Origin of the sequence: Mesorhizobium sp. M0678, from assembly GCF_040320505.1 — a bacterium.
Taxonomy (GTDB): domain Bacteria; phylum Pseudomonadota; class Alphaproteobacteria; order Rhizobiales; family Rhizobiaceae; genus Mesorhizobium.
Genome location: NZ_JAMYPT010000011.1, coordinates 1 through 109,772, shown reverse-complemented (window position 1 = coordinate 109,772; position 109,772 = coordinate 1). Strand labels below are relative to the sequence as shown.

Here is a 109,772-nt window from a genome sequence, read left to right as displayed (position 1 = left end):
ACGTGCCTTTTTTCACGGTTCCATACAGGAATAGCGGATTTGCCGTTTGCCGGCGCCGGCAAACGTGGCCAATTGCCCTTTGGCCGGGCCGCCCCTATGTTGCGCCGCAACGCAACATAAGGAGGAAATCATGCGCTATCTGCACACCATGGTCCGCGTCGCCGACATCGATGCTTCGCTCGATTTCTACTGCAACAAGCTTGGCCTCAAGGAAGTGCGCCGCCATGAAAACGAGCAGGGCCGCTACACGCTGATCTTCCTCGCCGCCCCCGAAGACGAGCAAAGCGGCATCAGCGAGAAAGCGCCGCTGGTCGAGCTGACCTACAATTGGGACCCGGAAGACTACAAGGGCGGCCGCAATTTCGGCCATCTCGCCTATGAGGTCGACGACATCTACGCCACCTGTCAGCGGCTGATGGACAATGGCGTTACCATCAACCGGCCGCCGCGCGACGGCAACATGGCGTTCGTCAAATCGCCGGACGGCATCTCGATCGAGCTGTTGCAGAAAGGTCCGGCCAAGCCGAAGGCCGAGCCGTGGGCGTCGATGCCGAACACCGGCAGCTGGTAACCGATCACGCCATCTTGAGCCGGCATTGCTGGGCGGGTTGTGTCTAATGGGGAGGATCGCTCGGCAAGCCTTTGGCTGGTGAGCCGTGGTCCTTCGGTGAGCTTGCTACTCAGGCAGCAGCGGTACAATCCTGACGGTGGCGGACCGAGCGCGCGCACCGATCATCGGGCTAAGGTACGGGTTTCCGCGATGCTTCGCCCGATAGGCGTCATCGATACGGTCGTTGATCGGCCCGTCGACCGGCTCGAAGGCGACGTCCTTCGTCATGCGAGCGGCGATGATCCGTCCGCCCTTCTGCCGGATGGCGGCTTGGTACCATCGTGAGTCCTGTCCATTGTAGCCGCGCGCATAGAGGACGCCGTCGACTGCCACGGACCAGATCCAGGTTGGGGTGCCATATGTCACGCCATCTTCCCTGAACGGCGCAATGTGCAAGTTGTCGGCTTCGGCGATCTCGCGCAATTCGTCTTCAGACCATCTCGTCATGTCTGGGCCTCCCCTCTTCGACGAGTCCGCAATATTCATGTCCCATCGGTGTCGGCCCGGAGGACGCTTGCAGGCCGCGGTAGGGCCAGAGGTCCGACCCGCATACGCAGGTCGCCGCGATCCGGATGATGGCATCGGTCGAGGCCAGGATTTTCGGCTCGGCACGGTCCTCGAAACGCACGTCTCCCGGACCGTATAGAACTGCTCCTTGCATGGTTTTCCTCGTCCTCTTCAGCGCATGACAAAACCGCCGTCCACCGAGATGGACTGGCCGGTCACATAGCTCGCAGCGTCGCTGCAGAGCCACAGGACTGCATTCGCAATTTCCTCGGGGCGGCCAACCCGTCCCATCGGAATGCTCTTTTCCATCGCCCTGAGCGCATCGCCCTGACCGCCGGCCACCATCTGGTCGGCCATCGGCGTCCAAATGAGCCCTGGGCATATGGCGTTGATACGGATGCCGCGTGCTGCATATTCGAGAGCCGCGCTCTTGGTGAACCCAAGCACTCCGTGCTTGGCGGCATGGTAGATCCCGCGCTCGGCACCTCCCACAAGTCCCCCGAGTGAAGAGCAATTGACGATCGCGCCGCTACCCTGGTTGCGCATCTGCTGCAGTTCGAATTTCATGCAGCTCCATTCGCCGCGGAGATTGATCCCCATGACTCGGTCGTAATCTTCCCGGGTGGCGTCGGCCGTTTCCGCGAGGACATTCTGCACGCCCGCATTGTTGTAGGCGGCATCGAGCCGGCCGAAGGCCGCGACCGTATGCGCGACCATGGCTTCGACCTGTGCGTCATCGGCGACATCGCAACGAATGGCGAGGACCTTATGGCCTTGAGCGGTCAGTTCATCGACCGCAGCACGCACCGCGTCTTCGTTCCAGTCGGCGAGCGCGACGGACGCCCCCGATTCCGCGAAGGCTTTCGCTGTGGCGAGGCCCAGTCCGGACGCCGCGCCTGTCACCAGCGCGACCCTCCCCTCGAATGCAATGTTCATGGAAATATCTCCTGTAAATGTGTCGGTTCGGCGTGTGCGCCGCTAACGCCGCGTGAGCTCCGCCTCGGTCGCCTTGCACGGTGATTTGCGCGGCAGCGTCCTCGATGTGCCGTAGATCGTCGGGCGAGAGCTCGATCCCTGCCGCGGCGATGTTCTCCTCGAGCCGGTTGAGCTTGGTGGTGCCTGGGATTGGGACGATCCAGGGCTTTTGCGCCAGCAGCCAGGCGAGCGCGATCTGTGCGGGCGTCGCGCGTTTCTGCGCGCCGATTCTTTCCAGCAGGTCGACCACGGGGCGGTTCGCCTTGCGGGCCTCGGGCGTAAAGCGCGGCAAGCTGGCGCGGTTGTCGTTACCGCCGAAGCTGGTGGTTTCGTCGATCTTGCCGGTGAGGAAGCCCCTGCCCAGCGGGCTGTAAGGGACGAAGCCGATCCCCAGTTCCTCGCAAGCGGGCAACACCTCCGCCTCGGGCTCACGCCACCACAGGGAATATTCGCTCTGGATCGCCGCGACCGGCTGAACCGCATGGGCGCGGCGGATGGTCGAGGCGCCTGCCTCGCTGAGACCGAACTGCTTGACCTTGCCTTGCGCGATCAGGTCCTTCATCGCGCCGGCGACGTCCTCGATCGGGACGTCGGGATCGACCCGGTGCTGATAGAACAGGTCGATCGCATCGACCCGCAGCCGCTTCAGCGACCCTTCGGCCGCTTGCCGGATGCGTTCGGGGCGGCTATCGAGCCCGCTGGATCTGCAGCGACTGAAGTCGTGGCCGAACTTGGTGGCGATGACGACGTCCTTGCGGAACGGCTCCAGCGCCTCCCCCACGAGTTCCTCATTGGTGAACGGACCATATACCTCGGCGGTGTCGAAGAAGGTGACACCGCGCTCGACCGCCGCCCGGACGAGCGCGATCGTCTCCTGACGGTCTGGAGCCGGGCCACGGTGATAATTCAGGCCCATGCAGCCCAGCCCGATGGCCGAGACCACAAGGCCGCTGTCACCGAGCGTGCGGTTCAGCATTCTCATTCTCCCGCGTCGGTTTCTTCGAAGACCTTGCGCGCGATTCCGACCGCCGTGCTGGCGGTGGGCCAGCCGGCGTAGAAGGCGAGATGGGTGATCGTCTCGACCAGTTCGTCGCGCGTGACGCCGTTCTGGAACGCAAATTTCAGGTGGAACGGCAGCTCGTTTGTCCGGTAGAGGGCGATCAGCGTCGCCACTGAGATCAGGCTGCGGTCGCGCGGCGACAGGCCGGGCCGCTTCCAGACATCGCCGAACAGAACGTCATCGGTGTAGCCCGCGAGCGCGGAAGCGATGTCCCCAAACGGACTGCAGAAGGCTTTGGGCTTTTCGCTCATCGGAGACTCTCCTTGGTGGGCCGGCGAGATATTCCTCATCCGTCACTTTCTCCGTCCACTCGACCGCCTTGCCGTCGAGGGCTTCGGTGACGGGAAGATGGGTCATCGCCGTCGTGGGCGTCGCGCCGTGCCAGTTGTGTGGCAGGCTGTTCTGCTCGCAAGCAATATAAGGGTCGCCCAATCATGCGATTAGGTGCTAGTTTGTGCATGTACTTGTGAGTGAGATTCAGCAATGGCTCGAGCGAACCTCAACGATCTTGCCGCCTTCGTCATGGTCGCGAGCGAGCGAAGTTTCACTCGGGCCGCCGCCAAGCTCGCCATCTCTCCATCCGCCCTGAGCCACGGGATGCGTACGCTCGAAGAGCGGCTGGGAGTTCGGCTGCTCACGCGGACGACCCGCAGCGTGACGACGACAGAGGCGGGTGAACGCCTCCTTCGGACCTTGGCTCCGCGGTTCGCGGAGATCGACTTCGAACTCGCGGCGCTCAGCGAATTGCGGGAGAAGCCGGCCGGCAACATCCGTATTACGACGGATGAATATGCCGTTGGGGCCGTGCTCTGGCCCGCGCTTCACAAGCTGCTTCCGCGCTATCCCGACATAAAATTGGAGATCGTCATCGACTACGGCCTGACCGATATCGTCGCGGAGCAATACGACGCCGGCGTGCGGCTCGGCGGGATGGTGGCCAAGGACATGATCGCCGTACCCATCGGGCCGATTTTGCGCATGGCAGCGGTCGCGGCGCCGTCCTACTTCGCCGAACGCCCAATGCCGCGAACGCCTCAGGATCTGACGAGCCACGACTGCATCAATCTTCGCCTGCCGACCTATGGCGGACTTTATGCCTGGGAATTTGAGAAGAACGGCCGGGAGCTGCGGGTGCGCGTCGACGGACAACTGACGTTCAACAGCGGGAATCCGATGTTGCAAGCCGCTCTGGATGGTTTCGGCGTGACTTACTTGCCGCAGGGCCAGGTTCAGCCCTACCTCGACAGCGGCCAACTCGTCCAAATGCTCTCGGACTGGACCCCGCCCTATTCGGGATATCACCTCTATTACCCGAGCCGACGCCAGCCGACGCCTGCGTTCAGCATCGTTGTGGAGACCCTGCGATACCGGGGCTGACGCGGGAGAAGATCGGCGGTCAATCGACCCGAGTTAATGATCGCGAGCACGTTCGTTCGCGCGGTCCGCGTCTGGCGCCGATGTGTCGCGAGTTTTGGCCCCGCCTGGGGACGGATGCGTCCGGCAGCCTTTGCCGATCCGCGAGGCGGCACCTATCTATCCGATTGTCGCGCCCGCCTCCCAGGCTGGCGCCCAATCACGCCAACAGGGGCGTGCCCCAGGAGAATTCATTTATGCCGACCAGCCATGTCGACGTCGCCACCGAACACGCCAGCCGCTATCTGCAGCAGCTGTGCAAACATTGGGCGCACAAGTTTCCCGTCGAATTCGACCCGAACCACGGCACCATCGATCTGACGCTCGGCCGCACGGTTCTCGATGCCGACCCGGCTGCGCTGCACATTGCGGTGACGACCGATGAAGCCGGCTCGCTCGAGCGCCTGGAAACGGTCGTCGCCGAGCACATCAAGCGCTTCGCCTTCCGTGAAGCGCTGGCATTCGACTGGAAACGCGCTCCGGCCGCGTAGACGACCTGTCAACCGCCGGCCTTGGCCATGTCCAGCAGCATCAGCACGGTGCGCCAATTACGCGCCGTGCCCGGCACCTTCAGAACGCGCGGAATGAGATTGGCAAACACCGATTTGCCGAGCCCGTCAGGCGCATGCAGGTAGAGCACGTCGCCCTTGATCTCGAAGCGTTCTGGCCCGGTGCATTTTTCCGCCAGCCGGGCGACCTCCTCGGCGGTCGGCCGGCGCTCCAGCGCATAGGCATGCAGCTTCGTCGGCTCGCCGGCCACTTCCGGATAGGGATTGTCCGCCGCCAGCCGCTCGAGCCAGCCGAGATCGCGCACCATGATGCGTGAATGGAACCCCCATTTCTTCTCGAATTCCGCTTCCAACCGCTTGGTCAGCGTCGCCGCATCGCCATCTGGCGACCGGAACACGGCGTTGCCGCTCTGCACATAGGTGGCGACATCGGAGAAGCCGAGCTGCTCAAAAAATGACCTGAGTTCCGCCATCTTGACGATGCGGTTGCCGCCGACATTGATGCCGGAAAACAGCGCGATAAAAACGTTCGCCGGAGCGTTCGGAAGATCGTTGCTGCTCATATGATGAACCCGGCGAGCGTCTCGTTGTCGGTGATGTCCTGGTAATGGACGCTCTCGGCGTCGAAATTCGCCTTGAGCAGGTCGAAATTGCGGCGGTCCTTGGTTTCGATGCCGATCAGCACCGAACCGAAATTGCGCGCTGATTTCTTCAGATATTCGAAGCGGGCGATGTCGTCGTCGGGACCCAGCAATTCGAGGAAATCGCGCAGCGCGCCGGGCCGTTGCGGAAAGCGGATGATGAAGTATTTCTTCAAGCCCTCGAAGCGCAGCGCCCGTTCCTTCACATCCGGCAGCCGCTCGAAATCGAAATTGCCGCCCGACACCACGGCAACGATGGTCTTGCCCCTGATTTCCTTCCTGGAAAAATCTTTGAGCGCATCGATCGCCAGCGCGCCGGCCGGCTCGAGCACGACGCCTTCGACATTGAGCATTTCGATCATGGTCGCGCAGAGCCGGTTTTCCGGGATCAGCCGCACGGTGTCGGCGGCAAACTCCCTGAGGTGGCGCAGCGGCTCGCGGCCGATCTCGGCCACTGCTGCGCCGTCGACGAAATTGTCGACCTTGGCGAGCTTGACCCGCTTTCCGGTGGCGAGGCTCTCGCTCAGGCTCGGCGCGCCGAGCGGCTCGCAAAAGACGAAGCGTGTTTCACGCTGCTGGTCGGCGAAATAATGGGTGACGCCGGCGGCCAGGCCGCCGCCGCCGACCGGCAGCATGACAATGTCGGGCATGCGCGCGCCGGGCATCTGGCCTGATATCTCGTAGGCGACGGTCGCCTGCCCTTCGATAATGTCCTTGTGGTCGAAAGGCGGCACCATGTGGGCGCCGGCAGTTTCGGTGAATTCGAGTGCGGCGCGATAGCAGTCGTCGAAGAAATCGCCGACCAGCCTGATCTCGACGAACGCGCCGCCGAACAGCCGCGTCTTGTCGATCTTCTGCTGCGGCGTGGTCACCGGCATGAAGACGACGCCCTTCTTGCCGAAATGGCGGCAGACGAAGGCAAAGCCCTGCGCATGATTGCCGGCCGAAGCGCAGACGAACAGCTCGGCATTGTTACCGGCAGCGAGCGCCTTGCGGAAGAAGTTAAAGGCGCCGCGGATCTTGTAGGAGCGCACCGGCGTCAGGTCCTCGCGCTTCAGCAGCACCCGCGCGCCGGTCTTCTTCGACAGATAGTCGTTTTCCTGCAGCGGCGTCTCCGGAAAAATCTCGCGGATCGCCGCAGCGGCGGCAGCGACGCGAGAGGAGAAACTGGTCATGGCAAGAGCACCCCACAGGCTACGCGAGTTCGGTCCCGCTATTGCATATCTGGCCTCGTGAAGCCATTGTCCGGCCGCCCCGAAGGGGCATTTCCGGAATCAACGTAAGCATTTGGGGGCGTTTGCTCATGCCTGTCGCATCGGTAGCCCGGAAAACCGTGTCGCTGCCGGAGTTCGGCGAGCCGACGGTGATGCCGCTAGTGCCCCGCGCCACCTATGAGGCCCGTATCGCGGCGCTGGTCGCACTTGGCGGGTTCGATGCCTTCGTCGTCTATGGCGACCGCGAACATGCGGCCAATGTCGCCTACCTCTGCGGCTACGATCCGCGCTTCGAGGAGACGCTGCTCATCATCGTTCCCGGCAAGCCGCCGAAACTGCTGGTCGGCAACGAGGGCTGGGGCTATGCCGAGATCTGCGACGGGCCTTACGAGCGCGTGCTCTACCAGACGTTCTCGCTGCCGGCGCAGCCGCGCGACCGCTCGCAGTCGCTTTCCGACATCCTTGCCGATTGCGGCCTGAAGGCCGGCCAGCGCATCGGCGCCATCGGCTGGAAACCGCTCGGCCCCGGCGATTCCGGCTTTGGCGAAACGACGCTCGACCTGCCGTCCTTCATCGCCGACACGCTGCGTACCATTGCCGGCGATAGGGGCACGGTCGTCAACGCGGCGAACCTTTTGATGAACCCCGCCGACGGCCTGCGCGCCATCAATGAGGCCGACCAACTGGCCGCGTTCGAATTCGCCGCGACCTATTCCTCGCAAGGCCTGCGCAATGTCCTGCAAGGCATCGAACCCGGCATGACCGAATTGCAGGCGGCGCAGCTGATGGGCATCAACGGCCTGCCGCAATGCTGTCACCCGATGCTGTCGGCCGGCAAGCGTGCGGCCTATGGCCTGCCGAGCCCGCGCCTCGACATCATCAAGCGCGGCGACCCGATCACCATGGCCTATGGCATCCAGGGCTCGCTCAATGCCCGCGCCGGTTTTCTGGTCGAGGACGCGGCCGAGCTTCCGAGGGGCATCCAGGACTATGTCGAGAAGCTGGTCGCGCCCTATTTCTGCGCCGTCGTCGACTGGTACGAGACGGTCGGCATCGGCGTTCCCGGCGGCGCGTTGTGGCAAGCGGTGCACGACCGCATCGGCGATCGGTTCTTCGGCGTAGCGCTCAACCCCGGCCATCTCATCCATATCGACGAATGGATGCATTCGCCGGTATTTTCCGGCTCCGACATCAGATTGAAGTCGGGCATGGCCTTGCAGGTCGACATCATCCCGGCGACCGGCACCGATTATTTCACCACAAACATCGAGGACGGCATCGCGCTGGCCGACGAGGCGCTGCGCGAAGAGATCGCCGCGCGCTATCCCGAAGCCTGGCGCCGCATCGAGGCGCGCCGCGCCTTCATGACCGACGTGCTCGGCATAAGGCTGAAGCCGGAAGTGCTGCCGTTTTCCAACATTCCGGCGTTCCTGCCGCCGTTCTGGCTTTCGCGCAACAGTGCGATGGCAGTCGCGAGGCGCTGAGCGCATTTCGGCGCCTGCGACTTACTTCCGCCGCACTTGGCCTGTCCGGGAGGTGCGGCGGAGGTGGATGGGCCTTTGGTCAGGCCGGAGTGGAATTGCTTAAGTGCCCTTGAAGACGATTTGTATCATTCTCATTGCCGCGCTGCTCGCCGGCTGCGGCGGGCGCCAAACCGAGGAACTGCTCGGCAGCGCCATGATGGCGGTGCCGGTGACGGAAATCGCCGGCAACCACTCGATCTTCATCGCAACCACGCGCAAGCGCTCCGACGATCCCGATAAGGTCTTCGACGGCGAGCGCTCGGCGACGCTGAACTATGCCCGCGTCAACGTCACCGTCCCCGGTATCCACAAGACAGGCCAGATCGAGCGGCGCTCGCGCGGCAAGTCGGACGATCCGGCCAAATACTTCATGGCTTCCGAGGTCGTCGGATACGACACCCAGCCGAAATTCTCCAGCGCGCTCAGCGCCGACATCGCGGCGCGCGGCGGCCGTGTCATGGTCTTCGTCCACGGCTACAACACCGGCTTCGACGACGCGGTCTACCGCGTCACCCAGATCACCCATGATTCCGGCTATCCGGGCACGCCGGTGCTGTTTTCCTGGGCGTCGGGCGCCAAGACCACCGACTATGTCTACGACAAGGAAAGCGCCAGCGTTGCCCGCGACCAGCTGGAAGTGACGCTGAGAATGCTGGCGCAGACCGGCGCGCGGCGCATCGACATCGTTGCCCATTCGCTGGGAACCTGGGTCACCATGGAGGCGCTGCGCCAGCTCGCCATTACCGGCGACCGCGACCTCGGCGGCAAGCTCGGCGACGTCGTGCTGGCCTCGCCCGACATCGACGTCGACGTGTTCAAGAGCCAGATGCGCCGCTACGGCAAGCCGGACAAGCCGTTCATCCTGCTGCTCTCCGACGACGACCGGGCGCTGCGGCTCTCCGGCCTGATAGCCGGCGCGCGGCCGCGCGTCGGCGACTACAAGAACGCCGCCGACCTCGCCAGCTATGGCGTGTCGGTCGTCGATCTCTCCAGCGTCAAGGGAACCGACCGCTTCAACCACACCAAATTCGCCGATAATCCGGAATTGGTGCAGTTGATCGGCCAGAAGCTGCGCGAGGATGACGGGTTTGCCAGCGACCGCGAAGTGACAGACCGCATCGCCTCGGTCGGACAATAGCTGCATTGCGCGGCAGCGACCGTTGACCATTGCCGCACAATCGGAACAGTTTGAACTGGACCGTGCCGGCCTCTGCCTCTATCGAATAGGCCAAGACGTCTCCGGCTCGACGTCGCCTTTGCGGGAGCCCGCGTGATCGTGCCTTCGAAGATCTTTCTCGTCGTTGCGTTCGCGCTCGCGGTTACCGGCTGCGCCGGCCAGAACACGCACGATCTGCTCAACAAGACGACGATCATCGTGCCTGCTTCGGACATTGCGGCGACGCACAAGATCTTCGTCGCCACAACCCGGCAAAAGGCAATGAAAGAGCCCCGGCAGGTGTTCGACGGCGACCGTTCGCCGACCACCAGCTTTGCCAGCGTCGAGGTGACGGTGCCCAAAATCCACCAGCTCGGCGCCATCGAGCGGGTCAAGGGCTCGGCCAACAGCAATCCGGCGAAGGATTTCACGGCGACCGGCGTCACCTTCTACGAAGGCGCCCCGCAATTCGCCAAGGCGGTCGGCGCCGACATCGCTATGCGCGGCGACCGCGCGCTGGTTTTCGTGCACGGCTTCAACAATGGCTTCGACGACGGTATCTACCGGCTGACGCAGATCGCGCACGACACGAAATATCCGGGCACGCCGGTGCTGTTTTCGTGGGCGTCGAGCGGCAAGACGACCGGCTACATCTACGACAAGGAAAGCGCCAATGCGGCGCGCGACGATCTCGAAGCGACGCTGCGCATGCTCGCCAAGAGCCGCGCCAAGAGCATCGACATCATTGCCCATTCGATGGGGACCTGGGTGACCATGGAAGCGTTGCGCCAGCTTGCCATCACCGGCGACCGCGACCTCGGCGGCAAGCTCGGCTACGTCATCCTGGCCTCACCCGATATCGACGTCGACGTGTTCAAGAAGCAGATGATCCGCTACGGCAAGCCCGACAAGCCGTTCGCCGTGCTGCTTTCGGGCGACGACCGGGCGCTCAGGCTGTCGACCCTGATCTCCGGCGACAAGCCACGCGTCGGCGACTATGGCGACGCGGCCGACCTCGCCAGCTATGGCGTCTCGGTGGTCGACCTGACCAAGACCAAGGGCGGCGACCGGCTGAATCACGCCAAATTCGCCGACAACCCGTTCCTGGTGCAGCTGCTCGGCGACCGCCTGCGCGCCCCGGCGGGCCTTGCCTCCGAAGAGACCGCGCCGGCCCAGCTCGACAATCTCGGCCAGGGCCTCGGCAAGGCCGTCGGTTCGGTCGCCGAAATCGTCATCACCACGCCGTTCAAAGTGCTGACCATCGCCACCGGCGGGTGAGCCGACCTCTGCTGCCAAACGGCAACGTTGGTGGTTGGCCGCGAGTCAATAAAAACGCCCGGTAGCGATCCTTCGCGCCCCCCTCTGTCCTGCCGGACATCTCCCCCTCTAGTGGGGAGATTGGCCGCCACTTTCGGCTTTCGCCAATCTCCAACTCTGACGAACAACGCACTGTCGACGAAACTGCCAATCTCCCCCCTTGAGGGGGGAGATGTCCGGCAGGACAGAGGGGGGCGCTCTCTCGCCGGCATCAAAAAGGTTTCCACACCGCTGCCACCCTAAACGAACAGATCGACCTTCTGAAAAGTCGTCACGTCGATAAGGCCGACGTCGGAAATTCTGAGCTCGGGGATGACGACCAGCGCCAGCAGCGAGTGCTGCATGTAGGCGTTGTTGAGCGAGCAGCCCATCTGGCGCATGGCGTCGCTGAGTTGGTCCGCCTTGGCGGCGACGATTTCCGCCCGCTCGTTGGACATCAGCCCGGCGATCGGCATTTCGACCAGCGCCAGCTCCTTGCCCTTGGAGAACAGCACGACGCCGCCGCCGACCTCGCCCAGCCGGTTCACCGCCAATGCCATGTCCTGCTTGTTGGTGCCGACGACGATAATGTGGTGGGCATCATGCGCCACGCTCGATGCCATGGCGCAGTCGCCGATATAGCCGAAGCCGGAGACGAAGGCGTTGGTGACGCCGCCCGTGCCCTTGTGGCGCTCGACCAGCGCGATCTGGCAGACGTCGTTGCGGCGGTCCATGGCGACCAGCCCGTCCTCGACGGCAAGATCGGCCTCCAGCGCCCGCGTCGGCGCCTGGTTTTCGATGACGCCGATGACCCGCACCCGCACCTCGTTGGCGCCCAGGGGTGCGGCGATGTCGAAATCGCCGGGCTTGAGCTTCCTGCCGAGCTTGACGGTGTTCTTCGCCGTCTTCGGATAGTCGTAGGCCGGAATGTCGATTTCGAGCTTGCCGCCCTTGGCCAGCCTGACGCCGCGGCCATAGACCTCGTCGATGGTCATTTCGGCGAGGTCGGAGACGATCAGCAGATCGGCGAGCCGTCCCGGCGCGATCGAGCCGATCTCGCGCTCCAGCCGGAAATGCTGGGCGGTGTTGAGCGTCGCCATCTGGATCGCCGTCACCGGCTTCAAGCCCTGGCTGATAGCGTGGCGGACGACCCGGTCCATATGGCCTTCGTGCACCAGCGTGCCGGAATGGCTGTCGTCGGTGCACAGGATGAAGTTGCGCGGGTCGAGCCCGCTCTCGGTCACCGCCTTGATCTGCAAGGCGACGTCATACCAGGCCGAGCCCAGCCGCAGCATTGCCTTCATGCCCTGGCGGACGCGGGCGATGGCGTCCTCGGCGCGCGTGCCTTCGTGGTCATCCTCGGGGCCGCCGGCGACATAGCCGTGGAACGGCAGGCCGAGATCGCGCGAGGCATAATGCCCGCCGACCGTCTTGCCGGCCCTCACCGTCGCCGCGATCTCGCCCGACATCACCGGATCATTGGCGGCGACGCCGGGAAAATTCATCACCTCGCCGAGCCCGATGATGTTCTCCCAGGTCATCGCCTCGGCAACGTCGGCGACGGTCAGCTCGGCGCCGGCATGCTCCAGCCCCGGTGCCGAAGGCACGCAGGACGGCATCTGCACGAGCACGTTGACCGGCATGGCGACGGCCTCGTCATGCATCAGCCGCACGCCCGGCAGGCCGAGCACGTTGGCGATCTCATGCGGATCGATGAACATCGAAGTTGTGCCATGCGGGATCACCGCGCGGCAGAATTCCGTCACCGTCACCATGCCGCTCTCGACATGCATATGCGCGTCGCAAAGCCCCGGCACCAGATAGCGGCCGCCGGCATCGACCACCTTGGTGCCCTGGCCGATGGCATGGCCGGCGTTCGGGCCGCAATAGGCAAAGCGGCCGCCGGCAATGGCGATGTCGGTGCCGGCGATGATCTCGCCCGAATGGACGTTGACCCAGCGCCCGTTGCGGATGACGAGATCGGCGGGTTTGCGGCCCATGGCGACATCGACCAGGTGCGTCGCCATCTCGGCCCAGGGTTTTGGTTTCGTCGCATTGGCGGTCTTCGGCATCAACAGGCTCCTCTTTGCCCGACTGTGCCAAGCCGCGATGATTTTGACCAGCGAGGAAGTAAGCGCGGACGGCGAAGTTGCAGATCTCCCCCCCTCGAGGGGGAGATGTCGCCGAAGGCGACAGAGGGGGTCGGGACGTCCTGACGCGAACCTTTACCGCGAACAAAACAGGCTGGCGCTCGACGCGCGACGACCCCCCTACCGGCCATCTCCCCCTCAAGGAGGGAGATCGATGCGCCATGGCCTTCGCCAATCGCCAAGGGCATTTTGTGCCGGCCGCAGCAACTTTGTTCTTGCTTTGTGCCGGCAGCTATGCTACTAATTTGGGTATGGTGCCAATTGGCTCCAACGACCCGCCTCCCGAGGCGGGTTTTTTTGTTATTGCGCCATTCATGGCAAATGGCCCAGGCGGAATACGATTCCGTTGCGGCCAATCAGCTTTCGTCTCGTTAGAGGATCCTTCTGAATCGACGGTCGCGGAGTTTGACGCACTCCATCGTTCGAGCCTTCGGCCGGTTCACTCAATTCGATCCCGAACTGTCATTTTTTGCTTGGATCGTCCGCCGGGTTGACGTAGGTGATCTTGAATGGCCCCTCGCCATGAACCTGGATGATCGTGTCGCTTGTTGTCCAGGCGAAGTGATTCATTCCGGCCGGCGCGACGCCGAAGCCGCCAGCAGTCAGTTCGACGCCTTTCGACTCGTCGAACTTATCGCCCATTCCAACATGGAAGTTGCCGGAAAGCACCGTTACGTATTCCGTGGTGGGATGATTATGTGCGGCAATTTTGTAGCCGGCGGGTGTCTTCAACCGCAGCACATAGGCGCCGTCCTTTGAGGGATCTCCAGCGACAACAGCCATTTCCGCACCAGCGGGAATGACAGCAGGAGCAGGACCCCATTTGATGTCTTTGGCGTTCATCGGCATCTCATCGGCAAACAGAGGCGCCGTCCCAACAAGCAGCAGTGCCAGGGCAGAGGCAAGCTTGAGCATGACAATCTCCCAGTGTTTGTAGAGGACGGCGTCGAGCATCGGAGCGCCGATCCACTTGCCACTTCGAGCCTATCAGGGCAGAGCGCCCGAACGCATCCTGCGAACGGGGGACGCGCATTCGCGGTAGCCGCGGAAGCTGCCGCTAAAAACATTTCCAGGTGAAACGATTTTGTTTGTATCACTGTAGGTGATCGGCCTCGCCAGCTTCCAGTGCCAGATTTGTCGACGGCAGAAGACGGCTTGACGGCCTTTGGCTGGCGGCTGAAAAGGGCTGGCCTGCGGACGTGGCGGAATTGGTAGACGCAAGGGACTTAAAATCCCTCGATCTCTGATCGTACGGGTTCGATTCCCGTCGTCCGCACCAACCGCGTCCTGTGCGGCACCCGCAAAGGGTCTCAAAACACAGCATGGCGGAACACACGGACACGAGCCGCAGCTAGGTCGACCGTCCTGCCGAAATGGTCGGGCGAAAGGCGCTCCCAAATTGGTCGTGGAACTCACGTAATCCTGTGTACCTTGAAAGTTATAGTAGAAATCTTCGCATATGCTCCGTACGCTAAGACATATCTTTCCTTTCCTCTCATTGATTCCTGTACATGGTAAAAGTGCCCCTTGATCGCCAAATCCTAGCGCTCACCGATGAGCAACTGGAAACTTTTGTGCGCGAATGGGCCGCATACAAGACAGAGTACGTGAAAGTACAACGCTTCACAGGCCCTGGCGACATGGGACGAGACGTAGTTGGTTATTTGAGTTTCCGGCAGCACGAAGGGGCATGGCATAATTACCAATGCAAGCAGTACGGCCGGTCGTTGGCAACCGACATTGGTATCGCTGAACTCGGCAAGCTGCTCTACTACAGCCACAGCGGCGAGTTTACAGCGCCGACGGCATACTTCTTCGTTGCTCCTCGCGGTGTGAACCGCAATCTCAGGCGCCTCATCTCCAAGCCATCCGAGTTCAAATCAACCCTCATCGACAACTGGGATCAGTTCTGCGTCAAAAAGATTGTGGAGGGGCAGAACATCGCCCTCACGCCCGAGCTTCGCGCGTTTATCGAAGCGTGGGACTTTTCAGGCATTCATCTGCTGATGGTCGATGAGATCCTAGGCGACGCAGCGGCAAAGCCTGTGCTTCAATCCTGGTTCGGTGTTGATCCCGGCCCCGCCCCCATCGGCGTCGCCCCAGACGAAATCGAGTTGCACGAACTGCCATATGTTCAGCAATTGATTGACGCTTATGGTGAGCGTGACGGGTGTGTCCTCGACAAAGATACCGCCCGAGCGCATTCCGCTCATGGACCGCATCTCAAAATGCAACGTGAGCGTTTCTTTGATGCAGACTCGTTCGCCCGGTTTTATAGAGACAACACGATGCAGGAAGAGATCGACGTCCTGCGTCGCGACCTCCATCATGGCGTTGCCGAGACCCATAGCGCTGACTACCCGGATTCGCTGCGGCGCGTCGACGCGGTCATGACCCAGGCCGCAAACGTTCAAGCCTCTGGCGCTCTCGCGCGTTACGCGCGTGTCCCCGTCAAGCAGGGAATCTGCCACCACTTCGCAAATGAAGGCCTGATCAAATGGCGCAAGAGTTAACCGGCCCAGAACCTAGCCGCGTTCCGCTCTTCAACGGTTCGCTTGAGACCGGCATGCGCGCCGTCGTGATGCTCGACGCTGTGTTTCCGCGCGCCTTCGATTTGTCACACCTGATTTGGCTCGATCATCTTGTTGTACACACGGCCGACATAGGGGGACCCGAAAGCCTCCATCCCGATATTCCTCAACGAATCGGCGAGCTTTTGGTACGGCGGCGGCTGGTCGAAAACGGCCTTACCCTGATGCGCCAGCTTCATCTGGTTGACGCCCAGAACCGCGCCGACGGCATTCTTTATGTTGCTCGCGAAGAAGCATCTGCGTTTGTCGACTCGCTCCGAACTGCCTATGGCCGCGCTCTTAAGGAGCGAGCGGGATGGCTTGCCGACTATGTTAACCAACGAGCCGACAGCGAACTCGCGGAACTGATCGCGAACCGCATCGGTCGTTGGTCGGTTGAATTTCAGGGCGAAAGCGACGCGCCTGGAGGCGGCTCATGAGTAGCAAACGACCTTGGCTCACGCTCAACCATTTGACCTTCACGGGACCAGACGCCGATCAGGCTGACCTTGAGTTTTCGCCGGGCCTCAGTGTGCTTTACGGAGCTTCCAACACGGGCAAATCCTTTTCGGTGAAGGCGCTCGATTTCATGTTGGGCGCATCGCGCGAATTGCCCAACATTGCAGAACGCATGCCTTACAACCGCGCCTGGCTAGGACTTGACCTTCCTCAGTCCGGGTCGACCACCTTCATGCGTGCTCTAGCTGGTGGATCGCTTGAGTACCATCCAGGCTTCGTTTCCGACTCTCCGACGGACGGCACAGACATTCGTCAACTCTCTGGACGGCACGATCAGACTAACACTGACAACATCTCTCAGCTTCTGCTTGAGGAGATAGGTCTGGCCAGTTGCCAGATTGCAGTCGATGCGAACGGTAAGAAGCGGTCGCTTAGCTTCCGTGACATTGTGCGTTTTTGTATTGTCGACGAAACGGCGATCCAAAGTGAAGTTTCGCCTGCCTTGTCCGGGCAGCATCTGTCTGTGACCGCCGAGCGCAGCGTATTCAAGCTGCTCATCACTGGGGCGGATGACAGCGCGATTGTTCCGGTCGTCGACAAGAAAACATTCAAGTCGTCTACCGCCGGGAAGCTAGAAGTCTTGGACGACATGATCGTGGGCATTGACGACAAACTGACGGCGGATTTTCCTCACTCAGAACAGCTCGCTGCTCAGTACGCCCTATTGGAGGAAACCTATCAAAATGCACGGCGTGAGTTCGACCGAGCACAAGAATCCATCCGAGCCCGGCTCACAGCCAAACGGGTACACGCCGATTCAATTTCGCGACTTGAGACTAGGCGAGCGGAAATACACATCAATTTCGGAAGATTCGAGCAGCTTCAAGATGTCTACCAATCCGACATTCGACGGCTCGAAGCCATTGACGAAGCCGGTTTCCTACTCAGTTTGGGCGGAGACCATGACTGTCCGCTTTGCGGAGCGACATCGGAAAATCAGAAGCATGCACACAGCCTCGATGAAATAGAAAAGGCACGGGGGGCAGCAGCAGCTGAAATCGCCAAAATCAGGCGGCAGAGTGTTGAGTTGGAAACTGCGCTTGCGGATTTGAATGCCGAGGCGCTGGAGGGCGAGAAAGAGCTAGCCGCAGCTTATAGCAATCTTGCTTTCGTCGAACTGGGTCTTGCAGAACTCGCGCCCACAGCGAATACGGCACGGAGGCAGCTAGATGAGACGCTGCCGGTTCGAGACAAGGTTCGCGAAGGTCTCGCATTGATCGAGCAGCGGCAATCGCTTCAAAAGCGCCGGAATGAACTCGCCGGACTCAAGCCGGCTTCGAAGAGCGACAAGCCGAATTTGAGCCTGTCAACCAACGTCGCCTACGAATTCGCCCAGACTGTGGGTTCGGTGCTTGAAGAGTGGCAGTTCCCCGGAAAACGGGATGTCTCGTTTGACGAAACCACTTTCGACCTCATCATTGATGGCAAGCACCGCCGAGACAACGGAAAAGGCGTTCGCGCCATCACACACGCCGCCTTCAAGGTGGCTTTGCTCCTATTCTGTCGCGATAGACAGCTTCCACACCCCGGATTTGTGGTGCTTGATACGCCCTTGCTTACCTATCGCGATCCGATTGCCTCTAAGGCGGGGCCACTATCGGCAGACGAACAAGCTTTGAGCAACACGTCACTGAAGGACTTCTTTTTTGAGCACCTCTCAAAGAACGGTGACACATGCCAGTTTATGGTCATCGAGAACGTAGACCTGCCAAGCAATATCGAAGCATTGGGTAAAGTGGAGACCCTGACCGGCGATCCTTCGACAGGTCGGGTAGGCTTGTTTCATTCGCCACGGCGCTCGGCAGTTGCAGCAAAAAATTCCACGAATTAGAGCGGCTTACCAGTAGACGTTGCCGATGGAAAAACGAACCAAAGTGCCGACAGAGCAACTGTCAGAGGAGACTCAACACCTTTATGACGCCGCAGGCGCGACGCGGGACCGACTGCAATGACGAGACCGGTTAAGAGGGTACCGGTTCAGCGTACGATCATCAACGCGACGCAGCCCCAGTCCACCACTCTCACCCCCCGATCGGGTTCAGCTTCAAATGCTGGATCAAAATGATGGTCTTGGCGTCGATAATCCGACCGTCGTGGATGCCGGCCAGTGCCTCGTCGAGCGGCATTTCCAAAACTTCGATGTCTTCGCCTTCGTCATGAGCGCCGCCGCCGTCGGAAATGCGGTCGGCGGGCGAGTAGCGGGCGACGAAGAACCAGAGCCGCTCAGTCACGCTGCCGGGGCTCATATAGGGCGAAAACAGCCGCTGCACGTCCTTCAGACGGTAGCCGAGTTCCTCCTCGGCCTCCTTGCGGATGCAGGTTTCGGGATCGTCTTCGTCGAGCAGGCCGGCGCAGGCCTCGATCAGCGGCTCCTTGTGGCCGGTGACGTAGGCCGGGTAGCGGAACTGCCGCACCAGAAGCACCGTCGAACGCTCCGGATCGAAAGGCAGGATCACCGCGCCGTCGCCGCGATCGTAGGTCTGGCGGGTGTGCGTTTCCCATTTGCCGTCGCGCCGGCGGTAGTCGAAGACGGTCTTTTTCAAAACCGCCCACTCGTCGGAAAGGACTTCCTCAGAGCGGATGCGAATGCGATCTTCCATGGTGGACTCCCTGCTGCCGCGGCAAGGCGTAGCCGCGAACGGCGGTTCGCGCAATCGGGTCACCAATTGGTCCAGAGCGCCGGTTCACCGTCTCGTGTCTGGCGCTGGCACAATCGGCTGCATAAATAGCGGCAACCCTTTCCGGAGTTTTTTATGACCTCATCTCTTTTCCAACCGATCACCCTCGAAGGCCTCACCTTCCCCAACCGCATCGCGGTCGCGCCGATGTGCCAGTATTCGGCCGAGGACGGCTCGGCCAGCGATTGGCACCTCTATCACTGGATGAACCTGGCGATGTCCGGCGCCGGCATGGTCACCGTCGAGATGACCGATGTCGAACGGCGCGGCCGCATCTCGCATGGCTGTCTCGGCCTCTATTCCGAGGACAACGAGGCGGCCGCGCGACGCACGCTGGATGCAGCCAAGCGTGTCGCCGCACCGGGCACGAAATTCGGCACGCAGCTTGCCCATGCCGGCCGCAAGGCCTCGAACCGCAAACCTTGGGAGGGCGGCGGCCCGCTGCATGCCGATCAAGATCCGTGGCCGATCGTGTCGGCGTCGGCCATCGCCTACGACACCGGCTGGCAGGTGCCGCGGGCGCTGGAGGACGACGAGATCCTGCAAATCATCGAACGCTTCGCAGAAGCGGCACGGCGGGCCGAGCGCGCCGGCTTCGACTTCATCGAGCTGCATGCCGCGCATGGCTATCTGATCTTCCAGTTCCTGTCGCCGCTCTCCAACCGGCGCACCGACCGGTGGGGCGGCTCGCTGGAAAACCGCATGCGTTTCGCCGTCGAGATCGCCAAGGCGGTGAAGAAGGCGGTGCCCAGGCTGATGCTGGGCGCGCGTCTGTCGATCAAGGAATGGGTCGATGGCGGCTTCGAGGTCGAGGATGCGATCGAAGTGGCAAAAGCGCTGAAGGAAGCCGGCGTCGCCTATCTCTGCTGCTCGAGCGGCGGCAATTCACCGTTGCAGAAGCTGCCCTCCGGGCCCGGCTACCAGGTTCATCTGGCCGAAGCGGTGCGCAAGGCCGTCGGCATCCCGACGCGGGCCGTCGGCCTGATCGACGATCCGAAACAGGCCGAGGCGATCGTCGCCGACGGGCGCGCCGACATGGTGGCGCTGGCGCGCGCCTTCCTCGCCGATCCGCGCTGGGGCTGGCGCGCCGCGGCCACCTTCGGCGAAAAAATCCACCCGGCGCCGCAGCTTGCCCGCTCGGTGACGACGATGCAGCATTGGATGAAAGCGGCGAGCTGAAGGGGCGGGTTCTCGTCTCACCGGAAGGCGCGGATAGTGTCTCAGTTGGAAATTTGACGGGCTGCTATTAGGCATCGGCCGATTGTCGCGCCACGCGCCGAACTCCTATATGCTTACCGGAAAGCATGGAGTGATTGAGCGGTGGTCCGATGCCTTGTCAGAATTGAAAACGAAGCAACGATGTGGACGTTCGCATCAATGCCTGTAGTAGGTGACCGGGTACACATGCCATCAGGCGATAGTCTGGCCATGTATGCGGTGACCGAGATAACGCATGTCCCGCAGCCGGCCACAGCAAGCGCGGAGAAAGTGCCGCTAGTGTTTGTCACTCTGGAAGGTGCAGGGGAGTAACAACAAGAGTGCGGCCTGATAGATAGAGCAAGCCGGCGTTCGCCCGAATGGTAAGGCCATGGCAAACCATGTCTTTAGAGAGACTGCGGTTCGACTCCCGTCGCCGGTAGGCCGCCTTCCAGAAGCGGCCTTTTTCATGTGAGAATTTTCAAACTGAGACACTACCAAGGCGCGCCACAGCTTCGCTTTGATCCTCTGCCGTTGTATGATGCGCAAAGGCTGCGGGTGGCGCGGCTGAGCTGGGGGAGCGAAACCATGTCTTTCAGAGGGATTTATGCTGCGGCTGCCGCCGCGGTGTTGGCCGGGCTGTCGTTCGCCGCACCGACGCCGGCCGAGGCGCAATATTGCGAAGGTACGGTGCACGGACTTTCCAGGCACTACAATCTGGCAACGGGAAGCGGCTTTCTCGCCGTTCGAGCCCGACCGAACTCGTCGTCGCGCATGATCGGGCAATTATTCAACGGCGACCAAACCGAGATCTTCGACCGCCGCGGACGCTGGTACAAGGTCGATTTCGGCGGCCGCACCGGCTGGGCGAATGCACGCTGGCTGCGCAACGACTGCGGCTATTGAGCTATTTTCGCCTGAGCTAAAATAGCAGTTGCAACCAAATCGGCCGCTCCGCGTTGGCGGCGATGATGGACAGCAAGCCATTTGAAAAGCCGGTCGTGGTCGAACTCGGCCATGTCGGCAAATATCGGCAGATCCGCAGCGCCCAGGAGGCGGCGGAGTGCCTGATGACGGTCTGGCCACTCAATCGCGGGCCGCGTCATCGTGATGCCCTCGACACTTGCCTAAAAGTGCTGGAAGGTTATCGTTCGACGGCGGATGCGCGCCGGGCACTAATCGAAGCCGCCAGGGAATCGGACGTGCTGGTCACAGACGACAGGCTGCCAGACGACAGACTGGCCGACGATAGGCTGCATTGAGGCAACGGGCTTTCAACCGGAGGGTTTCATGGCGAAACTGACCTACAAGATCGTCGAGCATGACGGAGGCTGGGCCTACAAGGTCGGCTCGACATTCTCCGAAACGTTCCCAACCCATCAGGACGCGTTGCGCGCCGCCGAGATCGCTTCGGCCGAACAGCAGGTCGCCGGCAATACCGACGGCATCCAGTACGAGGACGCCGACGGCAAATGGCACGACGAGCTCGCAGATGGCCGCGACCGGCCGCAGACGGAGGTTTCGGATTAGGGTGTGTCGATATCCAGGTGATGCCGGGCTGCTTTACAGGTCGGTTTGGTAGCGCTACCGTCTCACATCGCGCGTGACCGGAGAGGAGCCTGGGCGCTGTCGCGGTCCAGGCAGGAAAGCGGTTTCCTTCGAAGTCGTTGCGGGAATCAATCGGGAGGAGATCGATGGCGTCTGTCGCGATCGGCGATGTCTACAAATCATTTGGGACCGTCGAGGTCCTGCACGGGGTCAGCGTCGATATAGACGACGGCGAGTTCGTCACGCTGGTCGGTCCTTCGGGTTGCGGAAAGTCGACCCTTCTCAGGATGATCGCCGGCCTGGAAAAGATCTCGCGCGGCCAGATCGCGATCGGCAAACGTGTCGTCAACAACGTTGCGCCAAAGGAGCGCGACGTCGCCATGGTCTTCCAGAACTATGCGCTCTACCCGCATATGACGGTCGCCGAGAACATGGCGTTCTCGCTGATGCTCAAGGGCGTTCCCAAGACGGAGAGCGATGCCGGCGTGCGGCGCGCGGCCGAAATCCTGGGACTGGTGCCGCTGCTCGACCGCTATCCGCGCCAGCTTTCCGGCGGCCAGCGCCAGCGCGTCGCCATGGGCCGGGCGATCGTACGCGACCCGCAGGTTTTCCTGTTCGACGAGCCGCTATCCAATCTCGATGCCAAGCTCCGGGTGCAGATGCGCGCCGAGATCAAGGAACTGCACCAGCGCCTGAAGACGACGACGGTCTACGTCACCCACGACCAGATCGAGGCGATGACCATGGCCGACAAGATCGTCGTCATGCATGACGGCATCGTCGAGCAGATCGGGCCGCCGCTCGAACTCTACGACCGGCCGAACAATCTTTTTGTCGCCAGCTTCATCGGCTCGCCCGCCATGAACATGCTCAGGGGCGAGATCGTAAGCGACGGCTCGCCGTCGTTTCGCGGCGCCGGCGGGATTTCGGTCCCGTTGGCCTCGGCACTTTCCATCGGCAATGGTGAGCCGGTCGTGCTGGGGATACGGCCCGAGCATTTACGGCTGTCCGACCATCAGGGCATCCCGGTCACCGTCGTGGTGGTCGAGCCGACAGGGTCCGAAGTGCAGCTCATCGGCCGCACCGCCGGCGGCGAGGAGATCGTCGCCAATTTCCGGGAACGCCATTCCTTCACGCCGGGCGAAACCATCCGGCTTACGGCCGAGCCTGGCCTCATCCATCTCTTTCACGGCAAAACCGGACAGCGGTTCGAAACACCCATCGAGCAGTAGGACGGCAATGACAATAAGCAGGAGGAAGCGAGCATGAAATTCACCAGACGCGACGTGATCCGCACCACCGCCGGTGCGGCGGCGGGAGCCTTGGGAAGCCGGTTCATCGGCTCTCCCGCCTTTGCTCAGGAGGGGTTGAAATACAAGCCCGAGGACGGCGCCAAGCTCAGGCTGCTGCGCTGGTCGCCCTTCGTGCAGGGCGACGAGGATCAATGGCTGGCCAACACCAAGCGCTTTACCGAAGCGACCGGTGTCGAGGTCCGCGTCGACAAGGAAAGCTGGGAGGACATCCGCCCCAAGGCGGCGGTCGCCGCCAATGTCGGCTCCGGTCCGGACCTGATGTTCGTCTGGTTCGACGACCCGCACCAATATCCCGACAAGCTGCACGACGTGACGGAACTGGGCGAATATCTCGGCTCGAAATATGGCGGCTGGCACGATGGACCGCACCAATATGCGACACGGCAAGGCAAATTCCTCGGCCTGCCGCTGGCGACAATCGGCAATGCCATCGTCTATCGCGAAAGCTGGGTGAAGGAGGCCGGCTTCTCCGAATTTCCGAAGGACACGGCAGGCTTGCTCGAGCTTTGCAAGGCATTGCAGGCAAAGGGGCACCCGGCCGGCTTCACGCATGGCCACGGCGTAGGCGACGGCAACAACTACGCCCACTGGCTGCTGTGGAGCCATGGCGGCCAGATGGTCGACGAGAGCGGCAAGGTGACGATCAATAGCCCCGAGACGCTCAAGGCGATCGAATACGCGCAGGAGCTCTACAAGACCTTCATTCCCGGTACCGAAAGCTGGCTCGACGTCAACAACAACCGCGCCTTCCTGGCCGGGCAATTGAGCGTCATCGCCAACGGCATTTCGGCCTACAACACCGCCAAGATCAACAAGGACAAGGATCCGAAGCTCACTGAGATAGCCAAGGACATCCGTACCACCAACCTGCCGATTGGACCGGTCGGAAAATCCGTCGAGCTGTTCCAGGTGACCACGGCCGTGATCTTCGACTACACGCCCTACCCCAACGCCGCCAAGGCCTACCTGCAGTTCATGTTCGAGGATCCGCAAATGTCGCAGTGGATCACGTCGTCGGCAGGCTATTGCTGCCAGACGCTCAAAGCCTTCGACAACAACCCGGTGTGGACGGCCGATCCGAACAACGCCGCCTACGCCAAGGCCTCGGCGACGCTGCGGCCCAACGGCTATGCCGGCCCGCTCGGCTACGCCTCGGCAGCGACCATGGCCGACTATGTGCTGGTCGACATGTTCGCCAAGGCGGTGACAGGCCAGGCGACGCCGCAAGAAGCGATGGAAGAAGCCGAGAAGCGCGCAAACCGCTACTATCGCGTTTGAGCCGGGTTCAGCCGGGCAGCCATGCTGCCCGGCTTCGAATCGCGCATGGCCGCCCGGCCGTTCAATGAGACCTTAGAGGAGCCGACCCATGGCCGTGACCTCCGCTGCCGCTCAGCCACGCCGGTCGGCGCTGTCGCGCATTCTAGCGTTCGTGTCTGAAAGTCATAACGCGCTTGGCTTCGGCTTCATGCTGCCGGCGGCGGCGCTGCTGCTGGTCTTCCTGACCTATCCGCTCGGGCTCGGCGTCTGGCTCGGCTTCACCGATGCCCGCATCGGCCGCCCCGGCATCTTCATCGGTATCGAGAACTACGAATATCTGTGGGATGACGCCGTCTTCTGGCTCTCCGTTTTCAACACCTTGCTCTACACGATCAGCGCCTCGATCCTGAAGTTTGCGCTCGGCCTGTGGCTGGCGCTTATCCTCAACCAGAACCTGCCGTTCAAGTCGTTCTTCCGCGCGATCGTCCTGCTGCCCTGGGTGGTGCCGACGGTGCTGTCGGCGATCGCCTTCTGGTGGATCTACGATTCGCAATTCTCGATCCTGTCCTGGGCGCTTATGGAAATGGGCCTGATCGACCATCGCATCAACTTCCTCGGCGATCCCGAGAATGCGCGGGCTTCGGTCATCGCCGCCAATGTCTGGCGCGGCATTCCTTTTGTGGCGATCACGCTGCTTGCCGGCCTGCAGACGATTCCGCAGTCGCTCTACGAGGCCGCCACGCTCGACGGCGCCAGCCGCTGGCAATTGTTCCGCTATGTGACGCTGCCGCTGCTGACGCCGATCATCGCCATCACCATGACGTTTTCGGTGCTGTTCACCTTCACCGATTTCCAGCTGATCTATGTGCTGACGCGCGGCGGGCCCGTGAACGCCACGCATCTGATGGCGACGCTGTCGTTCCAGCGCGGCATTTCCGGAGGCCAGCTTGGCGAAGGCGCCGCGATCGCAGTTGCCATGATCCCGTTCCTGCTGGCGGCGATCCTGTTCAGCTATTTTGGCCTGCAGCGTCGCAAATGGCAGCAGGGCGGCGGAGATTGACATGACCGCGATCGAAACGAGCAAACGCCCGGAACTCGACGAAGGCGGCATGGGCTACCTGCAGAGTTTGCCGCGCCGCGTGGTGACGGTCTACCTGCCGTTGCTGATCTTCGTCATCGTGCTGTTGTTTCCGTTCTACTGGATGACGATCACGGCGGTTAAGCCCAACCTCGAGATGACCGACTACGCCAATTTCAATCCGTTCTGGGTGGTGCATCCGACGCTCGAGCATATCCGTTACCTGCTCTTCGAGACGTCTTATCCGGGCTGGCTGCTCAACACGATCATCATCTCGACCGCCGCCACGTTCCTGTCGCTGCTGGCTGCGGTGTTCGCTGCCTATGCGATCGAACGCTTGCGGTTCTCCGGGGCGCGGCAGGTCGGCCTCGCTGTGTTCCTCGCCTATCTCGTGCCGCCCTCGATCCTGTTCATTCCGCTATCTGTGATGGTGTTCAACCTTGGTCTTTACGACACGCCGTTCGCGCTCATCCTCACCTATCCGACCTTCCTGATCCCGTTCTGCACATGGCTGCTGATGGGTTATTTCCGCTCGATCCCGTTCGAGCTGGAAGAATGCGCGCTGATCGACGGGGCGAGCCGTTGGCAGATCCTCACCAAGATCGTGCTGCCGCTATCGGTGCCGGGCCTGATTTCCGCCGGCATCTTCGCATTCACGCTGTCATGGAACGAGTTCATCTACGCCTTGACCTTCATCCAGTCGTCCGAAAACAAGACTGTGCCGGTTGGCGTGCTCACGGAGCTGGTGCGCTCGGACGTCTATGAATGGGGGGCGCTGATGGCGGGAGCGCTGATCGGCTCGCTGCCGGTCGTGGTGCTCTATTCGTTCTTTGTCGAGCACTATGTTTCCTCGATGACCGGAGCCGTGAAGGAATAGCCAGCATCGTGATTGGGTTCGGAGGTATTCCCGGCGGCCGGGAATGCCTGGGGTAGGCACCCTGCCGGCCGAGGCTACGTTCCGGGAGGGTGTCAGCTGCCGGTGTCGGACTTCGGCGCAAATGCGCGCTCGGCAATGCGTTCTATGAAAGCGACGACCCGTTCCGGCTCGACGAATTGCGGCATGTGACCAAGCCCCTCGACAGGCTCGAAATGCAGCCCCCTGATCTTTTCCATCACCGGCCGGCCTTGAATATCGATGCCCAGCACGCGGTCGGAAGCACCAAACAGAATGCCGGCCGGCATGGTGATCTCGCGATAGCGTTGCTCGATGCGGCCAAGGTCGTGCTCGATGGCCACGACATCGGTCGACGTTGCATAGAAATGGCTTGGCCTCAGCCCGCACCAGCCGCCGCCCTCGACCATATAGTCGGCCGGCGCCGTCTGCGGCGCGAAGATGAAGGCAAGCGTCGCTTCCGCATATTTGAGAGCCGCCGGGATCGCCACCGTATGAGCCATGATCCGGCGCCGCAGCGGCGACTTAATGTACAGCGGGCCGAACTTCTCGCGCGCGTCCGGCTCCAGATGGGTCAGCGGTGCCAGCAAGGCGATGCCGGAAATCGCCGTGGGATGCTCGATAGCCAGCGTCAGCGCGATGGCGCCACCCAGCGAATGACCGACGACCAGAGGCTTTTCCAGCCCAAGCGCGTCGATAAAATGCCGCACGATCTCGGCCTGCTCGGGCAGCCGTCCGCTGGCGCCCCTGGCCCGCACCGAATAGCCGGAGCCCGGACGGTCGAGCGCGATCAGCCGATAGTTCGGGCCGAACCGTCCGAACAGCGTGTGGCCGAATTGATGAAGCTGCGCGCCGAGGCCGTGCAGGAAGACGATCGGCCGCCCCTCGCCCGTCTCGACATAATGGATGCGGTTGCCGTCGATCTCGATGAATTTGCCACTGGCCGGCACCAGCCTTTCGGCCTTCGCCGCGATCCGCAGCGTCGCCAGCATCGGATAGGCTGCCACGACGAGCGCCAGCAGAAACAGCGCGCCGGGTAGCCATAGCAGAATCGATGCCGGCATGTCTTGCTCAGGGCTCCAAACCGGCACGCAGCATCCCCCGCCGACGGGTGCACTGCAAGGGAGGTGGCACAGGTAGATCCGTCGTTTGGCGGCATTGCCGCCGGCCGTTTGCCGCGCTATCTCAGGCGACCCGTTTGCCGGAGCCAGTCATGACCGAAATCGTCACCGCCGCCATGCTCGTCATAGGCGACGAGATTCTGTCCGGCCGCACCAAGGACAAGAACATCGGCCACCTCGCCGACATCATGACGGCGATCGGCATCGACCTGAAGGAAGTGCGCATCGTTGCGGACGAGGAAGACGAGATCGTCGCTGCGGTGAATGCGCTGCGCACCCGCTATACTTATGTCTTCACCACCGGCGGCATCGGCCCGACGCATGACGACATCACCGCCGATTCGGTTGCCAAGGCCTTTGGCGTGCCATGCGAATACGACGCCAAGGCCTACGCCCTGCTGGAGGCAAGCTACGCCGCCCGCGGCATCGAATACACCGAAGCGCGCAAGCGCATGGCGCGGATGCCGCGCGGGGCAGACCACATCGATAATCCAGTGTCGGTTGCGCCGGGCTTTCGCATCGGCAACGTCCATGTCATGGCCGGCGTGCCGGCGATTTTCCAGGCGATGCTCGACAATGTCGTGCCGACATTGCGGGCCGGCACCAAAATGCTGTCGGCAACCGTGGAATGCCCGTTCGGCGAAGGCCTGATCGGCGGGCCGCTGGGCGACATCCAGAAGGCGCATCCGGACACGATCATCGGCTCCTACCCGAAATATGGCGATGGCAAATTCTGGACGGAACTGGTGGTGCGCGCCCGCAGCCAGCAGGCACTGGACTCCGCACGCGCCGACGTAGAGGCTATGGTGGCGGGCTTGATCAAGGCAAGCCGAGTGGGCTGATCGGCCGGCCTGACGGAACCAGCATCGCGCAGTGACGTTTGTCACGAGTGGGATCGCCGTAAGAAGTGAGGGACTGCCATGCGCTTCAAGACCATCGTCGCCATATTGCAGAATGAACAGGATGCCGAGCGCGTCCTCGACTGCGCGATCCCGCTGGCCGGCCGATTCCAGAGCCATCTTATCGGCATCCATGCCGAGGCGCTGCCCGTGCCCTACACCTCTGCCACCGGCTTTCCGGACACCGAGTTCCTGCAGGTTTCCGCCGATATGAACCGGGAGCGCGCCGAGAAGTTGCAGGCCGCCTTTCACAAGCGCATCGAGAATTCCGGCCTGTCGTTCGAGTGGCGCAGTCTCGAGAGTTTTTCCGGCGACAGTGCGCTGACCGGCATCTCGACCGTTCGCACCGCGGACCTGATCATCGCCGCGCAGCGCGAATCGGGCAGCGACCCGAGCGCCGACGTCGACACCCTGGTCTACGATGCCGGCCGGCCGGTGCTGGTGGTGCCGCATTCGGGTCCGCTGGTCACCAGCTTCAAGCATGTGCTGCTCGCCTGGAACGGCAGCAAGGAAGCCGCGCGCGCGGCCTTCGATGCCCTGCCCTTCATCATCGAGGCCGAAAAGACGGACATCGTCGTCATCGACCCGCCCGATACGCTCGACGAGGCGCCGGAAACAGCCGGCGCCGAGATCGCCGCCTCGCTGTCCAGGCATGGCGCGACCGTCAGCGTCTCGGTGCTGAGGTCCGGCGGCGCTTCCGTTGACGACATCATCCAGACCAGGGTCGCCGAGTCGGGTGCGGACCTGCTCGTGCTCGGCGCCTACAGCCATTCCTGGCTGCGCCAGCTGCTGTTCGGCGGGGTGACGCGAACGGTGCTGCGCACCGCCCCGGTGGCGGCTTTCCTGTCGCGGTAGGTTCACAGGGATAGCTGGCAGGACAATAGCTTTGCCGCGCCCTTGCCAAAGCCAAGCCTTTCCAGTTAATTCCGCGCGCATTCCATAGGTGTCTGCGCGCGATGCGCGCTTTACGGAGTGCGCGAAAGATGTCCCTGCCCGAAAAAGCCTTCCCGGTCTCCTGGGACCAGTTCCACCGCGATGCGCGCGCGCTCGCCTGGCGGCTTGCCGGCGCCAACAAGGGGCAATGGAAGGCGATCGTCTGCATCACGCGCGGCGGCCTGGTTCCGGCCGCCATCATTTCGCGCGAGCTTGGCATCCGCATCATCGAGACGGTCTGCGTCGCCTCCTACCACGATTATACCAGCCAGGGGCAATTGCAGGTGCTGAAGGAGGTCACGCCGGCGCTGCTCGCCGATGACGGGGCCGGCGTGCTGATCATCGACGACCTCACCGACACCGGCAAGACGGCGGGCATAGTGCGCGCGATGATGCCCAAGGCGCATTTCGCCACCGTCTATGCCAAGCCGAAAGGCAGGCCGATGGTTGACACTTTCGTCACCGAGGTCAGCCAGGACACCTGGATCTATTTCCCCTGGGACATGGGCTTCACCTACCAGAAGCCGATCGCCGACGACCACGCCGGCTGATTCGCGGCAACGCCGCTTGATGCACCGAGTCCGCCCAGGGGACCTCCGCACACCGATAAAGGCGTGGCGCGACGCTGCTGCAGTCGCGCCATTAGGCTGAGATCGGCGCAGATTGACGGAATCTGGCCGATCCGTGAAACATTTTTTACTTTCATTGCTTATAATTAGCCGTAAGATTCGTGAGACGGCAAATGATTCTGGAAGCTGGGGCAAGCTTCTCCGATGTTGACGAGGCCAACGACGCACGACCATAAGGCCGAAAGGGTCCGGCGACTCTTCGGCGCGGTGCCCTCCCGCCTGCAGGTTGCAGCGCTGCCCTGGCGCGATAGCGGCGACGGCGTCGAAATCATGCTGATTACCAGCCGCGATACCGGCCGTTGGGTGCTTCCCAAGGGCTGGCCGGAAGCGAAGGAGCCGCTTTGCGAAGCGGCGGCACGCGAAGCCGGCGAGGAGGCCGGCCTGAGCGGCACAATCTCGCATCACGAGGCCGGCCGCTATTTCTATGCCAAGCTGCTGGATTCCGGCGAGGAAGTGCCGTGCGAGGTGCTGGTCTTCCCGCTGCAGGTCGACAAGGTCGCCGACCGGTGGAAGGAAAAGCGGGCACGCACCCGCAAGTGGGTCAGCGCCGCCGAGGCTGTGCGCATGGTCAACGAACCCGACCTCAGCCAGATCATCGCCCATTTCTGCGCGGATCCGCATCGGTTCTCCTGAGTCTCAGTCGCGCATAGCCTATCGCTCAGGTGCTGTGGAACGTCGTTGCCGAAGCGCCTCCACCCAGAGCCGACCCTTCCTTGCGCTCCGCTTCTATCCCCGTTATCCACATGTGTGACACACAAGATGTGGGGGTCATAAAAGCTACGCAAACGAATCCTTGACGCCGCAAAACGAGTCGCCTTTTATAGGCCATGCGCTCCTGTTGAGAGTGCGACCGGAAAAGTTTCGAGGCCGGTCTTTTTCCCGGAATATGTGCGTTTTGAGCCGCATTCCCGCCTGTTTACGAGGCCGGCGAAGGCGTGGGATTTTGAAGCCTTGGGTGGCGAAAGGGGAGGATTGTCGGACTTGAATAAATTGTCTGTTAATACTATATTTAGTGTTTGCAGGTAGGTTCGACGCTAGATAATGTAAATTTCCCTCGATCGAGGGCGTTACAAAAAGTTTTCAGTTTTGAGGGACCCACAGGGTCCGTGAGCGCGTTGGACAGCGGCCTCGCGAGAGGTTTGACCGGCAGGGCGGCGGAGACTGTGAAGATGAGAGCCGGCGGGTTTCGAACGCCGGCAGACGGCGGACATGCGCGTTTCGTCAAGAGGGCAGAAATCCTCTGGGAAAAGCGCTATATGTAGACAAAAGGGACCGGACCAATGCGCATCGAGCGTCGTTTCACCAAGCCAGGGCAATCAGCTTACGCGGAGATCGAATTCCGCAAGGCGCTTTCCGAGATCAAGAATCCGGATGGCTCGGTGGTGTTCCGCTTGGACAACATCGACGTGCCGGCGCAGTTCTCCCAGGTTGCCGCCGATATCCTGGCGCAGAAATATTTCCGCAAGGCGGGTGTTCCCGCACGGCTGAAGAAGGTCGAAGAGACGCAAGTCCCCTCCTTCCTGTGGCGCTCCGTCGCCGACGAGGCTGAACTGGCCAAGCTGCCGGAAGCCGAGCGCTACGGTTCCGAGATCGACGCCCGCCAGGTCTTCGACCGGCTTGCCGGTACCTGGACCTATTGGGGCTGGAAGGGCGGCTACTTCAAGTCGGAGGAAGACGCGAGCGCCTTCCGCGACGAGCTCGCCTATATGCTGGCCACCCAGCGCGTCGCGCCGAACTCGCCGCAATGGTTCAACACCGGCCTGCACTGGGCCTATGGCATCGACGGTCCGAGCCAGGGCCATTTCTATGTCGACCCGTTCACCGGCAAGCTGACCAAGTCGAAGTCTTCCTACGAGCATCCGCAGCCGCATGCCTGCTTCATCCAGGGCGTGCAGGACGACCTCGTCAACGAGGGCGGCATCATGGACCTGTGGGTGCGTGAGGCGCGGCTGTTCAAATACGGCTCCGGCACCGGCTCCAACTTCTCGTTCCTGCGCGGCGAAGGCGAAAAGCTGTCGGGCGGCGGCCGCTCGTCGGGGCTGATGAGCTTCCTCAAGATCGGCGACCGCGCGGCGGGCGCCATCAAGTCGGGCGGCACCACGCGTCGCGCCGCGAAAATGGTCATCGTCGACGCTGATCATCCCGATATCGAGGAATTCATCGACTGGAAGGTCAATGAGGAGCAGAAGGTCGCCTCGCTGGTTACCGGCTCGAAGATCGTCAAGAAGCATCTCGAAGCGATCATGAAGGCCTGCATCAACTGCGAAGGCAATGGCGACGACTGCTTCGACCCGGCGGTCAACACCGCGCTGAAGCGCGAGATCAAGGCGGCCAAGAAGGACGCGGTGCCGGAGAACTACATCTACCGCGTCATCCAGTTCGCCAAGCAGGGCTACACCTCGATGTCGTTCAAGACCTACGACACCGACTGGGATTCGGACGCCTATCTCACCGTTTCCGGCCAGAATTCCAACAATTCGGTGTCGCTGAAGGACGATTTCCTGCGCGCCGTCGAGCAGGACGGCGACTGGCATCTCACCGCCCGCAAGGACGGCAAGGTGCTGAAGACGCTGAAGGCGCGCGATCTCTGGGAAAAGATCGGCTATGCCGCCTGGGCGTCGGCCGATCCGGGCCTGCATTTCAACACGACGATGAACGACTGGCACACCTGCGCCTCGGCCGGTGCGATCCGGGCGTCCAACCCGTGCTCGGAATACATGTTCCTCGACGACACCGCCTGCAACCTGGCGTCGATCAACCTTCTGCCCTACCGCAATGCCGACGGCACGATCGACATATCAGCCTACGAGCACACGGTGCGGCTGTGGACCATGGTGCTGGAAATCTCGGTGATGATGGCGCAGTTCCCGTCGAAGGAGATCGCCAAGCTTTCCTACGAGTACCGCACGCTCGGCCTCGGCTACGCCAATATTGGCGGCCTGCTGATGACCTCGGGCATTCCCTATGATTCCGACGAGGGCCGCGCCATCTGCGCCGCCCTCACCGCGATCATGACCGGCACGGCCTATGCCACTTCGGCCGAAATGGCCGCCGAGCTCGGCGCCTTCCCCGATTATGACCGCAATGCGCAGAACATGCTGCGCGTCATGCGCAACCACCGCCGCGCGGCCTATGGCGAAAGGGACGGCTACGAGAAGCTAGCCGTCAACCCGGTGCCGCTGGTCGCCTCCGATCTCAGGCAGCAGGAGCTTGCCGACCATGCCAAGGCCGCCTGGGACCGCGCCATCGAGCTCGGCGAGGAGCATGGCTACCGCAACGCGCAGGCAACGGTGATCGCGCCGACCGGCACGATCGGCCTGGTGATGGATTGCGACACCACCGGCATCGAGCCCGACTTCGCGCTGGTAAAATTCAAGAAGCTCGCCGGCGGCGGCTATTTCAAGATCATCAACCGCGCGGTGCCCGAAGCGCTGCGCACGCTCGGCTATTCCGAGGCCCAGATCGCCGAGATCGAGGCCTATGCCGTCGGCCACGGCAATCTCAACCAGGCGCCGGGCATCAACCCCGGCTCGCTCAAGGCAAAAGGCTTTACCGACGAAAAGATCGCAGCACTCAATGCCGCGCTGAAGTCGGCCTTCGACATCAAATTCGTCTTCAACCAGTGGACGCTGGGCGCTGACTGGGTGAAGGAGACGTTCGGCTTCACCGACGAGCAGCTCAATGATTTCTCGTTCGAGATGCTGCCGGCGCTGGGCTTTTCGAAGAAGGACATCGAGGCCGCCAACATCCATGTCTGCGGGGCGATGACGCTGGAAGGCGCGCCGTTCCTGAAGGCCGAACACCTGCCGGTGTTCGACTGCGCCAGCCCGTGCGGCAAGATCGGCAAGCGTTCGCTGTCGATCAACAGCCACATCATGATGATGGCGGCGGCGCAGCCCTTCATCTCCGGCGCCATCTCCAAGACCATCAACATGCCGAACGACGCGACGGTGGAAGACGCCAAGGGCGCCTACATGCTGTCGTGGAAGCTGGCGCTGAAGGCCAACGCGCTCTATCGCGACGGCTCGAAGCTGTCGCAGCCGCTCAACGCCTCGTTGCTTGCCGACGTCGAAGACGACGAGGACGAAGCCATCGAGCAGCTGATCGCGGCGCCGGCCGCACAGCGCGCCGTGCAGGTGACCGAGAAGATCGTCGAGCGCGTCGTCGAGCGTCTCTACCGCGACCGCGAGAAACTGCCGAACCGCCGCAAGGGCTATACCCAGAAGGCGGTCGTCGGCGGCCACAAGGTCTATCTGCGCACTGGCGAGTTTGATGACGGCCGTATCGGCGAGATCTTCATCGACATGCACAAGGAAGGTGCCGCCTTCCGGGCGATGATGAACAACTTCGCTATCGCCATCTCGCTCGGCCTGCAATATGGCGTGCCGCTCGACGAATATGTCGAGGCCTTCACCTTCACCAAGTTCGAGCCGGCCGGCATGGTGCAGGGCAACGACGCCATCAAGAACGCCACGTCGATCCTCGACTACGTGTTCCGCGAACTGGCTGTCTCCTATCTCGGCCGCCACGATCTCGCCCATGTCGACCAGTCGGATTTCGACAAGACGGCACTCGGACGCGGCATCAATGAAGGCAAGGCGACGCCCTTCTCCAAGGGCCTGACCCGCGGCGCCTCGCCGGTCAAGCTGGTGTCGGGCATGGGCGCCGAGCCGAAAGGCTTTGCGGGTTCCGGTTCCGGAACTCCAGCCCGTACCGCCCCGACCGCTTTCTCCGGCTCCAATGTGCTGACGCTGAAGCCCGCCAGCGACGAAGCCATCGCCTACAAGCGCGACTACGAGGAGCGCGCCAGGGAACTGGTCGAGGACATCGTCTACGCGGAAGCCTCCGACCCGACGGAGCTGTTCACCGACGAGGCCGCGAAAGAAGCAGCCGAAGCCAAAGCGCTCGCCGCCAACCGGCGCCAGCAATCATTGATGCAGGGCTACACCGGCAACGAATGCTCGGAATGCCATAACTTCACGATGGTGCGGAACGGCACTTGCGAGAAGTGCGATACTTGCGGGGCGACGAGCGGGTGTAGCTGAGCGCTCACATCTTCGATGGCCGACTGGCGTAGACAATTGAAGGGGGCGTTTGCCTTTGACAGCGCCCCTTTCGCCGTACACCCAAACGACGAACGCCGAGCACTTACTGCCATTTCAAACGCGATCCGTTCAGGCGCGTCGAAAATAGAAATAGAACGCGAGATCGAAAAGTATTTTCAAGATAGAACAACTGGCCAAGAGTTTATCTTGTGTCAAATTTACCTGTTTCGTTCCTACTTTAATCGCCAATACTCAATAATAAAAAATTGCTGGATCCTATCTAAGACCTCCACAAATGGAGTCGAATTCATAACGATCTTCTCAGGACGCACCTCGATTGACACCATTCTTTACCACTGTATGCATATCTATGCATCGCGCGAGTACAATCAGGCCACCCAGCTAATGCGCGCGAAGAAGAAAAGTTGGCCGGTATTTCGCATCCAATTCCATCAGTTCGAGAGCGGCTCTCTTTGGGAAGGCAGGGCGTCTATCGGCGAGTCACCAGACTACCTTCTAGAACGAGCAGATGCGACGCTTTCAAAGGGGCTAGATCCGACTTCCTCGATAACGTGGCGCCCGAAGCTGATCCCGAAGGACCCCGGCGAAACCTGGCATGGGATGCGCTACCCGAGCTAACGACGCCAAGATAGCCGCCCAATTGCTTCTGCCAGCAATTGCCGTCTATCGCGTCAATGCCGCCAGCCCCTTCGTCGCCGTGGCCGGCAGTCCGCCTAAAGGAGCGATGACATGCGTTACGCGGTGGTGATTGAAAAAGCCGGAAACAATTTTTCCGCTTATGTGCCGGATCTGCCCGGCTGCATCGCCACCGCTGCGACGGTGCCTGAGGTTGAGGTCGAAATTCGCGACGCAATACGCTTTCATATCGAAGGCTTGCGCGCCGATGGGCTGGATGTGCCCAAGGCTGTTAGTCTGGCGGAATATGTAGAGGCATAGAGCCGGGCAAAATGTGGTGCTGCAGGGTTGCGGCGTCCCGCTTCGAGTGTCAGAGTCCCGCGATGGTGCGGAATGATTGATCACATAACGGTTGCAGTGAGCGATCTGCAGAAGAGCAAACTCTTCTACGAAAGAGCTTTTGGACCTTTGGGATATCGCCTTTCCTTTGGTAAGCAGGGGGTGTTTTGGGCTTTTGATGTCGGCAGCGGCAGCTTGTTCGAGATTCAACATTCGGACAGCAAACCACCGCTGACCCGTGTGCACGTCGCTTTCCGGGTAAATGGCAGGGCAGCGGTTGACGCGTTCTATCGAGCTGCCCTCGACGCAGGTGGCGCAGACAATGGTGTACCCGGCCCGCGTCCGGAATATGCAGAGAATTACTATGCCTGTTTTGTACTTGATCCCGATGGCTACAACATTGAAGCCATGCTCAATGAGCCAGTGACGGAATGACGAGGGGCAATCCTCTCGTCGTCATCCTAGGGCGGAGCAGGAGCGAAGTGACGTCGCGGAGACCCTAGGATCCATGCCGTGCCTTCCGAGCAGCGCGGCAGTGCAGAAGGTGCGAAACGCCGGCGGGACAGCGCCCTGCCGGGCATTTCCCCCAGAGAGACCGGCTTCGCCAATCTTCGACGTCGTGAAAGGGCGCTGCCAATCTCGTGGATGGGAGCGAGGAGCGGAAGCCATTGCTTGGCTTTCCGAGCGACGAATGTCCGGCAGAGCAGAGGAGGCACCGGCACTCGTTCTGCATCGCTGCATTCTTAGGCGACCATCACGGCATGGATCCTAGGGTCTCCGCGACGTCGCTTCGCTCCTGCTCCGCCCTAGGATGACGACCGCGGAGAGGCTTCGGCTAAATCACCAAAGCTGGAATAGGCGCGACCGCCCTCATTCCGCCTCGGCCACCATCTGCCGTCCGCCAGTCCAGTCGCGCCAGGCGCGCTCATCGCCACGGAACACGTTGAGGTCGATGCGGCCCCTCACCCCGTGCGACAGGCCGGAGCCGGAATATTGCCAGAACAGCCATTTGCGCCCGGGATAGACCTTTGACGGGTGGGCGGCCACGGCGCGCAGCCAGAACGGGTAATCCAAAAATGCGCCGCGCAGGTTGTCACGGTAAAAGTCAGGCGCGGTGTAGATGATCGGGCGCTGGCCGTAGTAGCGCTCGAGCTTGTCCATGAACACCTGCATCTTCTCCAGCACCTTTTGCCGCGATGGGCGGCGCTTGCAGCTGGAGTCGCCGTTCCACTCGACGTCGATCACCGGCGGCAGCGCACCCTCGACCCTCGGCACGTTGCGGATGAACCAGTCGGCCTGCTCGCCGGCGGTCCGGCACCAGTAGAAGAAATGATAGGCGCCGCGTTTCAGGCCGGCGGCATCGGCACTGCGCCAGTTCCTGGTAAACATCGGGTCGAGATGATCGCCCCCGTCAGTCGCCTTGATGTAGGCGAAATTGGCGCCCTGGGCACGCAGCTTTCCCCAGTTCACATTGCCCTGCCAGCGCGAGACGTCGACGCCGTGGACGGCGAGACGCCTCGGCGAGGATGCCTTGCCGAAATTGATCGGCTTGGCATCGCGAAAACCATAGCGCGTGACCGGCTCGGCAAGCATTGCTGGCGCTGCGCGTGTCAGCCGCCTCGGCGGCGATACCAGCGCGATCACCTCGGCCGGCGGCTCGACGCTTTGGTCGGGCTCCGCCATGGCGACCGGCTGTTCGTCCTGCTCCTGTTCCGCGAAGGCGGGCGCAGCATCAGTTTTCGCAGCAGATGCCACCGGCGCGGGCGGCCGCACAACCGAGCTGGTCGTCTCGCTGGACGGCACTTGCAGCGCATCGACGCCGGATGTCGATGTGCAGCCGGCAAGGCACAGCGCTGCGATCGAAAAGATGACGACGCCTGATAACCGCATCTGGACCTGTACGCAAAACACAACAGACCGAAGGCAGGACAACGCCGCCGGACAAACCAAGCTGGATTCCTAACAAGAAACTACCAACAAAGTTTGAATCGAATTGTTAGGGCTTTGCAGCGAGACGTTGGCCGGGCGGAGGTGTGCTATCCCTCCAATGTTCGCCCACGTCGCTGCCTCGGCTTGACAACGCACGGCATGAGATTAGTCTCCACTAATCTTACAGTGTAAGTTCATACTTGGGAGGAAGTCATGCAGCCCGCCGCCCTGTCGGAATTGCAGCCCGCAATCCCGCCGGAGCCACGCTCGCCCGCCATCGGCGTCGACGAGATACCTCGCAACCTCAGTCGCGCCATCGAACGCGCCGAGGTCAATGCGTGGCTCGACCTCTATCGCGCCGCGCCGTCAGACTTTGCCGCAAGGCAAGGCCTTGCCATCGCCGAAGATGGCGATCTCGTCTGGACCACCTGCACGACGATCCCGTTCATCCATTTCAACTGTGTCAAAAATTTCGGCGTCGAGAGCGCGGCCACCGAGAGCCGGCTCGACGCGCTTCTGGCGCATTATCGCGACGCCGGCATTCTGCGGCCCTGGTTCTACACCAACCCACACACCGAGCCCGCGACGCTCAGCTGCTGGCTCGAGGCGCGCGGCCTGCAACGTCAGGGCGGCTGGGAACGCATCTTTCGCGACGCCACGCCATTGCCCGCTGAGCCGCTTTTCCCGACGGAGGATGTCTCGGTCGAGCGGGTGACGCCGGCAACGGCAAGGGAATGGGCTGGGTTCATCGACAGCCAATATCGGTTGCCGACCTCACCGTGGTTGCTGGCGCTGGCCGGCCGACGCGGCTGGCATCATTACATGCTGCGGCGGGAAGACGCGGTGGTGGCGGTGCGCTCGATGTTCATCGGCGCCGACGGCATGGCCTGGAGCGGCATCGACGCGCCGGTGCCCGGCATCATGGCGCCGAGCTTCGACCTCGATGCAATGCTCGGCGAAGCGATGGTGCGCGACGGACTTGCGGCCGGTGCAAAACTGTTCGTGGCCGATATCGAGGCGCCGCGAGCCGAACGTGACGGGCCAGCCTACCGCAACTATGCACGCCTCGGCTTCAAGCTTGCCTATTTCCGCAGCCATTACAGCTATTTGCCGGCAAATTCCGGCTGACCGCTTCAAGACCCTAGCTGCACAACCACAGCTTGTGACAGGTCGTGGCCATCAGGTGGGCCGGCGGTACAAAGCGATCGTTGACCGGCGCATCATCGTCTACCCGGCGGACCTTTTCTTCGAGCAACGTGCGAAGTTGTGCCGGTTGCACGCGGTCGCGCTCCATTACCAGCTTGATCATCGGATCGCTCAAGAGTTCATCCAGGGTGTTGATGCTGTCGTTCATCCGTCGCCTCCTCGACTGCCTGCCCGCACGCCGATAGATAGGCAGCAATGATGGCCCGCCAATGACGCTTTGCCGGCTATCTCGTGTCGCTTCGGATTAAATTTTGTCCAGATTCCACCTCAAGCCGGAGGTGGCGCGCCTTCAAACTGCGGCAGGCCGTCGTCGATCTGCACCCAGGGCTGCTTCGAGGCGGTCCAGATATGCATCTCAGGCCTGAACAACGAGGGATCATCGAGCGAGCCGGTGGTGATGCCGATAATGCCGGCGGAATCGCGCCGGGAAAACATCGTCGTGCCGCAGCGCGGGCAAAAGCCGCGCTTGAGATCGGGCGAGGAATTCACCGCCGCCAGCGGTCCGTCGACCGTCACATCATCGATGCGGAACAGCACGCGCGCGTTGAAGGCGGCACCCAACGCCTTCTGGCACAACCGGCAATGGCAGACGCGCTCATTGATCGGTGCCGCCTCGGCGCGGTAGCGCACCGCGCCGCACAAACACCCGCCCTGATATCTTGCCATCACCCGCGTCCCTGCCCTGTGAGGATAGGCGGCATACCTATCGATAGGCGTGGCAGCGTCAATTGAAAAGCTTTGATGGCGCCATCTATAGCTGTGATGCGGCCAATACACGATTGGCCGATGCGCCGGGCCAAGGCCCCATGGGCGAAATGCCGGCCATCTCGCGGAAGACGGCCGGCAGACAATTGACTGGGCGTCAGTTCGTTTCGTTGACGACCTCGTCCCAGGTCTTGACCTTGGTCTGGCCATTGAGGAACGGCAGCGCGGCAGCTGTCAGTTCCGGCGCGAAGAACACATCGTAGTGGGTGCGGTTCGGCACGATCGCCAGGCGGTTCTGCGACAGGTTCTCGCGCATCCAGCCGGCGTCCTTCAATCCGCCGCCGAGCATCTGGAAGAATTTGATCTCGTGCTCGGGCCGGTACATATCGCTGTCGCCGAACACCAGCATCACCGGCATTTTCAGCTTCGGCACGTCGGCGGAATAATCGTAGTCCTTGCGCATATAGGCGCCAAGTTGATCGAGCAGTTTCGGAAAATCCTCCGGATGCGGCGCAACCGCGACGTAGGATTTGTACATCGGCGTGTCCTTCATCATGTCGGCCATCGCCGCGCCGACCTGTGCCTGCTGGCCACGCATCTCGGCATAGAAGCCGTCCGCGGCATAGCCGGTCGAGACCAGCACCAGGCGGCGCACCGCTTCAGGCTGCTGGACGGCCATGCGGAAGGCGACGCCGCCACCCAGCGAATAACCCATGACGTCGACCTTGTCGTAGCCGAGTGCCTTGACGATCGCCGCCATGTCGTCGCCCATCGCCTCCAGGCTGAGCGGCCGGTCGCCGAGTGCGGTGCGGCCATGGCCCTGCAGGTCAACGCCGATGACGGTGCGGTCTTCGGCAAGTTTTGGCAGGATCGGCGCGAACATGTCGGTCGTGCCGAGGCCGCCATGCAGCAGAAGCAGCGGCTCGCCCTTGCCGTAGACGGCGTAATAATAGTTCAGGCCGTTGATCGGCAGCAGGCCGGATTTTTCCGGCGTCGGCAGTGTTGCGGTTGCGGTCGTCATGGCGGGCTTGGCCTCCTCTGCGTTGATGGTGCCCGGCGCGGCAAACAGCGCGGCGGCCGAGGCGAAAATGGCGAAAAATACCGATCTGGACACGTCAGTCTCCCTCTCCCGTTTGCATCAAAGTCGCTGTGCGACCTCCTCGAGCTGTTCGGCGCACTGGCCCCAGCCGTCGTGAAAACCCATTTTCTCGTGCTGTTCGCGGTCGGCGACCGACCAATGCGCGACGCGGGCAATGTAACGGGTCTTGCCCTCGCCCTCGTCCTCGAAGGTCAGCATGACCGTCATGAACGGCTTTTCGGACGGCTCCCACGCCTTCGTATAGGCATCGGTGAAGACGAGCTTTTTGCCCGGTACGACTTCGAGGAAGATGCCTGGATTCGGGAACTCCTTGCCGTCGGGATCGGCCATGACGACAAGGGTGGAGCCACCGGTCCGCACATCCATTTCGGCGTGCGGCGTCGTCCACGGCTTCGGCGAGAACCATTGCGTCAACAGCTTTGGCTCGGTCCAGCAGCGATAGACGTTCTCGTGCGGCGCATCGATGATGCGGGCGAGAACCAGCTCGCGGTCGGAGTTGGGGGCGACGTCGAGCTTGGTGGTCATGATGTTTCCTCACATGTCGGTTTTGGCTTCCGTGTCTAGGACGAACCGACAAGACGCAAGCCGACACGGTCCGCGAAAAAATCCGCGGGACAGGAGATTCGAACGACGGAAATAAGTGGCTTCAGTGGCGCTTGGCTTGCACCAGATAGGCGTCGATCTCGGTCTCGCCGAGCCACTTGGCGGCTTCCAGCCGATGCAACCCTTCGACCAGGATATGGCGCTTGCCGTCATGGCGCACCTGGATCGGCATCTTCATGCCGTTTTCCAGAATGTCCTCGGCCAGATTGCGGACAGTCTCGGGATGCAGCGTCTTCTTGCGCGCCGTCGGCACGTAGATATCGTTGACCCTGACCTTTTGCACTCTCAGCATATCGGCTCCCGTGGCGGACAAGGCCGCCCTTTGTGAGATAGTCTGTTTGGCCGGCAAGGCCAAGGGAGCAGCCCGGCAATGGCTGGCCCGATCGTTTCCAATTGACGCTTGGCCGGCGGATGGCCGAAATGGCGGCCTTCGACCTTAGCGGTGTTCATGAACCATTTGCCGACCGAGTTTCCCGATTTCGGACTGACGCCGGAGCAGCGACGCCAGGCGGTGCGCAGCCATTACTGGGAATGGCCCGGTATGGATGGCAGGCGCGGCGAAATCTGGTGCTACAGCGACCGTTTTTCCTACCGTCCTGGCGACATGGTGGCACTGCATGTCAGTTCGACGGCCGCCAGTTTCGGCATCGCGATCATCCGCGACGGCGGCGCGGAAACGACAATGTTCGAAGGGACCGGAATCGCGGCGCGCTGGCAAGATACGCCGGACCAATGTTCGGTCGAAGGCTGCGGCTGGCAAGCGTCGTTCGAGTTTCGCATCGGCGACGACTGGCCGTCCGGCGCCTATCGCGTGACGCTGACGGCAGATGGCCGGGACGGCAAGCCGATCCGCTGCCACCATCTTTTTATCGTCGCGCCGCAGCCCGGCAAGAAGCCTGGCCGTGTGCTGCAGGTGGCGGCCACCGGCACCTGGCTCGCCTACAATACATGGGGCGGTTCCAACCATTACGAAGGCATCACCGGGCCAGGCCGGGACCAATATGCACGAATGGTGTCGACGCAGCGGCCTTGGTGCCGCGGCTTCGTCGTGCTGCCCAAGGATGCGCCGCGCGTGCCGCTCGAAGTCGCGGTGCCGCCGAAAACCGTGCCGCGCTATCCGCACATGGAATGGGCCTTTGCCACCGGCCATTCGAAGAAATACGCCTCAGCCGGCTGGGCAAGCTACGACAGCCATTTCTTCCGCTTCGCCGAGCGTGCCGGCTACGCCGTCGATCTCGCCAGCCAGCACGATCTGCATTTTTCGCCCGACATTCTCGACGGCTATGACTGCGTCGTCTTCGTCGGCCACGACGAATATTGGACCTGGGAAATGCGCGATGCGGTCGACACCTATGTCGAGCGCGGCGGTCATGCGGCGCGCTTTGCCGGCAATTTCATGTGGCAGACCAGGCTGGAGGACGAAGGCCGCCGGCAGGTCTGCTACAAATACCGCGCTCGCGCCGACGACCCGGCCTATCGCGGCGGCGATATGAGGCGCGCCACCAATTCCTGGGAAGCGCCGGAAATCGGCCGGCCGGGTGCGGCGACCTTCGGCCTCAACGCGACAAGAGGCGTCTATGCCGGCTGGGGCGGCTGCGCGCCGCGCGGCGTGCGCGGCTTTCCGGTCTACCGGCCGGAGCATTGGGCGTTTGCCGGCACCGGCATCTACTATGGCGATCTGCTCGGCGCCGACAGCCATGTCTATGGTTACGAGGTCGACGGGCTCGATTTCGAGATCCGCGGCGGCCTGCCCTACCCCAAGCCCGACAGCGGTGCACCGGACGGGCTGCAAGTGCTGGCCGTCGGCATGGCGAGCCAGGTCGAGGAAAGCGCCGACATTGCGTTCGAGGACCAGTTTCTCGGCGACGAGGACGGACGCTTCACCGCCGAGACGCTGTTCGGCGAGGCAAGCGATGCCAACCTCGACAAGGTCAAACGCGGCAACGGCATGATCGTCAATTTCCCGCGCGGCAAAGGCGAGGTGTTTCACGCCGGAAGCTGCGAATGGATTGCCGGCCTGCTAAGGCAGGATGCGATGGTCGAGCGCGTCACCAGAAATGTCCTCGACCGCTATCTTGGAAAGCCATGACATGTTGAAGTCTCCTGCCCCGGAAACTCGCGAAGCCTCGCATCTGTTTTATCTATCCAGCGTGCGCCGGCCGCTGATCGACCGCGCCGAAGGCATCTACATGTGGACGCAGGATGGCCGCCGCTTCATCGACGGATCGAGCGGCCCGATGGTCGCCAATATCGGCCACTCCAATCGCAACGTGCTCGACGCGATGAAACGGCAGATGGACCGCGCCACCTTCGCCTACCGCCTGCATTTCGAGAACGAACCGGCAGAGGAGCTCGCGCGGCAGCTGGCGGCCAAACTCCCCGAAGGCCTGGACCGCATCTTTTTCGTCTCCGGCGGCTCGGAAGCAACGGAATCCTGCGTCAAGCTGGCGCGGCAGTGGGCGGTCGCCACCGGTCAGCCCAGCCGCTGGAAGGTGATCACGCGCTTTCCGTCCTATCATGGCGGCACGCTCGGCGCGCTCGCCGTCACCGGCGACGATGCGCTGTCCGAAACATTTGTGCCGATGATGCAGATGATGCCGACCGTGCCGGCGCCCATCGCCTGGCGCGACCGCGACAATCTTTCGATGGAACAGCGCGGCATCCGCTACGCCGACATGCTGGAGGAAAAGATCCTCGCCGAGGGACCGCAGAGCGTGCTCGCCTTCATCATGGAGCCAGTCGGCGGCGCTGCCACGGCAGCACTGGTGGCGCCGGACAGCTACTATCCGCGCATCCGCGAGATCTGCGATCGCTACGGCATCCTGCTCATCCATGACGAAGTGATGAGCGGTGCCGGCCGCACCGGAAAATTCCTCGGCGGCGACCACTGGAACTGCAAGCCCGACATCGTCGCGCTGTCGAAGGGGCTGGGCTCTGGCTACGCGCCGCTCGGCGCGCTGGCGGCACCGATGCGGCTGGTGCAGCCATTGCTCGCGTCGGGCGGCTTCCAGCACGGCCATACCTATGCCGGCAATCCGCTCGCCTGCGCCGCCGGGCTCGCCGTGCTCGGCGAGATGGACCGTCTCGGCCTGATCGCCAACGCGGCTGTCATGGGCGAGCTTTTGATGGACGAGCTGAAGGGATTGGCGAAGCGGTTTCCGTTCATCGCCGACATCCGCGGCAAGGGCCTGCTGACCGGTGCCGAAATGGTCGCCGACCCAGAAACGCTGAGGCCGATCGAGCCGGCAAAGAAGGCCACCCAGCGGCTGCTCGACCTCGCCTACGAGCGCGGCCTGATCATCTACGGACGCAAGGTCAAGGGCGGTGTCGACGGCGACAATTTCATGGTCGCCCCGCCGATGATCGTCACCGCCGCGCAGATCGGCGAGATCGTATCCATCATCGGCGACTCGCTCGAGGTGCTGGCCAGCGAGCTCGACCTGCCGGTCGAAGGTTGAGGCGACCATGGCACCGCGCAAAGTCATTATCACCTGTGCCGTCACCGGGTCGGTGCACACGCCATCGATGTCGCCACATCTGCCAGTGACGCCGGACCAGATCGCCGCAGACGCGATCGCCGCCGCCGAAGCCGGCGCCGCGATCCTGCATCTTCACGCCCGCGACCCCAGCGACGGGCGGCCGACCGCCGACCCCGAGGTGTTCATGCAGTTCCTGCCGCGCATCAAGCAGGCGACCGATGCGGTGATCAACATCACCACCGGCGGATCGTCGCTGATGACGCTCGACCAGCGGCTGGCCGCGCCGCTCAGGGCCGAGCCGGAAATGTGTTCGCTCAATATGGGTTCGATGAATTTTGCGCTGTTCCCGATGCTCGAGCGGCCGCGAGAATGGCAGCACGAATGGGAGCCGAAGCTGCTCGAGGCTACCCGTGACACGATCTTCAAGAACACCTTTGCCGATATGGAGACGGTGCTGGAAAAGCTCGGGCGCGGCTGTGGCACGCGTTTCGAATTCGAGTGCTACGATGTCGGCCATCTCTATTCGCTTGCGCATTTCCGCGACCGCGGGCTGGTGTCGGGACCATTGTTCATCCAATTCGTGTTCGGCATATTGGGTGGTATCGGCGCCGATCCAGAAAACCTGGTCCACATGAAGCGCATCGCCGACAAACTGTTCGGCGAGAGCTACCGGTTTTCGGTGCTGGCCGCCGGACGCCACCAGATGCCGATGATCTCGATTGCGGCGGCAATGGGCGGCAACGTCCGCGTCGGGCTGGAGGACAGCCTCTACGACGGGCGCCAGCTCGCCAAGTCCAATGCCGACCACGTCCGCCGTATCCGCAGCGTGCTGGAAGGGCTGTCGCTGGACGTCGCAACGCCGGCCGAGGCACGGCAGATGCTGGCGCTCAAGGGCGGCGACCGCGTGGCGTTCTGAGGGGAAGGCAATCTGAAATGTTTGGCTCCCGGCCCACCCCCCTCTGTCCTGCCCTCTTTACCACTACTTGGCATCTCCCCCTCAAGGGGGGAGATTGGCAGCTTCGCCGTCCTGCCCCTTTTTCAGCGTTGGAGATTGGCGAACGCGGAGGTGATCCGATCTCCCCCCTTGAGGGGGAGATGGCCGGCAGGCCAGAGGGGGGTGCCTTGGCATCGTACCTCCAGTGACTGTCGCTTTGCCCGAGATCAACATCCGGCCCGGGACCGTCGAGGACGTCGAAACCATCCACGCCGCACTCCTACGGCTCGGCGCGCATGTCGGCGCACATCAGGAGATCACCTCGACAGCTCAGGATCTCCGCACCTATGGCTTTGGCGAAAAGCCTGCCTTCTCGACCTTGATCGCCGAAGTCGGTGGCGAATTTGCCGGGCTTTGCCTGTATTTTCCGATCTTCTCGACATGGATGGGACGGCCCGGCGTCTATGTGCAGGACCTCTATGTCGAGGACCGTTTTCGTGGCCGCAGGATCGGCGAGCGCCTGCTGCGCCGGGTGGCGGCGCAGTGCCGGAAGGCAGGCGGCGTCTATCTCAGGCTGTCCGTCAACACCGACAACAAGACCGCCAAGGCTTTTTACGAACGGTTAGGCATTGGCTGGTCGAGCTACGAGCAGGTGCAGAAGATCGTCGGCGACGCCTTTTTCGCCTTTGCCGATGCACCGGAGGAGCCAACATGAAAGCCTTCTATGCCGAAGAACAGAAGCGCCACGACCCGAAGGCGTTCCTCTCAAGCGGCGCGCCGCAGCCCAATCCGGAAAAGCCGGAACGGGTCGAGCGATTGTTAGCCGGCACCAAGGCTGCCGGCTGCACGATCGAACGGCCGCGGGATCACGGGCTCGGCCCGATTGCGGCGGTGCATACGCCGGAATATCTCGATTTTCTCCAGCATATCTTCGCGCGCTGGCAGCGCATCGAGGGCGCCTCGGCCGAGGTCATCCCCAATATCCATCCGATCGCGCGGAACGGCTCCTATCCGGCCTCGGCGGTCGGCCAGGCCGGCTACCACATGGCCGACACCGCCTGCCCGATCTCCAGCGAGACGTGGCAGAGCGCGCTTTGGAGCGCCTGGAGCGCGGTTGAAACCGCCGAGGCGGTGATGTCGGGAGCGCCGGCCGCCTATGCGCTGTGCCGGCCGCCCGGCCATCACGCCTTTGCCGATGTCGCCGGCGGCTTCTGCTTCATCAACAATTCGGCGGTCGCTGCACAGGTTCTGCGCAAGCAGGCGGCGCGGGTGGCGATCCTCGATGTCGACCTGCACCACGGCAACGGCACGCAAGGCATCTTCTATGCCCGGCCGGACGTGCTCACCGTGTCGCTGCATGCCGACCCGGTGCGCTTCTACCCGTTTTTCTGGGGCTATGGCGACGAGCGCGGCGAAGGCGCCGGCCTCGGCTACAATCTCAACCTGCCGCTGCCGCGCAAATCCGGCGATGCAGCGTTCCTCGAAGCGCTGGAGGCATCGTTCCAGCGCATCAACGCCTTCTCGCCCGATGCGCTTGTGGTGGCGCTGGGGCTAGATGCCTTCGAAGGCGATCCGTTCGGCGGGCTGTCGGTGAGCACGCCTGGTTTTTCGCGCATTGGCGAGGTGATCGCCGGGCTCGGCCTGCCAACGGTCATCGTCCAGGAAGGCGGCTATCTCTGCGACGAGCTCGGCGACAATCTCACCGCCTTCCTCACCGGTTTTGGCGGCGCCCACAAGCGATGATCCGCCCGCGAGGGCCGCTCAGGATCGTTCCTGCCTCAGCATGGCGACAACGCGGTGCACGCTCTCCAGCGTCTCGTCGATTTCGGCTGAAGTGTTGTAATGAGCGATTCCGATGCGCACCACCCCCTGCTCGGCCGGAATGCCGAGCTGGTGGACGATCTCCCAGGCGTAGTTGTGGCCGGACCACAGGAAGATGTTTTCGGCATTCATCTGCCGCACGATCGTCTCCGGCACGATGCCTTCGACAGTGAACGACACCGTCGGCACACGCTCATTGATCCGCTTCGGATCGGTGATGCCGTGGATGGTCAGGCCGGCAATATCCGACAGACCGTCGATCAGCTGTTGCGCCAGCGGGTTCTCGTAAGCGATTGAAACTTCGAAGGCCTTGGCGATTTTCAGCCGACGCGATCCTTGCGCGCCGGCTGCCGCGCCCAACTCGGCAAAATAATCGACAGCCGCCGACAGGCCGGCCATCAATTCAATTTGCGGCGTGCCGAGCTCGAAGCGCTCCGGCAAGGCATTGGACGAGCAACGGCATTTATACGGCTTAAGCGCATCGATAACGTCCAGCCTGCCCCACAAAATTCCCATATGAGGGCCGAAGAACTTGTAAGCCGAGCAGATCAGGAAATCGCAGCCGAGGTTTTGGACGTCGATCAGGCCATGCGGCGCGAACTGGACGGCATCGACGTAGACCAACGCACCAGCCCGCCTGGCGATGCCGGTCAACGCCTTCACCCGGTTGATCGACCCGGTGAGATTGCTGGCGTAGTTGAGCGCGACGAGCCGCGTCCTCTCGGAAAGCAGCGCGGCGAGCGCCGCCTCCTCGATCTGCCAGCTCTGCTGGTCGAAAGGCAGCCAGCGCACCACAAGGCCAAGGTCTTCGGCCAGTTGCAGCCAGGGTGAGACGTTGCCCTCATGGTCCATGCGGGTGAGGATGATCTCGTCCCCGGGCTTCACCGTGCGGCCGAGCGTTCGCGACATGTGGTAGGTCAATGTCGTCATGTTGGCACCGATGATAATTTCCTGCGGGCTCGCAGCGCCGAGAAAATCCGCCATCGCCAGATGGGCCTCGTCCCCGATGTCTTGTGCTGCAACGGTGGTCTCGAAGAAGCCGCCGAGGTTGGTATTCGTGGTCAGCAAGCAACGCGATACTGCGTCCCCCACCGACTGCGGCACCTGCGTGCCGGCAGGATTGTCGAGATAGATGCGCCGGCGGCCCTTGTCGGTCAGCGACAAGGCCGGAAATTTCGCGCGCACCGCGTCGATCCGGAAGTCCATGGCTGTTCCCCTCTCCTTATGACGATCGGACAACCGCGTCCCGACGCATCAAGGGCACGGATTGCCGACGCGCTGGTGGATCGCATCAACGGCTTTCTGCATGTCCTCGGTCCAGACCACGTCGGCGGAAGAGAGCGCCATTTCGAGTTGCGAAATGGTGGTGGCGCCGATGATGTTCGAGGTGACCAAGGGCCGGTTCGAGACATAGGCATTGGCAAACAGCGCCGGCTCCATGCCGAAGGTGCGCGCCAACCGGTTGTATTCGAGCTGCACCTCGGCAGCATTCGGCGTCTCGTAGCGCTGGCCGCGGTTGAACAACTGCGAGCGCGAGCCCTGCGGCCGCGCGCCATGATCGTATTTGCCGGTCAAATAGCCTTGCGCCAGCGGCGAATAGGCAAGCAGCGACACCTGCTCGCGCTCGCAGACTTCGGCAAGGTTCACCTCGAAGGTGCGATTGACGAAATTATAGGCGTTCTGCAGCGAGGCGACGCGCGGGCCGAGGCCCTTGTCGGCTTCGGCGATGAAACGCATGACGCCCCAGGAATTCTCGTTCGACAGGCCGAAATGGCGGATCTTGCCGGCCTTCACCAGTTCATCAAATACGGCAAGCGTCTCGGCGATCGGCGTCTCGCCTTCCGGCACGCCGGCGGCATCGGAGCGTCGCGGTACGGCGCCGATGCGGTTCGGATTGGCGCCCCACGGCACGTCGCGTTCCGGCCAATGGATCTGATAGAGGTCGATGTAATCGGTGTTGAGCCTGGCAAGTGACTTATCGATAGCGTCGAAGATATCGGCGCGCACCAGCTTAGACGGGCGGTCGCCGCGAAACCAACTGTTGGCGGTGCGACCAACTACCTTCGAGGCGATGATCACCTGGTCGCGATTGCGCTTCTCCTTCATCCAATTGCCGATGAATGTCTCGGTACGGCCTTGTGTCTCCGCCTTGGGCGGGATCGGATAGAGTTCGGCGGTGTCGATGAAATTGACACCGCGAGCAAACGCCAGATCCATCTGGGCGTGACCGTCCGCCTCGGTGTTCTGCTGGCCCCAGGTCATCGATCCGAGGCAGATTTGCGACACGAAAAGATCGGTCTGGCCGAGACGGCGTTTGTGCATGGAGTTTCTCCGGCGGGAATTTTGCGCGGCTGCGCGAGGAGGAAGCAATAGCATACAGGAAAGCGCCGCCCGCTTCCAAGCCCACCGACGGCAGGCCAGGCGACTTTCCCAGGATGCCGGCAAACGGACTTTTTTTCGTGCGGCTAACAAAAAAGCCGGACTGCATGTGAATGCAGTCCGGAAGTTCGCCAGGAATGGCGAGGAAAACCGGCCAAGTGCCGGCACTGAGGCCTACGGTCGAAGCATCGCAGAAGTTTCGCCGGAACAGCCGAATTATGTCAAAAAAGATCAGGGCAGCATGGCTGCCATGCGAATGCTGCACTGCACAATTGTCATGATCTGCCTATATTGACGGCCGTGGAGGTTCAATAAGGGGCTTGAATCATGGGATTCTTCACTGAAATGTTCGCCCGTCCGCGTCCGCGGGAACAGCTGCGCTATCGAGCGGCGCTGGCGCTGCTCCATTCGATGAGCAATGCCGATCGCGCCGATATCGGCGTCAAGCCGGCCGATTTCCCGCGCATCGCCCGGGAAATGTCCCTACGCTAAACAGCGCGCAGCGAGATATCCCGGCGCGGCCGGGATATCTCCCGAGCGAATCTCAACGCAATCCGAGGAAAATCGACTTGCCCAATGGCACGCCGTTGTGACGCAGGATGTCATAGGCGGTGGTCAGGTGGAAATAGAAATTGGGCATGGCGGCATGCAGCAGATACTGCATTCCCGGCATCGAAACCTCGCGTCCCGCAAGCCGCAGTTCGATCATCCTGTCATCTGAACCATCGAATTCGGCCGCCGAAAATGTCGCGAGATGAGCCAATGTCTTGGCAAGGCGGGCCTGCAGATCAGCGAAGCTCGCCTCATTGTCCTCATATTTTGGCACCTCGCGCCCGGCAAGCCGCGACGGCGCGCCTTTGGCGTGATCGGTGGCAATCTGTACCTGCCTGGTCAGCGCAAACATGTCCGGCGCCAGCCTCGCCGTCAGATACACCTGCGGATCGATCTTGCGATCAGCCGCATTTTGCTCGGCAATGTTCAGCACATTGGCTAGTGCCTTCAGCCTCGCCGAAAATACCGGCACGGATGCTTCATACATTGATATGGTCACAAGAAATCTCCACGCGGCCCGACTGCCCACGGCGAGAGGTAGCGCTTTCGCAGGCGATTGTTCAAGCGTCACCACGCCGCCGCAATCGATATGATAGGATTTTTCATCGAGTGGAGGTTCCCGATGAGACGCGCCTTGTTCGCAGCGACCGCTTTTTTCTCCCTTGCCGCTACCAGCCAACCGGTGCTCGCCGCCGACGCGCCTTACATAGACGACAGGTCGAATGCCGAAGCGGTCATCCGGTCGCTTTATAGTGCCATCAGCCGGCACGAATTCGCGCGCGCCTGGGACTATTTCGGCGACACCAAGCCGGCCAAGGATTTCAATTCCTTCGTCAAAGGCTATGACGGCACGGACACGGTCGAAGTCAAAACCGGTGGCGTATCCGAAGACGGGGCTGCCGGCAGCATCTACTACAGCGTTCCGGTCGCCATCCGGGCGACGGCCAAGGACGGCAGCGAGAATGTCTTTGCCGGCTGCTATACGCTGCGCCAGATCAACGCCTCGATCCAGGAACCGCCATTTCGCGCAATCTTCATCGACAAGGGTGCGCTGAAACCCTCAAAGGCCGATTTCGAAGATGCCGTGCCGGCAAGCTGCGGCGAAGGACCGCCGCCGCCGAAGAAGGACGCAGCGCTTGAGCAGGCCAACAAGGCGTTTGCCGCGACTTATGGCGACCAGTGCGACAAGGACATGCCCGGCGGCGATCCGCGAGGAGAGCCGGACGCCTACTCGCTCCGCTACAAGGATGCGGGGGCGGCCGAAAACGAGCCCGAACGCGAGACACGGCTGTTTCGCTTTTTCTGCTCGATGGCCGCCTACAATGAGAGCGCAGTCTATTACATCTACGACGACGTATCGGGCGTCCGGCAATTACAATTCGCGTCACCGGAACTCGATATTCGCTATGAGAACAACAATAGCGAAGGCAAGGTCGAGGGCATCAACATCATCGGCTTCCAGACTGACGACCAGTTGGTCAACTCCGAATATGACGAGGCCACCAAAACGATTTCATCCTTGAACAAGTGGCGCGGCGTCGGCGACGCCTCGTCGGCCGGCACCTACCTGTTTCGCCACGGCAATTTCTCGCTGGTGCAGTATGAGGTCGATGCCTCTTATGACGGCGAGATCAACCCGCAGACCGTGCTCGACTACAACACCGCGCCCTAAGGGACCTTCGATAACATCCAGTTGAGTGTGCCCCGCCAGTCGGTCATGCGGATCGGCGTGCCATGTGTGCCGGTCTCGAAGCGGACAAAGCGGGTCGGGTAGGCTTTCGATTTGCCCAGAATCGATCGGAAGAAGGCTTCCTGTTTCTCGATTGGAAACACCGGGTCCTTGCTGCCCTGGCCGAAGAAGACCGGCACACGGCGCTTGAATGCGGAGCTTGAGAAGAAACTCTCGTCCCACAGCGAGCCGAGCAGCAGCAGCCCGTCGATGCGCCCGCCGGAGTCCTTGCGGCCTGCCAGCTTCCAGCACAACGCGCCGCCCATAGAGCCGCAGGCGACGAAGATTTTTGCGCGCGGCGACTGTTCGGCATAGTGGCCGATCAATGCGGCGATCTGGGCGGCACCGGTGTCGCCGAAATCGGAAAAATCCGGCGACAGATAGAGGCCGCCATTACCGGCCATCAGGTTCTTGATACGGTTGAAATTGCCGCCGAAAGTGAAATCGTCAGCACCCTGCTTACGGCTGCCGCCCTGCCCGTGCAGATAAAGCACGATGATGCTGGCGCCCCCGGTCTTGCCGACGGCAATGTGGCGGACATCGCCTGCATCGGTCGGCAGCAATAGATCCTGCTGCACCTTACGCACGCCGGTGTCGGTGTATTGCGCGTGCACACGACGCTCAGGCACTTCGTCACGAGCGTTGATGTCGCGCAGCTCACGATAATCGACGACCGTATAGGCGCCGTTGCTCTCGGACGAGAGTGTGACCGGATAGGCGAACAGATCGTCCTTGAAGGGTTTGAGTTCGAGAGCGTTGGCGTAGGCGACACAAAAGAGCTGCAAAAGAATCGCCATGAGCAGGGCCGGGAGGCCAGAGGGGGGCAAGCGGAACCGGAAGCAGGAACGAAAGACCATCCCTCAGCCATGCGTTTTTCGGCTTCGGTTTGTCAATCCTGCAGCACGCCGCCGGCGCCTTCCAGCGCCTCGCGCGTGTCGACGTCGACGGCTGCCCCTTCGCCGATCTCGACATCGATGACGTCGAGCCCTTCGGCCTCGACCAGATGGCGGGCGCCGGTATCGCCTTCGAGGTGAGCGATCGCGGCAAACAGCGAACGCGGCAGCAGCACCGGATTGCCGCGCCGCCCATCGTGCGAGGCCCGCACCACTGATCGGCCTTCGGACCTGCGGAACGCCTCGATCAGCCTGTCGAGGTCGGCCGAGGCGACGCCGGGCATATCGCCGAGGACAATCATGGCGCCGGCGGCGTCGCCGGAAATCTTGGCGATGCCGGCCTTCAGCGACGAAGACAGACCCTCGGCGAAATCCGGATTGTCGGCGAAGGTCACATCGAGGCCAGACAGTGCACTGCGCACGCGCTCGCTCTGGTGGCCGGTGACGACGATGGTGGCCGCGGCTTTCGAACCGACCGCGCGTTCGGCGGTGCGGCGGACCAGGGGCTTGCCATCGAACAGTGCCAAGAGCTTGTTCGGCCCGCCCATGCGGCTGGAGCGGCCGGCGGCCAGAAGCACGATCTCGATCTTTGGTTCGGCTTTGGCCGGCAACGGCTCGCGCGGTTGCGGCCGCGTCTGAATTTCCATCAACAGCCCGCCGACACCCATGCCGGCAATATCCCTGGCGGTCACGTCGAGACCGGCGATCAGCCGGTCGAGCACCCAGTCGAAGCCGTTCTCCTTGGGACTGCGGGCGCAGCCCGGCGCACCGATGATGCGCTTGCCGCCGAGTGTGCCGAGCACCAATAGATTGCCGGGATCGACCGGCATACCGGCGCGGATGACAGTGCCGCCCGCCCTTTCGATCGCAGCAGGAACGACGTCGCCGAAATCGGCCATCGCCGAGGCGCCGAAGATAACCACCATATCGTTGTCGCGGATCAGCGAGGCCACAGCGTCGGCGACGGGGATAATTTCATGCGGGGTTCGACGCTCCGCCGTCAGCCTGCCGCCCGAACGCGCCAGGCGCGCTTCGGTGACGCGCAGCGTCTTGTCGAGCACGCTGGGTTTGATGCCGGGCAGCACCGTCTGGATGACGCCGACGCGCACCGGCTGATAGGCGTTGACCGCAAATATCTCGCCGCCGGCGCAGATCCTTGCCAGGGCATCGACCAAAGCGGAGGCGACCGCAAATGGGATGATCTTCACCGTTGCTACCATCTGACCTTTTTCGACCGGCGCATGCTGCGCGAGCGTGGCGATGGTGATCGTCGGATCGACGGCGTTGATGGCGTTGATCATCGCCGCGTCGACGGTGAACATGCCGGCAGCCTGCGCGTGGAGGTTGACCCTACCTGTCGCGGCGGGCTTCGCCTCGATGTTGCGATGGATCATGGATGCGGCGATCTTTTCGGCAGCGACGTCCTCGCTGAGATCATCGGGCGCCAACACCGCCGCTACGACCTCGGAAATGCCGGCGGCCTTCAACAGGGACACATCCCCGGCGCTTAGCCTGTGCGCCTTGCGGAAGCGGCGCTCTCCGACCTTGGTGGCGTGCGCAAGCACTGCCCCTTCGGCCGTATCGATCGCAACGGGACCAAATTTCACGCGACCGCGCCTTTGGATTCGAGGCCGCGGGAGCGAAAGGCGTGGATCGCTTGCGCCAACACCGCGACGGCGATCTCGGCCGGGCTGGCAGCCCCAATGTCGAGGCCGATCGGGGCATGAATGCGGGCGATCTGGTCGGCGGTCGCTCCCGAAGCCAGCAGGCGTTCCACACGTTTGGCGTGGGTCTTGCGGCTGCCGAGCGCGCCGACATAAAAGCAGCCGGCGTCGAGCGCCGCCTTCAGCGCGAAATCGTCGATCTTCGGATCGTGGGTGAGAGCAGCCAGCGCCGTATAGCTATCGAGCGGCTGACGCTTCAGCACATCCTCTGGCCATTCGGCATGCAGCGCGATGTCGGGAAAGCGGTCGGACGTGGCAAAGGCCGTTCGCGGGTCGATGATCTCTACGGGATAGCCGGCGATCCGGGCCATCGGTGCCAGCGCTTGGCTGATGTGGACGGCGCCGATCACTACCAGGCGCGGCTGCGGCAGATGTGCGTTGAGGAAGAAGGTCCGTCCCTCAGCTTCGACCGAACCGGAATTGCCCGTGCGAAATGCCTTGGCGATGGCCGCCCCGAGTTCGCCGGCTACCCGGTCGCCCTCGCGCACGACACGGTCGCGGCCGTCGCCGAGATCGGTGACCAGGATTGCCGCGCGGCGGGCGCGGCGTTCGGCGTTGAGTGTCTTCAGCGCATAGGGATCCATTCGAGATCAACCCAATCTTTCTACATAGACCTTGATGCGGCCGCCGCATGACAGGCCGACTTGCCAGGCGGTCTCGTCTGCGACGCCGAATTCGAGCATTTTGGCCGTGCCGCTATCGATAACATCGACCGCCTCGGTGACCACGGCGCCTTCGACGCAGCCGCCCGAGACGGAGCCGTGGAAATTGCCTTCGGCGTCGATCACCAGGTGGCTGCCGACCGGGCGCGGCGCCGAGCCCCAGGTCTCGACCACGGTGGCAATGGCGACATCCTTGCCGTCCTTCATCCAGCCCTCCGCTATGATCAGCGGATCGCGGGCCTCATCGAGATAGATACTGTGTTCCATGATTTTCTCCCTGGCAGACATGTGGTTATGCGACGCGCTTCACGCCAGCCTCGATCCACCGGCGCGGGTCGACCGAACGCATGAAAAACAGCACGGTTGCCAGCGACCGGTCCGCCACATAGTCCGCACGGGTCAACAGATCGAGCGCCTCGTCGATCATCCGCGGCGCCGGACGCGGTTTTCAACTCGGTCATTCTGTCTTCGCGGGCGCGGCCATCTGAAAGCCTCTACAAAGCGTGGTAGCCGCGGTTGTGATAGATCAGCGGCCGCAAATTATCGCCGATGCGCAAACCTGTAACCTTGCCAAAAAGCACACGGTGGGTGGCCAGATCCTTGGAGTCGATCAGTTCGCAGTCGAAGACGGCGAGCGCGCCCTTCAGCGTCGGCGCACCGGTCGAGATCACATCCCATTCGGCCAACGCGAAACGCTCCTCGACCGGCAGGCCGGTAATGCCGGAAAAGGCGATCGACAGCGGCTCCTGATCCGAAGCCAGCGTGTTCAGGGCAAATTTGCCGTTTTCCACGAACGGCTCGTTCTTGGGATTTTCACGATTGAGGCAAACCAGGATGGTTGGCGGCGTGTCCGACACCGAGCAGGCCGCGATCACCGTCGCGCCGCGCCTGCCGGCAGGGCCATCGGTGGTGACTACATGCACATGGCCAGCAAAATGGGCCATCGCGTCGCGGTAGGCCTGCGGCCCGATGTCATTCTTCTTCAGCACCGATGATTTTCCACTAGTCAGAACCAACCGTTATATATGGGGGGATATTGCAGGCCACAAGCGAAGTGCTTGACCTATATCCCGAATTCGCGTGTTGCGCCAAAGCTGGCCAGCCTTTAGGTCTTGACGGCATTGGCGCCGGCAACCACGCGACCGGCGTGGAGGAATTCTTCGCTCGCATGCGACCTTGGACAACCACGATAGCGGTGCTGGCCTGGCTCTCGGTCGCCTGCAGTGCAAATGCCGAGACGCTGCTGGTCGGCGTCGCGGCACCTTTGTCGGGGCCGTCGGCGATCCTCGGCAAACAGATCGAGGCCGGCGCGACAATGGCGGCTGAAGCGAACGATGCCGAAATCAAGACGATCGATGACGCCTGCACGGCCGACGGTGGCGCCGCCGCCGCGCGGGAGTTCACCGCGGCCAAGGTCAACGTCGTCATCGGGTTTTTGTGCACCGACGCAATCGAGGCGGCTCTGCCGATCCTCAAGGATGCCGGCATACCGGTGATCACCGTCGGCGTTCGCACGGAAAGCCTGACCGACCGGCGCGCCAAGACCGGATGGCCGATCTATCGTCTCGGGCCGCGCGGCGACGACGAGCGCAATGCCGTCGCTGCCATCCTCACCCGCCTATGGCAGACCGAGCTGTTCGCCATAGTCGACGACGGCACGATCTATGGCCGCGAAATGGCCGAGACGTTTCGGGCAGCCGCCGAGCAAGCGGCTCTGAAGCCGGTGTTCGTCGACACGTTCCGGCCGCAGCTCGACAACCAGATCGGCCTGATCGGCCGGCTGAAGAAAGCCGGCGCAACGCATGTCTTTGCCGGCGGCGACGGCGATGATGTCGCCATTATGGGCCGGGATGCTGGCCAGCTAAATACCGGCATGGTGTTTGCCGGCGGCGAAGCGTTGCGCGCGCCGCTCGGCGACGTGCCTTATGCCGTCGGCACGCTGATGATCGCGCCGCCCGAATGGGCCGATGTCGCCGACCCCAAGGTGTTGCAGAGCTTTGCCGGACAAAACATCGTGCCGGAAGGTTACACGCTTCCCGCCTATGCCGCGGTCGAGATCGCCAAGGCGGCTTCAGCATTGCCGCAAAGCTCCGGCGAGAGGCTAGCCAACGTGCTGACCGCGCATGACTTCACCACGGCGATCGGACCGATCCGCTTTGACGAAAAAGGTGACCTGACGCAAAATCCTTATCGAGCCTACCGTTTCGACGGCGGCCGTTTCGTGCCGGCGGAGAGCCAATGATGTCCAGCACAGGGATGTTCCATACGGGTCCGCGCAATCTCATCACGGACGTCGCCGGCCTGCGTGTCGGCAATGCGGCGAATGCCAAGCTGAAATCCGGTGTGACCACCGTCATCTGCGACGAGCCGGCCGTGGCCGGCGTGCAAATCCTGGGCGGTGCGCCGGGCACCCGCGAAACCGACCTGCTCGAGCCGCACAATTCGATCCACGCCATCCATGCCGTGGTGCTTTCGGGCGGTTCGGCCTTTGGCCTCGACGCCGCGTCGGGGGTGCAGGCGGCGTTGCGCGAAAGAGGCATCGGCGTCGAGGTTGGCGGCTTTCGCGTGCCGATCGTGCCGGCGGCGATCCTGTTCGATCTGCGCAATGGCGGCGACAAGGATTGGGGCCGGTATCCGCCTTACCGCGACCTCGGCTACGAAGCCGCGCAAGCCGCCGCGATCGACTTTGCGCTCGGCACCGCCGGCGCGGGTGCCGGCGCGCTGAGCTCCGGCCTGAAGGGCGGGCTCGGCTCGGCCTCGACGGTGCTGGACAGCGGCGTCACCATCGGCGCGCTCGCCGCCGTCAACCCGACCGGCTCGGTGACGGTCGCCGGGACCCGCCATTTCTGGGCGGCGCCGTTCGAGATCGGCGACGAGTTCGGCGGGTTAGGCTATCCCTACCCGATGCCTGACGATGCCAGAAAGGTCCTGCTGAAGTTCCGTGACAAGCATGCGGCAGAGCAGGCGGAAACCGGCGCCAACACGACCATCGCCGTGATCGCCACCGATGCGGTACTCACGAAGGCCGCCGCCAAACGCCTGGCGATATCGGCGCATGACGGCTTTGTCCGTGCCATTTGGCCGACCCACACGCCCGCAGACGGCGATCTGGTCTTCGCGCTGGCAACGGGCAAGAGCGGCATCGAGCTCGCACCCAACGATACCGTCGATCTCTACGCCGCGGCCGGCGCCACGATGGCGCGCGCCATCAGCCGCGGCGTCTTTGCCGCGACGCCGGCCGAGGGCGATCTGTTCCCGGTCTGGTCGTCGCGCTGACCGCGCAACGCTCATTCGGGTTTGCCGTAATCAGGCTGGACTTATGATCAGGTGGGTTCGGATTTTTCTTCTTCGAACGTGACCGCAACATCCGAGTTTGCCGACAGCCGCACCTTCTGGCCCTCGACCTCGGCGACAAGGCTGAGAGGAATGAAGTGGTGATGGCCCCTGTGAGCGCCCTCGCCGCTGTCGCGCTTGGTCAGCTTTATGCGATCTCCGTCAACCTTGTCGACGGTACCGACATGGACGCCGTCGGCGCCGATCACTTCCATACGTTCGCGAATCTTGGCTGCATCTGTCATGGGGGTCTCCCTTAGAGCGCCGCGCGTCCTTTTGAACGCGCAAAGGACACTCTAAACATTTTGAATCAATGCACCGTGCCATACGAAAATAGGTGCTGATTTTAGGGAGGCACGATGCGGTGAAGCTGCCGACAATAACAAACGACGGCCGGATTGGATGCATCGACTTTGTGTTTCAGTCAGCACGATCTTTTGACGGCATCGTGATAGGAATTTAACGGCGTCGACCGCCGGAATGGAAAGTCCCATGCGAAATCTTGCCCTGTTTGCAGTCTGCCTGCTTGCCCCGCTTGCAACTTTGGCCGCCGCCCACGCAGGCGATGTCGCTGAGCTTGAGATCCTCGGCTTCAGCAGTGATGGCGGGGTCTTTGCCTTCGAGGAATACGGCGTCCAGGACGGATCGGGATTTCCCTATGCGACCCGCTATTATATCGACACGGCCGACGACAGTTTCCTGAAGGGCTCGCCGATACGTGTCCGGCTCGACGACGAGAATGCCACGGTGGCCGCAGCGCGGCTGCAGGCCCGGCAAAGGGGCGAAGCGATCGTCAGTCAGGCGGAACTCACGGCAAATCGCGGCATCACCGCCGGCTTCAACCCGGTGACCGAGCTTTCTGCCGATCCCTTCCGCATGGTGGTCAATCCGCGCCCGATCTTCTCGCCGGTCGACGATCCGCTCGAGTTCCGGCTCGACCAGATCGGCATGAACGACACCGAACGCTGCCAGAGCCAGGGCGAGATCAATGGCTTTCGCCTGCTGCGCATCGAGGCGAAGGATGGCGGCCAGACGAGGATCATTCACGAGGACAAATCGATCCCGCAAAGCAGAGGCTGTCCGAATGGCTACCAGATCGGCGCGGTTCAGACATTTTCGCTGGATAGCGTCAGCACCTATGCCGTGCTGATCGCGGTGCGCCAATACGGCTTCGAAGGGCCGGACTATCGCTGGATCGCGGTAACCGGTCGCCTGTGACGTTCCCCGCCATGCGCTATCGCGCCCTGCATCGTCTCCGCCGCTCCTTGCCGCCGCTGCGCACGGCATTTGCCGGTGCCTTGTTGTGGGCCATGGCGATGGGCGCCAGCGCGCTGCTCAATCTGCTGTTGTACGATTGGGAGACCCCGGTAAAGATCCGCTTCGTCTCGCTGCTTTATGCTGCCGGCGGCGCGCTGGCCTTCCCGGTTGGGCTGTTTATGGCGCGGCTCGTCTCGCTCGGACGCCACTGGGAAATCGCCGTCGCCGCCGCCTTCGTCTGCCTTCTCGCCGCGACAATTACCTTCACCGGCGGCCTCTTTGGGCTGCAATACCGCTCCTACTACGTCCAATGGCATGCACCCGCGCTCACCATCACCTGGGTTTTCCAGTTCGTGTTCACGATGTTGACGGCACTCTATCAGTTCGTCGTCCTCGGCATCCGGCTGTATTTTCCGCTCGGTTTCGTTGCGCTCGCTGTCGCCAGCGTCTGGTTTGCGCGCCAGCAACGTTGAGCATTTCGCCTGCCTCTGTTAGGACGCGGGCAAATGCTCTCGCAAGTCAGGACCGACTGATGATCCCTCGCTACTCCCGGCCGGAAATGGTGGCCATCTGGTCGCCCGAAACCCGGTTCCGCATCTGGTTCGAGATCGAGGCCTACGCCTGCGACGCATTGGCCGAGCTCGGCGTCATCCCGAAGGAGGCCGCCAAGACCATCTGGGAGAAAGGCGGGGCGGCAAAATTCGATGTCGAAGCCATCGACGAGATCGAGCGGGTCACCAAGCATGACGTCATCGCCTTTCTCACCCATCTCGCCGAATTCGTCGGGCCGGATGCCCGCTTCATCCACCAGGGCATGACATCCTCCGACGTTCTCGACACCTGTTTTGCCGTGCAGCTCACCCGCGCCAGCGACATCCTGCTGGCCGACATTGACGGGCTGCTTGCGGCGCTCAAGCGCCGCGCCTTCGAGCACAAGGACACCATCACCATCGGCCGCAGCCACGGCATCCATGCCGAGCCGACCACCTTCGGCGTCAAGCTGGCGCAGGCCTATGCCGAATTCTCGCGTTGCCGCGAGAGGCTGGTGCATGCACGCGAGGACATCGCCACCTGCGCCATCTCCGGTGCGGTCGGCACCTTCGCCAATATCGACCCTTATGTCGAAGAATACGTGGCCAAGAAACTCGGACTGAAGCCGGAGCCGGTGTCGTCGCAGGTGATCCCGCGCGACCGCCACGCGATGTTCTTCGCCACGCTCGGTGTGATCGCCTCGTCGATCGAGCGGCTGGCGATCGAGGTGCGCCATCTGCAGCGCACCGAGGTACTCGAAGCAGAAGAGTACTTTTCACCTGGCCAGAAGGGTTCGTCGGCGATGCCGCACAAGCGCAACCCGGTGCTGACCGAGAACCTCACCGGCCTTGCCCGCATGGTGCGCTCCTTCGCATTGCCGGCAATGGAGAATGTGGCGCTCTGGCACGAGCGCGACATCTCGCATTCCTCGGTCGAGCGCATGATCGGGCCCGACGCGACGGTGACGCTCGATTTCGCGCTCTCACGCCTGACCAGCGTCGTCGACAAACTGCTCGTCTACCCCGACAACATGCTGAAGAACATGAACAAATTCCGCGGCCTCGTGCATTCGCAGCGCGTGCTGCTGGCGCTGACGCAAGCCGGCGTTTCGCGCGAGGACGCCTACCGGCTGGTGCAGCGCAACGCCATGAAGGTGTGGGAGCAAGGCGCTGATTTTCTTGAGGAACTTCTGGCCGACAAGGACGTTGTCGCAGCCTTGCCCGAGGCCGAGATCCGCGAGAAATTCGACTTGGGCTATCATACCAAGCACGTCGATACGATCTTTAGCCGAGTGTTCGGAGAAGCCTGATGATTTCGTCGGCCGGAGATTTCGATTTCCTTGCCCTGCCCGGGCGCGGCAATTCCGGGCCGGATCATTGGATGTCGCATTGGTGCCGGGTGTTCCCCAATTCGACCCGCGTGCTGCAGGCCGAGTGGGACCGGCCTAAGCCTGAAGACTGGATCGGCCAGTTGGATGCCGCGGTGGCCGCCGCACCGCGGCGCGTCGTGCTGCTTGCGCATTCGCTGGCGGTGGCGACGGCGGTGAAGTGGGCTGCCGGCGCCAGTCAAGGCCAACTCGACAAGGTCGCGGCGGCATTCCTGGTTGCCGCGACCAATGTCGAGGATGCCGATCCCTCATTCGACGCGGTGCGCCCGTTCGCGCCGATGCCGCTGAAGCGCCTGCCCTTCCCGACATTGGTGGTGGCGAGCCGCAGCGACCCACGCGTCACCTTCGACAAGGCGACCGCTTTTGCCGCCGCCTGGGGCGCGGATATCGCCGATGCCGGCGATCTTGGCCATATGGGGAACGAGGCCGGCCTCGGCGTATGGCCAGCGGGCCTGCTCATGCTTGGCCGCTTGTTCGAAAAAGCAAACCTCTAACCTACGCCTTACAGGGAACCGTCCTTATCACCGTGCCCCACGGATCCTCGCGGGTGGTCTCGCTTGCGGCATTGTCCGAGCGCATCTCGACCCAGGCCAAGCCGGAGCGGGCGGGATCGCGGCGACCGGCGCCCGCGCTCTGCCACGCATTTGCGCCAATGTGGTGATGATAGCCGCCGGACGACAGGAACACCGCCGCGCCACCGTACTTTGCCACTGTGTCGAAACCGAACTCCTGATGCCACCATGCTTCGGCTTCTTCCGGCCTGCCGACCCGCAAATGGACGTGGCCGATAATGCTGTTTTCCGGCGCGCCCTGCCAGCCGGTGTCGCCGGCCGGCACCTCGGCAACGACCGACGGAATGTTCAGCCGCTCCGTCGCCATCGCTATCTTGTCACCGTTCCATTTCCAGTCCTGCGGACGGCGGTCGGCATAGATCTCGATGCCGTTGCCTTCCGGATCGGTTAGGTAAAGAGCCTCGCTGACCAGATGATCGGATGCGCCCTCGATGCCGATCTTGCCGGCGATGGCGTGATTGATCCAGCGGCCGAGATCGGCCCGGCTGGGTAGCAGGAAGGCGGTGTGGAAAAGACCGGCGCTGCGCGGGTCATCGGGTTTCGCGGCCAGATCCGCTTCGATGTCGAGCAAAGGGCGATTGACTGCGCCGAGCGTAATCGTGCCGCCGGCGCGGCTCAGTTCCTGCAAACCGACGACTTTGCGATAGTAGGCAGCGAGATTGTCTGCATCGCGCGCCCTCAAGCCGACGCGGGCAACGCTGACCGGGGTCGTCGCGGCAAAAGGCAGTTCGCTCATCAAAGTGCTCCGTTCAGGCGGCGCTCGACAAGCTTCCAACAGAGCAATCCGGCGCCATCAATCATTCTACGCCATGTCCGTGCCAAAATCTCGGAACAGCCATTCTTTCCTGGCGACAGATCGTTGATCGCGATCGTTCACACAAGAGCGCAAGAAGCGAACAGGGTGTTCACAATCGCGAGCAGAACCGGGCTCGTGAGCGGCCGTTTGCGTGTCGCTGTTGAGTTCATACCCGGTTGCACCCGACAGCGCCTCTCGCTACATGCGCGCCATGAAAGTCAGGGAAGCAGATATTCTCATCGTGCCGGGCTACACCAATTCCGGCCCCGATCATTGGCAGAGCCGCTGGCAGTCGAAACTATCGACAGCGCGCCGCGTCGAACAGGCGGAATGGTCGAAGCCGGTGCGCGAGGATTGGACGGCCGGTGTCGCCAAGGCGGTTAACGAGGCCGAGCGGCCGGTCGTCATCGTCGCCCATTCGCTTGGCGTCGCGGCGGTCATTCAAGCATTGCCTCGGTTCGAGAGGCCGGTCGCCGGCGCTTTCTTCGTGGCGCCGCCCGATGTCGCCAATCCAGAGATAAAGCCGAGGCACCTGATGACCTTCGGCCCCTATCCGCGTGACCCGCTGCCGTTTCCGTCGGTGGTGATCGCCAGCCGCAACGACCCGTTCTGCGCCTTCGGCGTCGCCGAGGACATTGCCGGGGCGTGGGGCTCGCTATTCATCGACGCCGGCGATGCCGGTCATCTCAACGCGGATTCCGGCTTCGGCCCCTGGCCTGAAGGCTCGATGACGTTCGCGAAATTCCTGACGGATCTTTAGAGCGGTTCACCGTTTCACGGAAACGGCGAACCGCTCTATCTCTTTGTTTTGACGCAATTCCGGACGGAAAACCGTTTCACACTTTTCCTGGAATTGCTCTAGGAAGCGATCGAATCCCTGACGCTGTTCAGCAGGGTCTTTGCCCCAAGCGAAATCAGCGAATGCTCGGAACCCATCGCCAGCAGCCGGTAACCCATCGACACCACGCGACCGGCGATGGCCGGTTCCATCACATAGATCGCCGCATGCTTGCCGGCTTTGCGGGTGCGCTCGGCGATCGAGGCGACGGTCCCCATCATGCTCTCCAGCGTCGAACTGACGGTGGTGCCCTTCGACCAGGCGATCGAGAAATCCGACGGGCCAAGGAAGATACCGTCGATGCCCGGCGTGTCGAGGATGCCGTCGAGTGCATCAAGCGCGGCCCGCGTTTCGACCATGGCGAACGCCATGGTGCGCTGGTTGCTGTCGCGCAGCCAGTCGGCATAGTCGCCCTTGCCATGGCGCGGAAAAGCATAGGTCGGGCCCCAGGAGCGCTCGCCGAGTGGCGGGTATTTCATTGCGGCAGCAAACAGCTTTGCATCCGCCACCGAATTCACCATCGGGGCGATCACCGCCTCGGCGCCGAAGTCAAGCGCACGGCTGGCCATGTCGAAGCGGCCGACCGGGATGCGTACCAAAGCCGGCTTGTTGGCGGCCAGCACCGGCACAAGCCCGCGCAGCACGCTATCCTCGTGATGGCCACCATGCTGCATATCGAGCGTAACCGCGTCGAACCCTTGCCTGGCCAGTATCTCGACCGTCAAGGCATCCGGCACGCCGGACCATGCGGTGAACAGCGTCTCGTCGGCCGCAAGGCGTGACTTCAGGGACATTGGCGATTTCCTCTTTGCTTGCAGCAATTCAGCCGGAAATGACCGCAAAGGCAAAGAAAAACCGCCCGGTGAGGCCGGGCGGTCGATTGGTCCAGCATTCGAAGAGTATCGATGGGGATCAGGTGTTCTTGATCTGCTCGATCGCCTGCGCCATCAATTCATCCATGGTGCGGCGGATCTGATGGTCCGACTGGTCGATGCCGGCGGCATCGAAATCCTTGCGTATCTTGCGGAAAACGTCGTGATCGCCGGCTTCCTCGATGTCGCTGACGACCACTTCCCTGGCATAAGCGTCGGCATCAGCGCCGGACTTGCCGAGCTTTTCGGCAGCCCACAGGCCGAGCGCTCTGTTGCGGCGTGCCGCAGCCTTGAACCGAAGTTCCTCGTCGAATGCGAATTTGCGCTCAAAGCCCTCTTCGCGGTCTTTCATGCTGCTCATGGCATCCCTCCGTGAAATCCGATTCGTTGTGCCAATATGTGTTGCCGGAGCACAAACCAAAAGGGCGCCGGCCGGTCAATATGCTACATTGCTTGCTGCGCTGCGGCATTTCGGTGCCCGAAAGCGGTTGATTGAAAGGATTTGCCGATTGAGCAAACAGTGCGATTGGGATAGACACCGGCATTGAACCCCACCGTCGCCATCTTATTTTAGGCAGACGGACAGGAACTGGTCGCTTGCCGCCTGCCCGCAAATCCAGAGAAAAATCAGATGAAAAATCGCCGCCGCATTTATGAAGGCAAGGCCAAGATCCTTTATGAGGGACCGGAGCCTGGCACGCTGATCCAGTTCTTCAAGGACGACGCTACCGCTTTCAACAAGAAGAAGCATGAAATCGTCGATGGCAAAGGCGTGCTCAACAACCGCATTTCCGAGCACATCTTCAATCATCTCAACCGGATGGGCATTCCGACCCACTTCATCCGCCGGCTCAACATGCGCGAGCAGTTGATCAAGGAAGTCGAGATCATCCCGCTCGAAGTGGTGGTGCGCAACGTCGCCGCCGGCTCGCTGGCCAAGCGCCTGGGCATCGAGGAAGGCACCGTGCTGCCGCGCTCGATCATCGAATTCTATTACAAGGCCGATGCGCTCGACGATCCGATGGTATCGGAAGAGCACATCACCGCCTTCGGCTGGGCGAGCCCACAGGAGATCGACGATGTCATGGCGCTGGCCATTCGCGTCAACGACTTCCTTTCCGGCCTGTTCATGGGCGTCGGCATCCAGCTGGTCGATTTCAAAATCGAATGCGGCCGCCTGTTCGAAGGCGATATGATGCGCATCGTCGTTGCCGATGAGATCTCGCCGGATTCCTGCCGGCTGTGGGACGTGGCGACGCAGGACAAGCTCGACAAGGACCGCTTCCGCCGCGACATGGGCGGGCTGGTCGAGGCTTATCAGGAAGTTGCCCGCCGTCTCGGCATCATGAACGAGAACGAGCCACCGCGTCCGGCCGGGCCGGTGCTCGTCGCATCGACCGACGGTGTCAAAGGTAAGCCGCACTGACGGCTTGCCCGCTCAACAGGTGAACAGGAGCATGTCCAGCGTGATCAAGGCCCGCATTACCGTAACCCTCAAGAACGGCGTGCTAGACCCACAAGGCAAGGCAATCGAGCACGCGCTGTCCGGAATGGGTTTCGGCGGCGTCGGCCAGGTGCGGCAAGGCAAGGTTTTCGACGTCGAATTGGCCGAGAGCGACAGCGCCAAGGCCGAGGCCGATCTGAAAGCCATGTGCGACAAGCTTCTGGCGAATACAGTGATTGAGAATTACGCGGTGGAGATCGCCTGAGGTGAAATCAGCCGTCGTCCTGCTCCCAGGCCTCAATCGCGACCGCGACATGATCGCGGCGCTGACCAAGATTTCCGGCACGCCGCCGGTCACCGTCTGGCAGACCGACACCGAAATTCCCGATGTCGACCTGATCGCCATTCCCGGCGGCTTTTCGTTCGGCGATTATCTGCGCTGCGGCGCCATTGCCGCGCGCATGCCAGTAATGCGGGCTGTGGCCGAAAAGGCGGCCAAGGGCGTCACGGTCATCGGCGTCTGCAACGGCTTCCAAATCCTGGTCGAGGCCGGCTTGCTGCCGGGCGCATTGATGCGCAATACCTCGCTGAAATTCGTCTGCCGTCAGGTGAAGCTGCAGATCGCCAATGCCAACACGATGTTCACCCGCCGCTACCAGCCGGGCCAGATCATCCGGGCGCCGGTGGCGCACCATGACGGCAATTATTTTGCCGATGCCGAAACGCTGGCCCGCCTCGAAGGCGAAGGCCAGGTGGTGTTCCGCTATGCCGAAGGCACCAATCCCAACGGCTCGATCAACGACATTGCCGGCATCGTCAACGGCCGCGGCAACGTGCTCGGCCTGATGCCGCATCCCGAGAACCTGATCGAAGCGGCGCATGGCGGCAGCGACGGCCGGGCGCTGTTCGAAAGCGCGCTGGGCATCGCTGCTTGATGCCTTCAATTTTCCTCCTGGAGCCACGGTCATGAAACTCTATTCGCGGCCGTTGTCGCCCTATTCGTCGATCGTGCGGGCGTTGGCCTACATCAAGAACGTGCCGCTCAAGCTCATTGCACCGCCGCCGGGGTTTCCCATCCCGGAGGCGTTTCGTGCCATCTCGCCGTTGAACCGGATTCCGGTGCTGATCACCGGCTCCGGCGAAACGATCGTCGAATCGGTGGTCATCGCCGAATATCTGGAGGAGCGCTTTCCCGAGCCGGCGCTGCTGCCGAGGGACTCGAAGGACCGGGCGCTGGTGCGCATGTTCGCCCGCATCACCGACCTCGACGTGCTCGCCCCGACGATGAAGCTGTTCGAGCTCCATTTCGTGCCGCAGCGCAACGAGGCGGAGATCAAGGCACAGTTCGCCCGATTGCATCACGGGCTTGCGGCAATCGAGGCCCGCATGGCGCATGGCCCGTTCGCGCTCGGCGACGACATCTCCTTTGCCGATGCGTGGTTGACGCCGACCCGCTTCGTCTTCAACAATTTCAGGACAACGATCGGCCGCCCCGATTTGCTTGACGCCTATCCGAAATTCGATGCCTACGAGCAAATCGCCTTGCAGCATCCGGCGCTGTCGCGCGTCTGGGGTGAGATGACAGACGGTCTGAAGATCTTTCTGTCCGAACTCGAGATGGGCGCCGCTTGAACATGAGACCGACGACCACGCGCCTCGCCGTCGCTACTGCCGCCGGGCTTGTACTCGCCTCATGCCAGTCAGGCCCGAGGAGCACGCCGGCGCCGGCGGGCAAGAGCGCGTCACTGCTTGCCATGGAACAGGTGGCAATCGCTGCCCACAAATGCTGGATCGCCAGCAAGGACCCTGCCTTCAAATCCTATCAGATGGCCAACGAGCTGAATTCGTTCAGCGGCACGCCGCGCTTCCTGCTGGTGCCGGCCAAACATTATGGTGGAAAGCCGTTGCTGGTCGTGCAAGCGCAAGGCAATTCGAGCCGCGTCGACGTGTTCGGCCCATTGATGGCGGAACCGCTCGGCGCGCGCATCGGCTCGGACATTGCCCGCTGGCAGGCGGGCAATCCGGCCTGCGGCGCTGCTGCCTAGCCCAATGGGTCGCGTGCTGCAGATCACCGGTCTGGTCGTCGGCCTGGCCGGGCTCGTCCTGCAGATCTGCATCACCGTCCCGGCATCAATGGAAGCCGGCCGCGGCTTTGCCGGCTCGCTGGTCTTCTATTTCAGTTTCTTCACCATCCTGACCAACATCGGCGCAGTGCTCGTCCATGCCTCGTTGCTGTCGTCGACGGGTTATGCCTGGTTTCCGGCCTTTGCCGCGCCACGGATGCGGGCGGGCGTAGCCGTCGCCATAACGCTGGTCCTCATCGTTTATGCAACGGTCCTGGCGCAGCTTTGGCAGCCGCAAGGGCTGTTCCTGCTCTGCGATGTGCTCCTGCACTATGTGACGCCGGTGTTGTTCGTGCTGTGGTGGCTTGTGGCAGGCGCCGACGGCTCGACGCGGTGGCGCGACATCTCCTGGTGGATGATCTATCCGATCGCCTATCTGGCCTACGCGCTGCTGCGGGCGCCGATTGCCGGTGAAGTGCCCTACCCGTTCCTCGATCTCGCCAAGAACGGCGCGACCAGCGTCGCCGTCTCGGCTCTGGCCATCACCGGGCTCTTTCTGATGCTGTGCATTGTGGCGGTGCTTGTGGACCACGGTGTCACGCGGATCAGGGCGGCGGGCGTTCATCCGCGATGATGCTCTCCCGCCGCGGCAGCCTTTAGCGTCTTGGCACGGTTCGCGCGGCGCTTGCACGGATCGCCGCAGCAGCTTCGCCAGCGATCCGTGACATGAACTTGCGCGTGAATTGGCCGAGCGGCTTGGCATCTTCGAGCGCCCAGCTCGTCGCGAGATCATCGGTGTTGAATTCGTTGACGATAACCCAGGCTGGGGTAAAGAGGGTGGCGCGGCGGGCCTCGGTCTCAGGAATCTCAACATAGTGCGCGCCAGGTCGTGGCGGCTGGCTCGTGATTGGAAAGAGTGGGCCTGCTTGCGGCCATTCTTGCCGGCAACGATCAGCATAACGCAAGTCGGCCGCGCCTTGCGTCCGCTTTCCTCGCCCCGGTCATATTCTCTTGCCCACAAATAGGAATAGAGAATGACCTGTCCGTGGCCGGGTTCAGTCATCCCGGACATCATCTCGCGCGACTGCGTCGAGGCCGGTTAGAAGCCTGTCGCGTTCCTCGGCCGACAGATCCTCGACGCGGTGTGCCCGTTGCGCGCTGCGACTGGTGATGCGGTCGAACTGCTCTGCCGTCAGGAGAACGAACTTGCGCTTGCCGCGCTTGGTGATGTCAACAGGGCCGCGGAACGCGGCCTCAACAACCTCGCCGGATTTGTTGCCGAGATCTGTGAGGGTGAAACTTGCCATGGTCATCTCCTTCGTCATCCCGAAAATAAGGGAATTAGCTGTTTTCAGCAATACCCCTATTCACTGGAGACGTCGCGAGCGAATGCTGTGAGGGCACGAAGGAGGATGGTATCTCAGTGATGTAGAAAATCGCGTTGGTTCCGATGTCGATATGACGCTCTCGTCTACCCCCCGATATGCCACGCGACGTTCGAGACGGAGCATCCGGCTGCTCTCAGTCCCAAAACGGCCTCAGCCCCTCACGATGGGCATCGCAACGCGAGATACCGATGTCCTTGAGCTGGTCGTCGGTCATCTCGAGCAGGACCAGCCGGCTGCGCCGGCGATCCATTAACCCGTCAATCCACCTCGCGAAGGATCTGAGCGTACGCACCAGCCGACTGACATAGGTTGGCCTGCCCGGCGGGCGCGCCACCTGCACCTGCAATTCAACTGCGGCGTAGCGGATTGTCTCTATTGTACCCATTTTCTTTCTGCCAAGATTGCAATTGTGCCCTTTTGTATTGCCCGTTTCATATGTATTGACTCTCATTTCGGTGCAATGTAGAAAATTGTCACCATGACAACTTGGCTTCCAGACCTTACCGCCGGCACTGGACCGCTCTATCAGCGGCTTGCCGATTCCATCGAGACGGACATCGACCGCGGCTTGATCGGTGCAGGGGCAAAGCTGCCGCCGCAGCGCGATCTGGCATACGACATCGGCACGACCGTCGGCACGGTCGGCAGGGCCTATCAATTGCTGCGCGAGCGGGGATTGGTCAGCGGCGAGGTCGGCCGCGGAACCTATGTCATCGCTCAACAGTCGGAGAGCGCAAAGCCGGATTTCCTGGTGCCGGTCGAACAAGGCACGCGCTATATGGATGCGCCCGGCAACAAGCTGCGCTTCGATAGCACGGCCGCACCGGACGTCGGCCAGGGTGCCATCGTCGCCGACGTGTTGACACGCACGGCGCAAGACCATCCGCATGAGATTTCAAGCTATACTCGTGATTTCCCGGACCGCTGGTTCGAAGCGGGCAGGCGCTGGCTGTCGCGAAATTCCTATCGCCCGGCGGCGGATGCAATCGTTCCCACGCTCGGCACCCACGCCGCAGTGATGGCAACCATTGCGGGGCTCACCGCCCCCGGCGACTATGTCGTCTTCGAGCACCTCACCTATTCGCAGATCTCGCGCAGTGCCGGCCTGATCGGTCGCCGGACCGCACTGGTGGCGACTGACGACGAGGGCATCGATCCCCAGGATTTCGAGCGCGTCTGCGCACAAAAGCACCCGAAGATGATGTTTTTGATGCCGACGGCCAAGAACCCGACGCTGACAACGCTGTCGGCATCGCGCCGCGAGGCAATCGCGCATGTCGCCCGTCAATATAACGTCGTCCTGATCGAGGACGATCTCTATGGCGGACTGACCGATGACCCAACGCCTTTAATGGCCGAATATGCTCCCGAACGGACCATCGTTGCCGGCGGCCTGTCGAAATCGGTTGCGGCGGGTGTTCGCGGCGGCTGGCTCGCTTGCCCGCCGGCCTATCGTCACCGCATCCGGGTTGCCCACAAGATGATGACGGGCGGCCTGCCCTTTCTGCTGGCGGAGGTGGGCAGCCGGCTGGTGCTGTCCGGTCAGGCCGCTGAGGTGCGCAAGCGCAGCATTGCCGAGATCGGTGCGCGCATCGCGATCGTGCGCGAGACACTCGACGGCTTCGATTTCAAGGCGCTGGATAACGTGCCGTTCGTCTGGCTCACTTTGCCGGACCCATGGCTTTCCGGCACTTTCAAGCAGGCCTGCCTCGAACATGGCGTGCTCATCGACGACGAGGACGAGTTCAAGGCAGGGCGTTCCGAACAGGCCTTTCACGGCGTGCGGTTTGGCATCTCGCAACCGCGACAGCGGGACGATATCGCGCACGGGGTCGCGGTAATCCGGCGGCTTCTGGACGAAGGCCGCGCCGGCTACGACAGCTTTTCTTGAACCGGCTTGAAACCGGCGGGTCGAGTGGCGATCTTTCGCTACTTGCGGTCAGCTGTTGCTTTCCATCGTTTTAGTCATCCAACGGGGTGTATCGGCTGCAACGCTTGCGATAAGACGGGACTCGATCCCAAGGACACAATTGCCGATCATGACCATTTCCAATTCCGTGCCGATCACTCCTGAACTCATTGCCGCGCACGGGCTGAAGCCCGACGAGTACCAGCGCATCCTCGACCTGGTCGGGCGCGAACCGAGCTTTACCGAACTTGGTATTTTTTCGGCGATGTGGAACGAGCATTGTTCCTACAAATCCTCGAAGAAGTGGCTGCGCACGCTGCCGACCACCGGGCCGCAAGTCATCCAGGGCCCGGGCGAGAATGCCGGCGTGGTCGATATCGGCGACGGCGACTGCGTCGTCTTCAAGATGGAGAGCCACAACCACCCCTCCTACATCGAGCCCTATCAAGGTGCCGCGACCGGCGTCGGCGGCATCCTGCGCGATGTCTTCACCATGGGCGCGCGACCGATCGCGGCGATGAACGCGCTGCGCTTCGGCGCGCCGGACCACCCCAAAACCAGGCATCTGGTTGCCGGCGTCGTTTCCGGCGTCGGCGGCTACGGCAATTCCTTCGGCGTGCCGACGGTCGGCGGCGAGGTCAATTTCGACGCCCGCTACAACGGCAATATCCTGGTCAATGCGTTTGCCGCGGGCCTCGCGAAGACGGACGCAATCTTTCTGTCCGAGGCCAAGGGCGTCGGCCTGCCGGTCGTCTATCTCGGCGCCAAGACCGGGCGCGACGGCGTCGGCGGCGCCACCATGGCCTCGGCAGAGTTCGACGACAAGATCGACGAGAAGCGGCCCACGGTCCAGGTTGGCGATCCCTTCACCGAAAAATGCCTGCTCGAAGCCTGCCTCGAACTGATGGCGTCCGGCGCCGTTATCGCCATCCAGGACATGGGTGCCGCTGGCCTCACCTGCTCGGCGGTCGAGATGGGCGCCAAGGGCGACCTCGGCATCGAGCTCGACCTCGACAAGGTGCCGGTGCGCGAAGAGCGCATGAGCGCCTATGAGATGATGCTGTCGGAGAGCCAGGAGCGCATGCTGATGGTGCTGCGCCCCGAAAAGGAAAAACAGGCCGAGGCGATCTTCCACAAATGGGGCCTCGACTTTGCCATCGTCGGCAAGACCACCGACGATCTGCGCTTCCGCGTGCTGCACCAGGGCGACGAGGTCGCCAACCTGCCGATCAAGGATCTCGGCGACCAGGCGCCGGAATATGACCGTCCCTGGGTCGAGCCGAAGAAACCGGCGCCATTGGCTGGCGATGCACCGCGAACCGATGTGGCCGACGCACTCCTCAAGCTGCTGGGCGGACCGGACCTTTCCTCGCGCCGCTGGGTGTGGGAGCAGTACGACACGCTGATCCAGGGCAATTCCCTGCAGCTTCCCGGCGGCGACGCCGGTGTCGTGCGCGTCGACGGTCATCCGACCAAGGCGCTCGCCTTCTCCTCCGACGTGACGCCGCGCTATTGCGAGGCCGACCCTTACGAGGGCGGCAAGCAGGCGGTTGCCGAATGCTGGCGCAATCTTACCGCCACCGGCGCTCTGCCGCTCGCGGCCACCGACAATCTCAATTTCGGCAATCCGGAACGGCCCGAGATCATGGGCCAGCTGGTTGGTGCTGTGAAAGGCATCGGCGATGCCTGCCGGGCGCTTGGCTTTCCGATCGTCTCCGGCAACGTCTCCCTCTATAATGAGACCAACGGACAGGGCATCCTGCCGACACCAACCATCGGCGGCGTCGGTCTGATTGCCGACTGGTCGAAAATGGTGCGCATCGGCTTTGCCGCCGAAGACCAGATGATCGTGCTGGTCGGCGCGCCGACGATATGGGGCTCGCATCTTGGCCAGTCGGTCTATATGCGCGACATCTTTGGCCGCGCCGACGGCCCGCCGCCGCCGGTCGATCTCGGCCACGAGAAGCGGGTCGGCGACCATGTGCGGGCACTGATCGCCTCCGGTGTTGTTACCGCGGCGCATGACGTTTCCGATGGCGGCATCGCGGTGGCGCTGGCCGAGATGGCGATGGCCTCCGGCATCGGCGCGACCATTCCCGGCCTGATCGGTGCAGATCCGATCCCGATCTGGTTCGGCGAGGACCAGGGCCGTTATCTGCTGACGCTGTCGATCGACCCGCAGAGCGAGCAATGGGACGCCATTCGCGAACAGCAAAACAAGCTCGGCGTTTTTGCGCCGTGGATCGGCTCGACCGGCGGCAGCGAACTGAAGCTGGGCGAGGCGCGTGCGATACCGGTCAGCGAATTGACCGCCGCCCACGAATCCTGGTTCCCTCGCTTCATGGCAAATGAGGTCGTGGACCCGTGATGTGATCGAGTGGGCCCCTTTCCCTGTGGTTCATCCGCCATTTCGACCATATCTATGAGATCACGACCTGAACAAGGAATCCTCACATGGCAATGGACGCCCACGACATCGAACGGCTGATCAAGGAAGGCATTCCGGACGCCAAGGTGACGATTCGCGACCTGGCCGGCGACGGCGACCATTATGCGGCTGAGGTTGTGGCCGAAAGCTTTCGCGGCAAAAGCCGCGTCCAGCAGCACCAGATGGTCTATGACGCGCTGAAGGGCAACATGGGCGGCGTACTGCACGCGCTTGCCCTGCAGACCAGCGTGCCGGACTGAGCTCTCTTGCAGTTACCGGCTCGCAAGCTTCTTACCGGTCACGGCAATGATCGGCCCCGCCGGATACTTTCCACCCACAATCATCCGCTCGCCGTTCGACAGCGCCGAAACGACCCCGTCGAAGAAAAGCGCGTTGGGACAATCGAGCGCATCCCGGAATAGCCGTGCGAAGCTGCCGAGGCTGACTTCAGAGCGTGAGATCGCCAGCACGACCGTATTTTCGTCACGCACGCCGACGCCATTGCGGATATAGCGTGATGTGCCGTTCTGCTCGAAGCGGGGATGAAGCCGGCCGTCTATCACCAGCATCGGGCCGGATTGCGTGGCAAACATCACGTCCAGTCTGGTCGCAGCATAGGCGCTTGTCTCCATGACCGCCGCCTTGCCGTCCTTGCGGACCAGGAATACCCCATTCGGTTTCAGGAAGAAATTGCCTCCGCTGCCGGCGACGTTGATCGGCGCCTTCTACCGGCCGTCTTCGACGAGAAGGCCGACTGGGGTCAGGTCTTGGTGATACATGCCGGCGTTCATGGCGAGCAGCACCGTCCGGCCCTGATCCGCCATCGCCTTGTCGAATTTGTCCAGTGAACCGAAAGCCTTGCCGTCGGGGCCTGTGTGGAACACACCGACGTCATAGCGGCGCAGATCGATTTCGCAGACGACATAGGCGACCGCCTCGAAGCTCGTATCGCGGCACGGCGCCGGTAATTCACCGCCGACGACGAGAGATGGCTGTCTCGGCGACCTGGCCCACCAGATCAAGGACAGTGCGGCGAACAGAACGGCGAGGAGGAACCCGGCGAGATATCGTCTTTTCATCGCGCCTCGGGAAAGATGGTGGCCAACGCTCTTGGCCCAAGATCAGACGTTCCTTTGCGCCATTTGCGTGGCAAGGCGGCAAACATCTTGTTTCGCGCAACCCATGGGTTTATTTGAAGGGTAATGTTCGAGCCTGACTCCCACAGGCATGAAAGGGTATTCCATGAGCGGCATCAACGACTACATCGACAATGAAGTGAAGGGCAACGACGTCGTTCTCTTCATGAAGGGCACGCCCGGCTTCCCGCAATGCGGATTTTCCGGCCAGGTCGTGCAGATCCTCGACTATATCGGCGCCGACTATAAGGGCGTCGACGTGCTGACGTCGGCCGAACTGCGGCAAGGCATCAAGGATTATTCCAACTGGCCGACCATCCCGCAGCTCTACGTCAAGGGCGAGTTCGTCGGCGGCTGCGACATCATCCGCGAGATGTTCCAGGCGGGCGAATTGCAGACCTTCCTCGTCGAAAAGGGCGTCAGCGTCAAAGGCGCCGCCTGACTTCTGTTTCTGCGTATGACCTTCCGCCTGCGATTTTCGGGGGTCATGCGCTAAGCGCCGGGGCAGCCCCCACCTTGGCAAAAAAGTTCTGCCCGCTACCGGGCAATCAACGAATGGATGCGTCGGCCAGCCGGCGCATTTTCGTTTGAGGATCGGACTGGCCGTGGATCAGCAAGCACAAGCGCAGCAAAAGGCAAGCACCTTGCCTATTCCGCGCTGGGAATTCATTGCGCTGTGCGCGGCGCTGATGGCGCTCAATTCGCTGGCCATCGACATTATTTTGCCGGCGCTGCAGCAGATCGGCGCTTCGCTTGGCATCGAAAATGAAAACCACCGGCAATATGTGGTCACCGCCTATATCCTTGGCTTTGGCGGCGGACAGCTGTTCTTCGGGCCGATCTCGGACCGCTTCGGGCGCCGCGCGCCGCTTGTCGCAGGGCTGGTGATCTACGTCCTGGCGGCCGGCGCTGCGGCAATCGCCCCGTCATTCACCACGCTTCTGCTATGCCGGGCCGTGCAAGGCATCGGCGCGGCGGCGACGCGCGTCATTGCCGTCTCGATCGTGCGCGATACGTTCGACGGAAGGCGCATGGCCGAAGTCATGTCCTTGATCTTCATGGTGTTCATGGCCATTCCGGTGGTGGCGCCCGGTATCGGCCAGTTCATCATGCTGTTTGCGACCTGGCATGTGATCTTCGTCACCATGGCAGCCGGCGCGCTGATCGTGTCCGCCTGGTCGCTGCTGCGCCTGCCCGAGACACTACACCCCGAATATCGCCGGCCGCTGACGCTGTCCTCCATCATCGGTGGCTTCCGCATCGTTCTCACCAACCGCATCGCGCTCTGTTATGCCTTCGCCAGCACCTTCATCTTCGGCGCCATGTTCGGCTTCATCGCCTCGGCCCAGCAGATCTATGTCAGCGTGTTCAATGTCGGCGAGATGTTCCCGGTCATCTTCGCGGGGGTTGCCGGCGTGCTTGCTTTTTCGAACTACCTCAACTCGCGCCTCGTCGGCCGCATCGGCATGCGCCGTCTGTCGCAAAGCGCGCTGCTGCTGTTTCTGGCCATCAGCCTTGCCTGGCTGGTCGTTTCCATCGAAATGAAGATGCCGCTCTGGCTCTTCATTACCTTCTTTGCCTGCGCCATGGTCCCCTTCGGCGCGCTGGGCGCGAACTTCAACGCGCTCGCCATGGAGCCACTGGGGCACCTGGCCGGCACTGCGTCGTCGATCCTCGGGTTCATGCAGACATTTCTTGGTGGCATTCTCGGCACGCTGATCGGCCAAGCCTTCAACGGCACGGTGACGCCGCTGGCCGCCGGGTTCTGCAGCGTGTCGGTGGCGGCGCTGCTGATGATCCTGCTGGCCGAGCGCGGCAGACTGTTCCAGCCGCATAACCCGCCGGTTTAATGCCCATTGCGCGTGCGCCTAGGATGCACCCTCACTGACCGCGGTGAAGCGAGGGAACAGCGTACGTCCTGCGATTGCTCCACCCATACTGTCCGAAACGGGCAGTGGAAGAGCCTTGTCGAGCGCCTCGAGGACGGAAGCCACGAAGGCCCGGTTGAGCGGACCATCGTCCCCTAGATGTGAGTAGGTGACGCGCGGCTTGCCGATAAGCGTGCCGTTTCGGCGAATTGAGAACTGCAGCGTCAGGGTCATGCCCGCGCTTCCGCGCGGCGGCTTCCAACAGGCGAAGATCGCGGAGAACATCTCGTCTATGGTGTCGACGGAGTCGGGACTGCGACATGCGCGTTCCCCAGCTCTTGCTTCATTGACACCGGCAACCAAGGCAAGGGCAAAGGCCGTTGCAACAATTGCGGACCGAGGTTTCATTCGAGATCTCCGGTTTCGCACAAGATTGGACAACTTTGGCAGCGAAGAGTTATTCCGCCCAGAGCTCGCGGCGCAGCTCCCGCCAGCTCTCCCGGTCCGGCGCGACCAGCAGGCCACCTCCGACATGCGACGGCAGATAGGCGCTGCCGTCGAAGCGCGCGGCATGGCCGCCCGCCTCCGCATGGATCAGCACGCCGGCCAGGTGGTCCCAAGGCATCAGCTTGTTGTAGACGACGAAATGGCCGTGGCCGCTGGCCAGCAGGCGGTATTCGTGGGCGGCGCAGCGATAGTTGAACTGCGACAGCGACTTGGTCTGGTTGCGCGCCAAACGTGAGCGGTCCGGCTCGGGCACATAGTGCCATGAGACCGCACCGGTCATTTCCGACATCGGCGCCGGTTTGGCGACATGGACCTTTTCCAGATTGCTATGGGCATGGCGGATATGGCTGCCGGCGCCACTAACGCCGATCAGCCAATCCTTGCCGACGGGATCGTGAATGATGCCGGCGACCGTCTCGCCCTTGATCACGACGCCAAGCATGACGCCGAACAGCGGCACGCCGGAGGCGAAGTTGAAGGTGCCGTCGACCGGGTCGATGACGAAGGCGAGTTCGGCATCGCCGAGACCGTCGAGCAGCGTCGGGTCGTCGGAGCAGGCCTCCTCGCCGACGATCATTGCGTGGGGATAACGCTGGCGCAGCCTGGCGGTGATGAGCCGTTCGGCATTGACGTCGGCCTCGGTGACGAGATCGGCGGCCGAGGTCTTGCGACGGACGTCGCCCTCGCTCAACCGGCGAAAGCGTGGCATGATCTCGGCGACGGCGGCTTCCGACAGAAGGTCGGCAAGCCAGTCGATCGCGCTATCGTCAAATGTCATCGGGACGCCTGGTGGTGAGGGTTTCGTTGAGGGCGGCGAAATCGAACAGCTTCCTGTCGAGCAGATGCGAACGCCGCACATTGGTCATGGCGTGGATCATCGTGTCCTTGCGGCCGGGCATGCGCTTCTCGATGTCGTCGAGCATCGCCTTCATGGCGTTGCGCTGCAGGCCTTCCTGGCTACCGCACAGATCGCACGGAATGATCGGGAATTTCATGGCGCCGGCGAATTTCTCGAGATCGGCTTCCGCACAATAGGCGAGCGGCCGCAGCACCATGACATCGCCTTCGTCATTGAGCAGCTTCGGCGGCATGGCGGCCAGGCGCCCGCCATGGAACAGGTTCATGAAGAAGGTTTCCAGTATGTCCTCGCGGTGGTGGCCGAGCACCAGCGCCGAGCAGCCCTCCTCGCGGGCAATGCGATAGAGATGGCCGCGCCGTAGCCGCGAGCACAGCGAGCAATAGGTGCTGCCCTCGGCCAGCTTGTCGGTGACCACCGAATAGGTGTCCTGATATTCGATGCGATGCGGAATGGCATATCTATCGAGATAATCGGGCAATATGTGCTTGGGAAAGTTCGGCTGGCCCTGGTCGAGATTGCAGGCTAACAGCTCGACCGGCAGCAGCCCGCGCCATTTGAGATCGAGCAGAACGGCAAGCAGGCCGTAGGAATCCTTGCCGCCCGACAGAGCGACCAGCCAACGGTCGCCGGGCCTCACCATGGAGAAATCGTCGATCGCCTGGCGGGCAAGCCGCAACAGCCGTTTGCGCAGCTTGTTGAACTCGACGGAGGACGGCACATCGGCAAACAGAGGATGAAAGCCGCCTTCGGCGTCGGCGACCGGTTCGAGCGTTTCGGCGTCTGGCTGCATGTTCACGGCGCGTCGGCCCCAAGATCCTGTTGCCGCCCGCAGTAGCGCATCGGACCGAAAATCGAAATCGATTTCGGAATCACGCCGCGGAAAAGGAACGAAAAAAGAAAAGGCCGCCTCGACGGGCGGCCTTCGATTGTATCGCGACGAACGCGACGATCAGCGCGAATAGAATTCGACGACCAAGTTCGGTTCCATCTGCACGGCAAACGGAACGTCCGCCAGGCCGGGGATGCGCGTGAAGGCCGCGGTCATCTTGTTGTGATCGGCTTCAATATAATCGGGCACGTCGCGCTCGGCCAGGCCCACCGATTCCAGCACGATGACCAGCTGCTTCGACTTCTCGCGCACTTCGACGACGTCGCCCGGCTTGCAGCGGTACGAGCCGATGTTGACGCGCTTGCCGTTGACGTTGACGTGGCCGTGATTGACGAACTGGCGCGCCGCAAAGATGGTCGGCACGAACTTGGCGCGGTAGACGACCGCGTCGAGGCGCGATTCGAGCAGGCCGATCAGGTTCTCCGAGGTGTCGCCCTTGCGGCGGTCCGCCTCTTCATAGACCTTGCGGAACTGCTTTTCCGAAACGTCGCCATAGTGGCCCTTTAGCTTCTGCTTGGCGCGCAGCTGCAGGCCGAAATCGGAAAGCTTGCCCTTGCGGCGCTGGCCATGCTGGCCGGGGCCGTATTCACGCTTGTTGACCGGGGACTTCGGGCGGCCCCAGATGTTTTCGCCAAGACGGCGGTCGATCTTGTACTTCGCGGATTCGCGCTTGCTCATCGCATTCCCTTTCAAAACAACATACCCGGAACCTCATGGTCCGGGTGAAGGAAACGCGCCCTCCTCTGGCCTCCGTTTTCGAGACCTGACAGGGTTTTCCACGCAACGCGACGGAAAACCCACGGGACACGTCATTTCAAACAAGACATAGGGAAAGTAAAACCGGCTTCCCAAACGTCTTGCACACATAAAGAAAACCACCGGGCATTGCGGCCCGGTGTTGGTGGGCTGGTTAAACGGAGATTTAACCGCTGTCAAGCTTCTGGCTGGCGCGAATCGCCGAACCGGATAGTGTTACGGTTGTAGAACGTGCCGGATGTGGCGGGAGGTTGCGCCAGCGGCATCAGGAAGGGACTGAAGTCAGAGGAGCTGGAATTCGCATGAAGAAGTTCTTCCTTACGTTGGTAGGAGCCGCGGTGATGGCCGGCACGATGGCGGTCGCGCCCGAGCCGGCGCAGGCCCGGCATTGGCATGGGCACAGGCATCACCAGGTCTGCCGCATCGTGGTCAAGAAGAAGGTGGTGTGGCGCCACGGTCATCGCAAGGTCATCCGCTACAAAGTGCGGCGCTGCGGGTGGGGCTGGAACTGGTAATTTTCGTCCTCGCCCGTTGAGACTTCATGGCCCGCGGCTCAGCCGCGGGCCTTTTATTGACCGGCATCCGCCGTCAGAATGGCCAGTCGATCAGTGTTTCGACTTCTTTTCCGGCAGGCCCTTGCGCTTGGTCTCGGCGAATTCCTCGAGCTGTTTTTCGCTCATGGATTTATACATTCCCTTTGACGCGCCTTTGAGCGCGCCCTTCTTGGTCTCGCCGCGCTTGGCTGACAATGCCGCGCCGGCCGCTTTCTGCTGGGCTTTTGAGGTGGCTGGCATGATGGTTTCTCCCGTTTCCGATGAGAGGAAAACGCATTGTCTGGTGTGATGTTCCCAAAGCGAAAATTGCTTGCGGTCAGGATATCGTCAGGCCAAATCCCTGCATCAGCCGGCGCGTCGGAAAATCGGCGCTGTTCGAGGTGAAGAACGCAAGGTCGGCGCCTTCCGGCAGTGCCTCTCTGCGATAAGCGGCCTCGGTATCGGCAAGCAGCGACAGCGCCCGGCGTGCGATCGCCTCGGCCGGGTCGAGCCAGTCGACCGGCCACGGTGCTGTCTTGCGCATGCGGTTGGCCAAAAACGGATAATGGGTGCAGGCAAGCACGACGATGTCGGTGCGCAGCCCGTCATGCTCGACGAAGCACGGCGCGATCTCTGCGCGCACGGCGTCCTCGTCGACAAAACCGTCGCGCATATAGGCTTCGGCCAATCCCGCCAGCCTGTCGCTGCCGACCAGGCGGACATGGCATTTCTGCGCCCATTTGCTGATCAGATCGCGCGTGTACTGGCGCTTGACGGTGCCGGGCGTCGCCAGCACCGAAACCAGACCTGAGCGCGTGCGTTCCGCCGCCGGCTTGATGGCCGGCACGGTGCCGACGAAAGGATGGCCGGGAAACCTCTCGCGCAAAGCATCGATGACCAGTGTCGAGGCGGTGTTGCAGGCGATGACCGAAATGGCCGGCGAAAACCGGTCGAGCAGCCTGGCGAACAACTCCAGGATATGTGTTCTCAGCGCCGGTTCCTCCCAGGCGCCGAAGGGGAACGCCGCGTCGTCGGCGACATAGATGAAGCGGCGGTCAGGCATCAGCACGCGCGCCTCACGCAGCACGGTGAGGCCGCCAATGCCGGAATCGAACATCAGGATCGGACGGGCGCTTGATGGATCGGTCATCGTCATTGAATTCACTAAGGGCTGGGATCACGTGGGCTCGAAAGAGAGAAGGCGGGCCCATCCTTTGCGTCGGCGATGGCTTTATCTCTGACGCTTCTATCTGGAACCATCATGGCCTTGATGCGGCGAGACGATCACACAAGGCCCCGCTTGCCGAAGCCGCCGGGCCGCGGCCGGCCGTTCGCCGGAGATGCAGGTTGAGATGCAGGGTGGTTCGACGGCACCGGCGCGGCCCGCGTGGCGTAGGCTGGAGCCAGGGCCGTCGCGCCGGCGGCTGACGCTGAATGGAGCGCGGCGGCGCCGCGCAGCGGCCCGGGCGGGTCGAAATCGTCGAAACTCAGGGATGACGCCATATCCGCAGAGCCACCGCCCGCCGGCTTGCCCGCCAAGATGACGGCCCACAGCCCGACAAGAGCTAATCCCAGCAGGTTGAGGCCGGAATGCGAATCTTCGCCGTCGAATTTTACGACAAGAACAGTGCCGGCCTGCAGGATCGCGAACAGGGTCGAGAACACGATATACGACCAAAGGATCCAACTCGACCCTTGCGCGTCGCGGCTTCGACGCCAGGCGAAATTCGCGCGGAACAGAACGATCACCAGCGAGGTAACGAGAACAGCCGCGGCCAGCCCTTCCCTGGAAGGTCCGGGCTTTGAATTGGCCAAACCCTCGATGCCGATGGTCAGCACGACGCACAGCACAAAGGTCACGATTTCCGCAACCAGCAAGGCCGCGGAATAGAAAAAAAAGCGAAGACGCCCGATATTTGAATTGAACATCGAAAGGATCCATCGTTTTCCAGACAATGGATCACACCAAATAACATTCGGTTACTGGTGAGGTATGGGCAGTTCCGAGGCTAGTCTTTGTCTTTCGCCCTCGCAGCGCGTGCCGCGGCCGCCGGGAGCCGCCTTGGATCGTCGCCGGGCGATCCGTCGCCGCGCGGCATGGCCGGCGAGAACCTGTCCAGCGATGATATTATGCCGCGCAGCACCTTGAGCTCCGGCTCGGCAAAGCCGGGGCGGGTCAGCACAGCGCGCAAATTGTCGACCATCTTCGGCTTCTTCGCTGCCGGGCGGAAATAGCCGCGCGCCTCGAGTGCACCTTCCAGATACACAAACAGGCCGTGCAATTCGTCCTTGGTGGCCGGCGGCATTTCGGGGCCGGAGAAGTTGGTCCTGGTCTCGTCTTCCAGGCCGGACTTCATCCATTCATAGGACATCAGCAGGGCCGCCTGGGCGATGTTGAGCGAGGAGAAGGCTGGATCGACGGGGAAGGTGACGATCTCGTCGGCAAGGCCGACCTCGTCATTATAGAGGCCGAAGCGCTCGCGGCCGAACAGGATGCCGGTGCGCTGGCCGGCCCGCTGCCGCGCGCGCAGCGCCCTGCCCGCCTCGACCGGACCGCGCACCGGCTTGAAATTGTCGCGCGCGCGCGCCGTGGTGGCGAAGACGAAGTTCAAATCGGCAATCGCCGAGGCCAGGTCATCGAACACCTTGACGGCATCGATGACGTGGTCGGCGCGGCTTGCGGCGGCACGCGCCTTCTCGCTCGGCCAGCCGTCGCGCGGATTGACGAGCCGCAGCTCGGAAAGGCCGAAATTGGCCATGGCGCGCGCAACCATGCCGATATTCTCGCCGAGCTGCGGCTCGACCAGGATGATCGCCGGTCCGGACGCTGGAGTTCCGGAGGCAAGAGGGTTGTCGGGATCCTGGGTAGCGGCCATGGTTGTCAGTGAACTGCTGTTTGCGGCATTTCGCAGTCCCCTGCCACATTTGGCGGCGAAAATGAAGCTTTCGCAAGGAATGCCGGCACTACGGCGCGGTTCGCCGTTTGCGCGGCCAAAAAGCCTTTGATATACGGGCCGCATCCCAGGGCCGGCAGCCGTGCGGGCAAGGCCGTTCCGTTCCCCAAAAGCGAGGCATTCTTTCCATGGCGAAGATCAAGGTGGCGAACCCGGTCGTCGAACTCGACGGCGACGAGATGACCCGCATCATCTGGCAGTTCATCAAGGACAAGCTGATCCACCCTTATCTCGACCTCAAGCTCGAATATTACGACCTCGGCATCGAGCACCGCGACGCCACCAACGACCAGGTGACCATCGATTCGGCCAATGCCATCAAGAAATACGGCGTCGGCGTGAAATGCGCGACGATCACGCCCGACGAGCAGCGCGTCGAGGAATTCAAGCTGAAGAAGATGTGGAAGTCGCCGAACGGCACCATCCGCAACATCCTCGGCGGCACCATCTTTCGCGAGCCGATCATCATGAAGAACGTGCCGCGGCTGGTGCCCGGCTGGACCAAGCCGATCATCGTCGGCCGCCACGCCTTCGGCGACCAGTACCGCGCCACCGACTTCCGCTTCCCCGGCAAGGGCAAGCTGACGATCAAATTCGTCGGCGAGGACGGCCAGGTGATCGAGCACGACGTGTTCGACGCACCCGGCGCCGGCGTCGCCATGGCCATGTACAATCTCGACGAATCGATCCGCGAATTCGCCCGCGCCTCCCTGAACTACGGCCTGCTGCGCAATTACCCCGTCTACCTCTCGACCAAGAACACCATCCTCAAAGCCTATGACGGCCGCTTCAAGGACATCTTCCAGGAGGTCTACGAGGCGGAGTTCGAAACAGAATTCAAAGCTAAGAAGCTCTGGTACGAGCACCGGCTGATCGACGACATGGTGGCCTCGAGCCTGAAATGGTCGGGTGGCTATGTCTGGGCCTGCAAGAATTATGACGGCGACGTGCAGTCCGACACGGTGGCGCAAGGCTTCGGCTCGCTCGGCCTGATGACCTCGGTGCTGATGACGCCGGACGGCAAGACCGTCGAGGCGGAAGCCGCGCACGGCACCGTCACCCGCCACTATCGCCAGCACCAGAAGGGCGAGGAGACCTCGACCAATTCGATCGCCTCGATCTTTGCCTGGACGCGCGGCCTCGCTCATCGCGCCAAGCTCGACGACAATGCCGAACTGAAGCGCTTTGCCGAGACCCTGGAAAGGGTCTGCATCCAGACGGTCGAGTCCGGCTTCATGACCAAGGACCTGTCGCTGCTGATCGGCCCCGACCAGCCATGGCTTTCGACCACCGGCTTCCTCGACAAGATCGACGAGAATTTGCAGAAGGCGATGGCCTGAGCCCAACCGACATGGGCAAGCCCGTCGTCTACGGCGCGGATTACAGCGTCTATGTGCGCATCGTGCGGCTGGTGCTGGAGGAAAAGGGCGTCGGCTACGAGCTCGTGCCCGTCGACGTCTTTGCCGCGGACGGCATTCCCGGCTGGTATTTCGAGCACCAGCCGTTCGGCCGCATTCCGGCCTTCGAGCATGACGGCTTTCGCCTCTACGAGACCGGCGCGATTGCCCGTTATGTCGACGAAGCCTTTGGCGGCCCGGCGCTGCAACCGGTCGAAGCCCGGCCTCGAGCACGCCTGAACCAGATCACCGGCCTGCTCGACGCCTACGCCTACAGGACCATGGTCTGGGATGTCGCTGTCGAGCGGCTGGAAAAAACGCCGCCCGACGAAGCCGTGATCGCCAACGGGTTGCGGCAGGCGAGAACGGCATTGCAGGCGCTCTCTTCGCTGAAAGCCGAAGGGCCTTGGCTGTTGGGGACGGACCTGACGCTGGCCGACCTGCACGCCGCACCGATCATCGGCTATTTCGTCAAGGTCGCCGAGGGACAAGCCCTGCTGGCCGAGTTTGCCGAGATTCGGGATTGGTATGCGCGCATCACTCAACGCGCGAATTTTGCGAAAACCGAAAAGGCAGGGTGAAACCGCCGCGAGGCGCGGCAACTTCGCACGACCTGGGTTCCTCGCCCCGCTTGCGGGGAGAGGTGGCTCGGCGAAGCCGAGACGGAGAGGGGAAATCGGCGCATTCCTAAAGCGCCTTTTGATTGCGCAGGCCCCCTCTCCGGCCGCTTCGCGGCCACCTCTCCCCCACTTCGTGGGGGCGAGGAACCGGAGCCAAGCCGCTTAATCGGGAAGGTAGATCTCCGCCTTCATAAAGGTCTTCGCACGGCCTGTGATCAGCACGCGATCTCCGGCCAGTTTGCATAGCAAATGCCCGCCGCGCTGCGAGCATTGGAATGCCGACAGATGCGTCTTGCCGAGTTTTTCAGCCCAATAAGGTACCAGCGTCGCATGAATGGAGCCGGTAACCGGATCCTCGGGAATGCCCGCCCCGGGCACGAAGTAACGGGAGACGAAATCGTGGGCTCGCCCAGGCGCGGTAATAACCAGGCCGAGAGAATGAAAACGTCCGATCCTGAGCAGATCGGGAACGAAAGATCGCACGGTTGTCTCGTCGGCAAGCTCGACAAACAGGTTCTCGAAATTGCGGAAGCTCGCAACCGGCCGCTGAGGCAATATCGCTTGCAGCGCCGAGTTCAGCTCTTCCTCGATGGGCTGCGGCGGAAAACAAGGCAGATCGAGCTGATAGCCCCCTTCCCACCGGGAAACCCGCAGCTCGCCGACCCGGGTGGCGAAGGCCATTTCGCCCTGACCATTGTATTCCGTAGCCAGCACATGGGCGGCCGCAAGAGTGGCGTGGCCGCAGAAGTCGACTTCATGGACCGGCGTGAACCAGCGCAAATCCCAACCTTTGCCATTCGGCCGCACAAACGCGGTTTCAGCAAGATTGTTTTCGTTGGCGATGGCCTGCATTACCTGCTCCGACAGCCATTCCTCTAAAAGGAGAACGGCGGCAGGGTTACCCTGGAAGGCCCGTTCGGCAAAGGCATCGACCTGATACATCGTCAGCGTCGGCATATCGGCTCTCAAAGATATCCGCTGGGCGGCGCGCCATTTCGGCCGTGCCGCCCCCGGTGCAGGTTCACGCCGCTTCGAGAGCCGCTTTCACCGCAGCGATCGCGTCTTCGGCCTTCGAGGCGTCCGGGCCGCCGGCCTGAGCCATATCGGGTCGCCCGCCGCCGCCCTGCCCGCCCAATGCCGCGGACGCGACGCGCACCAGATCGATGGCGTTGAAGCGGCCGGCCAGATCATCGGTGACGGCGACGACGACGCTCGCCTTGTTGTCCTCGCCGGCGCCGACAAAGACGACGATGCCGGAGCCGAGCGACTTCTTGCCGGCATCGGCCAACGGCTTAAGATCCTTTGGCGAGACGCCCGATACCGCCTTGCCGAGAAAACCGACACCGGCAATGGTTTCGTTTTCCGCAGGCACACCGGCTGGCGAGCGATCGCCCAGCGCCAGCTTCTTGCGCGCCTCGATCAGCTCCTTTTCGAGCTTCTTGCGTTCGTCCAGCAGCGCCTCGACGCGGGCCGGCACATCGGCCGGCGAAATCTTCAACGCGGCGGCGGCCGCCTTCAACCGCTTGTCCTGTTCGTCGAGATGCTTTCTGGCCGCCTCGCCGGTCAACGCCTCGATGCGGCGCACGCCGGCAGCGACCGCGCTGTCGGACACGATGCGCACCAGGCCGATATCGCCGGTCGCCCTGACATGCGTGCCGCCGCATAGCTCGACCGAATAAGGCCGGTTGGCCTTGGCGCCATGCAAGCCCGTGCCCATCGAAACGACGCGCACTTCATCGCCATATTTCTCGCCAAACAGCGCCATGGCGCCTTCGGCAATGGCGTCGTCGACAGACATCAGCCGCGTGGTTACAGGGCCGTTCTGAACGACGATCTCGTTTGCCATGCGCTCGACCTCTTCGAGCTCGCCAGGCGAGATCGGCTTGTTGTGCGAAATGTCGAAGCGCAGACGCTCGGGCGCGACCAGCGAGCCCTTCTGCGCCACATGGGTACCCAGCACCTCGCGCAGCGCCTCATGGATCAGATGCGTGGCGGAATGGTTCGCGCGCAGCCTGGAGCGACGCGCGTGGTCCACCTTCAGCTCGACGGTCGCGCCCGTCTTGACCGTGCCGTTAGCCACCTTGCCGAGATGGACGAAAAGCCCATCGGCCTTCTTCTGGGTATCGGATATTTCGATCGAGAACCCGTCGCCCGAAATGACGCCGGTGTCGCCCATCTGGCCACCGGACTCGCCATAGAACGGCGTCTGGTTGACAACCACGGCAACGGCGTCACCTTTGCCGGCGCTGTCGACGGTCTTGCCGCCCCTGACCAGCGCTTGGATGAGGCCTTCCGCCTGCTCGGTCTCATAGCCGAGGAACTCGGTGGCGCCGGCGTTCTCGCGCACCGGAAACCATACCGTCTCGGTCGCCACGTCGCCGGAGCCGGCCCAGCTTTTGCGCGCCTCCGCTTTCTGCCGCTCCATCGCCTCGGTGAAGCCGGCAAGGTTGACCGAGATGTTGCGCTGGCGCAGCGCGTCCTGCGTCAGATCGAGCGGAAAGCCATAGGTGTCGTAGAGCTTGAACGCTGTCTCGCCATCCAGCATGTCGCCGGAGGCCAGCTTTTCCGTCGCCTCCGAAAGCAAGCCCAAGCCGCGCACCAGCGTCTTGCGGAAGCGCGTCTCTTCCAGCTTCAGCGTTTCGGTGATCATCTGTTCGCCGCGCACCAGTTCCGGGTAGGCTTGGCCCATCTCGCGGACCAGTGCCGGCACCAGGCGCCACATCAGCGGATCGCGGGCGCCGAGCAACTGCGCGTGGCGCATAGCGCGGCGCATGATGCGACGAAGCACGTAGCCGCGTCCTTCGTTGGACGGCAGCACGCCGTCGGCGACCAGGAAGCAGGACGAACGCAGGTGATCGGCGATGACGCGCAACGATGCGACGGCGTCCGCATCCGGACCTTTGCCAAGCGCCGACGACGCAGCGTCGATCAGGTGGCGGAACAGGTCGGTTTCGAAGACGCTTTCAACCCCTTGCAGGATGGATGCCATGCGCTCGAGGCCCATGCCTGTGTCGATCGACGGACGCGGCAGGTCGACGCGCTCCTCCTTCGTCACCTGTTCGTACTGCATGAACACCAGGTTCCAGAATTCAAGGAAACGGTCGCCATCCTCCTCGGGGCTGCCGGGAGGGCCGCCCCAGATATGCTCGCCACGGTCGATGAATATCTCCGAACACGGCCCGCAAGGTCCAGTGTCGCCCATTGCCCAGAAATTGTCCGAAGTCGCGATGCGGATGATGCGATCGTCCGAAAGGCCGGCGATCTTCTTCCAGTACGAGGCCGCCTCGTCGTCGGTGTGGTAGACGGTGACCAGCAGCTTGTCCTTCTTCAGCCCGAACTCCCTGGTGATCAGGTTCCAGGCAAGCTCTATGGCCCGCTCCTTGAAATAGTCGCCGAAGGAGAAATTGCCGAGCATCTCGAAGAAGGTCAGGTGGCGCGCGGTGTAGCCGACATTGTCGAGGTCGTTGTGCTTGCCGCCGGCGCGAACACTCTTCTGGGCAGTCGTGGCGCGCGAATACGGCCGCTTCTCCAGACCGGTGAAAACGTTCTTGAACTGCACCATGCCGGCATTGGTGAACATCAGCGTCGGGTCGTTGCGCGGCACCAGCGGGCTTGACGCGACGACCTCGTGACCTTCCTTGCGAAAATAGTCGAGAAATGCCGACCGGATCTCGTTGACGCCACTCATGAATACTGCCTTTTCGAGAGAACCGCCGGCTGCCGGCGGAAAATAGACATGGCCTTTTAGCGGTCGCACCGCAGCCTGTCCAGAAACACCAAATGGGCTCAAATCCCGGCTTTCACCAGCGCCTTGAAATGCGTCTGCCTCGCCGTCAAACGCGAACCGCCGGCCCTGGGCCGGCGGTTCGAAACGCATCGATTACGCAAACTCAAAATCAAAACATCAAATCGAAACCTGGCTGAGGCTCAGCGAGGCGTCGCCTGCCCTACATCACCCCGGCGTCGTCCTCGAAACCGTCGTCGCTGCTTTCGGAGCCGCCGTTCTCAAGGAATTTCTCAGCGATCAGCCCGGCATTCTGCCGTAGCGCCAGCTCGATCTCGCGCGCCGTGTCGGGATTGTCGCGCAGGAACAGTTTTGCGTTTTCGCGGCCCTGGCCAAGACGCTGCGAATTGTAGGAGAACCAGGCGCCCGACTTTTCGACCACGCCCGCCTTGACGCCGAGATCGACCAGCTCGCCGGTCTTGGAGACGCCCTCGCCATACATGATGTCGAACTCGACCACCTTGAAGGGCGGCGCCAGCTTGTTCTTGACGACCTTGACGCGGGTCTGGTTGCCGACGACCTCGTCGCGATCCTTGACCGAGCCGATGCGGCGGATGTCGAGGCGGACCGAGGCATAGAATTTCAACGCATTGCCGCCGGTCGTCGTCTCGGGCGAACCGAACATGACGCCGATCTTCATGCGGATCTGGTTGATGAAGATGACCATGGTGTTGGAGCGCGAGATCGAGGCGGTGAGCTTGCGCAGTGCCTGGCTCATCAGGCGGGCCTGCAGGCCGGGCAGCGAATCGCCCATCTCGCCTTCGATTTCCGCCCGCGGCGTCAACGCCGCCACCGAATCGACCACCAGCACGTCGATGGCGCCGGAGCGCACCAGCGTGTCGCAGATCTCCAGCGCCTGCTCGCCGGTATCGGGCTGCGAGATCAAAAGGTTTTCGAGATCGACGCCGAGCTTGCGGGCATAGACCGGGTCGAGCGCGTGCTCGGCATCGACGAAGGCGCAGATGCCGCCCTTCTTCTGGGCTTCGGCCACCGTGTGCAGCGCCAGCGTCGTCTTGCCCGAGCTTTCCGGCCCGTAGATCTCGACGATGCGGCCGCGCGGCAGACCGCCGACGCCAAGCGCGATGTCCAGCCCAAGCGAGCCGGTCGGCACCGTTTCGATCTCGACGACCTGCTCGTTCGCGCCGAGCCGCATGATCGAGCCCTTGCCGAAGGCACGCTCGATTTGCGACAGCGCCGCATCCAGAGCCTTTGATTTGTCCACCGCTTTGTCCTCTACAAGCCGCAAAGAATTCTGAGCCATGATACATCACCCCGTGGTCGTCAATGGAGGCCGGACAATCCCGCAATCCTTAAAAGAATGTACCTCATTTGTTCTCATTTGTCAATGAGCACCAAGGGTTTGAAAAATAACGCATATCCCTATTTGTTCTATTTTTGTTTCGCAATTATTGCTTCCGATGTGTCTCGCCTCGCATGCGGCGCCGTTGCCGTCACCAACCGAATCGGACCCGCGATTGCAGGGTTCCGCCCGGCGACCTAGTCTCCCCCGGGCAACAGCTAAAGGGCATTTTGACGGCATGATCAAATCCCCGACGATCCTGGCCGTGGGCGGCGCCTATATCGAGCGGCGCGGCCGGGTTGCCGGCGCCTTCGTGCCGGCCGCTTCCAACCCCGGCACGATGCGCGAGCATGTCGGCGGTGCCGTCTTCAACGCCTTGCGCTGTGCGGTGCGACGCGGCGCCTCGGCCTCGCTGCTTTCGGTGCGCGGCGGCGATGCCCTTGGCGACACGGTTTTACGCGCCGTCACCGAGGCCGGCATTGCCGACCTGTCGGCGGTGTTCCTCGACCGAGCAACGCCAAGCCATACGATGCTGATCGATAGCGACGGCGGGCTGATCGCCGGCCTTGCCGACATGGTGCTCTACGAGCTGGCGCTTCCCAAGCAGATCCGCCGCGCCAAGGTGCGGGAAGCGATCGGTTCGGCCGACGCGGTGCTGTGCGACGCCAACCTGCCGTCGACCGCGCTGGGGCGGCTGGCGGCACTCGCCGCCGACAAGCCGGTGTTTGCGCTTGCGGTCTCGCCCAATAAGGCGGCGCGGCTGATGCCGGTGCTCGACCGTCTGGCGCTGGCCTTCATGAACCGGCAGGAGGCCGGCGTGCTCGCCGACGTCGGCATCGATGCTGACGATCAAGGCATCGTCGACGGCCTAATACGCGCCGGGCTGAAAAGCGGCGTGATCACCGCCGGCGACGAACCAGTGCTCGGTTTCGACGAATTGAGCGCGTTCTCGATCTCGCCACCGCCGCTACAAAAGCGGACCGATACTGCCGGCGCCGGCGACGCATTGGCAGGCGCCACGATCGCTGCCCTGCTGCGCGGCCTGACGCTACGCGCGGCACTGCGCGAAGGCATTGCCGCAGCTATGCTCGTCGTCGAGAGTGCCGCCTTCACCAGCGCTGGCTTTGCCGAAGCGCTGGCGCTCGTGCCCGAGGCGCGGGACCTGGCATGAAGTGCGGCCCGGAATTGCCGAAGCATGACGCAGCCTATTTGCCGGCGCGCCGTCCTGCCTCGTAGGCGCGGCGTGCCCAGATCGCCATCTCGTCGGGATCGTCGAAGGCGCTGTCGGGAACGCTCCAATAGGGCATCGACACGAGCTTGCCGTGGCGCGAGCCGGTATAGGTCCATTGCCGGCAGCCGGCCGCTTCGAAATCCGGGGCGCTTTCGGCGTCGGCCTTCAGCATCAATTCGCCACGGATGACGATGGCGACGATGACGCCGTCGAAATAGATGCCCTTGCCGCCGAACAGCTTGCGGATGCTGACCGGGCCGAGGCCTTCGAAAAGCTCTTCTATGCGCTCGTTGTCCATGCGGCGATCATGTCACCCGGATTTCCCCTTGTCATCGACGCAACCGGCACCATCCTGACAAGTTCAGAATCAATTTCCTCGGAGTTTTTCATGCCGCTTCTGCTCAAAGGGTCCTGCCGGTGCAATGCCGTGCGTTTCGAGGTGGAAAGCCACACGCCGGTGCCGTTCATGCTGTGCTACTGCTCGATCTGCCGCAAGCAGCAGGGCGGCGGCGGTTTTGCCATCAATCTCGGCGCCGATTACGAAACGCTGAAAATCCAGGGCAAGCGCCATCTCGGCGTCTACCGCGCCGAGATCGAGGACGACGAGCACCCGCAACGCGAGACCTCGACGGGCGAGCGGAACTTCTGCACGAAATGCGGGACGGCACTCTGGCTCTACGATCCGACCTGGCCGGAGCTGGTGCATCCGTTTGCCTCGGCGATCGACACAGACCTGCCGAAACCGCCGGAGAAGGTGCATCTGATGCTGAAATACAAGGCGAACTGGGTCGAGCCCGACATCGGCAAGGGTGACAAGGTGTTCGACGTCTACCCGGAGGAGTCGATCGCAGACTGGCACAAGCGAACGGGGATGTGGGTGGATTAGCTTCGGCAGTCCCCCTCATCCGGCCCTTCGGGCCACCTTCTCCCCGCTGGGGAGAAGAGACTGGCTCAACCGTTCGCGACCTCTTCTCCCCTCGGGGAGAAGGTGGCCGCGAAGCGGCCGGATGAGGGGGTCTCGCGAAATCCTACTAAGGAAAAGAAAATTCTCAGGCCGAAGCGCGTGCTTCGGCCAGTGCCTTCAGATCAGCCGGCTTCAATTCGACCGATTCGCCGCAGCCGCAGGCCGAGCTCTGGTTCGGATTGCGGAAGGTGAAGCCGGTGCGCAGCGTCGTCTGCTCGAAATCCATCTCGGTGCCGAACAGGAAAAGGGCCGCCTCCGGCGCGACATAGACATGGGCGCCGTCACGCTCGATATGGTCGTCCTTGGTATTGGGTTCGGTCACCAGATCGACCGTATATTCCATGCCGGCGCAGCCGCCCTTCTTGATGCCAAGGCGAATGCCATGCGCATTCTCACGGGTCGCAACGATCTCGCGAACCCGGTCGGCGGCCTTTTCGGTCATCGTGATGACGGCGAAGCGTCCCATGTTTTCCTTCTCCATGCGCGCAGGTTCAAGGCCTGCCGAATGATTCCTCACCTAAAATGGTGAAGTTTTGTACCCGGCGCAAGTGCGCCAGCCTCTGGCTGGTCGGATGCTAGTACCACCCAACCGCCACCTGCGCCTCTTCCGACATGCGGTCGGGCGACCAGGGCGGGTCGAAGGTCATGTTGACCTCGACGCCGGAGACGCCTTCGACGGCGCCGACGGCGTTTTCGACCCAGCCCGGCATTTCGCCAGCCACCGGGCAGCCCGGCGCGGTCAGCGTCATGTCGATCTTGACCGAGCGGTCGTCCTCGATGTCGATCTTGTAGACCAGGCCGAGCTCATAGATGTCGGCCGGGATTTCCGGGTCATAGACCGTCTTCAGCGCCGAGACGATGTCGTCGGTCAGCCGCGCCAGTTCGTCGGCGGGAATCGTTGACCCGGAAACCGCCGCATTGGTGGTCATATCCAGTGCCGTGCTTTCGGCGGTGTGGCTGGCATCATCCATGATCGTCACCCGAAGAACTTTCGCGCCTTTTCCAGCGCATCGGCCAAAGCATCGACTTCAGCCCTGGTATTATACATGCCGAACGATGCCCTGCATGTGGATGTTACGCCGAAGCGTTTCAACAGCGGCTGGGCGCAATGGGTGCCGGCGCGCACCGCCACGCCCTGCCGGTCGATGACCATCGACACGTCGTGCGCGTGGATGCCCTGCAGCTCGAACGAGATGATTGCGCCCTTGCCGGGCGCATCGCCGAAGATGCGCAGCGAGTTGATGGCGCGCAGTTTTTGATGCGCATAATCCTTCAGATCGGCCTCGTGCGCGGCGATGCGCTCACGTCCGATCTTTTCCATGTATTCGAGCGCCGCACCAAGTCCGATCGCCTGCACGATCGGCGGCGTGCCGGCCTCGAAACGGTGCGGCGGGTCGTTGTAGGTGACGATGTCTTGCGTCACCTCCTCGATCATCTCGCCGCCGCCCATGAACGGGCGCATGCGCTCCAGAATATCCTTCTTGCCGTAGAGCACGCCGATGCCCGACGGGCCATAGACCTTATGGCCGGTGAAGACGAAGAAATCGCAGTCGAGGTCCTGCACGTCGATCGGCATATGCACGGCGCTCTGGCTGCCGTCGACCAGCACCGGAATGCCGCGGGCATGCGCGATGCGCACGATCTCCTTGATCGGCGTCACCGTGCCCAGCGCGTTCGACATATGGGTGATGGCAACCAGCCTGGTGCGGTCGGTCAGCCGCTTCTCGAATTCCTCGATATGGAAGACGCCGAGATCATCGACCGGCACCCAGACCAGCTTGGCGCCCTGCCGCTCGCGGATGAAATGCCACGGCACGATGTTGGAATGATGCTCCATGATCGAGAGCACGATCTCGTCGCCTTCGCCGATGTTCGGCATGCCGAAACCATAGGCGACCGTGTTGATCGCCGCCGTGGTGTTCGAGGTGAAGACGATATTGTCGGTGCTCGGCGCATTGAGGAAACGGCGCACCGTCTCGCGAGCCCTCTCATAGGCGTCGGTCGCGGCATTGGACAGGAAATGCAGGCCGCGATGGACGTTGGCGTATTCCTGGGAATAGGCGTGCTGGATGGCGTCGAGCACCGCCTGCGGCTTCTGCGCCGAGGCGCCATTGTCGAGATAGACCAGCGGTTTGCCGTAGACTTGCCGCGACAGGATCGGGAAGTCGCGGCGGATCGCCTCGACGTCATAGGGGATGTTTTCGACTTTCTGGTCCATCTCGAAGTCCTTGCCGCGCTGCCGCGTTCCTTCCAACACCCCTCATCCGTCTTGGCGCTTCGCGCCAATCCACCTTCTCCCACAAGGGGAGAAGGAGAGGCGCGTTTCCTTCTCCCCTTGTGGGAGAAGGTGGCCGAGCGAAGCTCGGTCGGATGAGGGGTGCTGGCCGAAGCGCCAGGCCCTCATCCACTTTATCCGTGCGCCACGAACCAGTTGTCGAGTCTCGCTTCCAGCGCCTCGACGATGGCCTCGTCGTCCAGTTCCTCGATTACCTCGGCGACGAAGGCCTTGACCAGCAGGCCGCGCGCGGTCTTCTCGTCGACGCCGCGCGCCATCAGGTAAAACAGATGGCTGTGGTCGATCTCGGTGACGGTCGCGCCATGGCCGCAGACGACGTCGTCGGCGAAGATTTCGAGCTCCGGCTTGGTCGAGAACTCCCCGTCGTCCGACAACAGCAGCGTGTTGCAGGCCATCTTGGCGTTGGTCTTCTGCGCATATTGGTGGACGTTGATGCGGCCTTGGAAGACGCCGCGCGCCTTGCCGGTCACCACGTTTCGGAAGACTTCGGTCGATGCGGTATGCGGCACGGCGTGGTCGAGCACCATGGTGACGTCGGTATGGGTGTCGCCGGCGAGCAGATTGATGCCGCGCAGCGTGAATTCGGCGCCCTCGCCGGTCGTCTTCACAACGACCTCCTGGCGCACAAGCTTGCCGCCGGCATTCATGACGAACAGCGTCAGCTTCGAATTCTTGCCGAGATGCGCCTTGAACTGGGCAAGGTGCGTCGCCGTATCCGGTTGCTCCTGCACGATGAGCCATGTCACTTCGGCGCCCTCGCCAAGCACAAGCTGGCTGACCGCGCTGACCAGCGCCGCCCCCTCGCCTGCCTGGCGCTCGACGATAACAGCCTTGGCGCCGGCGCCGGCGCGCGTCAGCAGCCGCACATGCGTCTGTCCCCCGCCCTGCAGATTCTGCAGCTCAAGCGGCTTTTCCAGTTGGGCGCCGTCGGCGATGTCGACGAAATAGCCGTCGGCGACAAAGGCGGTGTTGAGCGCGCCGATGGCGTCGTCGCTGCCATAAGAATCGAGCCCAGGTGCTGCGCTGCCGTCGGTCAGCTTCTCCGACAGGCGCTGCACGACAACGCCCTCGATGCTAGCGAGCTTGGCGCTCGAAACGCCGTTCAGCACCGGCAAAACCGAGGAGCCTTCGACGATCGGCGCAATGGCTTTCGCAACCGCTGCCGGATCGAAGTCCGGCACCGAGGTCAGCAGCCGGCGCAGGTCCGTATAGTGCCAGGATTCGATGCGCCGCGTCGGCAGGCCGCCCTTGATCGCCTCGATGGCGTCGTCGCGCTTCAGCATCACCGCGCCGTCGCCGGGCAGCAGCGACAGCCGCTCGCCAAAGGCGTCGATCAGCGCCGTTTCGGCCAATGTTCGCTGGGGTGTCGTGTGCATATTCATCAGTATCGCCTTATTTGGCTTGCCTTCCGGGCCTGCTGGCATCTCACGCGGCTTGCCCGATCACGCCGGCATAGCCATTGGCCTCGAGGTCGAGCGCCAGCGACTTGTCGCCCGACTTGATCACCTGACCCCTGTAGAGCACGTGCACCGTATCCGGCACGATGTATTGGAGCAGGCGCTGGTAATGGGTGATGACGACGATGGCCCGGTCCGGCGAGCGCAGCGTGTTGACGCCGTCCGCGACGATCTTCAGCGCGTCGATATCGAGACCGGAATCGGTCTCGTCGAGCACGCAGAGCTTTGGCTCGAGCAGCTTCATCTGCAGGATCTCGGCACGCTTCTTCTCGCCGCCGGAGAAGCCGACATTGAGCGGCCGCTTCAGCATCGCCATGTCCATGTTGAGCGAGGCCGCCGCTTCCTTCACGCGCTTGAGAAATTCCGGGATCTTCAGCGGTTCCTGGCCGCGCGCCTTGCGCTGCTCGTTCATCGCCACTTTCAGGAATTCCATCGTCGCCACGCCCGGTATCTCCATCGGATACTGGAAGGCGAGAAAGATGCCGGCGGTGGCGCGCTCGGCCGGATCCATTTCGAGGATCGACTGGCCGTTGTAGAGGATATCGCCCTCGGTGACCTCATAATCCTCGCGCCCGGCAAGGATATAGGACAGCGTCGATTTTCCCGAGCCGTTCGGCCCCATGATGGCGGCGACCTCACCGGCCTTCACCGAAAGATTCAGGCCGCGAATGATCTCGGTGCCGTCGTCGACGATACGGGCATGGAGGTTTCTGATTTCAAGCATTCTCTTGCTCTATCGTTCCGTTAACTACATATCGCCGAGCTAGGGCAACGGCGACGTCGCTTTCAAGTTCAGGTGCCAAGTCAAATCGCATACTTCCGTCCTCGACGGCGTCGGCGGGATTCGGCCACCTGGTGATTTCAAAAATCTCAGGGCCGTAGACGGTGATCATCAACTCCGTGCCGTCTTCGCGCCCAGCGCTAATTCGGTTGGCTTCGACTTCGATCCTGACGCCAACTTTCCTTTCGGCAGCAAAGCTTCGAAGGTAGTTCCCGAGCGACGTTGCCAATTCTCCGCAAATCTGCTCATCGAGGTCGGCCCGATAGTTGTCGGGTAGCTCACCAGAATGCCTGTCAAACTGGTGAACGCGTGCGACCAACGGCGGACCGTCCTCTGCCTCATCGTCACTCACCCAACGCTCCCCTCGAGGCTGATCCCGATCAGTTTCTGCGCCTCGACCGCGAACTCCATCGGCAGTTGCTGGATGACGTCCTTGACGAAGCCGTTGACGATCAGCGCGATCGCCTCTTCTTCCGGAATGCCGCGCTGCATGACATAGAACTTCTGGTCCTCGGAAATCTTCGAGGTGGTGGCCTCGTGCTCGAACTGCGCGGTCGAATTCTTGGCTTCCATGTAGGGCACGGTGTGTGCGCCGCACTGATCGCCGATCAGCAGGGAATCGCAATTGGTGAAGTTGCGGGCGTTGGTCGCCTTGCAGTGCGCCGAGACCTGGCCGCGATAGGTGTTCTGCGAGAAGCCGGCGGCAATGCCCTTGGAGATGATGCGGCTCGACGTGTTCCTGCCGAGATGGATCATCTTGGTGCCGCTGTCGACCTGCTGATAACCGTTCGACACGGCAATCGAATAGAACTCGCCGCTGGAATCGTCGCCGCGCAGGATGCAGCTCGGATATTTCCAGGTGATGGCCGAACCGGTCTCGACCTGCGTCCACGAAATCTTCGAGCGATGGCCGCGGCAGTCGCCGCGCTTGGTGACGAAATTGTAGATGCCGCCCTTGCCTTCGGCGTCGCCGGGATACCAGTTCTGCACCGTCGAATATTTGATCTCGGCATCGTCGAGCGCGATCAGCTCGACCACCGCGGCATGAAGCTGATTCTCGTCGCGCTGCGGCGCCGTGCAGCCTTCGAGATAGGAGACGTAAGCCCCCTCCTCGGCGATGATCAGCGTGCGCTCGAACTGGCCGGTGTTCTTCTCGTTCATGCGGAAATAGGTCGACAGTTCCATCGGGCAGCGCACGCCCTTGGGCACGAAGACGAACGAACCGTCGGTGAACACGGCCGAATTCAGCGTTGCGTAGAAATTGTCGGAGGTCGGCACGACAGAACCGAGATATTTCTTCACCAGTTCCGGATGCTCGCGGATGGCTTCCGAGATCGAGCAGAAGATGACGCCGGCCTGCGCCAGTTCCTTCTTGAAAGTGGTGACGACAGAGACGGAATCGAACACCGCATCGACGGCGACGCGGCCCGACTTGTAGACGTTGTCGCTGGCTTCCTCGAGCTCCGACGCATCGGTCTTCTGCACGCCGGCGAGGATTTCCTGTTCCCTGAGCGGAATGCCGAGCTTCTCATAGACCTTCAGCAGTTCGGGATCGACCTCGCTGAGCGAAGTCGGCCCGGGCGTGCTCTTGGGCGCGGCGTAATAGTGGAGGTCCTGGAAATCGATTTTGGGATAGTGGACGCGCGCCCATTTCGGCTCGTCCAGCGTCAGCCAGCGGCGATAGGCTTCCAGGCGCCATTCCAGCATCCAGGACGGCTCGTCCTTCTTCGCCGAAATGAAGCGGATAATGTCTTCGCTCAGGCCCTTGGGGGCCTTGTCCATCGCGATTTCGGTCTGGAATCCGTATTTATACTGGTCGACATCGATCTTTCGAACTCGATCGATCGTCTCCTGCACAGCAGGCATCAGCGTTCTCCATCCACGCCGGGGTCAAGGCCCGGCAGTTTTCAAACTATGGCACCGCAAACGAGCGCCCATCAGGCACCGGAGGCGGCGTAAGTTTCATATAGTGCGTTCATGCCGGAAATTCACCCGGCCAAATGCGAACGCACGGCTCTACCAGGCCGCAAGGCCCTACATTTCGTCTGCCGCGCTCAGGCGGCTCGTTCCCTGCTTGCCTTTTCCTTACCGGCTTGGCGCGCGACGATCGTCGCCAGCGCCGAACGGAACAGCTCGATATCTTCAGCGCTGGTCGCGTGGCCGACGGACACGCGCAACGCGCCGAGGCCGTCACCATAACCCATGGCTTTCAGCACGTGACTCGGCCCTACTTTGCCCGACGAACAGGCCGATCCAGCCGACAGCGCCACACCGGCCAGGTCGAAGGCAATCTGCGCCGTCTCGGCCTTGATGCCGGCAATAGCGAAGAATGTCGTATTGGCAAGCCTTGGCGCGCCGATCCCGAAGATTTCGGCGTCCGGAACAAGCGTTTTCACGATCGCCTCGATTTCGTCGCGACGCTGCCGCACCGTTTCGATCGTTTGCAAGCCGGCAGACGCCTCGCGCGCCGCCGCGCCAAACCCGGCAATCGCCGCCAGGTTTTCGGTGCCGCCGCGATGGCCTTTTTCCTGGCCACCGCCGCTGACCAGCGGCTTCGGCATCATCAGGTCCGACGCCGCGACAATGGCGCCGACGCCCTTTGAGCCGCCGATCTTGTGCGACGAGAGAATCAGATAATCTGCGTAACCCGCTGACATATCGAGCGGAATGCGGCCGGCCGCCTGCACGGCATCGACAACCAGGATGCCACCCGCCGCCTTGACGATTTCGGCAATGCGGCCGACCGGCTGGATCACGCCGGTTTCATTGTTGGCAGCGTGGATGGCCACCAGCGGCAAGCCTTCGACCTTGTCATGCTGGACGAGAGCCTCGGCCAAAACGTCGAGCCTGACGACGCCGTCGGCGTCGACGCCGATCCGTGTCACCTGCGCCGCTGGGAAGCGCCCGCCGTTCAGCAGGCACGGATGATCGGCCTCGGACACATAGAGCCGGCTCATACGGACAGCACCGCGCCCCATCTGCCAGTCCGGCGTCAGCAGCGTCGAGGCCGCTTCCGTCGCGCCGGAGGTGAATACGACATGCTCGGCTTTGGCGCTGACCAGTCGCGCCACGTCGCGCCTGGCATCCTCGATCAGCCGCCGTGCAGCGCGGCCCTCGGCATGGACCGAGGACGGGTTGGCGGCGACGTCGAGCGCAGCGACCACGGCCGCGCGCGCCGAGGCAAGCAGCGGCACGCTGGCGTTGTAGTCGAGATAGGCGCGTGCTCCGGCCATTTCCGTCCAACTGGTCCCTTCAAAAGCCGTTCCGCGAAGATAGCGCGTTATTTCCTTGAAATTGCAAGGCAAGACGTCCTATTTACGCGGCTTGCGGCGCGGGTGCCCGAGCCACAATTTTTGGCCGCCCAGTTTTGAACAATTCTAAACTAGCTTCTAGAAAGACGCTCGCCCTGCGTCAAGGCCTAGGGAAGACTGGGGCCAGAGGAAGAGTTGTTCCGGGCGCCGCGCAAATTTATACCAAGTGGAGTATTTCATGCCTGAGGTCATTTTCACCGGTCCGGCCGGCCGTCTGGAGGGTCGCTATCAGCCCTCGAAGGAAAAGAGCGCGCCGATTGCCATCGTCCTGCACCCGCACCCCCAGTTCGGCGGGACGATGAACAACAAGATCGTCTACGACCTCTTCTACATGTTCCAGAAGCGCAATTTCACCACGCTGCGCTTCAATTTCCGCGGCATCGGCCGCAGCCAGGGCGAGTTCGACCACGGCACCGGCGAATTGTCCGACGCCGCCGCGGCGCTCGACTGGGTGCAGTCGCTGCATCCGGATTCCAAGAGCTGCTGGGTTGCCGGCTATTCGTTCGGCTCGTGGATCGGCATGCAGCTTCTGATGCGCCGGCCGGAGATCGAGGGCTTCATCTCGGTCGCGCCGCAGCCCAATACCTATGATTTCTCGTTCCTGGCGCCATGCCCGTCGTCCGGCCTGATCATCCACGGCGACGCCGACAAAGTCGCGCCGCCCAAGGACGTACAGGGCCTGGTCGACAAGCTGCACACGCAAAAGGGCATTACCATCACCCAGAAGACCTTGCCCGGCGCCAACCATTTCTTTGCCAACCATGCTGAGCTTCTGATCGAGGAATGCGCGGACTACCTCGATCGCCGGCTGGCCGGGGAATTGTCCGACCCACGGCCGAAGCGGCTGAGATAATCGGCGATGTACCAACCGCCTCACTTCCAGGAAACACGGCCGGACGTCCTGCACGGGCTGATCCGGGCGCATCCGCTTGGCTTGCTGGTGTCGAACGGCGTCGAGGGGCCGGTCGCCAACGCGATTCCCTTTCTTCTAGACGCGGATGTGCCACCGAACGGCAGGCTCCGCGCCCATTTGGCCAAAGCCAATCCGCAATGGCGGCTTTTGGCCGACAATCCCCTGGCGCCGGTACTGGTCGTCTTCCAGGGCGCCGATGCCTATGTGACGCCGTCCTGGTACGAGACCAAGCGTGAAACCGGCAAGGTGGTACCGACCTGGAACTACGCCATCGTCCAGGTGCGCGGCAGCGTCACGGTGATCGAAGACCAGGATTGGCTGGCCGAGCAGATTTCCGATCTGACGATGTCGCAGGAGGGCATCCGCTCGGCGCCGTGGGCGGTGACCGACGCGCCGGCACCCTTCATCCAGTCACAGATCAAAGGCATCGTCGGCCTGGAGATCGAAATCACCGAAATCAGCGGCAAATGGAAAGTCAGCCAGAACCGCCCGGCCGCCGACCGCGTCGGTGTCGCCGAGGGGCTCGAGAGCGAGACTGCCAACTCGGCCGACATGGTCGGGCTGGTAAGGTCCTATGGCGGGCTGGACGGCAAGTAATCTGGATTGCTTGCTCGACCGGTTTCAGGCCGGTCGAGGGCTCAATCGACCTTCGTCATCGCCGCCTTGCGCTCGTTGGCGATCAGCCAGAGATTGCGGATATAGATCAACAGGCCCATGGCCTGGCCGGCGATGAACACCGGATCCTGACGCTGGATGGCGTAGATCAGCAGCAGGCCGCCGCCGAACAGCGAAAAGAACCAGAAGGCGATCGGCACGACGCTGCGCTTGGCCTTTTCCGACGCCACCCACTGCACCAGAAAGCGCATGGTGAAGAAGAACTGGGCGACGAAGCCAAGCAGAACCCAGGCATCGAATTGCTTGACGAAAACATCGTGAAGCCAGGTCGCCAATTCCTGAAGCACGTTACCCATGCCTGATTTCCTCTACTTTAGGCATTCTGCGGCGCCTGCGGCGCAGCCACCAGACGCCGGCAAGGTCGAGCACGCCCTGCAGGCCGCGATCGAAGATGCCGTAATTCGATTTGCCGTGACGGCGGGAGCGGTCGACGACGTCGCAATGGACGACTCGGTAGCCCTCCTGGATGACCAGCGCCGGAACAAAGCGGTGGGTGCCGTCGAAGAACGGCAATTTCCTCAAAATGTCGGTATGGATCGCCTTGAGGCCGCAGCCGGTATCCCGCGTCTCGTCGTGCAGGATGGCCTTTCTCAGCCCGTTGGCGAAACGCGACGCCAGCTGCTTGATCTTGCTGTCGCGGCGCTTCAGACGCTGTCCCTGCGCGGCCCCGACATCGGGACCAGCCTGCCGCAGCGCGTCTATCAACACTGGGATATAACCGGGGTCGTTCTGGCCGTCGCCGTCGATGGTGGCGACGATATCGCCGCGCGCCGCCCAGGCGCCCGAACGCACCGAGAGCGACTGGCCGGCGGATTTCTGATGCCTGAGATGGCGCAGCGGAAACCGGCGAAGCGCTGCTTGTGCGGCAAGCACCGAAGGCGTGTCGTCGGTCGAGCCATCGTCGACGACGATGACCTCGAAGTCGCGCCCGGCCATGGCGGCGGCGATCTCGTCGAGCAGAAGCGGCAGGTTCGCCGCCTCGTTCCGGCAAGGAATGACGATGGATATCTCCGGCATCTCGACTCTGTCACAGGATATGGCATTCGATCGATGCCGCGCGGTCCAGAGGAAGAGCCCCGCTGGCGCGGCGCCTCATTACGCCAGCCGAAACAATGACGCAAGCAGGCCGCACGCTTGGGGTTCTCCCTTCTCCCCTTGTGGGCTAGCGTGCGCACACATCTGCTTCGGAGAGGTGTCAAGGGAGTTTTGGTCGGGTAGCAGGTTTGGCTTGCGGGATTGGAATCATGTGTGATTCTGTAGCTGCCATTGTTGATTCGGGAGGTTTCGACGGTGGCACCGCTACTTGGATACTTCGGCGACCTGCGCCTGCAAAAAAGGGGAGCATGGTGCTGGATCGCATGTGCACGCGCGTCAGCGTGGGCCTGCGCAGGCTGGCCGATACGCGCGCGGAACAAGTTGCGTTCACGCGGCTGTTTCGCAATCCCCAGGTGACGGTGCAGGAGATCGTGCGCACGGCAGCGGCGCGAACGGGCGAGGCGGCGGCCGGCCGCCATGTGCTGATCATCGAGGACAGCAGCGAGATCAACTATGAGGCCAAGGCCTCGCGCAAGCGCGGCCTCGGGCGTGTCGGCAACGGCAAGGATGTCGGGCTGTTCGTCCACCCGGCGCTGGCCGTGGATGCCGCCGACGGTTCCGTGCTGGGGCTTGCGGCTGCCACGATCTGGCGGCGCCGGGGGCAGAAGGCGCACGACTACCAAGCCCTGCCGATCGAAGCCAAGGAAAGCTACAAATGGATCGCCACCGCCAAGGCGGCCCGCCAGGCGCTGACCGACACGCCGCTGGCTACCGTGATCGGCGACCGCGAGGCCGACATCTACGAAGTACTGGCAAGGCTGCCTGACGAGCGCACGCATGTGCTCATCCGCGCCGTGCGCGACCGGGCTCTGGGTGAGCAGGGCGGCCGTCTGTTCGGCGAGATCGCCAAAACGCCGGAAGCCGGCCGGATCGCCTTCGAGCTGCAGGCGCGTCCCGGCCGACTGACGCGCAAGGTGCAACTGGCCGTCCGCTTCGCCGAGGTCGCCTTGCGCCAGCCGCACCTTGGTGCCGACCGCCGCGATCCGCGCGAGATCACGCTCAACATCGTCGAAGTGCGCGAGATCGATCCGCCTTCGCCCAAGGAGGCGGTGATCTGGCGACTGTTGACCACTCACACGGTCAAAACGCTCGCCGACGCTTGCCGCATGGTCGATCTCTACCGGTTGCGCTGGACCGTCGAACAGCTGTTCCGAACCGTGAAGTCGCAGGCCATCGATCTGGAGGAAAGCCTGCTTGCCGATGGTGAGGCACTCGAACGGCTGGCCGCGACCGCGCTGATCGTCGCCGTCAGGGTCATGCAACTCGTGCACGGGCGCGATGCCGCCGGCCGCACCTTCAAGGCCGCTCGCCTCTTCAGCCCCGCCGAGATCACCGTGCTGGAGGCGCTGATTGCCAGACTCGAAGGCAAAACCCAAAAGCAGAACAACCCGCATCCGCAACACACGCTCGCCTGGACCGCCTGGTGCATCGCCCGGCTCGGCGGATGGAACGGCTACGCAAAGGAGCGGCCGCCAGGCCCCGTCACCTTCTCCAATGGGCTAAAACGCTTCCACGCCATCGCCGAGGGCTTCGCTCTTGCAAATCCAAACTAATCCCCGCCAAATCAGATGTGTGCGCACGCTAGCCCCTTGTGGGAGAAGGTGGCCGCGCGAAGCGCGGTCGGATGAGGGCTGTTCCAGCTTGGCAACGACGGCACTCAGTCCAACACCCCTCAACCGTCTTGGCGCTGCGCGCCAATCCACCTTCTCCCACAAGGGGAGAAGGCAAGAGGGTGTCGCAAAACCGGATTCCACTTTTGCTGATCGCGCTTGAGTGCTAAACGCCCGCCTTCATGCATAGCCGAGCCGCGTTCGGCCGGAAGCTTTTCGGGAAAGAAAATGTCCGCCTTCAAATCCGATTTCCTGCGCACGATGAGCGAGCGCGGTTTCATCCACCAGACCTCGGACGATGCCGGCCTCGACCAGCTTTTCGCCACGGAAACGGTGAGCGCCTATATCGGCTTCGACGCCACCGCCAGGAGCCTGCATGCCGGGTCGCTGATCCAGATCATGATGCTTTACTGGCTGCAGCAGACCGGCCACCGGCCGATCGCGCTGATGGGCGGCGGCACCTCGATGATCGGCGATCCGTCGTTCAAGGACGAGGCGCGCAAGCTTTTGACGCCGCAGGACATCGAGGACAATCTCGCCGGCATCCGCCGCAACTTCACGCCCTACCTCAAATTTGGCGGCGGCCCCAACGACGCCGTCATGATCAACAATGCCGACTGGCTGATGGACATCAACTACGTCAATTTCCTGCGCGATGTCGGCCGGCATTTTTCGGTCAACCGCATGCTGGCCTTTGATTCGGTCAAGCTCCGGCTGGATCGCGAGCAGTCGCTGTCGTTCCTCGAATTCAACTACATGATCCTGCAGGCCTACGATTTCGTCGAGCTCTACAAGCGCCTCGGCTGCCGGCTGCAGATGGGCGGCTCCGACCAGTGGGGCAACATCGTCAACGGCATCGATCTCGGCCATCGCATGGAAGGCGCGAAGCTCTATGCGCTGACGACGCCGCTGCTCACCACCTCGTCCGGCGCCAAGATGGGCAAGTCGGCATCGGGCGCGGTCTGGCTCGATGCGGAGATGCTGAGCCCGTACGAGTTCTGGCAATACTGGCGCAACACCGAGGACGCCGATGTCGGCCGTTTCCTGAAGCTCTACACGACCTTGCCGCTCGCCGAGGTCGCACGCCTCGAACGGCTCAGCGGCTCGGAGATCAACGAAGCCAAGAAGATTCTCGCCACCGAGATCACCGCCATGCTGCATGGCCGCGAGGCGGCGGAGGAGGCCAGCGAAACGGCGCGTAAGACGTTCGAAGAAGGGGCGCTGGCCGAAACACTGCCAACCGTCGAGGTGGGCAGGGCCGATCTTGAAGCCGGCGTCGGCATATTGTCGCTGTTCGTCACTGCCGGGCTGGCTGGGTCCAACGGCGAGGCACGGCGGCATATCCAGGGCGGCGCCGTGCGCCTCAACGACCAGCTCGTGGCCGACGATCGCAGGATGGTGACGCTGCAGGACCTTGGCCCGGAAAACGTCGCGAAACTGTCGCTCGGCAAGAAGAAACACGTTCTAGTGCGGCCGGTCTGACCAGGGCCCGGCACTTCCTGTTAGATCTTTTCCGAAACCGGTTTCATCTTGCGGCGCTGACCTTCGGTTCGGAATCACCGCCGAGGTTAATCAGCTAGCTCCCGAGAATGGCCGAGATGCCATTCGTCTCATCGATCGGAACGAGCACAGCGCCAGAGAGATGCCCTGAGGCGCTGCTGTCACGTGGGATGGCTGACTCGCAGGCGCCGCCCTCCGATAGCTCATGGGCGGCTTGAGGCGGCGATCGCGGGATAGTCCGTATAGCCAGCGGAACCGCCGCCATAGAGCGTCGCCGAGTTGAACTCCGTCAGCGGCGTGCGCGTCTTCAGCCGTTCCACAAGGTCGGGATTGGCGATGAACGGGCGCCCGAAGGCGAACAGATCCGCCTTGCCCTCGGCGAGCCGCGACGCCGCGAGTTCGAGGTCGTAGCCGTTATTGGCGATATAGGTATTGTTGAAGCGCCGGCGGAGCGATCCGAAGTCGAACGGCGCGACATCGCGCGATCCGCCCGTGGCGCCCTCGACGACATGGATATAGACGATGCCCAAAGCATCGAGTTGATCGACGATATAGTCGAACTGCGCCTGGGGGGCGCTGCTCGAGACGCCGTTGGCGGGCGAGACGGGCGAAATCCGGATGCCGGTGCGCTCTGCGCCGATCTCCTCGACCACCGCAGTCGCAACCTCCAGCATCAGCCGGGCGCGGTTCTCGACCGATCCGCCATAAGCATCCGCGCGGACATTGGCACCATCCTTGGCGAACTGGTCCAGCAGATAGCCGTTGGCGCCATGAATCTCGACGCCATCGAAGCCGGCCTCAATGGCGTTCGCGGCTGCTTGCCGGAAATCGTTGACGATCCCCGCAAGCTCGTCGAGCGCCAGCGCGCGAGGCGCCGAAACCTCGACAAAGCCGTTGTTCACGAACGTCTTCGTTGCGGCCCGGATTGCCGAGGGCGCGACGGGCGCGGCGCCGTTCTCCTGCAGATCGACGTGCGAGACGCGGCCGACGTGCCAGAGCTGCAGGAAAATCCGCCCGTCCTTGGCGTGCACCGCGGTCGTGACCTTTCGCCAGCCGTCGATCTGAGCCTGAGAATAGATGCCGGGCGTGTCCTGGTAACCTTGTCCCTGCCGCGAGATCTGCGTGGCCTCGGAGATCAGCAGGCCGGCGGAGGCCCGCTGGCCGTAATACTCGGCGGCAAGATCGCCCGGAACGAAGCCCGGGCCAGCGCGATTGCGCGTGAGGGGCGCCATGACGATACGATTGGAGAGCGTCAGCGAGCCGAGAGAATAAGGCTCAAAAAGTGCTTTGTTGGTCATAGGCCACCTTGTTTGTCCCCGCCGCGACGAGGTCGTTATCAAATGGATTCGTTGGTGCTCAGGCGACCTTGCGGTACCGCTCGGCGGGATGTTCGTTCCGATAGTTCGGAAGCATGGCCTGGCGCGCGGCCTGAAGCGCGTCCCACTGCCCGGCATCGGGAAGCGGCGGGATGGTCACCGGTTCGCGGCGGTCGAAGCCGACCAGCGCCGCATCAACCAGATCGTCCACCTCCATCACGTTGGAAAGCGTGTTGATGTCGGCGCCGACGTGGTCCCAGATCTCCGTACGCGTCGTGGCGGGCAGCACGGCCTGGACGTAGACGCCCTTCGGCTCAAGCTCGAGGCTGAGCCCCTGCGACAGAAACAGCACGAAGGCTTTGGTTGCGCCGTAGACCGTCATGCCGAACTCCGGCGCCAGGCCGACCACGGAGCCGATGTTGACGATCGACCCTTCGCCAGCTTTCGCAAGACGCGGGGCCATGGCGCTGGCAAGCCGCAGAAGAGCGGTCGTGTTGAGCGCAACCAGCCGTGCGACGTCATCGGTACTCTGCTCGATGAAGCTTCCGCCGATGGCTGTTCCGGCATTGTTGACTAGAATCCCGATGCGGGCGTCATCGCGCAGCCTCGTCTCTACCGTTGCAAGCTCGGCAGGCTGCGTAAGATCAGCCTGGATGATGTCGATCGCAACGCCAGTTTCCTGACGGAGCCGGGCTCCCAGTGCCTCCATTCGTGCCACGTCACGGGCAACCAGCACGAGGTCGTGTCCGCGGCGGGCGAACCGTTCGGCATAGGAAGCTCCGATGCCCGTGGAGGCGCCGGTTATGAGGACTGATGGAATGGTGGTCATGGCATTGCTCTTTTCTCTGATGGAACCTATATTCATGACGATCATCATGATTGCGGCTAAATATGATGGGCATCATGTAAATGTCAACGGGGCCGACGGAGAATTTTGAAATGAAGGTCAGTCGAGAGCAGATGGCGGAGAACCGTCACCGGATATTGGATGCGGCCAGCCGGCTGTTTCGCGAGAAGGGGTTCGACGCGGTCAGCGTGGCGGAAGTGATGAAGGCCGCCGGGCTCACCCATGGCGGCTTCTATGGTCATTTCAGTTCGAAGGACGACCTGATCGCGCAGACCCTTGCCCACGTCCTCGCCGCGGACTCAGGCGGAGGGGGCGATCTTCGCGCTTATGTAGGTTCCTATCTTTCGCCCCGGCATCGCGACAACTGCGCCGGCGGTTGCCCGACAGCGGGCCTTGCCGCAGCCATCCGCCATCAGACCCCGGCTGCACGCTCGGCCATGACGGAAGGCCTACGATCGCAGATCGACCGTATCGGCAAGGCGCTCCCGGAGTTGGATCCGGCAGACAGACGCCGCGCGGCGATCGGAAGCTGGGCAGCGATGGTGGGGGCAGTAATCCTCGCCCGGGCGATCGACGATCCCGCGCTCTCGGATGAAGTGCTTGAGCAGACGCGTGCCTGGGTCGATGCCGGGATCAGCCAAGTGTCTGCCAGCTAGGTGGTCTGCGGCAGGAGTGCTCTTGTCGAGAGCAATGCGGCTATCGGCGTTGGTTGGGTGGCTATCTTGCAGAATATCGCACCGCAGCGTGCAATCAGCGGGATTCGCGGACCAAGAGGGTTTCGAACTTCCCTGTTGAGGCAACCATGCTGTCGCCCAATTTCCGCTAAACTGAGTTGTGTGCGTCAAGTTCTGCAAAATGGCGTGGCATTGCGGTGACGTCGGCGTGTCCGCCGCGCAGCCCCCGTGTTTAGCGGAGCGGCGGACACATGACGG

At 62.5% G+C, this 109,772-nt stretch carries 118 protein-coding genes, 1 tRNA gene and 4 pseudogenes; 63 read left to right on the top strand and 60 right to left on the bottom strand.

Annotation, left to right across the window (positions count from 1 at the left end):
• Positions 1–130 precede the first annotated feature (130 nt).
• Complete coding sequence (gene gloA, locus NKI29_RS20635; protein ID WP_023674793.1) at positions 131–571, top strand: lactoylglutathione lyase; 441 nt, start codon at positions 131–133, stop codon at positions 569–571.
• Positions 572–676: 105 nt separating this feature from the next.
• On the opposite strand, the gene NKI29_RS20630 is transcribed toward gloA, so the two are convergent.
• The 6 genes and pseudogenes from NKI29_RS20630 to NKI29_RS20605 all read right to left on the bottom strand — a co-directional run.
• Positions 677–1,057 carry a DUF2255 family protein gene (locus NKI29_RS20630; RefSeq protein WP_023674792.1) on the bottom strand — a complete coding sequence of 127 codons (381 nt, stop codon included), beginning with the start codon at positions 1,055–1,057 and terminating at the stop codon, positions 677–679.
• A gap of 13 nt (positions 1,058–1,070) precedes the next feature.
• Positions 1,071–1,271: pseudogene (locus NKI29_RS20625) on the bottom strand (alcohol dehydrogenase catalytic domain-containing protein); the annotation flags it as partial.
• A gap of 17 nt (positions 1,272–1,288) precedes the next feature.
• A complete protein-coding gene (locus NKI29_RS20620) occupies positions 1,289–2,053 on the bottom strand; it encodes an SDR family NAD(P)-dependent oxidoreductase (protein ID WP_352570890.1) in 765 nt (254 codons plus the stop codon).
• A 52-nt stretch (positions 2,054–2,105) separates the two neighbouring features.
• Positions 2,106–3,068 (bottom strand): annotated as a pseudogene (locus NKI29_RS20615) (aldo/keto reductase); the annotation flags it as partial.
• A gap of 2 nt (positions 3,069–3,070) precedes the next feature.
• Positions 3,071–3,403 carry a carboxymuconolactone decarboxylase family protein gene (locus tag NKI29_RS20610; protein WP_023674789.1) on the bottom strand — a complete coding sequence of 111 codons (333 nt, stop codon included), beginning with the start codon at positions 3,401–3,403 and terminating at the stop codon, positions 3,071–3,073.
• A gap of 28 nt (positions 3,404–3,431) precedes the next feature.
• Positions 3,432–3,539: pseudogene (locus NKI29_RS20605) on the bottom strand ((R)-mandelonitrile lyase); the annotation flags it as partial.
• Positions 3,540–3,635: 96 nt separating this feature from the next.
• Here NKI29_RS20605 and NKI29_RS20600 point away from each other — a divergent pair.
• Both NKI29_RS20600 and NKI29_RS20595 read left to right on the top strand, forming a co-directional pair.
• Positions 3,636–4,529: a LysR family transcriptional regulator gene (locus NKI29_RS20600; RefSeq protein WP_352570888.1), complete on the top strand. Its 894-nt coding sequence runs from the start codon at positions 3,636–3,638 to the stop codon at positions 4,527–4,529.
• Positions 4,530–4,762: 233 nt separating this feature from the next.
• Positions 4,763–5,056: a DUF2218 domain-containing protein gene (locus tag NKI29_RS20595; protein ID WP_023674787.1), complete on the top strand. Its 294-nt coding sequence runs from the start codon at positions 4,763–4,765 to the stop codon at positions 5,054–5,056.
• 8 nt (positions 5,057–5,064) lie between these two features.
• On the opposite strand, the gene NKI29_RS20590 is transcribed toward NKI29_RS20595, so the two are convergent.
• Positions 5,065–5,637, bottom strand: a complete 573-nt coding sequence (locus NKI29_RS20590) for a DUF1697 domain-containing protein (protein ID WP_031211246.1) — start codon at positions 5,635–5,637, stop codon at positions 5,065–5,067.
• The gene (ilvA, locus tag NKI29_RS20585) at positions 5,634–6,890 is read right to left on the bottom strand and encodes a threonine ammonia-lyase IlvA (protein WP_023674785.1); all 1,257 of its coding nucleotides are present in this window, start codon (positions 6,888–6,890) and stop codon (positions 5,634–5,636) included. The genes NKI29_RS20590 and ilvA overlap by 4 nt, the downstream gene beginning before the upstream one ends.
• A gap of 128 nt (positions 6,891–7,018) precedes the next feature.
• On the opposite strand from ilvA, the gene NKI29_RS20580 reads away from it, so the two are divergent.
• The 3 genes from NKI29_RS20580 to NKI29_RS20570 all read left to right on the top strand — a co-directional run bounded on the left by NKI29_RS20580 (position 7,019) and on the right by NKI29_RS20570 (position 10,886).
• Positions 7,019–8,413 carry a hypothetical protein gene (locus NKI29_RS20580; protein ID WP_352570886.1) on the top strand — a complete coding sequence of 465 codons (1,395 nt, stop codon included), beginning with the start codon at positions 7,019–7,021 and terminating at the stop codon, positions 8,411–8,413.
• 103 nt (positions 8,414–8,516) lie between these two features.
• The gene (locus tag NKI29_RS20575) at positions 8,517–9,590 is read left to right on the top strand and encodes an alpha/beta hydrolase (RefSeq protein WP_352637011.1); all 1,074 of its coding nucleotides are present in this window, start codon (positions 8,517–8,519) and stop codon (positions 9,588–9,590) included.
• Between the two features lie 132 nt (positions 9,591–9,722).
• Positions 9,723–10,886: an alpha/beta hydrolase gene (locus tag NKI29_RS20570; protein ID WP_352637012.1), complete on the top strand. Its 1,164-nt coding sequence runs from the start codon at positions 9,723–9,725 to the stop codon at positions 10,884–10,886.
• Positions 10,887–11,164: 278 nt separating this feature from the next.
• Here NKI29_RS20570 and ade read toward each other — a convergent pair whose 3' ends face one another.
• On the bottom strand, positions 11,165–12,976 hold the full coding sequence (gene ade, locus NKI29_RS20565) for an adenine deaminase (protein ID WP_352637014.1): 1,812 nt from the start codon (positions 12,974–12,976) through the stop codon (positions 11,165–11,167).
• A 540-nt stretch (positions 12,977–13,516) separates the two neighbouring features.
• Positions 13,517–14,008 carry a cupin domain-containing protein gene (locus NKI29_RS20560; RefSeq protein ID WP_352637015.1) on the bottom strand — a complete coding sequence of 164 codons (492 nt, stop codon included), beginning with the start codon at positions 14,006–14,008 and terminating at the stop codon, positions 13,517–13,519.
• 239 nt (positions 14,009–14,247) lie between these two features.
• Here NKI29_RS20560 and NKI29_RS20555 point away from each other — a divergent pair.
• From NKI29_RS20555 to NKI29_RS20540, 4 genes are all read left to right on the top strand, one after another.
• Positions 14,248–14,333: transfer RNA gene (locus NKI29_RS20555), tRNA-Leu, on the top strand.
• A gap of 232 nt (positions 14,334–14,565) precedes the next feature.
• Positions 14,566–15,567: an ABC-three component system protein gene (locus NKI29_RS20550; protein WP_352637016.1), complete on the top strand. Its 1,002-nt coding sequence runs from the start codon at positions 14,566–14,568 to the stop codon at positions 15,565–15,567.
• Positions 15,552–16,064: an ABC-three component system middle component 2 gene (locus NKI29_RS20545; protein ID WP_352637017.1), complete on the top strand. Its 513-nt coding sequence runs from the start codon at positions 15,552–15,554 to the stop codon at positions 16,062–16,064. The genes NKI29_RS20550 and NKI29_RS20545 overlap by 16 nt, the downstream gene beginning before the upstream one ends.
• Entirely contained in the window at positions 16,061–17,974 is a 1,914-nt protein-coding gene (locus NKI29_RS20540) for a hypothetical protein (RefSeq protein WP_352637018.1), read from the top strand. Before NKI29_RS20545 ends, NKI29_RS20540 begins: the two co-directional genes overlap by 4 nt.
• Positions 17,975–18,164: 190 nt before the next feature.
• Here NKI29_RS20540 and NKI29_RS20535 read toward each other — a convergent pair whose 3' ends face one another.
• On the bottom strand, positions 18,165–18,743 hold the full coding sequence (locus NKI29_RS20535; RefSeq protein WP_352541399.1) for an NUDIX domain-containing protein: 579 nt from the start codon (positions 18,741–18,743) through the stop codon (positions 18,165–18,167).
• A gap of 153 nt (positions 18,744–18,896) precedes the next feature.
• On the opposite strand from NKI29_RS20535, the gene NKI29_RS20530 reads away from it, so the two are divergent.
• From NKI29_RS20530 to NKI29_RS20495, 8 genes are all read left to right on the top strand, one after another.
• Entirely contained in the window at positions 18,897–20,000 is a 1,104-nt protein-coding gene (locus NKI29_RS20530) for an NADH:flavin oxidoreductase/NADH oxidase (protein WP_352637019.1), read from the top strand.
• Positions 20,001–20,606: 606 nt separating this feature from the next.
• On the top strand, positions 20,607–20,924 hold the full coding sequence (locus tag NKI29_RS20525; RefSeq protein ID WP_352797097.1) for an SH3 domain-containing protein: 318 nt from the start codon (positions 20,607–20,609) through the stop codon (positions 20,922–20,924).
• Between the two features lie 62 nt (positions 20,925–20,986).
• Positions 20,987–21,280, top strand: coding sequence for a DUF982 domain-containing protein (locus tag NKI29_RS20520; RefSeq protein WP_031211240.1), 294 nt, complete (start codon positions 20,987–20,989; stop codon positions 21,278–21,280).
• Positions 21,281–21,308: 28 nt separating this feature from the next.
• Positions 21,309–21,548 (top strand): DUF2188 domain-containing protein, encoded by a 240-nt coding sequence (locus tag NKI29_RS20515; RefSeq protein WP_023674770.1) that lies wholly within the window; start codon positions 21,309–21,311, stop codon positions 21,546–21,548.
• A 164-nt stretch (positions 21,549–21,712) separates the two neighbouring features.
• Entirely contained in the window at positions 21,713–22,798 is a 1,086-nt protein-coding gene (locus tag NKI29_RS20510; protein ID WP_352749380.1) for an ABC transporter ATP-binding protein, read from the top strand.
• A 33-nt stretch (positions 22,799–22,831) separates the two neighbouring features.
• Positions 22,832–24,157, top strand: a complete 1,326-nt coding sequence (locus tag NKI29_RS20505) for an ABC transporter substrate-binding protein (protein ID WP_352620650.1) — start codon at positions 22,832–22,834, stop codon at positions 24,155–24,157.
• Positions 24,158–24,344: 187 nt separating this feature from the next.
• Positions 24,345–25,196 (top strand): carbohydrate ABC transporter permease, encoded by an 852-nt coding sequence (locus NKI29_RS20500; RefSeq protein WP_376705884.1) that lies wholly within the window; start codon positions 24,345–24,347, stop codon positions 25,194–25,196.
• A gap of 1 nt (position 25,197) precedes the next feature.
• Positions 25,198–26,091 (top strand): carbohydrate ABC transporter permease, encoded by an 894-nt coding sequence (locus NKI29_RS20495; protein ID WP_023674766.1) that lies wholly within the window; start codon positions 25,198–25,200, stop codon positions 26,089–26,091.
• A gap of 92 nt (positions 26,092–26,183) precedes the next feature.
• Here the strand turns inward: NKI29_RS20495 and NKI29_RS20490 are convergent, their stop codons facing one another.
• Positions 26,184–27,170, bottom strand: coding sequence for an alpha/beta fold hydrolase (locus NKI29_RS20490; RefSeq protein WP_352755258.1), 987 nt, complete (start codon positions 27,168–27,170; stop codon positions 26,184–26,186).
• Positions 27,171–27,319: 149 nt separating this feature from the next.
• Here NKI29_RS20490 and NKI29_RS20485 point away from each other — a divergent pair, with 149 nt between their 5' ends.
• The 8 genes from NKI29_RS20485 to NKI29_RS20450 all read left to right on the top strand — a co-directional run bounded on the left by NKI29_RS20485 (position 27,320) and on the right by NKI29_RS20450 (position 36,143).
• Positions 27,320–28,069 (top strand): competence/damage-inducible protein A, encoded by a 750-nt coding sequence (locus tag NKI29_RS20485; RefSeq protein WP_352570874.1) that lies wholly within the window; start codon positions 27,320–27,322, stop codon positions 28,067–28,069.
• Between the two features lie 78 nt (positions 28,070–28,147).
• Positions 28,148–28,981: a universal stress protein gene (locus NKI29_RS20480; RefSeq protein ID WP_352699960.1), complete on the top strand. Its 834-nt coding sequence runs from the start codon at positions 28,148–28,150 to the stop codon at positions 28,979–28,981.
• A gap of 128 nt (positions 28,982–29,109) precedes the next feature.
• Positions 29,110–29,610, top strand: coding sequence for a xanthine phosphoribosyltransferase (gpt, locus tag NKI29_RS20475; protein WP_023674762.1), 501 nt, complete (start codon positions 29,110–29,112; stop codon positions 29,608–29,610).
• Between the two features lie 222 nt (positions 29,611–29,832).
• Positions 29,833–30,321 (top strand): NUDIX hydrolase, encoded by a 489-nt coding sequence (locus NKI29_RS20470; protein ID WP_352593801.1) that lies wholly within the window; start codon positions 29,833–29,835, stop codon positions 30,319–30,321.
• 647 nt (positions 30,322–30,968) lie between these two features.
• Complete coding sequence (locus tag NKI29_RS20465; RefSeq protein ID WP_352699962.1) at positions 30,969–34,733, top strand: vitamin B12-dependent ribonucleotide reductase; 3,765 nt, start codon at positions 30,969–30,971, stop codon at positions 34,731–34,733.
• A 15-nt stretch (positions 34,734–34,748) separates the two neighbouring features.
• Positions 34,749–35,372: a hypothetical protein gene (locus NKI29_RS20460; protein WP_352797091.1), complete on the top strand. Its 624-nt coding sequence runs from the start codon at positions 34,749–34,751 to the stop codon at positions 35,370–35,372.
• 111 nt (positions 35,373–35,483) lie between these two features.
• On the top strand, positions 35,484–35,690 hold the full coding sequence (locus NKI29_RS20455; protein WP_352623613.1) for a type II toxin-antitoxin system HicB family antitoxin: 207 nt from the start codon (positions 35,484–35,486) through the stop codon (positions 35,688–35,690).
• A gap of 72 nt (positions 35,691–35,762) precedes the next feature.
• Positions 35,763–36,143 (top strand): VOC family protein, encoded by a 381-nt coding sequence (locus NKI29_RS20450; RefSeq protein ID WP_352623614.1) that lies wholly within the window; start codon positions 35,763–35,765, stop codon positions 36,141–36,143.
• A gap of 435 nt (positions 36,144–36,578) precedes the next feature.
• Here the strand turns inward: NKI29_RS20450 and NKI29_RS20445 are convergent, their stop codons facing one another.
• On the bottom strand, positions 36,579–37,598 hold the full coding sequence (locus tag NKI29_RS20445) for a GH25 family lysozyme (protein WP_352623616.1): 1,020 nt from the start codon (positions 37,596–37,598) through the stop codon (positions 36,579–36,581).
• Between the two features lie 252 nt (positions 37,599–37,850).
• On the opposite strand from NKI29_RS20445, the gene NKI29_RS20440 reads away from it, so the two are divergent.
• Positions 37,851–38,765 (top strand): hypothetical protein, encoded by a 915-nt coding sequence (locus NKI29_RS20440; protein ID WP_352467290.1) that lies wholly within the window; start codon positions 37,851–37,853, stop codon positions 38,763–38,765.
• Positions 38,766–38,778: 13 nt separating this feature from the next.
• Here the strand turns inward: NKI29_RS20440 and NKI29_RS20435 are convergent, their stop codons facing one another.
• From NKI29_RS20435 to NKI29_RS20415, 5 genes are all read right to left on the bottom strand, one after another.
• The gene (locus tag NKI29_RS20435) at positions 38,779–38,991 is read right to left on the bottom strand and encodes a hypothetical protein (protein ID WP_023674755.1); all 213 of its coding nucleotides are present in this window, start codon (positions 38,989–38,991) and stop codon (positions 38,779–38,781) included.
• Positions 38,992–39,110: 119 nt separating this feature from the next.
• Complete coding sequence (locus NKI29_RS20430) at positions 39,111–39,509, bottom strand: GFA family protein (RefSeq protein WP_352797089.1); 399 nt, start codon at positions 39,507–39,509, stop codon at positions 39,111–39,113.
• 196 nt (positions 39,510–39,705) lie between these two features.
• Positions 39,706–40,662 carry an alpha/beta fold hydrolase gene (locus NKI29_RS20425; protein WP_352467289.1) on the bottom strand — a complete coding sequence of 319 codons (957 nt, stop codon included), beginning with the start codon at positions 40,660–40,662 and terminating at the stop codon, positions 39,706–39,708.
• 24 nt (positions 40,663–40,686) lie between these two features.
• Positions 40,687–41,172 carry an SRPBCC family protein gene (locus tag NKI29_RS20420; RefSeq protein WP_352797087.1) on the bottom strand — a complete coding sequence of 162 codons (486 nt, stop codon included), beginning with the start codon at positions 41,170–41,172 and terminating at the stop codon, positions 40,687–40,689.
• A 121-nt stretch (positions 41,173–41,293) separates the two neighbouring features.
• Positions 41,294–41,542 carry a ParB N-terminal domain-containing protein gene (locus NKI29_RS20415; protein WP_352570865.1) on the bottom strand — a complete coding sequence of 83 codons (249 nt, stop codon included), beginning with the start codon at positions 41,540–41,542 and terminating at the stop codon, positions 41,294–41,296.
• Positions 41,543–41,698: 156 nt separating this feature from the next.
• Here NKI29_RS20415 and NKI29_RS20410 point away from each other — a divergent pair, with 156 nt between their 5' ends.
• From NKI29_RS20410 to NKI29_RS20390, 5 genes are all read left to right on the top strand, one after another.
• On the top strand, positions 41,699–43,339 hold the full coding sequence (locus NKI29_RS20410; protein ID WP_352570864.1) for a N,N-dimethylformamidase beta subunit family domain-containing protein: 1,641 nt from the start codon (positions 41,699–41,701) through the stop codon (positions 43,337–43,339).
• 1 nt (position 43,340) lies between these two features.
• Complete coding sequence (locus tag NKI29_RS20405; RefSeq protein ID WP_352570863.1) at positions 43,341–44,708, top strand: aminotransferase family protein; 1,368 nt, start codon at positions 43,341–43,343, stop codon at positions 44,706–44,708.
• Positions 44,709–44,715: 7 nt separating this feature from the next.
• On the top strand, positions 44,716–45,645 hold the full coding sequence (gene kce, locus NKI29_RS20400; RefSeq protein ID WP_352755254.1) for a 3,5-dioxohexanoate:acetyl-CoA acetone transferase: 930 nt from the start codon (positions 44,716–44,718) through the stop codon (positions 45,643–45,645).
• Between the two features lie 223 nt (positions 45,646–45,868).
• The gene (locus tag NKI29_RS20395) at positions 45,869–46,378 is read left to right on the top strand and encodes a GNAT family N-acetyltransferase (protein WP_352797084.1); all 510 of its coding nucleotides are present in this window, start codon (positions 45,869–45,871) and stop codon (positions 46,376–46,378) included.
• Positions 46,375–47,406 carry a histone deacetylase family protein gene (locus NKI29_RS20390; RefSeq protein ID WP_352646807.1) on the top strand — a complete coding sequence of 344 codons (1,032 nt, stop codon included), beginning with the start codon at positions 46,375–46,377 and terminating at the stop codon, positions 47,404–47,406. The genes NKI29_RS20395 and NKI29_RS20390 overlap by 4 nt, the downstream gene beginning before the upstream one ends.
• An 18-nt stretch (positions 47,407–47,424) precedes the next feature.
• Here the strand turns inward: NKI29_RS20390 and NKI29_RS20385 are convergent, their stop codons facing one another.
• Both NKI29_RS20385 and NKI29_RS20380 read right to left on the bottom strand, forming a co-directional pair.
• Positions 47,425–48,690, bottom strand: coding sequence for a cysteine desulfurase-like protein (locus NKI29_RS20385; protein ID WP_352797082.1), 1,266 nt, complete (start codon positions 48,688–48,690; stop codon positions 47,425–47,427).
• A 48-nt stretch (positions 48,691–48,738) separates the two neighbouring features.
• The gene (locus NKI29_RS20380) at positions 48,739–49,806 is read right to left on the bottom strand and encodes an aldo/keto reductase (protein WP_352570861.1); all 1,068 of its coding nucleotides are present in this window, start codon (positions 49,804–49,806) and stop codon (positions 48,739–48,741) included.
• Here NKI29_RS20380 and NKI29_RS20375 point away from each other — a divergent pair.
• The gene (locus tag NKI29_RS20375) at positions 49,805–50,158 is read left to right on the top strand and encodes a hypothetical protein (protein WP_352570860.1); all 354 of its coding nucleotides are present in this window, start codon (positions 49,805–49,807) and stop codon (positions 50,156–50,158) included. The genes NKI29_RS20380 and NKI29_RS20375 overlap by 2 nt on opposite strands.
• A gap of 32 nt (positions 50,159–50,190) precedes the next feature.
• Positions 50,191–50,355, top strand: a complete 165-nt coding sequence (locus NKI29_RS20370) for a hypothetical protein (protein ID WP_023674744.1) — start codon at positions 50,191–50,193, stop codon at positions 50,353–50,355.
• Positions 50,356–50,407: 52 nt separating this feature from the next.
• On the opposite strand, the gene NKI29_RS20365 is transcribed toward NKI29_RS20370, so the two are convergent.
• Positions 50,408–50,914, bottom strand: a complete 507-nt coding sequence (locus NKI29_RS20365; RefSeq protein WP_023674743.1) for a DUF1993 domain-containing protein — start codon at positions 50,912–50,914, stop codon at positions 50,408–50,410.
• Positions 50,915–51,037: 123 nt separating this feature from the next.
• On the opposite strand from NKI29_RS20365, the gene NKI29_RS20360 reads away from it, so the two are divergent.
• Entirely contained in the window at positions 51,038–52,087 is a 1,050-nt protein-coding gene (locus tag NKI29_RS20360; protein WP_352570859.1) for a DUF1176 domain-containing protein, read from the top strand.
• Here the strand turns inward: NKI29_RS20360 and NKI29_RS20355 are convergent.
• The 6 genes and pseudogenes from NKI29_RS20355 to NKI29_RS20330 form a co-directional block, all read right to left on the bottom strand.
• Positions 52,084–52,941 carry an alpha/beta hydrolase gene (locus tag NKI29_RS20355; protein ID WP_023674741.1) on the bottom strand — a complete coding sequence of 286 codons (858 nt, stop codon included), beginning with the start codon at positions 52,939–52,941 and terminating at the stop codon, positions 52,084–52,086. The two genes, NKI29_RS20360 and NKI29_RS20355, sit on opposite strands and share 4 nt — an antisense overlap.
• 92 nt (positions 52,942–53,033) lie before the next feature.
• On the bottom strand, positions 53,034–54,644 hold the full coding sequence (locus tag NKI29_RS20350; RefSeq protein ID WP_352570858.1) for an NTP transferase domain-containing protein: 1,611 nt from the start codon (positions 54,642–54,644) through the stop codon (positions 53,034–53,036).
• Complete coding sequence (locus NKI29_RS20345) at positions 54,641–55,345, bottom strand: XdhC family protein (protein ID WP_352570857.1); 705 nt, start codon at positions 55,343–55,345, stop codon at positions 54,641–54,643. The genes NKI29_RS20350 and NKI29_RS20345 overlap by 4 nt, the downstream gene beginning before the upstream one ends.
• A 6-nt stretch (positions 55,346–55,351) precedes the next feature.
• Complete coding sequence (locus tag NKI29_RS20340) at positions 55,352–55,690, bottom strand: XdhC family protein (protein ID WP_352570856.1); 339 nt, start codon at positions 55,688–55,690, stop codon at positions 55,352–55,354.
• Positions 55,691–55,775: 85 nt separating this feature from the next.
• A pseudogene (locus NKI29_RS33455) lies at positions 55,776–55,884 on the bottom strand (AAA family ATPase); the annotation flags it as partial.
• Positions 55,885–55,917: 33 nt separating this feature from the next.
• A complete protein-coding gene (locus NKI29_RS20330) occupies positions 55,918–56,412 on the bottom strand; it encodes a flavin reductase (RefSeq protein ID WP_023674737.1) in 495 nt (164 codons plus the stop codon).
• 179 nt (positions 56,413–56,591) lie between these two features.
• On the opposite strand from NKI29_RS20330, the gene NKI29_RS20325 reads away from it, so the two are divergent.
• Both NKI29_RS20325 and NKI29_RS20320 read left to right on the top strand, forming a co-directional pair.
• Positions 56,592–57,665: a branched-chain amino acid ABC transporter substrate-binding protein gene (locus NKI29_RS20325; protein WP_352570855.1), complete on the top strand. Its 1,074-nt coding sequence runs from the start codon at positions 56,592–56,594 to the stop codon at positions 57,663–57,665.
• Positions 57,666–57,679: 14 nt separating this feature from the next.
• The gene (locus NKI29_RS20320; protein WP_352797146.1) at positions 57,680–58,699 is read left to right on the top strand and encodes a P1 family peptidase; all 1,020 of its coding nucleotides are present in this window, start codon (positions 57,680–57,682) and stop codon (positions 58,697–58,699) included.
• A gap of 47 nt (positions 58,700–58,746) precedes the next feature.
• Here the strand turns inward: NKI29_RS20320 and NKI29_RS20315 are convergent, their stop codons facing one another.
• Positions 58,747–59,001: a DUF2171 domain-containing protein gene (locus NKI29_RS20315; protein WP_023674734.1), complete on the bottom strand. Its 255-nt coding sequence runs from the start codon at positions 58,999–59,001 to the stop codon at positions 58,747–58,749.
• A gap of 247 nt (positions 59,002–59,248) precedes the next feature.
• On the opposite strand from NKI29_RS20315, the gene NKI29_RS20310 reads away from it, so the two are divergent.
• The 4 genes from NKI29_RS20310 to NKI29_RS20295 are packed head-to-tail and all read left to right on the top strand — an operon-like array spanning position 59,249 to position 62,425.
• The gene (locus NKI29_RS20310; RefSeq protein WP_352797080.1) at positions 59,249–59,974 is read left to right on the top strand and encodes a DUF2259 domain-containing protein; all 726 of its coding nucleotides are present in this window, start codon (positions 59,249–59,251) and stop codon (positions 59,972–59,974) included.
• Between the two features lie 11 nt (positions 59,975–59,985).
• Positions 59,986–60,486: a hypothetical protein gene (locus NKI29_RS20305; RefSeq protein ID WP_352797078.1), complete on the top strand. Its 501-nt coding sequence runs from the start codon at positions 59,986–59,988 to the stop codon at positions 60,484–60,486.
• A gap of 59 nt (positions 60,487–60,545) precedes the next feature.
• Positions 60,546–61,853, top strand: a complete 1,308-nt coding sequence (purB, locus tag NKI29_RS20300; protein ID WP_352570853.1) for an adenylosuccinate lyase — start codon at positions 60,546–60,548, stop codon at positions 61,851–61,853.
• Positions 61,853–62,425, top strand: coding sequence for an RBBP9/YdeN family alpha/beta hydrolase (locus NKI29_RS20295; RefSeq protein WP_023674730.1), 573 nt, complete (start codon positions 61,853–61,855; stop codon positions 62,423–62,425). The genes purB and NKI29_RS20295 overlap by 1 nt, the downstream gene beginning before the upstream one ends.
• 1 nt (position 62,426) lies before the next feature.
• Here NKI29_RS20295 and NKI29_RS20290 read toward each other — a convergent pair whose 3' ends face one another.
• Positions 62,427–63,239 (bottom strand): VOC family protein, encoded by an 813-nt coding sequence (locus NKI29_RS20290; RefSeq protein WP_352797076.1) that lies wholly within the window; start codon positions 63,237–63,239, stop codon positions 62,427–62,429.
• Positions 63,240–63,510: 271 nt separating this feature from the next.
• Here NKI29_RS20290 and NKI29_RS20285 point away from each other — a divergent pair, with 271 nt between their 5' ends.
• The gene (locus NKI29_RS20285; protein ID WP_023674728.1) at positions 63,511–64,059 is read left to right on the top strand and encodes an RBBP9/YdeN family alpha/beta hydrolase; all 549 of its coding nucleotides are present in this window, start codon (positions 63,511–63,513) and stop codon (positions 64,057–64,059) included.
• Positions 64,060–64,157: 98 nt separating this feature from the next.
• Here the strand turns inward: NKI29_RS20285 and NKI29_RS20280 are convergent, their stop codons facing one another.
• Together NKI29_RS20280 and NKI29_RS20275 are read right to left on the bottom strand one after the other, a co-directional pair.
• Entirely contained in the window at positions 64,158–64,931 is a 774-nt protein-coding gene (locus NKI29_RS20280) for an HpcH/HpaI aldolase family protein (protein WP_352576016.1), read from the bottom strand.
• A 118-nt stretch (positions 64,932–65,049) separates the two neighbouring features.
• A complete protein-coding gene (locus tag NKI29_RS20275; protein ID WP_023674726.1) occupies positions 65,050–65,370 on the bottom strand; it encodes a DUF1476 domain-containing protein in 321 nt (106 codons plus the stop codon).
• 270 nt (positions 65,371–65,640) lie between these two features.
• Here NKI29_RS20275 and purC point away from each other — a divergent pair, with 270 nt between their 5' ends.
• The 6 genes from purC to NKI29_RS20245 are packed head-to-tail and all read left to right on the top strand — an operon-like array spanning position 65,641 to position 69,150.
• Positions 65,641–66,435: a phosphoribosylaminoimidazolesuccinocarboxamide synthase gene (purC, locus tag NKI29_RS20270; protein WP_023674725.1), complete on the top strand. Its 795-nt coding sequence runs from the start codon at positions 65,641–65,643 to the stop codon at positions 66,433–66,435.
• A 40-nt stretch (positions 66,436–66,475) separates the two neighbouring features.
• Complete coding sequence (gene purS / locus NKI29_RS20265; protein WP_023674724.1) at positions 66,476–66,718, top strand: phosphoribosylformylglycinamidine synthase subunit PurS; 243 nt, start codon at positions 66,476–66,478, stop codon at positions 66,716–66,718.
• A gap of 1 nt (position 66,719) precedes the next feature.
• On the top strand, positions 66,720–67,388 hold the full coding sequence (gene purQ, locus NKI29_RS20260; RefSeq protein ID WP_023674723.1) for a phosphoribosylformylglycinamidine synthase subunit PurQ: 669 nt from the start codon (positions 66,720–66,722) through the stop codon (positions 67,386–67,388).
• A 31-nt stretch (positions 67,389–67,419) separates the two neighbouring features.
• Positions 67,420–68,085, top strand: coding sequence for a glutathione S-transferase family protein (locus tag NKI29_RS20255; RefSeq protein WP_352590693.1), 666 nt, complete (start codon positions 67,420–67,422; stop codon positions 68,083–68,085).
• 2 nt (positions 68,086–68,087) lie between these two features.
• Positions 68,088–68,498, top strand: a complete 411-nt coding sequence (locus NKI29_RS20250; RefSeq protein ID WP_352797074.1) for a hypothetical protein — start codon at positions 68,088–68,090, stop codon at positions 68,496–68,498.
• Positions 68,499–68,502: 4 nt separating this feature from the next.
• Positions 68,503–69,150 (top strand): Pr6Pr family membrane protein, encoded by a 648-nt coding sequence (locus tag NKI29_RS20245; protein ID WP_352797072.1) that lies wholly within the window; start codon positions 68,503–68,505, stop codon positions 69,148–69,150.
• Positions 69,151–69,172: 22 nt separating this feature from the next.
• Here the strand turns inward: NKI29_RS20245 and NKI29_RS20240 are convergent, their stop codons facing one another.
• The 3 genes from NKI29_RS20240 to NKI29_RS20230 all read right to left on the bottom strand — a co-directional run bounded on the left by NKI29_RS20240 (position 69,173) and on the right by NKI29_RS20230 (position 70,289).
• Entirely contained in the window at positions 69,173–69,481 is a 309-nt protein-coding gene (locus tag NKI29_RS20240) for a hypothetical protein (protein ID WP_352797071.1), read from the bottom strand.
• Between the two features lie 90 nt (positions 69,482–69,571).
• Positions 69,572–69,874: a type II toxin-antitoxin system prevent-host-death family antitoxin gene (locus tag NKI29_RS20235; RefSeq protein WP_352797070.1), complete on the bottom strand. Its 303-nt coding sequence runs from the start codon at positions 69,872–69,874 to the stop codon at positions 69,572–69,574.
• Between the two features lie 163 nt (positions 69,875–70,037).
• Entirely contained in the window at positions 70,038–70,289 is a 252-nt protein-coding gene (locus tag NKI29_RS20230; protein ID WP_352797067.1) for a DUF1127 domain-containing protein, read from the bottom strand.
• Between the two features lie 93 nt (positions 70,290–70,382).
• Here NKI29_RS20230 and NKI29_RS20225 point away from each other — a divergent pair, with 93 nt between their 5' ends.
• From NKI29_RS20225 to NKI29_RS20215, 3 genes are all read left to right on the top strand, one after another.
• Positions 70,383–71,795: an aminotransferase-like domain-containing protein gene (locus NKI29_RS20225; protein WP_352623644.1), complete on the top strand. Its 1,413-nt coding sequence runs from the start codon at positions 70,383–70,385 to the stop codon at positions 71,793–71,795.
• Positions 71,796–71,943: 148 nt separating this feature from the next.
• Positions 71,944–74,181, top strand: coding sequence for a phosphoribosylformylglycinamidine synthase subunit PurL (purL, locus tag NKI29_RS20220; RefSeq protein ID WP_352457795.1), 2,238 nt, complete (start codon positions 71,944–71,946; stop codon positions 74,179–74,181).
• Between the two features lie 86 nt (positions 74,182–74,267).
• On the top strand, positions 74,268–74,501 hold the full coding sequence (locus NKI29_RS20215) for a BolA/IbaG family iron-sulfur metabolism protein (RefSeq protein WP_023674714.1): 234 nt from the start codon (positions 74,268–74,270) through the stop codon (positions 74,499–74,501).
• Between the two features lie 12 nt (positions 74,502–74,513).
• Here NKI29_RS20215 and NKI29_RS20210 read toward each other — a convergent pair whose 3' ends face one another.
• Entirely contained in the window at positions 74,514–74,873 is a 360-nt protein-coding gene (locus NKI29_RS20210; RefSeq protein WP_502896715.1) for a phosphodiester glycosidase family protein, read from the bottom strand.
• Positions 74,874–74,966: 93 nt separating this feature from the next.
• Positions 74,967–75,320, bottom strand: coding sequence for a hypothetical protein (locus tag NKI29_RS20205; RefSeq protein WP_352457785.1), 354 nt, complete (start codon positions 75,318–75,320; stop codon positions 74,967–74,969).
• A gap of 163 nt (positions 75,321–75,483) precedes the next feature.
• Here NKI29_RS20205 and grxD point away from each other — a divergent pair, with 163 nt between their 5' ends.
• Both grxD and NKI29_RS20195 read left to right on the top strand, forming a co-directional pair.
• The gene (grxD, locus tag NKI29_RS20200; RefSeq protein ID WP_023674712.1) at positions 75,484–75,819 is read left to right on the top strand and encodes a Grx4 family monothiol glutaredoxin; all 336 of its coding nucleotides are present in this window, start codon (positions 75,484–75,486) and stop codon (positions 75,817–75,819) included.
• A 208-nt stretch (positions 75,820–76,027) separates the two neighbouring features.
• A complete protein-coding gene (locus NKI29_RS20195) occupies positions 76,028–77,227 on the top strand; it encodes a multidrug effflux MFS transporter (protein ID WP_502896716.1) in 1,200 nt (399 codons plus the stop codon).
• A gap of 18 nt (positions 77,228–77,245) precedes the next feature.
• Here the strand turns inward: NKI29_RS20195 and NKI29_RS20190 are convergent, their stop codons facing one another.
• The 4 genes from NKI29_RS20190 to rpsD form a co-directional block, all read right to left on the bottom strand.
• Positions 77,246–77,653, bottom strand: coding sequence for a UCP034077 family protein (locus tag NKI29_RS20190; RefSeq protein WP_352457787.1), 408 nt, complete (start codon positions 77,651–77,653; stop codon positions 77,246–77,248).
• A gap of 49 nt (positions 77,654–77,702) precedes the next feature.
• Entirely contained in the window at positions 77,703–78,530 is an 828-nt protein-coding gene (locus NKI29_RS20185; protein WP_352457788.1) for an inositol monophosphatase family protein, read from the bottom strand.
• Positions 78,520–79,401 (bottom strand): tRNA 2-thiocytidine(32) synthetase TtcA, encoded by an 882-nt coding sequence (gene ttcA / locus NKI29_RS20180; RefSeq protein ID WP_352457797.1) that lies wholly within the window; start codon positions 79,399–79,401, stop codon positions 78,520–78,522. Before ttcA ends, NKI29_RS20185 begins: the two co-directional genes overlap by 11 nt.
• A gap of 159 nt (positions 79,402–79,560) precedes the next feature.
• Positions 79,561–80,178 (bottom strand): 30S ribosomal protein S4, encoded by a 618-nt coding sequence (gene rpsD, locus NKI29_RS20175; RefSeq protein WP_352457789.1) that lies wholly within the window; start codon positions 80,176–80,178, stop codon positions 79,561–79,563.
• A 380-nt stretch (positions 80,179–80,558) separates the two neighbouring features.
• Between rpsD and NKI29_RS20170 the strand changes: the two genes are divergently transcribed.
• Entirely contained in the window at positions 80,559–80,771 is a 213-nt protein-coding gene (locus tag NKI29_RS20170; RefSeq protein WP_023674706.1) for a hypothetical protein, read from the top strand.
• A 90-nt stretch (positions 80,772–80,861) separates the two neighbouring features.
• On the opposite strand, the gene NKI29_RS20165 is transcribed toward NKI29_RS20170, so the two are convergent.
• From NKI29_RS20165 to NKI29_RS20150, 4 genes are all read right to left on the bottom strand, one after another.
• Entirely contained in the window at positions 80,862–81,050 is a 189-nt protein-coding gene (locus NKI29_RS20165) for a DUF3008 family protein (RefSeq protein ID WP_023674705.1), read from the bottom strand.
• A 76-nt stretch (positions 81,051–81,126) separates the two neighbouring features.
• Complete coding sequence (gene murI, locus NKI29_RS20160; protein ID WP_352457798.1) at positions 81,127–81,939, bottom strand: glutamate racemase; 813 nt, start codon at positions 81,937–81,939, stop codon at positions 81,127–81,129.
• Between the two features lie 134 nt (positions 81,940–82,073).
• Positions 82,074–82,718: a hypothetical protein gene (locus NKI29_RS20155; RefSeq protein ID WP_352570850.1), complete on the bottom strand. Its 645-nt coding sequence runs from the start codon at positions 82,716–82,718 to the stop codon at positions 82,074–82,076.
• Positions 82,719–82,798: 80 nt separating this feature from the next.
• Positions 82,799–83,665: an RNA methyltransferase gene (locus NKI29_RS20150; RefSeq protein WP_352570849.1), complete on the bottom strand. Its 867-nt coding sequence runs from the start codon at positions 83,663–83,665 to the stop codon at positions 82,799–82,801.
• A 206-nt stretch (positions 83,666–83,871) separates the two neighbouring features.
• Here NKI29_RS20150 and NKI29_RS20145 point away from each other — a divergent pair, with 206 nt between their 5' ends.
• Positions 83,872–85,083, top strand: a complete 1,212-nt coding sequence (locus NKI29_RS20145; protein ID WP_352457792.1) for an NADP-dependent isocitrate dehydrogenase — start codon at positions 83,872–83,874, stop codon at positions 85,081–85,083.
• An 11-nt stretch (positions 85,084–85,094) separates the two neighbouring features.
• Positions 85,095–85,721 (top strand): glutathione S-transferase family protein, encoded by a 627-nt coding sequence (locus NKI29_RS20140; RefSeq protein ID WP_352457793.1) that lies wholly within the window; start codon positions 85,095–85,097, stop codon positions 85,719–85,721.
• A gap of 201 nt (positions 85,722–85,922) precedes the next feature.
• On the opposite strand, the gene NKI29_RS20135 is transcribed toward NKI29_RS20140, so the two are convergent.
• From NKI29_RS20135 to recA, 3 genes are all read right to left on the bottom strand, one after another.
• Positions 85,923–86,717, bottom strand: a complete 795-nt coding sequence (locus NKI29_RS20135) for a PhzF family phenazine biosynthesis protein (RefSeq protein ID WP_352458421.1) — start codon at positions 86,715–86,717, stop codon at positions 85,923–85,925.
• 64 nt (positions 86,718–86,781) lie between these two features.
• A complete protein-coding gene (alaS, locus tag NKI29_RS20130) occupies positions 86,782–89,448 on the bottom strand; it encodes an alanine--tRNA ligase (RefSeq protein ID WP_352458438.1) in 2,667 nt (888 codons plus the stop codon).
• Positions 89,449–89,707: 259 nt separating this feature from the next.
• A complete protein-coding gene (recA, locus tag NKI29_RS20125; RefSeq protein WP_023674696.1) occupies positions 89,708–90,805 on the bottom strand; it encodes a recombinase RecA in 1,098 nt (365 codons plus the stop codon).
• Between the two features lie 277 nt (positions 90,806–91,082).
• Here recA and NKI29_RS20120 point away from each other — a divergent pair, with 277 nt between their 5' ends.
• Positions 91,083–92,015 carry a PfkB family carbohydrate kinase gene (locus NKI29_RS20120; RefSeq protein ID WP_352458422.1) on the top strand — a complete coding sequence of 311 codons (933 nt, stop codon included), beginning with the start codon at positions 91,083–91,085 and terminating at the stop codon, positions 92,013–92,015.
• Positions 92,016–92,049: 34 nt separating this feature from the next.
• Here NKI29_RS20120 and NKI29_RS20115 read toward each other — a convergent pair whose 3' ends face one another.
• The gene (locus NKI29_RS20115) at positions 92,050–92,373 is read right to left on the bottom strand and encodes a TfoX/Sxy family protein (protein WP_023717364.1); all 324 of its coding nucleotides are present in this window, start codon (positions 92,371–92,373) and stop codon (positions 92,050–92,052) included.
• Positions 92,374–92,463: 90 nt separating this feature from the next.
• On the opposite strand from NKI29_RS20115, the gene NKI29_RS20110 reads away from it, so the two are divergent.
• Positions 92,464–92,961 (top strand): GFA family protein, encoded by a 498-nt coding sequence (locus NKI29_RS20110; RefSeq protein ID WP_352458423.1) that lies wholly within the window; start codon positions 92,464–92,466, stop codon positions 92,959–92,961.
• 163 nt (positions 92,962–93,124) lie between these two features.
• Here the strand turns inward: NKI29_RS20110 and sufA are convergent, their stop codons facing one another.
• From sufA to NKI29_RS20070, 8 genes are all read right to left on the bottom strand, one after another.
• A complete protein-coding gene (sufA, locus tag NKI29_RS20105; RefSeq protein ID WP_006206001.1) occupies positions 93,125–93,505 on the bottom strand; it encodes a Fe-S cluster assembly scaffold SufA in 381 nt (126 codons plus the stop codon).
• A gap of 109 nt (positions 93,506–93,614) precedes the next feature.
• Entirely contained in the window at positions 93,615–94,010 is a 396-nt protein-coding gene (locus tag NKI29_RS20100; protein WP_352458424.1) for an SUF system Fe-S cluster assembly protein, read from the bottom strand.
• Positions 94,011–94,015: 5 nt separating this feature from the next.
• Positions 94,016–95,257 carry a cysteine desulfurase gene (locus NKI29_RS20095; protein WP_352458425.1) on the bottom strand — a complete coding sequence of 414 codons (1,242 nt, stop codon included), beginning with the start codon at positions 95,255–95,257 and terminating at the stop codon, positions 94,016–94,018.
• A 191-nt stretch (positions 95,258–95,448) separates the two neighbouring features.
• Complete coding sequence (gene sufD / locus NKI29_RS20090; protein ID WP_352458426.1) at positions 95,449–96,717, bottom strand: Fe-S cluster assembly protein SufD; 1,269 nt, start codon at positions 96,715–96,717, stop codon at positions 95,449–95,451.
• A 43-nt stretch (positions 96,718–96,760) separates the two neighbouring features.
• Positions 96,761–97,516 (bottom strand): Fe-S cluster assembly ATPase SufC, encoded by a 756-nt coding sequence (sufC, locus tag NKI29_RS20085; RefSeq protein ID WP_352458427.1) that lies wholly within the window; start codon positions 97,514–97,516, stop codon positions 96,761–96,763.
• Positions 97,509–97,925, bottom strand: a complete 417-nt coding sequence (locus tag NKI29_RS20080; RefSeq protein ID WP_352570847.1) for a hypothetical protein — start codon at positions 97,923–97,925, stop codon at positions 97,509–97,511. The genes sufC and NKI29_RS20080 overlap by 8 nt, the downstream gene beginning before the upstream one ends.
• Positions 97,922–99,439 carry a Fe-S cluster assembly protein SufB gene (gene sufB, locus NKI29_RS20075; protein ID WP_352797064.1) on the bottom strand — a complete coding sequence of 506 codons (1,518 nt, stop codon included), beginning with the start codon at positions 99,437–99,439 and terminating at the stop codon, positions 97,922–97,924. The genes NKI29_RS20080 and sufB overlap by 4 nt, the downstream gene beginning before the upstream one ends.
• Positions 99,440–99,627: 188 nt before the next feature.
• Entirely contained in the window at positions 99,628–100,806 is a 1,179-nt protein-coding gene (locus NKI29_RS20070) for a cysteine desulfurase family protein (RefSeq protein WP_352458430.1), read from the bottom strand.
• A 256-nt stretch (positions 100,807–101,062) separates the two neighbouring features.
• Between NKI29_RS20070 and NKI29_RS20065 the strand changes: the two genes are divergently transcribed.
• Both NKI29_RS20065 and NKI29_RS20060 read left to right on the top strand, forming a co-directional pair.
• Positions 101,063–101,737: an alpha/beta hydrolase gene (locus NKI29_RS20065; protein ID WP_023674683.1), complete on the top strand. Its 675-nt coding sequence runs from the start codon at positions 101,063–101,065 to the stop codon at positions 101,735–101,737.
• 6 nt (positions 101,738–101,743) lie between these two features.
• Positions 101,744–102,394: an FMN-binding negative transcriptional regulator gene (locus NKI29_RS20060; RefSeq protein WP_352797061.1), complete on the top strand. Its 651-nt coding sequence runs from the start codon at positions 101,744–101,746 to the stop codon at positions 102,392–102,394.
• Between the two features lie 41 nt (positions 102,395–102,435).
• On the opposite strand, the gene NKI29_RS20055 is transcribed toward NKI29_RS20060, so the two are convergent.
• On the bottom strand, positions 102,436–102,768 hold the full coding sequence (locus tag NKI29_RS20055; RefSeq protein WP_023674681.1) for a lipid-A-disaccharide synthase N-terminal domain-containing protein: 333 nt from the start codon (positions 102,766–102,768) through the stop codon (positions 102,436–102,438).
• Positions 102,761–103,489, bottom strand: a complete 729-nt coding sequence (locus NKI29_RS20050) for a glycosyltransferase family 2 protein (RefSeq protein ID WP_352681536.1) — start codon at positions 103,487–103,489, stop codon at positions 102,761–102,763. The genes NKI29_RS20055 and NKI29_RS20050 overlap by 8 nt, the downstream gene beginning before the upstream one ends.
• 326 nt (positions 103,490–103,815) lie before the next feature.
• Between NKI29_RS20050 and NKI29_RS20045 the strand changes: the two genes are divergently transcribed.
• Both NKI29_RS20045 and tyrS read left to right on the top strand, forming a co-directional pair.
• A complete protein-coding gene (locus tag NKI29_RS20045; RefSeq protein ID WP_352684283.1) occupies positions 103,816–105,120 on the top strand; it encodes an IS4 family transposase in 1,305 nt (434 codons plus the stop codon).
• Between the two features lie 285 nt (positions 105,121–105,405).
• Positions 105,406–106,659 carry a tyrosine--tRNA ligase gene (gene tyrS / locus NKI29_RS20040; RefSeq protein WP_352797058.1) on the top strand — a complete coding sequence of 418 codons (1,254 nt, stop codon included), beginning with the start codon at positions 105,406–105,408 and terminating at the stop codon, positions 106,657–106,659.
• A 221-nt stretch (positions 106,660–106,880) separates the two neighbouring features.
• Here the strand turns inward: tyrS and NKI29_RS20035 are convergent, their stop codons facing one another.
• A complete protein-coding gene (locus tag NKI29_RS20035; protein WP_352797055.1) occupies positions 106,881–107,975 on the bottom strand; it encodes an alkene reductase in 1,095 nt (364 codons plus the stop codon).
• A gap of 58 nt (positions 107,976–108,033) precedes the next feature.
• A complete protein-coding gene (locus NKI29_RS20030; protein ID WP_352797053.1) occupies positions 108,034–108,822 on the bottom strand; it encodes an SDR family NAD(P)-dependent oxidoreductase in 789 nt (262 codons plus the stop codon).
• 110 nt (positions 108,823–108,932) lie between these two features.
• Here NKI29_RS20030 and NKI29_RS20025 point away from each other — a divergent pair, with 110 nt between their 5' ends.
• Positions 108,933–109,496, top strand: a complete 564-nt coding sequence (locus NKI29_RS20025; RefSeq protein WP_023674676.1) for a TetR/AcrR family transcriptional regulator — start codon at positions 108,933–108,935, stop codon at positions 109,494–109,496.
• Positions 109,497–109,772 lie beyond the last annotated feature (276 nt).

Excerpts from the sequence above, each read along its gene's own strand:
- NKI29_RS20150 (WP_352570849.1), bottom strand. The coding sequence starts at position 83,665 with ATGGCCGCTACCCAGGATCCCGACAACCCTCTTGCCTCCGGAACTCCA.
- NKI29_RS20035 (WP_352797055.1), bottom strand. The coding sequence starts at position 107,975 with ATGACCAACAAAGCACTTTTTGAGCCTTATTCTCTCGGCTCGCTGACG.
- NKI29_RS20550 (WP_352637016.1), top strand. The coding sequence starts at position 14,566 with ATGGTAAAAGTGCCCCTTGATCGCCAAATCCTAGCGCTCACCGATGAG.
- sufA (WP_006206001.1), bottom strand. The coding sequence starts at position 93,505 with ATGGGACGCTTCGCCGTCATCACGATGACCGAAAAGGCCGCCGACCGG.
- NKI29_RS20405 (WP_352570863.1), top strand. The coding sequence starts at position 43,341 with ATGTTGAAGTCTCCTGCCCCGGAAACTCGCGAAGCCTCGCATCTGTTT.
- NKI29_RS20510 (WP_352749380.1), top strand. The coding sequence starts at position 21,713 with ATGGCGTCTGTCGCGATCGGCGATGTCTACAAATCATTTGGGACCGTC.
- NKI29_RS20460 (WP_352797091.1), top strand. The coding sequence starts at position 34,749 with ATGGCCGACTGGCGTAGACAATTGAAGGGGGCGTTTGCCTTTGACAGC.
- gloA (WP_023674793.1), top strand. The coding sequence starts at position 131 with ATGCGCTATCTGCACACCATGGTCCGCGTCGCCGACATCGATGCTTCG.
- NKI29_RS20435 (WP_023674755.1), bottom strand. The coding sequence starts at position 38,991 with ATGAACGACAGCATCAACACCCTGGATGAACTCTTGAGCGATCCGATG.
- NKI29_RS20630 (WP_023674792.1), bottom strand. The coding sequence starts at position 1,057 with ATGACGAGATGGTCTGAAGACGAATTGCGCGAGATCGCCGAAGCCGAC.
- NKI29_RS20295 (WP_023674730.1), top strand. The coding sequence starts at position 61,853 with ATGATTTCGTCGGCCGGAGATTTCGATTTCCTTGCCCTGCCCGGGCGC.
- NKI29_RS20025 (WP_023674676.1), top strand. The coding sequence starts at position 108,933 with ATGAAGGTCAGTCGAGAGCAGATGGCGGAGAACCGTCACCGGATATTG.
- NKI29_RS20580 (WP_352570886.1), top strand. The coding sequence starts at position 7,019 with ATGCCTGTCGCATCGGTAGCCCGGAAAACCGTGTCGCTGCCGGAGTTC.
- NKI29_RS20490 (WP_352755258.1), bottom strand. The coding sequence starts at position 27,170 with ATGCCGGCATCGATTCTGCTATGGCTACCCGGCGCGCTGTTTCTGCTG.
- purC (WP_023674725.1), top strand. The coding sequence starts at position 65,641 with ATGAAAAATCGCCGCCGCATTTATGAAGGCAAGGCCAAGATCCTTTAT.
- NKI29_RS20505 (WP_352620650.1), top strand. The coding sequence starts at position 22,832 with ATGAAATTCACCAGACGCGACGTGATCCGCACCACCGCCGGTGCGGCG.
- NKI29_RS20530 (WP_352637019.1), top strand. The coding sequence starts at position 18,897 with ATGACCTCATCTCTTTTCCAACCGATCACCCTCGAAGGCCTCACCTTC.
- NKI29_RS20310 (WP_352797080.1), top strand. The coding sequence starts at position 59,249 with ATGCGAAATCTTGCCCTGTTTGCAGTCTGCCTGCTTGCCCCGCTTGCA.
- NKI29_RS20275 (WP_023674726.1), bottom strand. The coding sequence starts at position 65,370 with ATGAGCAGCATGAAAGACCGCGAAGAGGGCTTTGAGCGCAAATTCGCA.
- tyrS (WP_352797058.1), top strand. The coding sequence starts at position 105,406 with ATGTCCGCCTTCAAATCCGATTTCCTGCGCACGATGAGCGAGCGCGGT.
- NKI29_RS20500 (WP_376705884.1), top strand. The coding sequence starts at position 24,345 with ATGCTGCCGGCGGCGGCGCTGCTGCTGGTCTTCCTGACCTATCCGCTC.
- NKI29_RS20515 (WP_023674770.1), top strand. The coding sequence starts at position 21,309 with ATGGCGAAACTGACCTACAAGATCGTCGAGCATGACGGAGGCTGGGCC.
- NKI29_RS20210 (WP_502896715.1), bottom strand. The coding sequence starts at position 74,873 with ATGGAGACAAGCGCCTATGCTGCGACCAGACTGGACGTGATGTTTGCC.
- NKI29_RS20120 (WP_352458422.1), top strand. The coding sequence starts at position 91,083 with ATGATCAAATCCCCGACGATCCTGGCCGTGGGCGGCGCCTATATCGAG.
- NKI29_RS20060 (WP_352797061.1), top strand. The coding sequence starts at position 101,744 with ATGTACCAACCGCCTCACTTCCAGGAAACACGGCCGGACGTCCTGCAC.
- alaS (WP_352458438.1), bottom strand. The coding sequence starts at position 89,448 with ATGAGTGGCGTCAACGAGATCCGGTCGGCATTTCTCGACTATTTTCGC.
- purB (WP_352570853.1), top strand. The coding sequence starts at position 60,546 with ATGATCCCTCGCTACTCCCGGCCGGAAATGGTGGCCATCTGGTCGCCC.
- NKI29_RS20375 (WP_352570860.1), top strand. The coding sequence starts at position 49,805 with ATGGAGTTTCTCCGGCGGGAATTTTGCGCGGCTGCGCGAGGAGGAAGC.
- NKI29_RS20370 (WP_023674744.1), top strand. The coding sequence starts at position 50,191 with ATGGGATTCTTCACTGAAATGTTCGCCCGTCCGCGTCCGCGGGAACAG.
- kce (WP_352755254.1), top strand. The coding sequence starts at position 44,716 with ATGGCACCGCGCAAAGTCATTATCACCTGTGCCGTCACCGGGTCGGTG.
- NKI29_RS20560 (WP_352637015.1), bottom strand. The coding sequence starts at position 14,008 with ATGCTCGACGCCGTCCTCTACAAACACTGGGAGATTGTCATGCTCAAG.
- NKI29_RS20095 (WP_352458425.1), bottom strand. The coding sequence starts at position 95,257 with ATGGACCAGAAAGTCGAAAACATCCCCTATGACGTCGAGGCGATCCGC.
- NKI29_RS20420 (WP_352797087.1), bottom strand. The coding sequence starts at position 41,172 with ATGACCACCAAGCTCGACGTCGCCCCCAACTCCGACCGCGAGCTGGTT.
- sufC (WP_352458427.1), bottom strand. The coding sequence starts at position 97,516 with ATGCTTGAAATCAGAAACCTCCATGCCCGTATCGTCGACGACGGCACC.
- NKI29_RS20595 (WP_023674787.1), top strand. The coding sequence starts at position 4,763 with ATGCCGACCAGCCATGTCGACGTCGCCACCGAACACGCCAGCCGCTAT.
- NKI29_RS20495 (WP_023674766.1), top strand. The coding sequence starts at position 25,198 with ATGACCGCGATCGAAACGAGCAAACGCCCGGAACTCGACGAAGGCGGC.
- NKI29_RS20165 (WP_023674705.1), bottom strand. The coding sequence starts at position 81,050 with ATGCCAGCCACCTCAAAAGCCCAGCAGAAAGCGGCCGGCGCGGCATTG.
- NKI29_RS20450 (WP_352623614.1), top strand. The coding sequence starts at position 35,763 with ATGATTGATCACATAACGGTTGCAGTGAGCGATCTGCAGAAGAGCAAA.
- NKI29_RS20185 (WP_352457788.1), bottom strand. The coding sequence starts at position 78,530 with ATGACATTTGACGATAGCGCGATCGACTGGCTTGCCGACCTTCTGTCG.
- gpt (WP_023674762.1), top strand. The coding sequence starts at position 29,110 with ATGTCCCTGCCCGAAAAAGCCTTCCCGGTCTCCTGGGACCAGTTCCAC.
- NKI29_RS20170 (WP_023674706.1), top strand. The coding sequence starts at position 80,559 with ATGAAGAAGTTCTTCCTTACGTTGGTAGGAGCCGCGGTGATGGCCGGC.
- NKI29_RS20325 (WP_352570855.1), top strand. The coding sequence starts at position 56,592 with ATGCGACCTTGGACAACCACGATAGCGGTGCTGGCCTGGCTCTCGGTC.
- NKI29_RS20430 (WP_352797089.1), bottom strand. The coding sequence starts at position 39,509 with ATGGCAAGATATCAGGGCGGGTGTTTGTGCGGCGCGGTGCGCTACCGC.
- NKI29_RS20540 (WP_352637018.1), top strand. The coding sequence starts at position 16,061 with ATGAGTAGCAAACGACCTTGGCTCACGCTCAACCATTTGACCTTCACG.
- sufB (WP_352797064.1), bottom strand. The coding sequence starts at position 99,439 with ATGCCTGCTGTGCAGGAGACGATCGATCGAGTTCGAAAGATCGATGTC.
- NKI29_RS20100 (WP_352458424.1), bottom strand. The coding sequence starts at position 94,010 with ATGGATGATGCCAGCCACACCGCCGAAAGCACGGCACTGGATATGACC.
- NKI29_RS20520 (WP_031211240.1), top strand. The coding sequence starts at position 20,987 with ATGATGGACAGCAAGCCATTTGAAAAGCCGGTCGTGGTCGAACTCGGC.
- NKI29_RS20205 (WP_352457785.1), bottom strand. The coding sequence starts at position 75,320 with ATGAAAAGACGATATCTCGCCGGGTTCCTCCTCGCCGTTCTGTTCGCC.
- NKI29_RS20355 (WP_023674741.1), bottom strand. The coding sequence starts at position 52,941 with ATGGCGATTCTTTTGCAGCTCTTTTGTGTCGCCTACGCCAACGCTCTC.
- NKI29_RS20135 (WP_352458421.1), bottom strand. The coding sequence starts at position 86,717 with ATGCCGACGCTGACGATGTATCAGGTCGATGCCTTTGCCGAACGGGCC.
- NKI29_RS20480 (WP_352699960.1), top strand. The coding sequence starts at position 28,148 with ATGCGCTTCAAGACCATCGTCGCCATATTGCAGAATGAACAGGATGCC.
- ttcA (WP_352457797.1), bottom strand. The coding sequence starts at position 79,401 with ATGCAGCCAGACGCCGAAACGCTCGAACCGGTCGCCGACGCCGAAGGC.
- NKI29_RS20385 (WP_352797082.1), bottom strand. The coding sequence starts at position 48,690 with ATGGACTTCCGGATCGACGCGGTGCGCGCGAAATTTCCGGCCTTGTCG.
- NKI29_RS20545 (WP_352637017.1), top strand. The coding sequence starts at position 15,552 with ATGGCGCAAGAGTTAACCGGCCCAGAACCTAGCCGCGTTCCGCTCTTC.
- NKI29_RS20030 (WP_352797053.1), bottom strand. The coding sequence starts at position 108,822 with ATGACCACCATTCCATCAGTCCTCATAACCGGCGCCTCCACGGGCATC.
- ade (WP_352637014.1), bottom strand. The coding sequence starts at position 12,976 with ATGCCGAAGACCGCCAATGCGACGAAACCAAAACCCTGGGCCGAGATG.
- NKI29_RS20215 (WP_023674714.1), top strand. The coding sequence starts at position 74,268 with ATGGCAATGGACGCCCACGACATCGAACGGCTGATCAAGGAAGGCATT.
- ilvA (WP_023674785.1), bottom strand. The coding sequence starts at position 6,890 with ATGACCAGTTTCTCCTCTCGCGTCGCTGCCGCCGCTGCGGCGATCCGC.
- NKI29_RS20535 (WP_352541399.1), bottom strand. The coding sequence starts at position 18,743 with ATGGAAGATCGCATTCGCATCCGCTCTGAGGAAGTCCTTTCCGACGAG.
- NKI29_RS20250 (WP_352797074.1), top strand. The coding sequence starts at position 68,088 with ATGAGACCGACGACCACGCGCCTCGCCGTCGCTACTGCCGCCGGGCTT.
- NKI29_RS20230 (WP_352797067.1), bottom strand. The coding sequence starts at position 70,289 with ATGGGTACAATAGAGACAATCCGCTACGCCGCAGTTGAATTGCAGGTG.
- NKI29_RS20410 (WP_352570864.1), top strand. The coding sequence starts at position 41,699 with ATGAACCATTTGCCGACCGAGTTTCCCGATTTCGGACTGACGCCGGAG.
- NKI29_RS20115 (WP_023717364.1), bottom strand. The coding sequence starts at position 92,373 with ATGGACAACGAGCGCATAGAAGAGCTTTTCGAAGGCCTCGGCCCGGTC.
- NKI29_RS20390 (WP_352646807.1), top strand. The coding sequence starts at position 46,375 with ATGAAAGCCTTCTATGCCGAAGAACAGAAGCGCCACGACCCGAAGGCG.
- NKI29_RS20290 (WP_352797076.1), bottom strand. The coding sequence starts at position 63,239 with ATGAGCGAACTGCCTTTTGCCGCGACGACCCCGGTCAGCGTTGCCCGC.
- NKI29_RS20415 (WP_352570865.1), bottom strand. The coding sequence starts at position 41,542 with ATGCTGAGAGTGCAAAAGGTCAGGGTCAACGATATCTACGTGCCGACG.
- NKI29_RS20440 (WP_352467290.1), top strand. The coding sequence starts at position 37,851 with ATGCAGCCCGCCGCCCTGTCGGAATTGCAGCCCGCAATCCCGCCGGAG.
- NKI29_RS20280 (WP_352576016.1), bottom strand. The coding sequence starts at position 64,931 with ATGTCCCTGAAGTCACGCCTTGCGGCCGACGAGACGCTGTTCACCGCA.
- NKI29_RS20050 (WP_352681536.1), bottom strand. The coding sequence starts at position 103,489 with ATGCCGGAGATATCCATCGTCATTCCTTGCCGGAACGAGGCGGCGAAC.
- NKI29_RS20285 (WP_023674728.1), top strand. The coding sequence starts at position 63,511 with ATGAAAGTCAGGGAAGCAGATATTCTCATCGTGCCGGGCTACACCAAT.
- purL (WP_352457795.1), top strand. The coding sequence starts at position 71,944 with ATGACCATTTCCAATTCCGTGCCGATCACTCCTGAACTCATTGCCGCG.
- NKI29_RS20225 (WP_352623644.1), top strand. The coding sequence starts at position 70,383 with ATGACAACTTGGCTTCCAGACCTTACCGCCGGCACTGGACCGCTCTAT.
- NKI29_RS20255 (WP_352590693.1), top strand. The coding sequence starts at position 67,420 with ATGAAACTCTATTCGCGGCCGTTGTCGCCCTATTCGTCGATCGTGCGG.
- NKI29_RS20155 (WP_352570850.1), bottom strand. The coding sequence starts at position 82,718 with ATGTTCAATTCAAATATCGGGCGTCTTCGCTTTTTTTTCTATTCCGCG.
- NKI29_RS20315 (WP_023674734.1), bottom strand. The coding sequence starts at position 59,001 with ATGACAGATGCAGCCAAGATTCGCGAACGTATGGAAGTGATCGGCGCC.
- NKI29_RS20065 (WP_023674683.1), top strand. The coding sequence starts at position 101,063 with ATGCCTGAGGTCATTTTCACCGGTCCGGCCGGCCGTCTGGAGGGTCGC.
- sufD (WP_352458426.1), bottom strand. The coding sequence starts at position 96,717 with ATGAATATGCACACGACACCCCAGCGAACATTGGCCGAAACGGCGCTG.
- NKI29_RS20140 (WP_352457793.1), top strand. The coding sequence starts at position 85,095 with ATGGGCAAGCCCGTCGTCTACGGCGCGGATTACAGCGTCTATGTGCGC.
- NKI29_RS20610 (WP_023674789.1), bottom strand. The coding sequence starts at position 3,403 with ATGAGCGAAAAGCCCAAAGCCTTCTGCAGTCCGTTTGGGGACATCGCT.
- NKI29_RS20360 (WP_352570859.1), top strand. The coding sequence starts at position 51,038 with ATGAGACGCGCCTTGTTCGCAGCGACCGCTTTTTTCTCCCTTGCCGCT.
- NKI29_RS20345 (WP_352570857.1), bottom strand. The coding sequence starts at position 55,345 with ATGGATCCCTATGCGCTGAAGACACTCAACGCCGAACGCCGCGCCCGC.
- NKI29_RS20190 (WP_352457787.1), bottom strand. The coding sequence starts at position 77,653 with ATGAAACCTCGGTCCGCAATTGTTGCAACGGCCTTTGCCCTTGCCTTG.
- NKI29_RS20340 (WP_352570856.1), bottom strand. The coding sequence starts at position 55,690 with ATGGAACACAGTATCTATCTCGATGAGGCCCGCGATCCGCTGATCATA.
- NKI29_RS20620 (WP_352570890.1), bottom strand. The coding sequence starts at position 2,053 with ATGAACATTGCATTCGAGGGGAGGGTCGCGCTGGTGACAGGCGCGGCG.
- NKI29_RS20485 (WP_352570874.1), top strand. The coding sequence starts at position 27,320 with ATGACCGAAATCGTCACCGCCGCCATGCTCGTCATAGGCGACGAGATT.
- NKI29_RS20465 (WP_352699962.1), top strand. The coding sequence starts at position 30,969 with ATGCGCATCGAGCGTCGTTTCACCAAGCCAGGGCAATCAGCTTACGCG.
- NKI29_RS20590 (WP_031211246.1), bottom strand. The coding sequence starts at position 5,637 with ATGAGCAGCAACGATCTTCCGAACGCTCCGGCGAACGTTTTTATCGCG.
- NKI29_RS20055 (WP_023674681.1), bottom strand. The coding sequence starts at position 102,768 with ATGGGTAACGTGCTTCAGGAATTGGCGACCTGGCTTCACGATGTTTTC.
- NKI29_RS20245 (WP_352797072.1), top strand. The coding sequence starts at position 68,503 with ATGGGTCGCGTGCTGCAGATCACCGGTCTGGTCGTCGGCCTGGCCGGG.
- rpsD (WP_352457789.1), bottom strand. The coding sequence starts at position 80,178 with ATGAGCAAGCGCGAATCCGCGAAGTACAAGATCGACCGCCGTCTTGGC.
- NKI29_RS20320 (WP_352797146.1), top strand. The coding sequence starts at position 57,680 with ATGTTCCATACGGGTCCGCGCAATCTCATCACGGACGTCGCCGGCCTG.
- NKI29_RS20045 (WP_352684283.1), top strand. The coding sequence starts at position 103,816 with ATGGTGCTGGATCGCATGTGCACGCGCGTCAGCGTGGGCCTGCGCAGG.
- NKI29_RS20110 (WP_352458423.1), top strand. The coding sequence starts at position 92,464 with ATGCCGCTTCTGCTCAAAGGGTCCTGCCGGTGCAATGCCGTGCGTTTC.
- NKI29_RS20305 (WP_352797078.1), top strand. The coding sequence starts at position 59,986 with ATGCGCTATCGCGCCCTGCATCGTCTCCGCCGCTCCTTGCCGCCGCTG.
- murI (WP_352457798.1), bottom strand. The coding sequence starts at position 81,939 with ATGACCGATCCATCAAGCGCCCGTCCGATCCTGATGTTCGATTCCGGC.
- grxD (WP_023674712.1), top strand. The coding sequence starts at position 75,484 with ATGAGCGGCATCAACGACTACATCGACAATGAAGTGAAGGGCAACGAC.
- NKI29_RS20145 (WP_352457792.1), top strand. The coding sequence starts at position 83,872 with ATGGCGAAGATCAAGGTGGCGAACCCGGTCGTCGAACTCGACGGCGAC.
- NKI29_RS20380 (WP_352570861.1), bottom strand. The coding sequence starts at position 49,806 with ATGCACAAACGCCGTCTCGGCCAGACCGATCTTTTCGTGTCGCAAATC.
- NKI29_RS20525 (WP_352797097.1), top strand. The coding sequence starts at position 20,607 with ATGTCTTTCAGAGGGATTTATGCTGCGGCTGCCGCCGCGGTGTTGGCC.
- NKI29_RS20470 (WP_352593801.1), top strand. The coding sequence starts at position 29,833 with ATGTTGACGAGGCCAACGACGCACGACCATAAGGCCGAAAGGGTCCGG.
- NKI29_RS20070 (WP_352458430.1), bottom strand. The coding sequence starts at position 100,806 with ATGGCCGGAGCACGCGCCTATCTCGACTACAACGCCAGCGTGCCGCTG.
- recA (WP_023674696.1), bottom strand. The coding sequence starts at position 90,805 with ATGGCTCAGAATTCTTTGCGGCTTGTAGAGGACAAAGCGGTGGACAAA.
- NKI29_RS20445 (WP_352623616.1), bottom strand. The coding sequence starts at position 37,598 with ATGCGGTTATCAGGCGTCGTCATCTTTTCGATCGCAGCGCTGTGCCTT.
- NKI29_RS20600 (WP_352570888.1), top strand. The coding sequence starts at position 3,636 with ATGGCTCGAGCGAACCTCAACGATCTTGCCGCCTTCGTCATGGTCGCG.
- NKI29_RS20455 (WP_352623613.1), top strand. The coding sequence starts at position 35,484 with ATGCGTTACGCGGTGGTGATTGAAAAAGCCGGAAACAATTTTTCCGCT.